Source organism: Dyadobacter sp. 22481 (assembly GCF_052044875.1).
Lineage (GTDB): Bacteria > Bacteroidota > Bacteroidia > Cytophagales > Spirosomataceae > Dyadobacter > Dyadobacter endophyticus.
Genome location: NZ_JBQENV010000002.1, coordinates 1 through 114,990, shown reverse-complemented (window position 1 = coordinate 114,990; position 114,990 = coordinate 1). Strand labels below are relative to the sequence as shown.

The 114,990-nt window shown below is 48.6% G+C and carries 108 protein-coding genes, 1 tRNA gene and 1 riboswitch (1 of these 110 only partly in view); of the genes, 50 read left to right on the top strand and 59 right to left on the bottom strand.

Annotated features, from left to right (window positions below; genetic code table 11):
- On the top strand, positions 1–860 hold the 3' portion of the coding sequence (locus tag ACTJJJ_RS10615) for a tagaturonate reductase (RefSeq protein WP_440701761.1). It extends 631 nt beyond the left edge of the window; only the last 860 of its 1,491 coding nucleotides appear in the window; its start codon lies off the left edge, out of view; it ends in the stop codon at positions 858–860.
- Here the strand turns inward: ACTJJJ_RS10615 and ACTJJJ_RS10610 are convergent.
- Positions 838–1,557, bottom strand: coding sequence for a DUF3784 domain-containing protein (locus tag ACTJJJ_RS10610; RefSeq protein ID WP_440701760.1), 720 nt, complete (start codon positions 1,555–1,557; stop codon positions 838–840). The two genes, ACTJJJ_RS10615 and ACTJJJ_RS10610, sit on opposite strands and share 23 nt — an antisense overlap.
- A gap of 75 nt (positions 1,558–1,632) precedes the next feature.
- On the opposite strand from ACTJJJ_RS10610, the gene ACTJJJ_RS10605 reads away from it, so the two are divergent.
- Positions 1,633–2,241, top strand: a complete 609-nt coding sequence (locus tag ACTJJJ_RS10605) for a Uma2 family endonuclease (RefSeq protein ID WP_440701759.1) — start codon at positions 1,633–1,635, stop codon at positions 2,239–2,241.
- Here the strand turns inward: ACTJJJ_RS10605 and ACTJJJ_RS10600 are convergent, their stop codons facing one another.
- The 5 genes from ACTJJJ_RS10600 to ACTJJJ_RS10580 all read right to left on the bottom strand — a co-directional run bounded on the left by ACTJJJ_RS10600 (position 2,242) and on the right by ACTJJJ_RS10580 (position 7,335).
- A complete protein-coding gene (locus ACTJJJ_RS10600; protein WP_188938938.1) occupies positions 2,242–2,907 on the bottom strand; it encodes a bifunctional 4-hydroxy-2-oxoglutarate aldolase/2-dehydro-3-deoxy-phosphogluconate aldolase in 666 nt (221 codons plus the stop codon).
- Between the two features lie 17 nt (positions 2,908–2,924).
- Positions 2,925–3,920 carry a sugar kinase gene (locus tag ACTJJJ_RS10595; protein WP_188938939.1) on the bottom strand — a complete coding sequence of 332 codons (996 nt, stop codon included), beginning with the start codon at positions 3,918–3,920 and terminating at the stop codon, positions 2,925–2,927.
- A gap of 154 nt (positions 3,921–4,074) precedes the next feature.
- The gene (uxaC, locus tag ACTJJJ_RS10590; protein WP_188938940.1) at positions 4,075–5,502 is read right to left on the bottom strand and encodes a glucuronate isomerase; all 1,428 of its coding nucleotides are present in this window, start codon (positions 5,500–5,502) and stop codon (positions 4,075–4,077) included.
- 17 nt (positions 5,503–5,519) lie between these two features.
- Entirely contained in the window at positions 5,520–6,707 is a 1,188-nt protein-coding gene (uxuA, locus tag ACTJJJ_RS10585; RefSeq protein WP_426292599.1) for a mannonate dehydratase, read from the bottom strand.
- Between the two features lie 16 nt (positions 6,708–6,723).
- Positions 6,724–7,335 (bottom strand): RNA polymerase sigma-70 factor, encoded by a 612-nt coding sequence (locus tag ACTJJJ_RS10580; RefSeq protein ID WP_188938942.1) that lies wholly within the window; start codon positions 7,333–7,335, stop codon positions 6,724–6,726.
- A 281-nt stretch (positions 7,336–7,616) separates the two neighbouring features.
- Here ACTJJJ_RS10580 and ACTJJJ_RS10575 point away from each other — a divergent pair, with 281 nt between their 5' ends.
- The gene (locus tag ACTJJJ_RS10575) at positions 7,617–8,639 is read left to right on the top strand and encodes a LacI family DNA-binding transcriptional regulator (RefSeq protein ID WP_188938943.1); all 1,023 of its coding nucleotides are present in this window, start codon (positions 7,617–7,619) and stop codon (positions 8,637–8,639) included.
- A gap of 24 nt (positions 8,640–8,663) precedes the next feature.
- Here the strand turns inward: ACTJJJ_RS10575 and ACTJJJ_RS10570 are convergent, their stop codons facing one another.
- Positions 8,664–9,944 (bottom strand): DUF349 domain-containing protein, encoded by a 1,281-nt coding sequence (locus tag ACTJJJ_RS10570; protein ID WP_188938944.1) that lies wholly within the window; start codon positions 9,942–9,944, stop codon positions 8,664–8,666.
- A gap of 72 nt (positions 9,945–10,016) precedes the next feature.
- Between ACTJJJ_RS10570 and ettA the strand changes: the two genes are divergently transcribed.
- The 5 genes from ettA (at position 10,017) to ACTJJJ_RS10545 (ending at position 17,822) form a co-directional block, all read left to right on the top strand.
- Complete coding sequence (gene ettA / locus ACTJJJ_RS10565) at positions 10,017–11,684, top strand: energy-dependent translational throttle protein EttA (protein WP_188938945.1); 1,668 nt, start codon at positions 10,017–10,019, stop codon at positions 11,682–11,684.
- Between the two features lie 183 nt (positions 11,685–11,867).
- Positions 11,868–14,135 (top strand): T9SS type A sorting domain-containing protein, encoded by a 2,268-nt coding sequence (locus ACTJJJ_RS10560; RefSeq protein ID WP_440701758.1) that lies wholly within the window; start codon positions 11,868–11,870, stop codon positions 14,133–14,135.
- Between the two features lie 71 nt (positions 14,136–14,206).
- On the top strand, positions 14,207–15,589 hold the full coding sequence (locus ACTJJJ_RS10555) for a UDP-N-acetylmuramate--L-alanine ligase (RefSeq protein WP_188938947.1): 1,383 nt from the start codon (positions 14,207–14,209) through the stop codon (positions 15,587–15,589).
- 42 nt (positions 15,590–15,631) lie between these two features.
- Positions 15,632–16,228, top strand: a complete 597-nt coding sequence (locus ACTJJJ_RS10550; RefSeq protein ID WP_188938948.1) for a TIGR00730 family Rossman fold protein — start codon at positions 15,632–15,634, stop codon at positions 16,226–16,228.
- Positions 16,229–16,244: 16 nt separating this feature from the next.
- Positions 16,245–17,822, top strand: coding sequence for an OmpA family protein (locus tag ACTJJJ_RS10545; protein ID WP_426292596.1), 1,578 nt, complete (start codon positions 16,245–16,247; stop codon positions 17,820–17,822).
- Here ACTJJJ_RS10545 and ACTJJJ_RS10540 read toward each other — a convergent pair.
- The 5 genes from ACTJJJ_RS10540 to ACTJJJ_RS10520 form a co-directional block, all read right to left on the bottom strand.
- Positions 17,803–19,002: an acyltransferase family protein gene (locus ACTJJJ_RS10540; RefSeq protein WP_440701757.1), complete on the bottom strand. Its 1,200-nt coding sequence runs from the start codon at positions 19,000–19,002 to the stop codon at positions 17,803–17,805. The genes ACTJJJ_RS10545 and ACTJJJ_RS10540 overlap by 20 nt on opposite strands.
- 89 nt (positions 19,003–19,091) lie before the next feature.
- On the bottom strand, positions 19,092–20,267 hold the full coding sequence (locus ACTJJJ_RS10535; RefSeq protein ID WP_440701756.1) for a helix-turn-helix domain-containing protein: 1,176 nt from the start codon (positions 20,265–20,267) through the stop codon (positions 19,092–19,094).
- A 75-nt stretch (positions 20,268–20,342) separates the two neighbouring features.
- Complete coding sequence (locus tag ACTJJJ_RS10530; protein WP_188938951.1) at positions 20,343–20,954, bottom strand: cytochrome c oxidase subunit 3; 612 nt, start codon at positions 20,952–20,954, stop codon at positions 20,343–20,345.
- Between the two features lie 88 nt (positions 20,955–21,042).
- Positions 21,043–21,852 carry a 4-(cytidine 5'-diphospho)-2-C-methyl-D-erythritol kinase gene (gene ispE / locus ACTJJJ_RS10525; RefSeq protein WP_440701755.1) on the bottom strand — a complete coding sequence of 270 codons (810 nt, stop codon included), beginning with the start codon at positions 21,850–21,852 and terminating at the stop codon, positions 21,043–21,045.
- Between the two features lie 25 nt (positions 21,853–21,877).
- On the bottom strand, positions 21,878–23,341 hold the full coding sequence (locus ACTJJJ_RS10520; protein WP_188938953.1) for a M20/M25/M40 family metallo-hydrolase: 1,464 nt from the start codon (positions 23,339–23,341) through the stop codon (positions 21,878–21,880).
- 305 nt (positions 23,342–23,646) lie between these two features.
- Between ACTJJJ_RS10520 and ACTJJJ_RS10515 the strand changes: the two genes are divergently transcribed.
- Positions 23,647–25,131 carry a xylulokinase gene (locus ACTJJJ_RS10515; RefSeq protein WP_440701754.1) on the top strand — a complete coding sequence of 495 codons (1,485 nt, stop codon included), beginning with the start codon at positions 23,647–23,649 and terminating at the stop codon, positions 25,129–25,131.
- Positions 25,132–25,186: 55 nt separating this feature from the next.
- Here ACTJJJ_RS10515 and ACTJJJ_RS10510 read toward each other — a convergent pair whose 3' ends face one another.
- Positions 25,187–25,522 (bottom strand): single-stranded DNA-binding protein, encoded by a 336-nt coding sequence (locus tag ACTJJJ_RS10510; protein ID WP_188938955.1) that lies wholly within the window; start codon positions 25,520–25,522, stop codon positions 25,187–25,189.
- 249 nt (positions 25,523–25,771) lie between these two features.
- Between ACTJJJ_RS10510 and ACTJJJ_RS10505 the strand changes: the two genes are divergently transcribed.
- Together ACTJJJ_RS10505 and ACTJJJ_RS10500 are read left to right on the top strand one after the other, a co-directional pair.
- The gene (locus ACTJJJ_RS10505) at positions 25,772–26,128 is read left to right on the top strand and encodes a hypothetical protein (protein ID WP_188938956.1); all 357 of its coding nucleotides are present in this window, start codon (positions 25,772–25,774) and stop codon (positions 26,126–26,128) included.
- Between the two features lie 30 nt (positions 26,129–26,158).
- Positions 26,159–27,034 (top strand): aldo/keto reductase, encoded by an 876-nt coding sequence (locus tag ACTJJJ_RS10500; protein WP_188938957.1) that lies wholly within the window; start codon positions 26,159–26,161, stop codon positions 27,032–27,034.
- A 43-nt stretch (positions 27,035–27,077) separates the two neighbouring features.
- On the opposite strand, the gene ACTJJJ_RS10495 is transcribed toward ACTJJJ_RS10500, so the two are convergent.
- Complete coding sequence (locus tag ACTJJJ_RS10495; RefSeq protein ID WP_440701753.1) at positions 27,078–27,662, bottom strand: hypothetical protein; 585 nt, start codon at positions 27,660–27,662, stop codon at positions 27,078–27,080.
- 132 nt (positions 27,663–27,794) lie between these two features.
- Here ACTJJJ_RS10495 and prfA point away from each other — a divergent pair, with 132 nt between their 5' ends.
- The gene (gene prfA / locus ACTJJJ_RS10490) at positions 27,795–28,868 is read left to right on the top strand and encodes a peptide chain release factor 1 (protein ID WP_188938958.1); all 1,074 of its coding nucleotides are present in this window, start codon (positions 27,795–27,797) and stop codon (positions 28,866–28,868) included.
- A gap of 3 nt (positions 28,869–28,871) precedes the next feature.
- On the opposite strand, the gene ACTJJJ_RS10485 is transcribed toward prfA, so the two are convergent.
- Complete coding sequence (locus ACTJJJ_RS10485; RefSeq protein ID WP_188938959.1) at positions 28,872–29,477, bottom strand: thioredoxin family protein; 606 nt, start codon at positions 29,475–29,477, stop codon at positions 28,872–28,874.
- 69 nt (positions 29,478–29,546) lie between these two features.
- Here ACTJJJ_RS10485 and ACTJJJ_RS10480 point away from each other — a divergent pair, with 69 nt between their 5' ends.
- Positions 29,547–29,882 (top strand): glyoxalase superfamily protein, encoded by a 336-nt coding sequence (locus tag ACTJJJ_RS10480; RefSeq protein WP_440701752.1) that lies wholly within the window; start codon positions 29,547–29,549, stop codon positions 29,880–29,882.
- A 25-nt stretch (positions 29,883–29,907) separates the two neighbouring features.
- On the opposite strand, the gene ACTJJJ_RS10475 is transcribed toward ACTJJJ_RS10480, so the two are convergent.
- A complete protein-coding gene (locus tag ACTJJJ_RS10475) occupies positions 29,908–30,828 on the bottom strand; it encodes a DMT family transporter (RefSeq protein ID WP_440701751.1) in 921 nt (306 codons plus the stop codon).
- 64 nt (positions 30,829–30,892) lie between these two features.
- Positions 30,893–31,093, top strand: a riboswitch (cobalamin riboswitch).
- A gap of 70 nt (positions 31,094–31,163) precedes the next feature.
- Between ACTJJJ_RS10475 and ACTJJJ_RS10470 the strand changes: the two genes are divergently transcribed.
- Positions 31,164–33,065, top strand: a complete 1,902-nt coding sequence (locus ACTJJJ_RS10470; RefSeq protein WP_440701750.1) for a TonB-dependent receptor plug domain-containing protein — start codon at positions 31,164–31,166, stop codon at positions 33,063–33,065.
- A 10-nt stretch (positions 33,066–33,075) separates the two neighbouring features.
- Positions 33,076–34,155, top strand: a complete 1,080-nt coding sequence (locus ACTJJJ_RS10465) for a DUF5074 domain-containing protein (protein WP_440701749.1) — start codon at positions 33,076–33,078, stop codon at positions 34,153–34,155.
- A gap of 112 nt (positions 34,156–34,267) precedes the next feature.
- Here the strand turns inward: ACTJJJ_RS10465 and ACTJJJ_RS10460 are convergent, their stop codons facing one another.
- The 5 genes from ACTJJJ_RS10460 to ACTJJJ_RS10440 form a co-directional block, all read right to left on the bottom strand.
- A complete protein-coding gene (locus tag ACTJJJ_RS10460; RefSeq protein WP_229223348.1) occupies positions 34,268–35,008 on the bottom strand; it encodes a tetratricopeptide repeat protein in 741 nt (246 codons plus the stop codon).
- Between the two features lie 68 nt (positions 35,009–35,076).
- Complete coding sequence (locus tag ACTJJJ_RS10455; protein WP_188938963.1) at positions 35,077–36,417, bottom strand: DEAD/DEAH box helicase; 1,341 nt, start codon at positions 36,415–36,417, stop codon at positions 35,077–35,079.
- 37 nt (positions 36,418–36,454) lie between these two features.
- Complete coding sequence (fbp, locus tag ACTJJJ_RS10450) at positions 36,455–37,450, bottom strand: class 1 fructose-bisphosphatase (protein WP_440701748.1); 996 nt, start codon at positions 37,448–37,450, stop codon at positions 36,455–36,457.
- A gap of 266 nt (positions 37,451–37,716) precedes the next feature.
- Positions 37,717–40,359: a valine--tRNA ligase gene (locus tag ACTJJJ_RS10445; protein WP_440701747.1), complete on the bottom strand. Its 2,643-nt coding sequence runs from the start codon at positions 40,357–40,359 to the stop codon at positions 37,717–37,719.
- A 78-nt stretch (positions 40,360–40,437) separates the two neighbouring features.
- Positions 40,438–42,240 carry a sensor histidine kinase gene (locus ACTJJJ_RS10440; RefSeq protein WP_440701746.1) on the bottom strand — a complete coding sequence of 601 codons (1,803 nt, stop codon included), beginning with the start codon at positions 42,238–42,240 and terminating at the stop codon, positions 40,438–40,440.
- Positions 42,241–42,446: 206 nt separating this feature from the next.
- On the opposite strand from ACTJJJ_RS10440, the gene ACTJJJ_RS10435 reads away from it, so the two are divergent.
- The 19 genes from ACTJJJ_RS10435 (at position 42,447) to ACTJJJ_RS10345 (ending at position 64,624) form a co-directional block, all read left to right on the top strand.
- Positions 42,447–43,286, top strand: coding sequence for a T9SS type A sorting domain-containing protein (locus tag ACTJJJ_RS10435; protein WP_440701745.1), 840 nt, complete (start codon positions 42,447–42,449; stop codon positions 43,284–43,286).
- A gap of 157 nt (positions 43,287–43,443) precedes the next feature.
- Complete coding sequence (locus ACTJJJ_RS10430) at positions 43,444–44,016, top strand: adenylate kinase (RefSeq protein ID WP_188938968.1); 573 nt, start codon at positions 43,444–43,446, stop codon at positions 44,014–44,016.
- Between the two features lie 25 nt (positions 44,017–44,041).
- Positions 44,042–45,049 carry a GTPase ObgE gene (obgE, locus tag ACTJJJ_RS10425; protein WP_440701744.1) on the top strand — a complete coding sequence of 336 codons (1,008 nt, stop codon included), beginning with the start codon at positions 44,042–44,044 and terminating at the stop codon, positions 45,047–45,049.
- Between the two features lie 75 nt (positions 45,050–45,124).
- Positions 45,125–48,310, top strand: a complete 3,186-nt coding sequence (locus ACTJJJ_RS10420; protein WP_440701743.1) for a sialate O-acetylesterase — start codon at positions 45,125–45,127, stop codon at positions 48,308–48,310.
- Between the two features lie 256 nt (positions 48,311–48,566).
- Positions 48,567–49,040: an integrase core domain-containing protein gene (locus ACTJJJ_RS10415; RefSeq protein WP_440701742.1), complete on the top strand. Its 474-nt coding sequence runs from the start codon at positions 48,567–48,569 to the stop codon at positions 49,038–49,040.
- A gap of 501 nt (positions 49,041–49,541) precedes the next feature.
- A complete protein-coding gene (locus ACTJJJ_RS10410; RefSeq protein WP_426292579.1) occupies positions 49,542–50,660 on the top strand; it encodes a T9SS type A sorting domain-containing protein in 1,119 nt (372 codons plus the stop codon).
- Between the two features lie 22 nt (positions 50,661–50,682).
- Positions 50,683–52,230 (top strand): T9SS type A sorting domain-containing protein, encoded by a 1,548-nt coding sequence (locus tag ACTJJJ_RS10405; protein WP_426292578.1) that lies wholly within the window; start codon positions 50,683–50,685, stop codon positions 52,228–52,230.
- A 688-nt stretch (positions 52,231–52,918) separates the two neighbouring features.
- Positions 52,919–54,904 (top strand): sialate O-acetylesterase, encoded by a 1,986-nt coding sequence (locus ACTJJJ_RS10400; RefSeq protein WP_426292577.1) that lies wholly within the window; start codon positions 52,919–52,921, stop codon positions 54,902–54,904.
- 196 nt (positions 54,905–55,100) lie between these two features.
- Complete coding sequence (locus tag ACTJJJ_RS10395; RefSeq protein WP_090375516.1) at positions 55,101–55,475, top strand: NADH-quinone oxidoreductase subunit A; 375 nt, start codon at positions 55,101–55,103, stop codon at positions 55,473–55,475.
- A gap of 27 nt (positions 55,476–55,502) precedes the next feature.
- Positions 55,503–56,045, top strand: a complete 543-nt coding sequence (locus ACTJJJ_RS10390; RefSeq protein ID WP_090375519.1) for an NADH-quinone oxidoreductase subunit B — start codon at positions 55,503–55,505, stop codon at positions 56,043–56,045.
- Positions 56,046–56,051: 6 nt separating this feature from the next.
- Positions 56,052–56,552, top strand: coding sequence for an NADH-quinone oxidoreductase subunit C (locus tag ACTJJJ_RS10385; RefSeq protein ID WP_090375522.1), 501 nt, complete (start codon positions 56,052–56,054; stop codon positions 56,550–56,552).
- An 18-nt stretch (positions 56,553–56,570) separates the two neighbouring features.
- Complete coding sequence (gene nuoD / locus ACTJJJ_RS10380; protein ID WP_188938972.1) at positions 56,571–57,797, top strand: NADH dehydrogenase (quinone) subunit D; 1,227 nt, start codon at positions 56,571–56,573, stop codon at positions 57,795–57,797.
- A 24-nt stretch (positions 57,798–57,821) separates the two neighbouring features.
- Positions 57,822–58,319 carry an NADH-quinone oxidoreductase subunit NuoE gene (gene nuoE / locus ACTJJJ_RS10375; protein ID WP_188938973.1) on the top strand — a complete coding sequence of 166 codons (498 nt, stop codon included), beginning with the start codon at positions 57,822–57,824 and terminating at the stop codon, positions 58,317–58,319.
- A 30-nt stretch (positions 58,320–58,349) separates the two neighbouring features.
- The gene (gene nuoF, locus ACTJJJ_RS10370) at positions 58,350–59,690 is read left to right on the top strand and encodes an NADH-quinone oxidoreductase subunit NuoF (RefSeq protein ID WP_188938974.1); all 1,341 of its coding nucleotides are present in this window, start codon (positions 58,350–58,352) and stop codon (positions 59,688–59,690) included.
- Entirely contained in the window at positions 59,690–61,207 is a 1,518-nt protein-coding gene (locus tag ACTJJJ_RS10365; protein ID WP_440701741.1) for an ArnT family glycosyltransferase, read from the top strand. The genes nuoF and ACTJJJ_RS10365 overlap by 1 nt, the downstream gene beginning before the upstream one ends.
- A 17-nt stretch (positions 61,208–61,224) precedes the next feature.
- Entirely contained in the window at positions 61,225–62,340 is a 1,116-nt protein-coding gene (locus ACTJJJ_RS10360) for a 2Fe-2S iron-sulfur cluster-binding protein (RefSeq protein WP_426292574.1), read from the top strand.
- A 38-nt stretch (positions 62,341–62,378) separates the two neighbouring features.
- Positions 62,379–63,458, top strand: a complete 1,080-nt coding sequence (gene nuoH, locus ACTJJJ_RS10355; RefSeq protein WP_188938977.1) for an NADH-quinone oxidoreductase subunit NuoH — start codon at positions 62,379–62,381, stop codon at positions 63,456–63,458.
- A gap of 18 nt (positions 63,459–63,476) precedes the next feature.
- Entirely contained in the window at positions 63,477–64,070 is a 594-nt protein-coding gene (locus ACTJJJ_RS10350) for a NuoI/complex I 23 kDa subunit family protein (RefSeq protein WP_188938978.1), read from the top strand.
- 35 nt (positions 64,071–64,105) lie between these two features.
- Positions 64,106–64,624 carry an NADH-quinone oxidoreductase subunit J family protein gene (locus ACTJJJ_RS10345; protein WP_188938979.1) on the top strand — a complete coding sequence of 173 codons (519 nt, stop codon included), beginning with the start codon at positions 64,106–64,108 and terminating at the stop codon, positions 64,622–64,624.
- A 114-nt stretch (positions 64,625–64,738) separates the two neighbouring features.
- Here the strand turns inward: ACTJJJ_RS10345 and gcvP are convergent, their stop codons facing one another.
- The 3 genes from gcvP to ACTJJJ_RS10330 form a co-directional block, all read right to left on the bottom strand.
- Positions 64,739–67,633 (bottom strand): aminomethyl-transferring glycine dehydrogenase, encoded by a 2,895-nt coding sequence (gcvP, locus tag ACTJJJ_RS10340; protein WP_188938980.1) that lies wholly within the window; start codon positions 67,631–67,633, stop codon positions 64,739–64,741.
- A gap of 131 nt (positions 67,634–67,764) precedes the next feature.
- Positions 67,765–67,971: a hypothetical protein gene (locus ACTJJJ_RS10335; protein WP_229223350.1), complete on the bottom strand. Its 207-nt coding sequence runs from the start codon at positions 67,969–67,971 to the stop codon at positions 67,765–67,767.
- A 99-nt stretch (positions 67,972–68,070) separates the two neighbouring features.
- Positions 68,071–69,327, bottom strand: coding sequence for a metallophosphoesterase (locus tag ACTJJJ_RS10330; RefSeq protein WP_440701740.1), 1,257 nt, complete (start codon positions 69,325–69,327; stop codon positions 68,071–68,073).
- 171 nt (positions 69,328–69,498) lie between these two features.
- Between ACTJJJ_RS10330 and ACTJJJ_RS10325 the strand changes: the two genes are divergently transcribed.
- Complete coding sequence (locus ACTJJJ_RS10325) at positions 69,499–69,720, top strand: hypothetical protein (protein ID WP_229223351.1); 222 nt, start codon at positions 69,499–69,501, stop codon at positions 69,718–69,720.
- A gap of 5 nt (positions 69,721–69,725) precedes the next feature.
- On the opposite strand, the gene ACTJJJ_RS10320 is transcribed toward ACTJJJ_RS10325, so the two are convergent.
- Complete coding sequence (locus ACTJJJ_RS10320) at positions 69,726–70,286, bottom strand: YqgE/AlgH family protein (protein WP_440701739.1); 561 nt, start codon at positions 70,284–70,286, stop codon at positions 69,726–69,728.
- A gap of 90 nt (positions 70,287–70,376) precedes the next feature.
- On the opposite strand from ACTJJJ_RS10320, the gene ACTJJJ_RS10315 reads away from it, so the two are divergent.
- Positions 70,377–70,901 carry a gamma carbonic anhydrase family protein gene (locus tag ACTJJJ_RS10315; protein ID WP_440701738.1) on the top strand — a complete coding sequence of 175 codons (525 nt, stop codon included), beginning with the start codon at positions 70,377–70,379 and terminating at the stop codon, positions 70,899–70,901.
- Positions 70,902–70,904: 3 nt separating this feature from the next.
- On the opposite strand, the gene ACTJJJ_RS10310 is transcribed toward ACTJJJ_RS10315, so the two are convergent.
- A complete protein-coding gene (locus ACTJJJ_RS10310) occupies positions 70,905–71,537 on the bottom strand; it encodes a DedA family protein (protein WP_188938985.1) in 633 nt (210 codons plus the stop codon).
- A gap of 123 nt (positions 71,538–71,660) precedes the next feature.
- A complete protein-coding gene (locus ACTJJJ_RS10305; RefSeq protein WP_440701737.1) occupies positions 71,661–73,556 on the bottom strand; it encodes an ABC-F family ATP-binding cassette domain-containing protein in 1,896 nt (631 codons plus the stop codon).
- A 138-nt stretch (positions 73,557–73,694) separates the two neighbouring features.
- Between ACTJJJ_RS10305 and ACTJJJ_RS10300 the strand changes: the two genes are divergently transcribed.
- From ACTJJJ_RS10300 to ACTJJJ_RS10290, 3 genes are all read left to right on the top strand, one after another.
- The gene (locus ACTJJJ_RS10300) at positions 73,695–74,675 is read left to right on the top strand and encodes a formylglycine-generating enzyme family protein (protein WP_440701736.1); all 981 of its coding nucleotides are present in this window, start codon (positions 73,695–73,697) and stop codon (positions 74,673–74,675) included.
- Between the two features lie 24 nt (positions 74,676–74,699).
- Positions 74,700–76,043, top strand: coding sequence for a Gfo/Idh/MocA family protein (locus ACTJJJ_RS10295; protein ID WP_188938988.1), 1,344 nt, complete (start codon positions 74,700–74,702; stop codon positions 76,041–76,043).
- A 129-nt stretch (positions 76,044–76,172) separates the two neighbouring features.
- On the top strand, positions 76,173–76,367 hold the full coding sequence (locus tag ACTJJJ_RS10290; RefSeq protein WP_188939042.1) for a hypothetical protein: 195 nt from the start codon (positions 76,173–76,175) through the stop codon (positions 76,365–76,367).
- Here the strand turns inward: ACTJJJ_RS10290 and aroC are convergent, their stop codons facing one another.
- A complete protein-coding gene (gene aroC / locus ACTJJJ_RS10285; protein ID WP_426292569.1) occupies positions 76,368–77,447 on the bottom strand; it encodes a chorismate synthase in 1,080 nt (359 codons plus the stop codon).
- Positions 77,448–77,452: 5 nt separating this feature from the next.
- Positions 77,453–78,820, bottom strand: coding sequence for a BatD family protein (locus ACTJJJ_RS10280; RefSeq protein WP_229223353.1), 1,368 nt, complete (start codon positions 78,818–78,820; stop codon positions 77,453–77,455).
- Positions 78,821–78,952: 132 nt separating this feature from the next.
- Between ACTJJJ_RS10280 and ACTJJJ_RS10275 the strand changes: the two genes are divergently transcribed.
- Complete coding sequence (locus ACTJJJ_RS10275) at positions 78,953–79,159, top strand: hypothetical protein (protein ID WP_229223354.1); 207 nt, start codon at positions 78,953–78,955, stop codon at positions 79,157–79,159.
- A 90-nt stretch (positions 79,160–79,249) separates the two neighbouring features.
- Here the strand turns inward: ACTJJJ_RS10275 and ACTJJJ_RS10270 are convergent, their stop codons facing one another.
- The 7 genes from ACTJJJ_RS10270 to ACTJJJ_RS10240 form a co-directional block, all read right to left on the bottom strand.
- Complete coding sequence (locus ACTJJJ_RS10270; protein ID WP_229223355.1) at positions 79,250–80,992, bottom strand: tetratricopeptide repeat protein; 1,743 nt, start codon at positions 80,990–80,992, stop codon at positions 79,250–79,252.
- A gap of 90 nt (positions 80,993–81,082) precedes the next feature.
- Complete coding sequence (locus ACTJJJ_RS10265; protein ID WP_188938992.1) at positions 81,083–82,030, bottom strand: substrate-binding domain-containing protein; 948 nt, start codon at positions 82,028–82,030, stop codon at positions 81,083–81,085.
- Positions 82,027–82,248: a hypothetical protein gene (locus ACTJJJ_RS10260; protein WP_188938993.1), complete on the bottom strand. Its 222-nt coding sequence runs from the start codon at positions 82,246–82,248 to the stop codon at positions 82,027–82,029. Before ACTJJJ_RS10260 ends, ACTJJJ_RS10265 begins: the two co-directional genes overlap by 4 nt.
- A gap of 3 nt (positions 82,249–82,251) precedes the next feature.
- Complete coding sequence (locus ACTJJJ_RS10255; protein ID WP_188938994.1) at positions 82,252–83,076, bottom strand: energy transducer TonB; 825 nt, start codon at positions 83,074–83,076, stop codon at positions 82,252–82,254.
- Positions 83,077–83,103: 27 nt separating this feature from the next.
- Positions 83,104–83,682, bottom strand: a complete 579-nt coding sequence (locus tag ACTJJJ_RS10250) for an ExbD/TolR family protein (protein ID WP_188938995.1) — start codon at positions 83,680–83,682, stop codon at positions 83,104–83,106.
- Between the two features lie 25 nt (positions 83,683–83,707).
- The gene (locus ACTJJJ_RS10245; protein ID WP_188938996.1) at positions 83,708–84,322 is read right to left on the bottom strand and encodes an ExbD/TolR family protein; all 615 of its coding nucleotides are present in this window, start codon (positions 84,320–84,322) and stop codon (positions 83,708–83,710) included.
- 61 nt (positions 84,323–84,383) lie between these two features.
- Positions 84,384–85,223 carry a MotA/TolQ/ExbB proton channel family protein gene (locus tag ACTJJJ_RS10240; protein ID WP_090156048.1) on the bottom strand — a complete coding sequence of 280 codons (840 nt, stop codon included), beginning with the start codon at positions 85,221–85,223 and terminating at the stop codon, positions 84,384–84,386.
- 615 nt (positions 85,224–85,838) lie between these two features.
- Between ACTJJJ_RS10240 and gatC the strand changes: the two genes are divergently transcribed.
- On the top strand, positions 85,839–86,126 hold the full coding sequence (gene gatC / locus ACTJJJ_RS10235) for an Asp-tRNA(Asn)/Glu-tRNA(Gln) amidotransferase subunit GatC (protein WP_440701735.1): 288 nt from the start codon (positions 85,839–85,841) through the stop codon (positions 86,124–86,126).
- Positions 86,127–86,150: 24 nt separating this feature from the next.
- Here the strand turns inward: gatC and ACTJJJ_RS10230 are convergent, their stop codons facing one another.
- Genes ACTJJJ_RS10230 through ruvX form a run of 3 tightly spaced genes read right to left on the bottom strand, consistent with a single transcriptional unit; the run spans position 86,151 to position 88,017 of the window.
- Positions 86,151–86,942: an amidohydrolase gene (locus tag ACTJJJ_RS10230; RefSeq protein WP_188938998.1), complete on the bottom strand. Its 792-nt coding sequence runs from the start codon at positions 86,940–86,942 to the stop codon at positions 86,151–86,153.
- Positions 86,943–86,967: 25 nt separating this feature from the next.
- Positions 86,968–87,555, bottom strand: coding sequence for a peptide deformylase (gene def, locus ACTJJJ_RS10225; RefSeq protein ID WP_440701734.1), 588 nt, complete (start codon positions 87,553–87,555; stop codon positions 86,968–86,970).
- A 48-nt stretch (positions 87,556–87,603) separates the two neighbouring features.
- Positions 87,604–88,017 (bottom strand): Holliday junction resolvase RuvX, encoded by a 414-nt coding sequence (gene ruvX, locus ACTJJJ_RS10220; RefSeq protein WP_426292564.1) that lies wholly within the window; start codon positions 88,015–88,017, stop codon positions 87,604–87,606.
- A gap of 118 nt (positions 88,018–88,135) precedes the next feature.
- Here ruvX and recJ point away from each other — a divergent pair, with 118 nt between their 5' ends.
- Entirely contained in the window at positions 88,136–89,848 is a 1,713-nt protein-coding gene (gene recJ / locus ACTJJJ_RS10215) for a single-stranded-DNA-specific exonuclease RecJ (RefSeq protein ID WP_188939001.1), read from the top strand.
- Between the two features lie 19 nt (positions 89,849–89,867).
- On the top strand, positions 89,868–90,599 hold the full coding sequence (gene lptB, locus ACTJJJ_RS10210) for an LPS export ABC transporter ATP-binding protein (protein ID WP_188939002.1): 732 nt from the start codon (positions 89,868–89,870) through the stop codon (positions 90,597–90,599).
- Positions 90,600–90,699: 100 nt separating this feature from the next.
- Here the strand turns inward: lptB and ACTJJJ_RS10205 are convergent, their stop codons facing one another.
- Both ACTJJJ_RS10205 and ACTJJJ_RS10200 read right to left on the bottom strand, forming a co-directional pair.
- Entirely contained in the window at positions 90,700–90,855 is a 156-nt protein-coding gene (locus ACTJJJ_RS10205) for a hypothetical protein (protein ID WP_188939003.1), read from the bottom strand.
- A 108-nt stretch (positions 90,856–90,963) separates the two neighbouring features.
- Complete coding sequence (locus ACTJJJ_RS10200) at positions 90,964–91,416, bottom strand: heavy-metal-associated domain-containing protein (protein ID WP_440701733.1); 453 nt, start codon at positions 91,414–91,416, stop codon at positions 90,964–90,966.
- Positions 91,417–91,595: 179 nt separating this feature from the next.
- On the opposite strand from ACTJJJ_RS10200, the gene ACTJJJ_RS10195 reads away from it, so the two are divergent.
- Positions 91,596–92,003, top strand: a complete 408-nt coding sequence (locus tag ACTJJJ_RS10195; RefSeq protein ID WP_188939005.1) for a hypothetical protein — start codon at positions 91,596–91,598, stop codon at positions 92,001–92,003.
- Complete coding sequence (locus tag ACTJJJ_RS10190; protein WP_440701732.1) at positions 92,000–92,434, top strand: DUF3299 domain-containing protein; 435 nt, start codon at positions 92,000–92,002, stop codon at positions 92,432–92,434. Before ACTJJJ_RS10195 ends, ACTJJJ_RS10190 begins: the two co-directional genes overlap by 4 nt.
- 3 nt (positions 92,435–92,437) lie before the next feature.
- Here the strand turns inward: ACTJJJ_RS10190 and ACTJJJ_RS10185 are convergent, their stop codons facing one another.
- Together ACTJJJ_RS10185 and recO are read right to left on the bottom strand one after the other, a co-directional pair.
- Positions 92,438–93,142 (bottom strand): hypothetical protein, encoded by a 705-nt coding sequence (locus ACTJJJ_RS10185; protein WP_440701731.1) that lies wholly within the window; start codon positions 93,140–93,142, stop codon positions 92,438–92,440.
- Between the two features lie 68 nt (positions 93,143–93,210).
- A complete protein-coding gene (gene recO, locus ACTJJJ_RS10180) occupies positions 93,211–93,906 on the bottom strand; it encodes a DNA repair protein RecO (protein WP_440701730.1) in 696 nt (231 codons plus the stop codon).
- A gap of 342 nt (positions 93,907–94,248) precedes the next feature.
- Here recO and ACTJJJ_RS10175 point away from each other — a divergent pair, with 342 nt between their 5' ends.
- Both ACTJJJ_RS10175 and ACTJJJ_RS10170 read left to right on the top strand, forming a co-directional pair.
- Positions 94,249–96,141: an amidophosphoribosyltransferase gene (locus ACTJJJ_RS10175; RefSeq protein WP_188939009.1), complete on the top strand. Its 1,893-nt coding sequence runs from the start codon at positions 94,249–94,251 to the stop codon at positions 96,139–96,141.
- A gap of 169 nt (positions 96,142–96,310) precedes the next feature.
- Entirely contained in the window at positions 96,311–96,817 is a 507-nt protein-coding gene (locus tag ACTJJJ_RS10170) for a DUF6265 family protein (protein WP_440701729.1), read from the top strand.
- A gap of 56 nt (positions 96,818–96,873) precedes the next feature.
- Here ACTJJJ_RS10170 and ACTJJJ_RS10165 read toward each other — a convergent pair whose 3' ends face one another.
- From ACTJJJ_RS10165 to ACTJJJ_RS10130, 8 genes are all read right to left on the bottom strand, one after another.
- Complete coding sequence (locus ACTJJJ_RS10165; RefSeq protein WP_188939011.1) at positions 96,874–97,320, bottom strand: DMT family transporter; 447 nt, start codon at positions 97,318–97,320, stop codon at positions 96,874–96,876.
- Between the two features lie 21 nt (positions 97,321–97,341).
- Entirely contained in the window at positions 97,342–97,653 is a 312-nt protein-coding gene (gene nuoK, locus ACTJJJ_RS10160) for an NADH-quinone oxidoreductase subunit NuoK (RefSeq protein WP_308420648.1), read from the bottom strand.
- Positions 97,650–98,171: an NADH-quinone oxidoreductase subunit J family protein gene (locus tag ACTJJJ_RS10155; RefSeq protein WP_188939012.1), complete on the bottom strand. Its 522-nt coding sequence runs from the start codon at positions 98,169–98,171 to the stop codon at positions 97,650–97,652. The genes nuoK and ACTJJJ_RS10155 overlap by 4 nt, the downstream gene beginning before the upstream one ends.
- A gap of 6 nt (positions 98,172–98,177) precedes the next feature.
- Entirely contained in the window at positions 98,178–99,383 is a 1,206-nt protein-coding gene (locus tag ACTJJJ_RS10150) for a 4Fe-4S binding protein (protein WP_440701728.1), read from the bottom strand.
- 62 nt (positions 99,384–99,445) lie between these two features.
- Entirely contained in the window at positions 99,446–100,066 is a 621-nt protein-coding gene (locus ACTJJJ_RS10145; RefSeq protein WP_426292557.1) for a thioredoxin family protein, read from the bottom strand.
- Between the two features lie 50 nt (positions 100,067–100,116).
- The gene (locus tag ACTJJJ_RS10140) at positions 100,117–101,403 is read right to left on the bottom strand and encodes a glycosyltransferase family 4 protein (RefSeq protein WP_440701727.1); all 1,287 of its coding nucleotides are present in this window, start codon (positions 101,401–101,403) and stop codon (positions 100,117–100,119) included.
- A 26-nt stretch (positions 101,404–101,429) separates the two neighbouring features.
- A complete protein-coding gene (locus ACTJJJ_RS10135) occupies positions 101,430–103,331 on the bottom strand; it encodes an alginate lyase family protein (RefSeq protein WP_440701726.1) in 1,902 nt (633 codons plus the stop codon).
- On the bottom strand, positions 103,328–105,427 hold the full coding sequence (locus ACTJJJ_RS10130) for a bi-domain-containing oxidoreductase (RefSeq protein WP_440701725.1): 2,100 nt from the start codon (positions 105,425–105,427) through the stop codon (positions 103,328–103,330). The genes ACTJJJ_RS10135 and ACTJJJ_RS10130 overlap by 4 nt, the downstream gene beginning before the upstream one ends.
- 123 nt (positions 105,428–105,550) lie before the next feature.
- Between ACTJJJ_RS10130 and ACTJJJ_RS10125 the strand changes: the two genes are divergently transcribed.
- The gene (locus ACTJJJ_RS10125) at positions 105,551–106,708 is read left to right on the top strand and encodes a Gfo/Idh/MocA family protein (RefSeq protein ID WP_440701724.1); all 1,158 of its coding nucleotides are present in this window, start codon (positions 105,551–105,553) and stop codon (positions 106,706–106,708) included.
- A 114-nt stretch (positions 106,709–106,822) separates the two neighbouring features.
- On the opposite strand, the gene ACTJJJ_RS10120 is transcribed toward ACTJJJ_RS10125, so the two are convergent.
- The 5 genes from ACTJJJ_RS10120 to ubiE all read right to left on the bottom strand — a co-directional run bounded on the left by ACTJJJ_RS10120 (position 106,823) and on the right by ubiE (position 110,808).
- Complete coding sequence (locus ACTJJJ_RS10120; protein ID WP_440701723.1) at positions 106,823–107,953, bottom strand: thioredoxin-like domain-containing protein; 1,131 nt, start codon at positions 107,951–107,953, stop codon at positions 106,823–106,825.
- A gap of 115 nt (positions 107,954–108,068) precedes the next feature.
- A complete protein-coding gene (locus tag ACTJJJ_RS10115; RefSeq protein WP_440701722.1) occupies positions 108,069–108,737 on the bottom strand; it encodes an ankyrin repeat domain-containing protein in 669 nt (222 codons plus the stop codon).
- Positions 108,738–109,203: 466 nt separating this feature from the next.
- Positions 109,204–109,278, bottom strand: a tRNA-Val gene (locus ACTJJJ_RS10110).
- Positions 109,279–109,402: 124 nt separating this feature from the next.
- Positions 109,403–110,062 carry a porin family protein gene (locus tag ACTJJJ_RS10105; protein ID WP_188939041.1) on the bottom strand — a complete coding sequence of 220 codons (660 nt, stop codon included), beginning with the start codon at positions 110,060–110,062 and terminating at the stop codon, positions 109,403–109,405.
- 23 nt (positions 110,063–110,085) lie between these two features.
- Positions 110,086–110,808 carry a bifunctional demethylmenaquinone methyltransferase/2-methoxy-6-polyprenyl-1,4-benzoquinol methylase UbiE gene (gene ubiE / locus ACTJJJ_RS10100; protein ID WP_440701721.1) on the bottom strand — a complete coding sequence of 241 codons (723 nt, stop codon included), beginning with the start codon at positions 110,806–110,808 and terminating at the stop codon, positions 110,086–110,088.
- 156 nt (positions 110,809–110,964) lie between these two features.
- Between ubiE and ACTJJJ_RS10095 the strand changes: the two genes are divergently transcribed.
- Positions 110,965–111,747, top strand: a complete 783-nt coding sequence (locus ACTJJJ_RS10095; RefSeq protein WP_440701720.1) for a hypothetical protein — start codon at positions 110,965–110,967, stop codon at positions 111,745–111,747.
- A 23-nt stretch (positions 111,748–111,770) separates the two neighbouring features.
- Entirely contained in the window at positions 111,771–112,355 is a 585-nt protein-coding gene (locus ACTJJJ_RS10090) for a hypothetical protein (RefSeq protein ID WP_426292547.1), read from the top strand.
- 14 nt (positions 112,356–112,369) lie between these two features.
- Here the strand turns inward: ACTJJJ_RS10090 and ACTJJJ_RS10085 are convergent, their stop codons facing one another.
- From ACTJJJ_RS10085 to ACTJJJ_RS10075, 3 genes are read right to left on the bottom strand one after another with little or no spacing between them, the layout of a single operon-like run.
- Entirely contained in the window at positions 112,370–113,038 is a 669-nt protein-coding gene (locus tag ACTJJJ_RS10085; RefSeq protein ID WP_440701719.1) for a response regulator, read from the bottom strand.
- A 17-nt stretch (positions 113,039–113,055) separates the two neighbouring features.
- Positions 113,056–113,841 (bottom strand): sensor histidine kinase, encoded by a 786-nt coding sequence (locus tag ACTJJJ_RS10080; protein WP_188939024.1) that lies wholly within the window; start codon positions 113,839–113,841, stop codon positions 113,056–113,058.
- Positions 113,820–114,470, bottom strand: coding sequence for a hypothetical protein (locus ACTJJJ_RS10075; RefSeq protein WP_188939025.1), 651 nt, complete (start codon positions 114,468–114,470; stop codon positions 113,820–113,822). Before ACTJJJ_RS10075 ends, ACTJJJ_RS10080 begins: the two co-directional genes overlap by 22 nt.
- Positions 114,471–114,990 lie beyond the last annotated feature (520 nt).

The window sequence follows — 114,990 nt, the reverse complement described above, 5'->3', positions numbered from 1 at the left end:
GGCTCGAACAACATAATCATTTTTGCAGCTCGCTCGTGGACCGTATTGTTCCCGGCAAACCAGATACGGAAACAGTGGAGACGCTTTCTGAAAAACAGGGTTTCCGCGACGATCTGCTGATTGTTTCCGAAGTTTACCGTCTCTGGGCCATCGAGGGCGGCCAACAGGTGCGTGATGTACTGAGTTTTGCGCAAGCTGATAAAGGCGTGGTGATCGAGCCTAATATCGATCTATTCCGTGAATTGAAGTTAAGGTTGCTGAATGGCACCCATACATTGGCGTCAGGCCTTTCTTTCCTGCATGGGCTCGACACCGTCCGTGAAGCCATGGAGAATGCCGAAACGGCCCAATTTATCGCCGATGTAATGTTGAAGGAACTGGCACCCGCGATACCGTACGATGTAGATCCCGCACAGGCACAGGAGTTCGGTGGGCAGGTGCTCGACCGCTTCCGTAATCCTTTCATCCGGCACCAGCTGATCGACATTACCGTACAATACACGGCCAAGATGAAAATGCGCAACATTCCGACGCTTTTGAACCACTATCGGCAGTCCGAAGAGGTTCCTGCATTGTTTGCCAAAGGATTTGCGGCATTCCTGCGGTTCATGAAGCCTACGGTTCACAAAGACAACGCCTATTACGGCGAACGCGATGGCCAGCCTTACTCGATCCGCTGCGATTCGGCGGCTTATTTTGATGAAAAATGGAAGAATGCCGCCTCGCCGGTCGATCTGGCGCAGCAGGTTCTGAGTGATGTGTCGCTTTGGGATACTGATCTTACATTACTACCGGGTTTTGCCGAGGCCGTGAAAGGCTACATGACCGAACCGGTGGCTACGGGGACTTCCACGCTTTAAGCTGATTATAGAGTTCGGCAGCCGAGATTTCGCCGGAACTGAAATAGATCTCATCCTTCCCTGTTTTGATCAGCAGGTAAGGGTGGGATTTTTTATTGATATACAACTTCACAATCCGGCCATCATCCGTTTTGAAAGAGCCTTTTTTATATTCCCCACCCGCAAAACCGTTCGCTTTGCTCGAAATGTCGGGCAGGCTGTCGGTCACGCTGAAATAGGTCACATCATCGCGCGCGATTTTCATCCCGGAAAGGCCTTTGACCTCCAACGCGCCGGTGGTGAGGAATATCTCGCTGTCCTTCATCCCGGCAAACATCAGGAAGCCTGCTCCCACAGCCACGACGATCATGATGGCCATTGCAATGTAAGTTCCTACCCGCTGCCCGCTCGTGCCCGTGTAATAGCGGTTGCCCACGGCTATCATGTACACGTATGCCAAAAGCGGATACATTATCATAAAGACCGTAGCCCAATTGGCACTGAAAATATTCAGCAGCAGCACTCCCGCCAGCACGCTGACGCCGAGAAACAGGTGGAAGCGATTGAAAAACTTTACATAGGAGACTATGTCCATCTTTGCGCGATCGGCCTCGGACATCATATTATACCCCGATACCAGGTACTTTGCATTACCCGGCGTTACGATAAACCCGAGCGAAAATAACACCAGCGAAATAATGAGGGCTACGGTAAGCATAATTTTGTCACGGCTAATTGCCTTATAAGTTACAAAATTATACGGGAGAAAGCCAATTGGCTTTAATTTTGGTAAATGCCTATATTTGATCAAAAGCACATTATGATTCTTCCATTGAACATACCTGCGCATCCGACTTTTACCGACGAAGAGTTGGTCGCATTCTGCGTAGCCAACCCTGAATTGATGGTGGAAAGAGATGAACACGGGCAACTACACATCACTATGACACCTACCTTTATCCTTAGCAGCTCCAACAACAGTGAATTGATTGCAGAAATAGTCTTTTGGAATCGCAAGTATAAGGCTGGTAAAGTGATAGAGTCAAGTGGAGGGTTTTTTCTGGAAGATAAGTCGATGCGTGTTCCAGATGTGGCTTGGATTCAAATTGATCGCTGGAATGCACTGAGCAAAGCTGAAAAACGCTCGTTCCCTAGCATGGCGCCCGATTTTGTCATTGAACTACAATCTGAAACCGATAGCCTGGCCGAACTTAAATTAAAAATGGTCAAATGGATTAGTAATGGTGTGAGGCTTGCCTGGCTCGTGTGTCCGGACAGTCAGACGACCTACATTTACGAACCGGGCAAGCCTCAGCTTGCTATGCATTTTGAAGAAACGTTGTCAGGCGGTGAAGTCCTGATCAATTTCTCCACCCGCCTGAGCGACATTCTCGAATATTAATCAGCTATTAGCCCGGAACTCCTTTACGAGCGCAATGCTTTCCGCAACTTTCTGCTCGATCCAGGGATAGTTTCCTTCTGCTACCACATCCTTCGGAAAGAGGTTTGAGCCTAAACCTACTGCATAAGCTCCGGCTCCGAACCATTCGTTGATACTTTCTTTGGTAGGCTGCACGCCGCCGGTTACCATGATTTTAACCTTTGGCATAGGCCCGCGGATCGCCCGCACGAATGCCGAACCCACCACTTCACCCGGGAACAATTTAACAACCTCGGCACCCGCCTGTTGTGCATTGTATATTTCAGTCAGTGTAGAAATGCCGGGAATCCAGGGAATACCTGCCTTTGCACAGGCCTGGCCCACTGCCGGGTTGAGGCAAGGCGTTACGATGAAGTCAGTGCCGGCGTCGATGAATTTTTGTGCGGTTTCCGCATCATAAATGGTACCGATGCCCAGCGAAAGGCCTGGCAGGCTTTCCTTTACATAAGCCAAAAGCTCCGTAAATACATTGTAGGCATTATCACCGCGGTTGGTAAACTCGAATGCACGTGCGCCTCCCCGGTATGCCGCATTGATCACCTCTTTGGCAATTTCAATATCGGCATGGTAGAACAGCGGCAGCACGCCGACTTCGTTCAAAAGTATCAGTGTTGTTTCTTTATCCATGATTATTGGCCAGATTGCTAGCGTTTGATTCTTCCTGAGGTCTCTCCCTGACGGATGGCTTCCACTTCGGCAATCGTCGAGATCAACGCGTCTCCTTCGATGGTATGCTTCAATGCGGATGCAGCCACGCCAAATTCCAGGGCCTTTTGCTGGTCATCGAAAGTGATAAGTCCGTGGATAAGACCGGCAATGAATGCGTCGCCGCCGCCAACGCGGTCGATGATCGGGTTAATTTCGATGTCTTCCGTTTCCAGCAACGCTTTGCCATTCCACAAAAATGCCCTCAACAGGTTATGCGAAGCACTGATCGACGTCCTTTTAGTATCTACCACCGTCTTCACCTGCGGGAAAGCCTTCTGTAAGTTGACGCAGGATTCGACAAAATCGTTTCCATCTATGTCAAAAATCTCCTTGATATTGATGCTGTTGGCAATTACGACGTCCGTTCCGGCAGTCAGCTCGGGAAGAATATCAGATGGTTTTTTACCGTATTGCCACAAATTGGCACGGTAGAAAATGTCGCCTGAAACGGTAATGCCGCGTTTGCGGGCAGCTTTAATGCCGTCGAGCAACGCGTCTGCGGCTCCCTGTGACAATGCGGGCGTAATACCCGCCCAGTGAAACCATTTCGCGTCTTTCAAAATGACGTCCCAATCAAGTTCTTTCGGGTCGATGGTTGCGAGGGATGAATTGGCGCGGTCGTACACGATCTGGCTTCCGCGCATGGCTGCACCGGTTTCGAGGAAATAGACGGCCATTCTTGGGCCGCCGTAAATGATATGCGAAACATCGACACCGTGAAAATGGAGATACTGAGCCGCCGCTCGTCCGATGGGCGAGTCAGGGAAACGGGTAACATGCGCCGTGCTATGTCCCCAATATGCCAATGCGGTCGAAACATTCGCTTCGCCACCGGCATAAGTTACATTCAATTGACGGGCTTGTTCAAAACGGGAAAAACCAGGAGTGGAAAGCCGCATAAGGACTTCTCCGAAGGATACTATCTGAGCCATATTTTAAACTAATGCCCGTTTGCCAAAGAAAGAACTCCCTGACGGGCCATTGAAAAATGATTACGAACCAAAATTAAGTATTAACATTAAAATAGCCCACAACAAAAATGTCTGGGCTATTCATTTATCAGTGTATTTTAAATTCGGATTTTATTCAAAAACCAAAATATTTGTTGGCATTGTTATAGCTAATACCTTCCACCATCTTGCCCAGCCACTGGATGTCGTTAGGCAACTCCCCATTTTCGACATCCTGTCCAATCAGGTTACAAAGAATACGGCGGAAATATTCGTGACGCGGATAGGAAAGGAAGCTGCGGGAATCGGTGAGCATTCCCACGAAACGGCTTAGCAAACCCATATTCGAAAGTGCATTCATTTGCCGCTCCATACCATCTTTCTGATCGAGGAACCACCAGCCGGAACCGAATTGCATTTTGCCGGCAACGGTACCATCATTGTAATTCCCTGTCATCGTAGCCAACACCTCATTATCGGCCGGATTGAGGTTATACAAAATCGTTTTCGCCAGCTGATCCGTCGAATCCAGCTTGTTCAGGAACTTCGACAGCGCCTGCGCCTGGCTGTAATCGCCGATGGAATCCCAGCCGGTGTCCGGGCCGAGTTCGCGGAGCATTCGCTCGTTGTTGTTGCGCAAAGCACCGAGGTGGAACTGCTGTGTCCAGCCCTTGGAATGATCCATTTTGGCCATTTCATAGAGCAAAACCGACTTGAACGCCAGTGCCTGGCTTGCCGAAGGCTTCTCCCCTTTCAATGCAACCGCGAATGCCTCGCGGGCCGCAGTTTCATCGAATTCAGCATAAATATGCTCCAAGCCATGGTCCGACAAGCGGCCACCCATCGAAGCGAAGAAATCGTGGCGGTTCTGCAATGCTGCCAGCAATGCGTCATAGGAAGCAATCTCTCCCGTACCAGCTGCTTGCGCAAGTTTGGACAAATACTGTTTGAAATCCTCCGGCGATTCGATCAGCAGCATCGCCTTATCCGGCCGGAATGTAGGCAAGACACGGATATCGAAATCGCTATCGCTGATCGTTCTATGATAATTGAGAGAGTCCGTTGGATCATCCGTCGTGCAGATAACCTTTACGTTCATCCGGTTTAGCAAACTTTTCACCGAGTAATCGGGTTGGCGCAGCTTGGCCGAGCATTCATCGTAAATCTCGCGGGCTGTATGCTTGTTTAGCAGTATATCAATATTGAAATAGCGGAGCAGTTCGAGGTGCGTCCAGTGATAAAGGGGGTTCCGCATCGTGTAAGGTACCGTTGCGGCCCATTGTTCGAACTTCTCCCAGTCACTGGCCTCACCGGTGCAATACCGTTCGTTAATACCATTCGCGCGCATGGCCCGCCATTTGTAATGGTCGCCGTAAAGCCAGGCCTGCGTCAGGTTTTCAAACTGTTTGTCTTCCGCGATCTGATCGGGCGGCAGGTGGCAGTGGTAATCGATAATCGGCATTTCCTTCGCATAATCATGGTAAAGGATACGCGCGGTTTCCGAACGGAGGAGGAAATCTTCGGAAATGAAGGTCTTTTGTACTGCGGTGCTAATCGTTTCCATTCTCTTTCTTGTTACAATCACAAACTTCTTTCAATCCCGTATTCAAGCCCGCGCAGCTCCGCAAGCCCACGCAGACGCCCGATAGCCGTATAACCCGGGTTGGTCCGCTTTGTCGCCGACAAATCATCGAGCATACGGTGACCATGATCCGGGCGGAAAGGCATTCTCAAATCGGCTCTGCCTTCATTTTCCCGCCTTTTCTGTTCCAATACCAATGAGCGCATCACACCGTACATATCCACGTCGCCATCCAGGTGATCGGCCTCGTAAAAGCTGCCGTCGTGCTCACGTTTGGTGGCGCGCAGGTGGATAAAATGGATCCTGCTGCCCAGCCTGTCAACCATCCCGGCAAGATCATTATCCGGCCTGACGCCGTATGATCCCGTGCAAAAACAAATACCGTTCGCTTGCTTATCATATGCTTTCAGCAGCATTTCCGCATCGTTTTCGGTGCTTACTACACGTGGCAGCCCCAGGATCGGGTACGGAGGATCGTCGGGATGGATCGCTAACCGTATCCCCGCCTCTTCCGCCACCGGCCCGATGGCCTGGATGAACTGGTATAAATGCGTGCGCAGCTCGAAATCGCCGATATGCTCGTAGGTTTTCAAAACCTTTCTGAACTCTTCAACGGTAAAGCTCTCTTCCGAACCAGGCAAGCCGGCGATGATATTACGGACGAGCTTTTGCTTCTCCTGCTCCGACGCGGTTTCGAGCCAGATTTTCGCAGCACGCTTCTGCTCGTCGGTGTACAAATCCTCCGCTTCCGGTCTTTCCAGAAGGTAAAGATCAAAAGCAGCGAACTGGGTTGCATCGAACCGCAAACCTGTGGAACCATCCTTCATGGGTGCGTCCAGATCGGTTCGCGTCCAATCGAGAATGGGCATAAAATTGTAGCAGACGGTATCGATACCGCATTGCCCCAGGTTCCGGAGCGACTGCTGATAATGAAGGATATGTTTTTCAAAATCCCCTGAACGTGTCTTGATCGACTCGTGCACAGGCACACTTTCCACGACCGACCACGTAAGGCCGGCGTCCTCGATCAGCTGCTTACGCGCCTGAATTTCTGATACTTCCCAAACTTCACCGTTGGGAATATGATGCAATGCGGTTACGATTCCGGTCGCCCCGGCCTGACGGATATCCTGCAACGAAACAGGGTCGTTAGGCCCGAACCAACGCCAAGTTTGTTCTAATGCCATTATTATTTTAAATGCTCTATGCTACTAATCTATGCTCCGGTACGCGCTCGCGCAAGACTTTCAATGCGCGGCTCATTTGTGTTTCCACCGTCTTCACCGAAATTTCGAGCCGTTCGGCGATATCGCGGTAGCGGAGGCCTTCTTCGCGGCTAAGGCGGAAGATGAGCTGGCACTGGCGCGGCAATGCCTGGATACAATCTTCAATATGCTCGTAAAATTCGTTATACGACAACTCTTCCGCAGGCGAAAAATGATCCGCGTGACTCATATTCCACTGCACCGATTCCAGCGAATCCCGCTCATTCTGACGATGGATACGCAGTTTCAGGTAATCCAGCGCCTGGTTGCGCACAGCCCTGTAAATGTAAGCCTGAAATGAAGTATGCACCTCAATCTGCTCACGATTTTTCCAAAGTTTCACAAATACATCGGATACCACTTCCTCCGCGATTTCCCGCGTTACGACCACCCGCATGGCGTAGTTGCACAGCGAACGGTAATGACGTGTGAATAACTCGCGGAACGCATTATAATCACCGTTAGTCACCACTCTGCCAAACAGGGTTTCCAGTATACTTTTCTGAGAACAGGCTGATGGTAATGTACTGGTAAATGAGTTTGTTTCCATGTAAGCTGAGCTAGGTTAATTATAGAAAATTTCCTCGAATTGTAGTGGTATTAAGCCCCTTGTCTTCGTCGATGATTTATCTAGTTTAAACACTCGTTCGCTGATACACAAAAAAAAATCTTGAAAAAAAGCAATAAATTTACGCAACCGTTCCCGGAACCGTTCCCATTCCCGCAATTTTTCCCGGAACTTTGTGCGAACGGTGGTGACTTTGTGCAACATTGACCATTAGTGTATTTCCGGGACTTTTTAGCAAGATTGTACTATTTCAATATACCCGTATGAAAAAGGTTTCTATCACCATCAAAGAGATTGCAAGGCAACTCGGCATTTCCAAATCGACTGTGTCCCGCGCTTTGCGTGACAGCAGCGAAATCAGTGAAGAAACCAAGCAAAAGGTGATCGACCTGGCGGAGGAGCTCAACTATTATCCCAATCCGATAGCAATCAGTCTGCTTAAAAACCGGACGCAAACGATCGGGGTAATTGTACCGGATATTGCGAACCGCTTCTACTCGTCGGCCATCGGTGGCGTGGAAGATATTGCGTATAGCCGTGGATACCATACGATGATCTACCAAAGTCACGAACTGCTCGAAAGGGAGCGTTCGGCCACGCGGCACATTGCCTCGCGGCGGGTCGACGGCCTCGTGGTAGCGATTTCAAGCCAGTCGGAGAATATCGACCATTTCGCTTCCTTGCAGGAACAGGGCATTCCTGTCGTGTTTTTCGACCGTGTGAGCGATGCTATGAACTCTCATAAGGTGAGGGTTGATGATTACCGGGGCGCTTTCGACGCTACGGAGCATTTGATCAAAAGAGGCTGCAAGCGCATTGCACACATAGCGGGCCCCAAACCGGTATCCATTACACGCTTCCGTTTGGAAGGGTATAAAGACGCATTAAGAAAACATGGGATCGAATTTCAGGAAGAATGGGTATTGCACAGCGAGATCACGCAGGCGGGCGGTACGGAGCGCACCTACCAGCTCATGGCCCTGCGCGAGCGTCCGGATGCCATTTTCGGCGCCAGCGACCGCATTACCATGGGCATTCACTCGGCATTGCGGCAGCTGGGCTACCGGATGCCCGACGATGTTGCGGTGGTAGGTTTCTGCGACCTGGCCATGTCGTCGCTCCTCGATCCGCCGGTGAGCTCGGTGACCCAGCCGTCATTCGAAATGGGCCAGCAGGCCGCATCCTTATTACTGGACCTTATTGAAAGCAAAAATACCCCGGCCGAATTCGAGACCAGGGTATTGCAATCCAATTTGGTTATTAATAAGTCGTCTATGCGACATTAGCCGCTGAGGATCAGTCCGTGAGCGTTATCCGGTAATTGCCTTCAATTTTCTCTCAAATTCGACGAGGATGCGCTCCTTCATCTGAACCTTGCGTTTTTGGATATTGATGCGGCCAACGGCTTGCTTGTCCTGTTCGGGATCGCCGGTAGCGGTGCGGTCAAATTCCAGCTGCGCGAATTCAAGGTCGCTTTTCTCGCGTTTGGTAAGCCATTCGAGCTCGCGGTATTTGGTACGAAGCTGCTCTTCGGGGCTTTTCAGGTCGAAAGCCGGGTATTTGCGGCTGATAACGCGTGCCAGATAGCTCAACTCGAATATCTTGTCGCACACCATACGGAACTTTTCCGCTAGTTCCTTGTCTGCCAGTTTGAAAGGGATCTTGATTTCCTTCCATTTGCTGAGCAGGGCTTTTGCCGCCTGGGATGCCTCAATGATATCGGGTGACCTCAAAAGCGTTTCGGCCTCTGCCAGCAATTTTTGCTGTTCTACGATACGCGGGTCAACACGTACCTTCGGCTCGATGCCTTTGGCGGCATTATATTTGTCATAGAATAATTTAAGGAAGTGACGGTACGCCTTGTTGACTTTGAAAAAGCGCTTTGGCGGAACCTCTCCTACATTGTTCCATGCATTGCGTACGTCCCTTGCTTTCGAATAAGCATCATCGAGATCTCTCGAGTAGCTAAGCGTTTTGGTGATTTTGATCAAACGCTCGTATTCTTCGATCCGTGCTTGGTTGAGCTTGTTCTGCTCGTCAAAATAGTCGCGACGACGTTGGAAGAAATCATCCAGAATTTGCTGGAATGTTGTTTCAATTTCTTCCTGATATTCCTTGTCGACCGGCCCGGTACGGATCCATTTCGCTTTGATCTCCTGAATCTGGTCCGTTGCAGTGGCATAGTCGGTCACTGCGGCGGCAACTTTCACGTCTTCGATCAGCGCACGTTTGATTTCCAGATTTTTGAGCTGATTGACTTCAATAAGGCCTTTGAGATATTCTTCCTTCTCTTCCAGCCTTCTCAACAGGGGAACAAAATCACCCAATGCATCAAAACCTTTCAACTTGCGCTGCAACTGGATCAGCTTGGTAAGGTAAGAGCCCTTATTAAGTGCTTCATCTATTTCGCGTTCCAGCTGTTCAACTTTGTTCAGGACAATGTTAAAACGATTTTTAAAATAGTCAATCGCTTCCTGTTCAGTCCTTTTTACTTCTCCAATTTGCCGGTCGGGGAAATCCAGATACCCCTTTAAAAATACTTTGCTGTCCTTAACGTAGCCGTATTCATCATTCAATGTGGCATTTTCCATTCTTTCAATTTTTTTTATCTGCTAAGTGTAGGGATATATAACGATATTTGTTACGCACAAATTAAACAAAAAATGAGTAACGAAACCATTATTTTCTCAATGTCGGGGGTTAACAAAATCATTCCTCCCAACAGACATATTATCAAAAACATTTATTTATCCTTTTTCTATGGTGCCAAAATAGGCGTCCTCGGTCTGAACGGCTCCGGTAAATCAACACTCCTTCGTGTGATCGCCGGCATCGACAAAGACATTCAGGGTGAGGTAGTTTTCTCTCCCGGGTACTCCGTCGGAATGCTCGAACAGGAACCGAAACTCGATCCTACCAAGACCGTTCGCGAAGTTGTAGAAGAAGGTGTACAAGAAATTGTAAATTTATTGAAAGAATTCGACGAGATCAACGAAGCCTTCGGTGCGGAAGACGCTGATTTCGACAAATTATTGGAAAGACAGGGGGAAGTTCAGGAAAAACTCGACGCTTCGGACGCCTGGAATCTCGACAACCGGCTCGAAATCGCGATGGACGCTTTACGCTGCCCGCCGTCGGATACATTGATATCGACACTTTCGGGTGGTGAGAAACGCCGGGTCGCGTTGTGCCGCCTCCTGCTCCGCCAGCCCGACGTTCTTCTGCTCGATGAGCCCACCAACCACCTCGACGCCGAGTCGGTACTATGGCTCGAAGAGCATTTGAGACAATATAAAGGAACGGTCATCGCTGTAACCCACGACCGCTACTTCCTCGACAACGTTGCCGGTTGGATCCTTGAACTCGACCGTGGCGAGGGTATTCCCTGGAAAGGCAACTATACTTCCTGGCTCGAACAAAAGCAGGAACGCCTGAAAAAAGAGGAGAAAACCGAATCGAAACGTCAGAAAACATTGCAGCGCGAGTTGGAATGGGTACGTCTGGCACCCAAAGCACGCCAGGCCAAATCCAAAGCGAGGCTGGGGGCTTACGAGAAATTGCTCAGTGAGGAAGGCAGAGAAAAAGAAGAGAAATTGGAAATCTTCATTCCTTCCGGCCCAAGGCTTGGAAACAAGGTCATCGAAGCACATAATGTTTCGATGGGCTTCGGTGACAGGCTGTTGTATGAAAACCTCAGCTTCGCATTACCGCCAAACGGTATTGTAGGCATTATCGGGCCGAACGGTGCCGGTAAAACTACTTTATTCAAACTCATTACCGGCCAGCTGAAACCGCTGACAGGTCATTTCGACGTTGGTGAGACCGTGCAACTCGCCTATGTAGATCAGGAACACGACAATCTCGACCCGAACAAAACCGTATACCAGAGCGTTTCCGACGGCAACGACTGGATCATGCTCGCGGGCAAGCAGGCCAACGCCCGTGCATACGTGAGCCGGTTTAACTTTGGCGGCGGCGACCAGGAGAAAAAGGTAGGAACCCTTTCCGGTGGTGAACGTAACCGCGTACACCTTGCGATGACACTCAAAGAAGGCGGCAACCTGTTGCTGCTCGATGAGCCTACCAACGACCTGGACATCAATACCCTTCGTGCATTGGAGGAAGGCCTGGAAAACTTTGCGGGCTGCGCGGTAATCATCTCCCACGACCGCTGGTTCCTCGACCGCGTCGCAACGCACATTCTGGCATTCGAAGGAGATTCGCAGGTTTATTGGTTTGAAGGAAACTTCTCCGAATACGAAGAAAACCGCCGCAAGAGATTAGGCAACGACGCAACTCCCACCCGGATTAAATATAAGAAGTTGGCATAATTGCTATTAAATACAATTAGTTAAAAACGCTCACCTGGACAGGTGAGCGTTTTTTTGTCACCATTTGTAGAATTTATTTTTGACTTTTCTTTACATTCCATGAATTTCTATGTCTCTTGTAGAAAAAATTAGTACTATTTTTCAAAATCTGAGAATCTGTAATCGCCCACGAACATAAATTATATGCGTTTCAAAGGTCTGCTGCTTTTCCCCATTCAATCACGTTTACTAATTGTCGCATTTTTTCTTGCCCTCCTTGTTTGCCGGCCCGCCATACTTCTGGGCCAGCGCGAACTGGTCCTCAACACTACGGGTTACGGGTTTGACCGGACAGCGCCCAACGGAATTAATGCCGAGCAATGGCAATACATTCTAAAATTTGCGAACCTTAAATACAATGGGAAGGATGCAAGTCCGACGGCCATCAGGCTGCATGTACAGTGGGAGCATTATGAACCTACCGCGGGCAATTACCAGCGGGCAAAGTTGGCCCAGGCGGTCAAAGCCATTCTGGATATTAACCCGAACATGAAAGTAGCGCTTCATTTCTCGTACCTCCGCCCAGGTTACTGGAACGACAGCTTCCTTGCGCTACCAGACGTCGCACAACTATCAACCGGCTCGCTTATGCGCGAAGCGGTTGCGCATACTTACCCATCGGTGTACTCCGAAGATGCTAAGAGTCGCTTTCTAGCTTTCGTGGACGACGCGCTGGCGCAGGTCCAGGCCTATTCTTCGAGGATTTTGTATGTGGCGATGGGCAACAATGGGTCGGAAGAATTTTATATCCCCAACAAAACGGTCAATTCCGTCAATTATGCCGGCATGTTCGAAGCAAAGGCATTACAGGCCTGGCGCACGAAGTTTCTTCCGGCAAGGTTTCCGGGAAAACTCAATGCTACCTGGGGCCGGAACTCCTATCCTATCGCTTCCGCCCCCCAACCAACCGACGGAAATTACAATTCTGAAATAGGCCGCGACCTGCATCGCTTCGCTGGGTGGGGTTTGCTGAAACTTTTCAAGGGCTTTTATCAAACCGTCAAAAACCGTAATCCTTCCATTAAAGTATTGCACTTCATATCCGATTTTGGCTCCGTGCAGGGCAACAACTGGCATTTGCACAGCAGCACTCTTCTCCTTGCACTGGAATTGTCGGACGGTATTTACCATACCGACGGCACCAATCAATGGGACCTTTGGAAAAAAATTATGGGAATCGACGTCATTAAAGGTACCTACCCCAACAAAATAGCAGGCGTGGAGTTCGACCCGATAGACCTTGCCCAGCCCGCTGGCGGTTCGGGGATCAATGGGGGTATTCCTTATGAGTGGTTTCCAAGAGCCTACAAGCATGGCGCCGACTACGTACACATTGCCATGCATTATAATGACATAGAAATGCAGCAGCTCGCGCCCACGCTCGCGCTGTGCCGCGAGCAGTATATTACGGGCTCTTACCAACCTCCGGCCCGCGCGGAAGCGGCTACTATCAACATTTTTCCGAATGTTTTCACCGGGAACTTCCTTTTCGACAAGTGGAACCAGATAGGCGGCCAGAACTTCGGGCAAACCGACCTTCGTCCCGCTTCGATCAGGATGACGGACACGGGTTATTGGGAAAACCTTTGGGAAAAAGACAATTACCTGCCTTGCTCATTTACGCTGAACATGAGCACTTCCCCGGGCAAACCCGTTGTGGGGACGCCGGTGACGCTCAGCATCAATTGCCAGGGGCCGGAATGCAATTCGGCGAACTATGTTTGGACCGGCCAGGGGGCCAATAACCTGACGGGCAGTTCCATCACATTCAATGCCCCTGCCACCCCAGGCGATTATAACTACACTGCCACATCGGTGCGGAGCGGGTGCGGCGTCAAATCTTCATCGAAAGTCGTCCCCGTTGCCCGTGCATTGCCTGTGAAGCTAATCAGCTTCACGGCTGTAAAAGAGGGCAGGCAGGCGCAACTCGCCTGGTCCACAGCCGAAGAAGTGAATAGCGAAAAGTTCGACATAGAACGGAGCCCCGACGGCAAAAAGTGGGTGCGGGTTACCTCCGTGGCCGCAGCAGGCGATGTATTGAATGCAGTAAGCAGGTATAATTTCACCGATGGAAACCCATTGCCCGGCGAAAATCTGTACCGGCTCAAAATGATCGACCGCGACGAGACATTTTCATACAGCAGGATTATAAGCCTTCGTTTCGAAACGACGACTGTCGTGAGCATTTATCCTAACCCGGCCAGCGACAAAATAAAGATTTCTGCGAACGACTGGAAGAATATCGCGACCGTCAGGATATTCAACATTACCGGCCAGGCGGTTTACAGTTCCGACAAGCCACAGCAGGAGATCGATATCCGGGGTTTGGCTTCCGGTTCGTATGTAATCGGGCTTGGGTGGAACGATGGCACGCGTGAAAATGTCAAGTTCGTGAAAGAAGGCGGGAAATAGGATGCGACCGGGATTTGCCCAAAGGCCAATTCTTGCTAACTTTCGAACGGAATCAGTTTTTAGAATTGTCAATGAGTCAATCTTCATCTTTGCATAAAATACATTTCATTTCGATTGGCGGTAGTGTCATGCACAATCTGGCCATCGAACTACATTTAAAAGGGTTCGTTGTGACGGGGTCCGATGATGAGATCTATGAACCATCGTCCAGCCGGCTCGCGCAATATGACCTGCTCCCGCCCGTTACGGGCTGGTTCCCTGAAAAAATCACTTCCGACCTGGAAGCCGTCATCCTCGGCATGCATGCCAGGCAGGACAACCCCGAGCTGGCCAGGGCAAAAGAGCTGGGTATCAAGGTCTATTCTTATCCCGAATATATTTTCGAGCAAAGCCAGAACAAGCAACGGGTGGTGATAGCCGGTAGTCATGGAAAAACAACCATTACTTCAATGGTACTCCATGTCTTGAAATACAATAATAGAAATTTCAACTACCTGGTCGGCGCACAGATCGAGGGTTTCGACAATATGGTGAAGCTCTCCGAAAATGCGCCTCTCATCGTGATCGAAGGTGACGAGTACTTCACCTCGCCCATCGACCCCACACCCAAGTTCATCCACTACCAACCACATATTGCACTGATCAGCGGCATTGCCTGGGATCATTTCAATGTATTCCCAACCTGGGAATCGTACGTGAAGCAGTTTGAGCTGCTCGCCGACTCTCTGCCCAAAGCCGGTGCGATCATTTTCGACGAGACGGATGATATGCTTGATGTGATCGGGCAAAAAGGCCGTCCCGACGTCGCCAGCACACCTTACAATGTACATCCGCACCGGATCGAAGATAACAGGACGATATTGATCACCGCTGAACAAGGCGAAGTTCCGATCCTCGTCTTCGGCAACCACAATATGAAAAATATCAGCGGCGCACGTGAAGTGTGCGAACGCCTGGGTGTGACCGACGAGGAATTCTATCAGGCGATCGCCACGTTCAAGGGCGCATCGAAAAGGCTGGAACTGCTAGGTGCCAATGAAACAGTGAATGTGTACCGCGATTTTGCTCACGCGCCTTCCAAAGTAGAGGCTACTACCAACGCTTTGAAAGAACAGTTTCCCCAAAGAACCCTTGTAGCCTGCGCAGAGCTTCATACGTTTAGCAGCCTTAACAAAGGGTTCCTGTCGCAGTACCGCCGCAAACTGAAAGCTGCCGATGTCGCCATTGTGTATTTCAACCCGCTGACAGTGGAACACAAGCGGCTCGAAAGCTTGTCGGAAGAAGATATCAGGACGGCATTCAAGCGGGATGATTTGAAAGTATTTACAAGTTCTGCGGAACTGGAAGCATTTTTAAAGTCGCTGACCTGGAAAGATGCCAATTTACTGCTGATGAGTTCCGGTACGTTCGGCGATCTTGACCTGAAAAAACTGGCTGCGGATGTTCTGGCATAACCCGCCGATTCGTCGCCCTAAATCATAAAATCCGTTAATTCGATGCAATCCATAGTTGTATACTGCGGTTCAAATCCGGGAAAGAAAGCGCTATATGCCGAAACCGCCTACCAATTGGGTGCGGAATTGGCAAAGCGGAACATCAAACTCATTTACGGCGGAGGCAATATGGGCCTCATGGGCCGGGTAGCCGACGGCGCCATAGACAATGCCGGATTCGTTACGGGTATTATCCCTAACTTCCTGGCCAAACTGGAAGTAGCACACAAAACGTTGTCCGAGCTGCATTTCGTGGAGACAATGCACGAGCGCAAAGCCAAAATGGTTTCGATGACCGACGGTGTCATCGCATTACCGGGCGGCTATGGCACGCTCGACGAGCTTTTCGAAATTCTGACCTGGGCACAGCTTCGCATATTCCATGGCCCGGTAGGGGTTTTGAACGTCAATGGATTTTACGACCTTTTGCTTCTCCAACTGGATAAAATGGTGGAAGAAGGCTTTTTACGGCCCGATACCCGCAAGCTTTTGGTCGTAGACGGAGACCCCGCAACACTCCTTGAAAAAATGGAAATCTTCCGTTCTCAAAATGCGGAAAATAAGCCGCTGGATGGGTCGTTGTATGTAGATAAACACTAGCCATCCCGTCAAAACAATGCGTGCTTTCTGCCTATTAGCCATTACGGTCGCCACATCCATTACCGCCTACGCGCAACTGGAAAACCTCGGGAAGTCGGTTAACACCGAATACAATGAAATCAGCCCGATCATTTCCCCCGACGGCAAAACGATCTATTTCTCGCGGGTGAGCCATCCGCAGAACACGCACGGCCCGAAAGGCAGCCAGGATATCTGGTTTTCGGAACTGAAAAGCGACAAATGGTCGCCCGCACGAAGGCTTCCTTCGCCGCTCAACAAAGAGGATTATAACAGCCTTTACAGCATTACACCCGACGGTAATACCCTGCTAATCAAGGGAGCATATAAAAACGGAACCTACGAGACCAGGGGTTTTTCAACCAGTAAAAAAACGGCCAGAGGCTGGTCCGCTCCAACCAAGCTGGATATCCCCGGTTATACCAAGCTCAGCAAAGGCCAGTTCGATTGCGGCTATCTTTCCAATGACGGGAAGGTACTGGTAATGTCGTTCAGCGAGAAGAAAAACAGCAAGGTCGACGACCTGTACGTCAGCTTTAAGCAAAAAGACGGCACCTGGTCGAAACCGCTGAACCTGGGAGCCGAAATCAATACCGGGGATTTTACGGAAACAACCCCTTTTCTGGCACCCGATGGCGTCACGCTCTATTTTTCCAGTGACCGGAAGGGCGGGCAGGGAAGCAACGACATTTATTACAGCAAGCGGATCGACAAATCGTGGAAGAGATGGAGCAGGCCCGTAAACCTCGGCCCGGCGATCAACACGGATGGTTACGATGCTTACTATACCATATCCGCATTGGGCGACTTCGCCTATATGGTATCATTTAAGGACACAGAGGGCAAAGGGGATATTGTCCGTTTCAACCTTCAACCTAAACCTTCGCCAGCGGATTCGACGGAGGCACCGGTGGCCGTTGTTCCCCCTTCAGACCCCGTGGTGATGATCAGTGGAAAAGTGATCGATTCCAAAACCGGGAAACCTGTCGAAGCAACGATCATTTACGAAGACCTGACTACCGGCGAGGAAGTAGGAACCGCCACGACCAACCCTACTACCGGAGAATACAAACTTGTGCTTCCTTATGGCCAGAAATACAGCTGGCGCGCTGTTGCCCCTAATTTCATCGCAGAAGGAGAGAATATTGACCTTACCGACACTACCAACCACGGTAATAAGAGTTTTAAGGAAATCGCCAACAAATCGTTGAAACTGATCCCGATAGAGGAAGGCCAGATCGTACGGCTCAATAATATCTTTTTTGCCACTGGAAAAGCCACGCTCCGCGAAGAATCATTCCCCGAGTTGAACCGCATTGCCATTTCAATGCAGGAAAACAAAACGCTCGCCATTGAGCTGGGCGGCCATACCGATAACACGGGTAGCGCGGAATTTAACATAAACCTGTCACAGGAACGGGCCGACACCGTTCGCGAATACCTGATCGGAAAAGGTATCGAGCCCGACCGCATTGCCAGCAAGGGTTACGGTGAAACCAAGCCTGTCGCCAAGAATGATACGCCCGAAGGTCAGCAGCAGAACCGGCGCGTGGAATTCAAGATATTGAAGAAATAGGCTCCACGGATTCTCCGGTTTTCTGTCGTTTTACTGCTTTCATTCCAAATACAATCCGCAAAAAATTACTCTTGCGGATCAGGAAATGGTATGTTCCCAGGCAAATCAAGAATGTTGCCACGCATAGATAAATAAATTTCACGAACCAATGCACCGGGGCGTTGATCAGCGGATATGCGAGGCAAATGATCACTGTTTGATGCAGAATGTAGAACGGATACACTGCTTCATTGGCATACCTCAGGAAAGGATTGCTGAATTGAAGGTAGGTGTAGCCATACCCGAAGATCGACAGCAGGATACACCATGCATTAGTCGTTTTAATAACATCGTACACCAGCCACTGCGTGGCATCCATATCCCGGTCGACAGTCCAGTAAAATGCGTACAGGGCAATGGTCAGCGTGACCCAGATGCCCAACGTCAGGCGTCGGTGTTTTTGAAGTGTTTCCCAAAAACGCGGTTGCGAACAAAGCAAGAAACCGGTTACGAACAACGTAAAATCGTGGAAATGCTCATTCCAATCCCTCACCAAGTTATGCGTCGTCGGGAAATGCTCCGCCAGCAGAATGCTCCCGCCTACATGCCAGAGAACCGGGACGATGATCAAGCTCCACGGATTAGAGAAAAACGCGGCCAAGCGCTGCGTAAAGCCGGTATAACGGCGCAGCAAAAGTAACAGCGGAAGCCCCAGCAGCGAATAGCAGAAGATATAAACCAGATACCATAAGTGGTGCCAGCTGAAACTGCCCTGCGGGTAAGGGACAAATTGAAATACAGTTTTGTAAAAATCAACATAACCGTATGTTTGCCCTTGCGTAAGTCGTTCGAAAAAGATCTGCGGCGGCACGATTACAAACATCCCGAAAACCAGCGGTATGAAGATCCGTATGAACCGCTCTTTCAGAAAAGCTGCCGGCCCACGGCTCCCCAAAGCGAAATAGACCCCTGCCCCTGAGATCATAAATAGCAGCGACATCCGCCATTGGCTGCTGAACCGCATCGGCCACTCTACTGCGTGTGTTATGACATTGTTCTTGATGTGCCAATCCCAATGATTGAAAAACATGCCGACGTGAAAAAAGATCAGGATAGCGAATGCAATAACACGCAACCGATCGAGATCGTACCGGCGGATGTTGGGAGAAGCAGAGTGAAACTGGTCTTGCTTTGTTTCCATGACAAATAGTTTTGAGTGATGTCCAAAACTAGCGCCCAAAAAAGGCAGGAAACGACCGTCCTGATCCGTTCGAAGTTCTTCCCGATAAGTCAGAACTTCTGATTGACGTGCTTTTTACGGTATTCCGAGGGAGTGGAGCCGGTTATTTTGCGGAATGCCGTATTGAATGCGGATTTCGAGTTATACCCCACCATCTGACCGATCTCCTCGATCTTGATGTATGCATTACCCTCGTCGGCAAGGAGCCGCTGCGCCTCCTGAATCCGATACGCACCCAGAAAGTCGAAAAAGCTTTGCTTTAACTCCTCATTAAGGATTTGTGACAGATGATGCGTTGACACTCCAAGTCGTTTGGAAAGTGCCGGCATCGAAAATCCCGGATCGAGGAATGGTTTTTCAGCGAGCATTACTGCTTCCAGCTTGCCCAGCGTCGCAGATTGTATCTCCCGGGTCAATGAAGATTTTTCGTATTTCCGGGCGGTCCGCTCGTTTGACTCATGAAAGAACAACGATTTCCTTAACACCGTAAAGCTGACAATATAAATGATCAGCGAAATGAATGCGGCGATAATATGATCGCCCAAGTCGTGCGGGAATGAAGTCCGGACGACAAAGAAAACCAGTATCAGGAATGTCAGCTGTAAGGACATATCCCTGAACCATGAAAGCGAGCTTTTTTCACCCGTAAAAAACGAAATCCCGCGTTCCCTGAATGCCCCGGTCAGAAACCAGAAACCGGCGACACTGTAGATAACCATACTGGCGAACGTGAGCTCGTTGATATACCATTTCGGATAAAACATCCACTCGCTGCCATACGCCGTGGCCGCAATTCTTTCTAATTCCGGGTGGAAGGAGCCAATGTTCGCATTATACTTGAACGCCAGACTTTGCGGGTAAATGAGCACGCACATGTATGCGAGGTAGGCCATCGAGGGGATGAAATGGATCCATGCCCGCCTGGAAACCCGCTGGGTTACGCCTGTTTTGGTATAGAGGAATGCGGCTGGGGCCATCAGCAGATTCAACGGTTCGCTGAAATCGACCAGCCACAGCACGCGAAACATATAATTGGTATACCCTAACCACACATCGCTGATAATTACCGACATCGCCAGGATAAGAATCCCAAGAAAGAGATTCGAACGGTTGCTGCCCTTTGCGTGCGATAGGAAAAAATACGCGAGTATCAACCCCTGTACGCAACCCAGCAGCATGAATAATGAAAAAAGGTCGGTATGGATCGGAGGTGAAGCTGGGATCATGTTATTGCATCTCGGATTTCAAATATACGAATTCGAAAATGCAATTCAGGGACAGTAATGCGTCCGGGGCGCTGCTCAATATAGCACGATCAGAAAAATGAACACCACCAGCCATAGTGCTCCCGTAAAATGCCAGTAGCGCGTGAAGAGCCTGATACGAAGGCGGTTTGGAGGATTGACGCTGTACACGAACGAATCCACATAACTTCTGTTCTTAACAGCTTTTCTGAACAAATAACTCAAATACAACACGCCTCCCATCATGTGGAGGAGGTGAAGGCCGGTCAAGAGATAGATGAATCCTTCGGAAGTATTGACGCCGCTGAAAACGCCGGAATTGACCATTTCCATCCATCCGCCGGTCTGCAACATGATAAAGATGAAGCCTAGTATGAGCGTAGCACCCATAAATACCCGATAATGCAGGAAGCGTTCGTTTGTAAATGCGAGGTTAGCCTCGTGAAGCGTGATACTGCTGAACAAAATGACCAGGGTACTCAGCCAGAACATATCCGGCAGCGCGACCAAATGGGCGGTTTCTTTATGGGCCCGCAGAAGGAAAATGACAAAAATGGAGGTGAAAAGCAACGAGCTGCCAGCAACCCCAAGCCAAAGCATAAAGCCAAGCGGCTCACGTCGTTTGGTGAAAGGATTTTCAGTTTGCCTGGTTGTGTGCTTCGGACTCATCTCCCAATCATTGATATCTTCGAAAAGCGCAATTCAAGGTGAATATAACGACTAATTTACACCTTAATACATAACCCGGAGGTTAAATTTATTTAAGAAAACCCTGCCACAGACGAAAGTCGGGAAAATGTTGTTTCAGATTTTGTTCCCCTCCGAAAATACCGAACAGTGTCGATCCTGAACCACTCATGGCAGCATATTCTGCTCCCAGACTGTACAGCTTTTCCTTTACTTCCTCCAAAAGAGGGTATTTTTTGAAAAGCGTTGCTTCGAAATCATTCTTGACACGGCCTCTCCATTCTATGATAGGCTCCCGAAGTATAGTACGTAAATTTTCGGTGCTTCGTTTCGCAACTACGCCGGAATATGCTTCAACGGTCGAAATATGTATCCCAGGGTTCACCAGCACGATCCATTTCCCCGCGATATTAACATCGATATTATCGAACTGGTCGCCTTTTTCGAAGCAATACACCGGCTTATTTCTGATAAAAAAGGCGCAGTCGCTGCCGATCTGTCTTGCATAATGCTCCTGCTCTGCAATCGAAATATTGAGCTCAAAAAGCTGATTCAATGCTCTTATAGTAAACGCCGCGTCGGCAGACCCACCGCCGAGCCCGGCGCCTATGGGTACCGTTTTTAGTAAATGTATTTTGACGGGAGTTAGCTGAAAATCCCTCCTGAGCATCTGGTAAGCCTTCGTGCAAAGATTATCTTCCGCATTGCCCGGGATGGCGATCCCGTCGGCATGAAACGAGAAGGTTTCAGCCAAAGTAATTTCCAACGCATCCGACCAACCTACTGGGTAGAAACAGGACTCGATGTTATGAAACCCGTCCGGGCGCTTTTCAACGATATTTAGGCCTATATTGATCTTGGCATTCGGAAATACTAGCATTCTAATTTCAATTGCGGCAAATAGCTTACTGTTCCCAGCGCCATTCCTGGCCTATAATCAATTCTTCTTTTAATCCCTGAGATATCAAATAATCACGGGTTTTCTGGTCGGACAATTTCTTTACGGCAATGTTTTCCGCATTCGATAATGCATACAAATACATAGATGCGATACGCACCGTGTTTTCCAATTGGTCCTTATTCACCAGGCTGAAATCATCACAATCCGCATGATAACATTGTAGCACATTAGGATCGAGGTGCCCCGACAAGCCTGCGATGGGCACCCCTTCCAGCATAAAAGGCTGATGGTCGCTGTGCAGGCCGGCCCTGTTCGTCGTTTCATTCTTATAGTCACTGTTCACGGACTGGATCGCTTGGCCGACCGTCGCAAAGAACTCGGTCATTTCATCCCGTCCGAACGTATTGGCTCCATTTGGATCGTTGGTCATATCGAGGTTCATCATATACGAAACCTTATCGATTGTTCCTGACTTTTTGAGCTCATTCACAAAATGCTTGGATCCCAGAAGCCCCTGCTCTTCTCCCATGAACAACACAAACTGAATGGTCCGTTCAGGCTTCACTTTCAATGCCTTGAATGCCCTGGCTATGTCAATCACGGCAAACGACCCGATTCCGTTGTCAATTGCGCCCGTAGCAAGATCCCACGAATCGAGGTGACCGCCGATAATAACCTTCTCGTCGGACTTTCCTTTTAGCGTAGCTATTACATTACGGGCTTTGATAGGCTTCGAAATGTTGTGCATGTCGATATGCGCTTCTAACGGGCCTTCGTCCTTAATCCATTTCCTTATCTCATGGCCGCTTTCATTGGATATGCAAACGGCTGGGATAGAGATGATAGCACCGGTAACCGACGCGGTTCCGGTAAGCAAAATTTTGCCGGGTGCACCGTTGACCATGATCATCCCCTTCGCGCCATATTTGATCGCCAATGCTGTTTTTTCCGACCGGTGCAGATTCTTTTTGCCAGTTACGCCAACGAGGTTAATGTTGGCCATCGCAACTTTACCCTTTACCTTATCTTTCAGGGCCAGAAAGTCTTCTTCCAATCCGTTGCCGACATCTACAATTTCGCCGTGTAGATTGGACTCCACGGGCGAATGTGCGAGCGAAACAACGGGAACATCACGAAAGTTGTCGCTGCTGCCGGGTGCTATGGATAATGTGACGGTGTCCCGCATCCACGCTTCTACTTCAAAAGGTTGATATACAACATCGGTGAAGCCATAGCTTTTCAAAAGCTTGAACGCATATTCCTCGGCCTTTTCGCCATTTGCACTTCCGGTAAGCCGGTGCCCGATGGTCCTGGTTGCATCTCCGAGTGTGGCATAGGCCTTACTATTCTCTCTGATTTCCCTATTGAGACGTGAAAACGGTTTCTCCCATTTTTTATCGACAGGGCGAAACTCTGAAAACAACAAAAACAACCCACCAATGAGTACGACTTGTACAACTTTCTTCATAATTCCCGATAAAGGATGTCAGCAACTTGAAATTTTCCTCAAATATCGCATAGATATTTGACCTCTTGCAAGATAAACACAAAGGAGACCCTAAAATCAACCCTTTAGTTTCATTGCGTCATTAATATACCCATTTCTGACTGATCTGACATCACTTTCCCGTATGCTTTCCATACATTTATATTTAAGTGTAAAATTTACACTTATTATGTTTCTTTTCTTAAAGATATTTGAACATTTTTGTACTTTTTAGCACTTATATTTAAACACCGAAGCACTTTAAATCAAAATAATCATATTTCGCAATGTATTTCCTTGGATTCGATTTAGGCAGTTCGTCCGTCAAAGCTTGTTTGATTCACGCAGATACCGGGGCAGTTGCCGCCTCCGCATTCTATCCTGAAAGGGAAATGACTATTGCAGCCCCAAAGCCGGGTTTCGCCGAGCAGCAGCCTCAGATGTGGTGGGAGAATGCGTGCCTGGCTTCCCAGGCCGTTATCAAAAAAGCAAACGTTTCCCCCGACGAGGTGGGTGCAATCGGAATTTCTTACCAAATGCACGGGCTTGTGGTCGTGGATGAAAACCTGAATGTTCTCCGCCCATCTATCATCTGGTGCGACAGCCGTGCTGTCGAAGTGGGCAACCAGGCAATGGACGCTTTGGGCGAGGAATATGTACTGCCTCATTTGCTCAATTCACCGGGTAATTTCACGGCCTCCAAACTCGGTTGGGTGAAACAGAACGAACCTGAGGTTTATGCGAAAGTCCACAAGTTCATGCTTCCAGGCGATTACCTTGCCGCCCGTATGACAGGCGAGGTCGTAACGACCCCATCCGGACTTTCCGAAGGCATATTCTGGGATTTCGTCAATCAACGCCCGGCCGATTTCCTGTTCGACCATTTCGGGTTCAGTCAGAGCATCCTGCCCGAGGTGCTACCTACTTTTGCCGAGCAAGGGAGAGTAACCGCCGCCGCCGCTGCCGAGCTTGGATTACAGGCGGGTATTCCCGTCACGTACCGCGCCGGCGACCAGCCGAACAATGCCTTTTCACTTAACGTACTCGAACCTGGGGAGGTTGCCGCAACTGCCGGAACTTCCGGGGTTGTGTATGGCGTCAGCGACCAAATTAAATTCGATCCAAAATCACGCGTTAATACCTTCCTCCACGTAAACCCGATTTCTTCGGCATCGCGTTACGGCGTTTTACTGTGCGTAAACGGGACGGGAAGCCTGAACGGCTGGCTGCGTAATGCATTGTTCCAGGGGAATGTCTCTTACCCTGAAATGAACAGCCTGGCTGCACAGGCACCTGTCGGGTCCGATGGCCTGTTCTGCCTTCCTTTTGGTAATGGCGCAGAGCGCATGCTTGAAAACAAGGATCCGGGAAGCACATTCAAAGGACTTCAATTCAGCCGTCACGGGCTTAGCCACTTTACGCGCGCGTCACAGGAGGGCATAGTTTTCGCACTCTATTATGGCATGGAAATCATGGAAACGGTGGGCGTATCCCTTAAAAATATCCGTGCAGGTGAGGCCAACATGTTCCTCAGCCCTGTTTTCAGGGAGACTTTTGCCAATGTCTCCGGTGCCACCGTCGAACTGTATAATACCGATGGTGCACAAGGTGCAGCCCGCGCGGCCGGTTTCGGACTCGGTTACTACAAAAACCGTGAAGAGGCGTTCGTAGGCCTCACCGCATTACGCACGATCGAACCCGACGCAAATGTGACGCAGGCTACGCGTGACGCTTACAGCAATTGGAAAGCGGCGCTCGAAAAAAGCCTTTGATAAGAAAACAGGCCTCATGTCAGACCAGGTATGAGGCCTGTTACTATTAACGCGTTCATACCACCGCCTCCTGCTTCTTCTGGACTTCCTCTACTTTATGAGCAGTCACCTCCGTACGCCTTACCGTGCGATTATCTTTGTCGACATACTGGCGATAGGTTAGCCGTCCCTCAATCGAAACCATTTTCCCGGTCGTCAGAAATTCCTCGCAGCGCTGCGCCAGTTCCCGCCACACTACGACCGTGTGCCAGACCGTGTTCTTAACCTCTTCCTTATTCCTGTTAACATACCCTTCATCCGTCGCCAGTGAAAAGCTGAGCATTTTGCCGCCATCAAACTCTCTTACGTTGATTTCGCGACCTACATTTCCGATTAATTTTACCGAGTTCATTCTGATAATGTTTAGATGATGAATACTGATGCCGGGCTAGATAATGCGAACCGGCAATGCAAAGGTGCAGGGACCGGAAGAATCGAGTCGGTTTTTAACCGCTTATAGTCATATGAAAACATTTGTAGCCGTTTGCAAACGGAAAAATGCGGGCTATTGAACCTCGGTAATGAATTTTGCTATATTGCAGCTCGGGAAAATCTATGCACACTGCCTGGGCGTCAAGTGCTCCGGCCAAACGGAAAACACATGAACAATTGCCAGGAATGCGGCAAACCGCTAATGGGGAGGATCGACAAAAAGTTTTGTTGCGACATGTGCCGCAACAGCTTTAACAACCGCCTCAATTCCGATTCCCATAACCTGATGAGGAATATAAATAACCAGCTCCGGAAGAACCGCCGGATTCTGGAAGAGCTTTGCCCAGACGATAAATCCAAGACAACCAAGCACATTTTATTAGCCAAAGGCTTTGATTTTAACCTGATTACCAACATCCGTCCGACACTCAAAGGAAGCATTTACCACTTCGTTTACGACTACGGCTACCTGGAACTGGACAATGATTTTTATCTGATCGTAAAGGATAAACGATTGGAGAAATAGATATTTTTGCAGGAATTCAAACTACCACCGATGAAAAAAGTAAGCCTCAGCGATTCCGGCCCGAAGGTCTCGGAAGCAATTTATGGTTTCTGGAGATGGACCGACGAAGGTGCCGTTACCACCACGCAAATTGAAAAAACGGTCAATCTCTGCCTCGATCTGGGCATTAATACATTCGACCATGCTGATGTTTACGGCGACCACACCATTGAAGAACATTTCGGCAAGATCATCGCTAACAAGTCATTCAAGCGGGAAGACATTGTGTTGTTCAGCAAATGCGGCATCAGGACGTCACCGGATAAATACCTGACTTACTACGATAATTCGCGTGAGCACATTATCAATAGTATCAACGGTTCGCTCAAAAGACTGAAGACCGATTATCTGGACATTTTTCTGCTGCATCAAAGCGACCTTCTGGCCGACCCCGAAGAAACAGCCATGGCATTGGCCGAGATCGTAACCTCGGGCAAAGCGAAACATATCGGCGTTGCTAATTTTACGGTATTCCAGCATCAACTGCTCGCGTCCTACCTTCGTATTCCGATCGTTACGAACCATATCGAGCTGAATTTGATGAATACAACGGCGATCGAGGACGGCCGCATCGACTTCATCAAACAGAGCTTCAGTAAACCATTAGCCTGGGCACCGCTAGCCGGAGGAAAAATCCTGAATGGTACCGACGAAAAAGCCGTGCGCCTGAGGGCCAAACTCGATGAAGTCGGTAAGAAATACGATGCTAATATTGAGCAGACCGCCGTCGCCTGGCTCATGAAACTGGGCACATTACCCATTATCGGTTCGCTCTCGGAGGCGCGCATCCGCAACGGTGCAAGTGCTTCGGATATTAAGCTGAGCCGCGAAGATTGGTATGATATCTATCAGGTTGTCGGGAAGTAAAAAAGAAGGGATATTGTTCTAATGAACAGTATCCCTTTGAATATCAATCCTTCAATTGCTTGGCGTCCAGCTTTCTGATAATTTCCTTTTTGTTGAAAAGCAATCGCCAGACAGCGAAAGTCGTATCCTGGGTTGCCATGCATTTCTTGCAAATAACGCTTTCCGATGAAAGAGGAGCATTGTACACGAGCAGCGTGTCATTCAATTGCTGCAAATTGTCGCCCGCCGGGGTTTTGCTTTTCGCACTGTAAGCGTATGCGTCGAGGATCTCCCGCTCCTTGGCGAGCAAGCCGGGACGTTTCATGTCATTTGTACCGAACAATTCGACTTTAACCCCATATTCCTTTTCCAATGCGGCAATCACCGGAATACCGCCCAGGTCCCGGCAATGTGCCAGTCCGGCGTCGGGATTCTTTTCGAGCTCGCCTTTTAAAGCCTTTTCGGCGATCTCGGCTATTTTCTTTCCCCATTCATCGGCCGATGATATAAGTTGGACGTTGGTAACCCGCTTGATCTGCGATGCTTTGATTTCCCTGCTCAGCTCTTTCGTGTTCTCAATACGCCCGCTTTTGAAGTCGCAACCGACCAAAGCACTTGCCAGCATCACGATACATATTATTCTTTTCATTGTTCCAGATGTTAGTTTAAACCAGCAAACGGTTTTATCCACAATACGCAGCCAGTCCCTTGAAACTATTCATTTAGCTAAAATGCGTATCTTTGTGCCCCGAATGCGAGGTGCCAAAGATATTCAATAAAGATGATCGATAAATTAGAAGCTATAAAAGAACGGTTTGAAGAGGTTTCTCAACAAATCATACAACCCGAAGTAGTGTCCGACTCTTCACGTTATTCCAAGATCAGCAAGGAGTACAAAGACCTTGGCAAGATCGTGGACCAGTATGCGCTTTACCAGAAGTTGCAGAAAGACATCGCCGGCACCAAGGAACTTATAGCAACTGAGAAAGACGAAGATCTGCGGGAAATGGCGAAGGAAGAGCTCGATGAGCTGGTCCCTAAGCTCGCAGACCTGGAACAGGCGATTAAAGAGCTGCTTATTCCAAAAGATCCTAACGACAGCCGTAATATTATCCTCGAAGTCCGCGGCGGTACCGGTGGCGACGAGGCCGCTATTTTTGCCGGCGACCTTTTTAGAATGTATCAGCGTTTTTTCGAAAAAATGGGCTGGCGTTCATCGATTATGGACTACACGGAGGGTACCAACGGCGGTTATAAAGAAATTATCTGCAAAGTGGAGGGCGAGGATGTGTATGGCAAAATGAAGTTTGAATCGGGTGTGCACCGCGTACAGCGCGTACCTGCCACGGAATCTCAGGGACGTATTCACACATCTGCTGCTTCGGTGGCTGTTCTGCCGGAAGCGGAGGAAGTGGACGTCCAGATCAATATGAACGACGTTCGTGTCGATACTTTCCAATCGTCAGGTGCGGGTGGACAATCGGTTAACACGACTTATTCCGCGGTGCGTTTGACCCACATTCCGTCCGGGCTCGTCGTAAGCTGCCAGGACGAGCGTTCACAACTCAAAAACAAAGATCGCGCGTTAAGCGTACTACGCTCTCGCCTGTACGAGATCGAATTGAAGAAACACAACGATGCGATTAGTTCACAGCGGAAATCGATGGTAGGTAGCGGCGACCGTTCCGACAAAATACGGACCTACAACTACCCCCAAAGCCGCATTACCGATCACCGGATTGGATACACCGTATACAATCTTCCGGCTGTTATGGAAGGCGATATTGCCGAATTGATCGAGAAACTGCGCATTGCTGAGAATGCAGAAAGAATGCAGGAAGGGGAAGCGGTTTAGCGTCTATTTCGCAGGATACAAAGTCCCGTAAGTCTTCGCTTTATAACTTTCGAAATCCTGCTTTTTGTGATGATCGTCTCCGAAAAAGGTGATAATCTGATGAAACTCCTTTGCTTTCAGGTAACCTGGTAGCGGCTGGATCATGTTAAACTTATCGTCCAGGAAGACGGTCGTGGGATAACTTGGCTGGTTGTTGGTTAATGCCAATGCGATCTCGTTAATGCCTCGGCCACCCTGGGCAAGGTATTTGAATTCCTTATCCCCGAGCTTGATCGTCCCTTTTTGCTCTGCATCGAGCTTAACGGCATAGTATTTCTTATTGATATACTCCGTTACGGCTTTGTCCTTGAACGTTTCGCGGTCCATCACTTTGCACCAGCCGCACCAGTCGGTGTAGACGTCGATCAGGATTTTACGGGGCTCTTTCTGGATTTTGGCGAACGCTTCTTCGATGGTCAGCCACTGGATGCCTTCGGCTGGTCTCGCTATGGCTGGCTTATTGGCAGCGGGCTTCTCTACAACGCGCCCCTTACCGGTATCGGCTTTAAAACCGGCGAGCAATACCAGCATTGCCGGAAATATTATCAGTGATGACAGGAGTCGTTTCATGGTAATTTTTTAGATTTCTTTTCTTAAACAAATCTCAGACACAATTCATTGCCTAATAACGCAATCGATATGGAAGCCAGTAAAGTCATCCCAATTTTACGCATTTTTGACGAAACCAAAGCACGTGAGTTTTACATCGGCTGGCTTGGCTTCCAAATCGACTGGGAACATCGGTATTCCGATGATGCTCCGCTCTACATGCAAATTTCCCGGGACGGCGTCACACTTCACCTCTCCGAGCATCACGGCGACAGTACACCCGGCGCCAAGATTTTCATCGAATGTACCGGCGTGCGGGACTTTCATCAAGAGCTGAACGAAAAACACTACAAATACAACCGTCCCGGCCTGGAACAGGAGCCTTGGAATGCAATACATCAGTCACCGTTGTCGATCCATTTATGAACCGGCTGGCATTCAACGAGCGGCTTTAAGCATTTTTTGCTTTGCCCAAAGACACCAGAATGCCACCAGCAATGATCAGTAGCATGCCTGTCAGCATGGAAAGGGAAGGAATAGCTTCGCCCATCAAAAAGCCGATCAGTACCGAGAAAAGGATATTGGAATACCCCACAGCAGCGACGCGCCCGGCTTTATCGAAGGTAAACGACTGCGTGAGCATTTTTTGTCCTAAAAGTGCCGTAAGCCCCAGGGTCAGAAAACCCAGCCATTGCCAGGCAGTCTCCGGCCATTTAAATGTACCTATTAGAAAATCCAAATGCTCCATTGGATAATAGGTGCCAACCAGCATCGACAAAATAGGCATTACAATACCGCTGAGCATGAAAGAGAGAATGATCGCACGTGTGTCGTACACCACGCCTAACTGCCGGATTGAAAGGTAGGAAACGGCCGTAAGCAAAGCATTGCCCAGACCCAACGCATTGTCTCGCAGCGACGATGAAAGGTCGGGCCGGAAGACGAACAAAATACCGGTAAAACCAACAAATATGGCCATCCATTCCTTTCCATTCAGCGTTTCGCCTATGAGTAGCCAGGAAAAGAGCGCGAGAAAAATCGGGTAAGTGTACTGATATGTGGATGCACGGCCAAGCCCGAGCGTTTGAATTGCATAAAAGAGCATGTAGAGAGAAAGTGTCCCCACTACTCCCCTGAAAATCAGCAATCCCAGCTTTCCTCCCTCCTGCCTCAGCGGACGCTTCCAAATGCTGCTGATAATAAAGACCACGCCGACGATATTCCTAAAAAAAACCAGTTGAACTATGTGGAATTCCCTCCCGAGCCATTTCGAGATCGCAGATGTGAGCGAGAAGAAAAAAGCGGCCCCCAGCATGAGGTAAATGCCTTTCAGGGAAGACGCGGTCGAAAATTTTTCAGTAGAAGAAGCCAAAAGCAATCAGAATTTGCGCAAAGATAGCGGTTATCACACACAACGGAAAGTCGGCGAAAATACCTAACTTTACACCCGCTTGGTGCCATAAGCTGCTTCTAGTCAGCAATTAGGCTTAATAGGGAATTCCGCGAGAACCGGAAGCTGTCCCCGCAACTGTAAGTCTGCCAATTTGCCTCCGATTCTTCATGCCACTGTTTTTACGACGGGAAGGCACCGGATGCGAAAGACGAGCCAGGAGACCTGCCAAAGCATTTGATCGGCCCGTTTTCGGAGGAAAAACAGTAGATCGCCGCCATTCATTGCGATTTAGCGTGTTTACCGACCGGAGATTTGTGAGTTACTGGATATTGTGGGCAAGTTTTGCACTGGCACTACCTTGTTATGCGCAAAAAGACTCCATCGACCTCGACCCGGTGGTAGTCAGGGGTTTTGTTCCTCAAAAATTCATGAGCGGCCTCAAAATACAGACCATAGACTCAACTTCCCTCGCCCAGCTACGGTTTCAGAATATCAGCGATGTGCTTTCCGCATTTACACCTATTGCGTTCAGGAATTACGGCCCAGGGCAACTTAGTACCGCCTCATTCAGAGGCACTTCTGCCAACCACACGGCTGTTTTATGGAACGGGCTCAATATTAACGCCCCCACCCTCGGACAGACCGATTTTTCCACGATTCCCGTTGCCGGCTTCGACCAGCTTTCGGTTCAATATGGCTCAGCGGCCAGCATTGTAGGTTCCGACGCCGTAGGTGGAAGCATTCTGCTAGGGAGCAACGTCAATAATGATGCGTTCAAGACTTCGGCAGGATCGCAGCACGACAGTTTCAATAACCATCAGTTTCAGGCAAATGCACGCTATTCTGGAAGTTTGAACGATCAATGGTCGGTTTCCGGAAAAACAGCCTTCTACAACGGACTGATGAACAACGATTATCCAAGGCGTTACCGAAGAAGCTACCTGCTTTTGCCCACGGAAACCTGGCAGAAAGGAATGGTGCAAGACCTGTTCTTTCGTGCAAAAAATGACCGGGAGTTATCAGCACATATCTGGCTCACCGACAATAACCTGACTTTGACACCCGACGACGAGCAAGGCCGTGAAATGACCCGGACAACCGCCTACCGCACGATGGTTCGCTATCAGGTGCGGACGCTTGCGGTGCGCACAGCATGGGTACGCGACGTCATCGATTATGCCAAAGGCGACCTCGCCCACCCCGACCATTCGGTAACTAACAAGTTCGCGTCAAGAGTCGAAAAAGACTTTACACTAAGTCTGGGAGACAACATAAATGCTGTTTCCATCAAAACCGGCGGGGAATGGACGCATTATCGTTCGCGTGTACCCGGCTATGCGCAATCGCCCGTGAGCGAGAACCGCACAGACTTTTTTCTACTGACGCGCTGGCAGCCGGGTTCGAGGATTACCGCGTCCGTGAATCTCAGGCAAGGGTTTGTGACAGGCTATAATCCGCCATTCACGCCTTCGGTAGGGCTGGAATATGGTTTAATTCAAAAAATACATTATAATCTCAAAATCAAAGGCTCGGCTGGCCGCAGCTACCGCGTGCCTACGCTGAATGAACGCTATTGGAAAGATCTGGGAAATCCTGGCATCCGCCCGGAAACAGGCTGGAATAAGGAGATAGGCCTCGAACAAATCTTCAAGGAAGTATTCGGCGGCTCATTGCGCACTTCCGCAAGTTTTTACCATAACCGCATCAAAGACTGGACCTACTGGAACCCGTCGATGGGCTTCCGCGTCGAGAACCTGCAACAAGTGCTGGCCCGCGGCATTGAGCTACACCTGAGTTACCAGCAGCAGACCGGCACGATACGGCCAGGGCTGGACGCAGGCTACGCATTCAATAAAAGCAGCCAGGAAAAAGCCTACGATAATTACTCACAGGACATTGTCGGGAAACAACTTGCTTTTGTACCTGAGCATACGGCAAATATCAATGTGTTTTTCAAGTACAGGTCGACTCGGTATACGAGCCAGTTCCAGGCGGTTAGCAAGCGCTATTCTACTTCCGATAATATTCAGTTCCTGGATGGTTACGGGCTTGTAAACCTGATGAGCGAAACCACCTTTTCCTTCAACAAATTCAAGTTGCTCTTGCAGGCGCAGATCCGTAATGTCACCAACACGTTTTATTTGAATGTCAGAAATAATGCGATGCCGGGAAGAAGTTTTGCATTAAGTTTAACCTTTAGTTATGATTCTCAATAAATCAATGAAAATGAAAAAACAGTTAGCCAGTTCATTAGCAGTAGCGTTTTCCACCGTGTTGCTATGGTCGTGTAACCAAAGCGATCCGGCTGCGAAGGGAGATTATGTGAGTGGTGTTTTTGTGTCAAATGAAGGGAATTTCACACAGAATAACGGTGCGATATCCTATTTCCCACGTGAAAGGACCACCGCCGACCCCGATATTTTTGCTGCTGCCAACGGCACTAATTTGAAAGGCGGTGTGCAGGATTTTGTGGCGGCGAATGGGAAAGGGATTATCCTCGTCGACAACTCGGCAGCAGGCCAGGACAAGGTTGAATTCGTAGACAGCCATACTTTCAAAAGCGAAGGAACAATTGGCGCGCCCGACATTGAAAACCCGCGTGAGGTAGTACTCGTCGGCAATAAAGCATATGTGTCGTGCTTGGGAACAAATGCCGATTTGAAATACACCACAGGCTACATCGCTGTTATTGACATTACGACCAAAAAAGTTACCAAAAAGATCAATGTGGCCGATGGCCCTGAAAATCTGGTTTACAATAATGGTAAACTTTACATCGGAACTATCCAGTGGGGCGCCGGGAACAAGCTAGCGATCATCAACACAACTTCCGACGAAGCAACGTCGCCGATTGCCACACCAGGCATCGCCAATCCGGTGGGTATCGATGCCAATGGAAAATTGTGGGTAAATGCAGGTAGTAAGGTCCTCCGCATTAACACCGAAACCAATGTTACCGAAGCAACGCTGCCCATCGCTACGGGCGGCGACAAAACGCCAGGCAATTTCACGTTCAGCCCCGATCTGAAAAGCATATTTTTCGTGCTTTCGGGGTTCAATGCGATGGGTAAAGAGTACGGCGCAACTTACAAGTTTTCTATCTCGGATACACAGATCGCGATGGCGACGCCGCTGATCCCTCGCTACTTCTCCGGCCTTGCCGTTGATCCATTGCAAGGGCTGCTATACGCGGGTGTGAGCCCATCCTACACGCAGGCGGGCTATGCGGTACGCTACCGCACGGACGGTTCCGTAGTCGATTCCATCAAAGTAGGGGTTATTCCTACCGGATTTTTCTTTCAATAACTGCTCAATGCCGTTGGCCGCTTATCACAGCACATCAACAAATGACTATGAGCAGTATAAACAAAAAAAGTCCCCCGTGTGGGAGACTTTTTTTGTTTCGGACTATGCCAGCTTATTTAAAAAATCCTTGCGGATCGGGCAACTTGGCTTTTAATAATTCTACAAAATCGAGGTTTAGCTGGGTAAAATCCAATATACGGCCCTTGTGCAGATGATCCCACGATTTGTCGAGCTCATTGAGATTATAATGCAGTAATGCCAGGTTATACTGGCCGAGCGCGTAGGTGGAATCAATGGACACTGCATGTTTCAGCAATTCAGCCGCCTCGTCCAACTCCTCTTTCCGGCTGGTAATCGCGTACAGTTTCAACTCAACTGTCGATAAATCCACCAACAACGGTACATTGTCTCCTTGCAGGCTCACGCCCTTGCTCAGCATTCTTTTGGCATCCACCCAGTTTTCACGCTGGTACGATACAACCCCAAGCCCCCAGTAGGCTTCTACGTTCTTGTCGTTCAGCAGTTGGGCGAGATTGAAGCGGTAGCAGGCGGTGTCCAGAGAACCTTCCTGCAAATATTCCCAGGCACGGGTCGCGAAAAAACTGCTGGCCTCTGTGCGGCTGGAAAATGATTTGTCACATTCATTCAGGAATTTGATCTCTTCATCAATCTGCTCCGATGTCTTACTCACCTCCCCGAAGAGCGGGATAACTCGCCTCTCCTTTAAATCAAGGGGCTTTTTGGGGGCAACGTTGGTATCTGTGCTTGGACCCGCGCTTGCCAGATGCGTGTTTTGAGCAAAGCTCAGCACAGGTATCAAAAAGGCAAGCCAAATTACAACAGACTCTTTCATAATTGACTTTAATAGAAGAACAGGTTTCTATTGTCCAAGTTAAACGGTTTTATTGGAATAGTATTGCATTACCTTCGTTTACTTCTTCCGGTCGCTCCCCTGCGGCCTTTACCGGTATTCCCGGACGTTTTTTTCGCCGGCGGGTAACTGTGTTTTTTCTCGTGAAAAGCGCCTTTGAATGTCGGATCTTCCTTACGCCGCTGGTTGTCGATCTCGCGAAGCATGTCCTGCCGCTCCTGGAAGGGCGTTTCAGCCTCATTCACTTCTTCGGGAAATTCCGCTCTCGGGATTTCGGTGCGGATCATCGCTTCTATTTTACGGATATGGTATTCGTCGGCGATGGTCATAAAAGTGATCGCATTGCCCACCGTATTGGCCCGCCCCGTCCGTCCGATCCTATGCACGTAATCTTCATAGATCAGCGGCACATCGAAATTGATCACATGGCTCACTTCTGTGATATCGATCCCGCGCGCCACCACGTCGGTTGCCACCATTACCCGGATATTCCCCTCCCTAAACGCCTCCATGGCATTAATGCGGGTATTCTGACCCTTATTTGCATGTATTACGCGAAGTTCAGCCTCGGGTACTACCCTGTTATTAAGAAGATTTTGATGCACGAGCCCGGCCACCTCGCGGCTGCGCGTAAACACGAGCACGCGTGTGAGGTTCTCCTTGTCTTCCAGTAAATAGGAAAGCAGATTGATCTTCGTACGGAAGTTGGACACCTCGTAAAGCGACTGCGTCACCATTTCAGCGGCGGTCGCCTGCGGGGTAACCTCGATACGGGTAGGAAATTCGAGGAACTCGTGGGAAAGGTTCTCAACTTTCCCCGAAAAAGTGGCAGAGAAAAGCATATTCTGCCTTTTACGCGGGATGATTTCAAGCAGCTTGCGGATCTGGGGCATAAAACCCATATCCATCATTTTGTCAGCCTCGTCGAGCACCATCGCATTCAGGTGCTTCACGACGATCTCTTCCTGGAAATACAAATCCATGAAACGCCCCGGCGTCGCAACGATAATGTCGACACCCTTGCGGAGGGCTTCAATCTGCGTTTTCGGCCCGACCCCGCCGTAGAGTACCACGGTACGAATGTCGGTATACTTGCTCAGCTGCGTGATCGCTTCGGATATTTGCATCGCTAACTCACGCGTGGGGGCCATAATCAATGCCCGGGGATGTTGCCCCTGGGCAAATTTGATGCGCATTAATAAGGGTAACGTATAAGCGGCGGTCTTGCCCGTACCTGTCTGGGCAATGCCCAAAATGTCCTGGCCGGCCAACGCCACGGGTATCGCCTGCTCCTGAATAGGTGTCGGTTCGGTATAACCTGCTTCTTCAATCGCGTTGAGCAATTGACGGTTGAGCTTGAACTGCTCGAATGAGTTTTGCGTAGTCTGCATTGCGCAAAGTTACGAAAACTAAAACGGTAGCCGGTTATCAGCCCTTCACAACGTCATCGACCAGCCCGGCGGAGCCGATGTAAAGCGGCGAGCGCTGGTGAAACGACTCCGGCACAATGTCGAGAATACTTCCGAATCCGTCACTCGCCTTACCGCCCGATTTCTCGGCAATGAATGCCAGCGGGTAACATTCATAAAGCAGCCTCAGCTTGCCTTTCGGATCTTTTTTGGTGGATGGATAAAGGTAAATGCCCCCTTTGAGCATATTACGGTGAAAATCCCCTACGAGCGACCCGATGTAGCGTGCGCTGAAATTCCTGGTTTTGCATTGCGCAATATATTGTTGCACAAACGGCGGGTAACTGTGGTAATGCCCCTCGTTCACCGAGTATATCTTCCCTTCGGCAGGGGTACCTATATTTTTATGTGATAAAATAAATTCACCTAATGACTGATCGAAAGTAAAGCCGTTCACACCATCGCCTGTTGAATACACCAGCATCGTCGACGAGCCGTAAAGAATGTACCCGGCCGCTATCTGCTTGCGGCCGCCTTGCAAGAAATCCTCCATCGAAGCCGGGCCGTTGATAGGCGTTATCCTTCTATAAATTGAAAAGATCGAGCCGATGGAGACATTCACATCGATATTGGAGGAGCCATCCAGCGGATCCATGGCTACCACGTACTTGCCATGGTTGTTGCCGGTGTGTATAATGTCTTCCTCTTCTTCGGAAAGGATCGCGCAAACCTCTCCCCCATTTTTCAATGCGCGGATGAAACGGACATTGGCGACGATATCGAGTTTTTGCTGGTCTTCCCCCTGCACATTTTCGGTCCCGTTGCCGCCCGCAATGTCTACCAGCCCGGCGCGGTTGATCTCCCGGTTGATGATCTTTCCCGCGAGCGCAATGTCGCGCAGCAATTGCGACAGCTCGCCCGTCGCGTACGGGAACGCGCTTTGGCTGTGCATGATAAACCGGTCGAGGGTTACGCCCACCGGCACCACCAGGTCCTGTACTGATTTCGTCGCCATAGTCAATTGAATTACATGAGATTGGCAGGAAATTTACGCCCGGATTTTTCCTATTTCCAAACAGTTCGAACTAATAAAATTTTTTAAAAATGAATATGATTTTATCTCCACTAATTCATGGATTAATCCTAAGGGTGAGCCATTTACGTAGTCGTCTCGTTGCACTTTTTAAATGTCCGCAAGACATTAAACCGTGTTCCAGCATAACAAAAAAGCACAAGGCGCTCATGCCTTGTGCTTTACAAAAAGAGGTGTATTTCTGACGTTTATTTAAGCCTAGCCAATGCTTCGGTCAATGTCACGATCTTCGCTTCGGCATCGGCCTGCTTCTGGCGCTCCTTCTCCACGATATCGCCTTTCGCATTCGCTACGAACCGCTCGTTAGAAAGTTTCTTCGCTACCGAATCGAGGAAGCCTTTGGTATACTCCAATTCACGCAAAAGATTCTCGCGCTCCGCTTCTACGTCCAGCTCGTCGGCGAGGTTCACGAAGAACTCATCCGATTTCACCCGGAACGAAGTACCTTCCGCTTCATCGGTCACGTAGCTGATACCCTCCACATTCGCCAGCTTTTCGATCAGCGGTGTCAGTGCATTGTAACGGTCGCCAGTCTCAGTCCTTATCGCCAGCGGCAGAGCAGTTTTAGGACTGATTCCCTTTGCATTGCGCAGGTTGCGAATGGAAGAAACCAGTTCAAAAAGAATATCAAAGTCGTTCAGCAATGCCTGATCGAAGTCGGCTGCTTGCGGAAAATGAGCGATACAAATTGAATCGTTCTCGCCTCTTTCAATAATATTTTGCCAAATCTCCTCGGAAATGAACGGCATGAACGGATGCAGCAAACGCATCTGGCGATCGAAGAAATCTAGCGTCGAATCGTAAGTCGAGAGATCGATAGGCTGCTCAAAGCCCGGCTTGATCATTTCGAGGTATTGCGCGCAGAAATCGTCCCAGATCAGCTTGTATACCGAATTCAATGCATCCGAAATACGGAATTTCGTGAAATGGTCTTGTACCTCAGCCAAAGTCTGGTTCAGTTTGCTTTCAAACCATTGTACCGCCAGTTTCGAACCTTCGGGAACCGGCAGCTCGCTATCGACCGTCCAGCCCTTTACCAAACGGAACGCATTCCAGATTTTATTTCCAAAATTCCTTCCTTGCTCGATCAGCTTCTCGTCATAAGGCAAGTCGTTACCCGCCTGCGAGCTGAAAAGCATGCCGGTCCGGATGCTGTCGGCACCATATTTATCGATCAGATCGATCGGATCGGGTGAGTTACCCAGCGATTTCGACATTTTGCGGCCCTGCTTATCGCGAACGATACCCGTCAGGTATACATTCTTGAACGGATACTGGCCGCGGTATTCATAACCTGCGATGATCATCCGTGCCACCCAGAAAAACAGGATTTCGGGGGCCGTAACGAGGTCGTTGGTCGGGTAATAGTAGTTTACATCTGCATTATCAGGCTCTTTGATCCCATTGAAAACCGAGATCGGCCACAACCACGATGAGAACCAGGTATCCACCACGTCGGGGTCCTGGGTAAGGTCTTCTTCGGTCAATGCAAAAAGCTGGTATTCGTGCTGGGCTTTGCGCAATGCCTCCCGCTTCGACTTCGCTACGATGATCGTACCGTCGTTCAGATAGTAAGCCGGAATCCGGTGGCCCCACCAGAGCTGGCGGCTGATATTCCAGTCGCGCACATTCTCCATCCAGTGGCGGTAAGTATTTTTGAATTTCGCAGGAATCAGCTGAACGGTATCGTTCATCACATTATCGAATGCCGGCTTGCTGATTTTCTCCATTTTCAAGAACCACTGCTCCGAAAGCCGCGGCTCGATCACCGAGTCCGTCCGCTCCGAATGCCCTACATTCGACCGGTATTCCTCGACTTTCACGAGGTTACCCGATTCTTCGAGCAGTTTGATGATCTTCTTCCGGGCAATAAAGCGATCCTCGCCCACGAGTATCTGTGCCTTATCATTCAAGGTACCATCCTCATTCAAAAGGTCGATGATCGGCAGGTTATGGCGTTTTCCAAGCTCGTAGTCATTCGTATCATGCGCAGGCGTCACTTTCAGGCAGCCCGTACCGAACTCCATTTCCACATAATCATCCGCGATAATTGGAATAGCCCGGTTGATCAGAGGAATCAATACTTTCTTACCAATCAAATGCTGATAACGCTCGTCAGCCGGGTTCACACAAATCGCCACGTCGGCCATAATCGTCTCCGGCCGTGTAGTAGCAATCACAACCCCTTCTTCCATTCTCCCTTCTCCATCCTCCCCAACGAGAGGATACCGCAGGTAAACCAGCTTCTGATTCAACTCCTTCATGATCACTTCCTCATCGGACACGGTCGTGCGTGCCTGGGGATCCCAGTTCACCATGCGGTGACCACGGTAAATATCTCCTTTATTATAGAGGTCAATAAAAACGTCGATCACCGAATCGTATAAATCCGGCTCCATCGTAAAGCGCGTGCGGTCCCAGTCGCACGAAGCGCCGAGTTTGCGGAGTTGTTTGAGGATAATGCCGCCGTATTTGTGCGTCCATTCCCAGCAGTATTCGATGAATTCGTCGCGGGTAATGTCGCGCTTGCTGATGCCGCGCTCTTTGAGCATGGCTACCACTTTCGCTTCGGTAGCAATGGAAGCGTGGTCCGTGCCGGGTACCCAGCAAGCCTCTTTTCCTTCCATGCGCGCCTTTCGCACGAGAATATCCTGAATGGTATTATTGAGCATATGCCCCATGTGCAGCACGCCTGTGACGTTCGGCGGCGGGATCACGATGGTGTAGGGTTCTTTATCGGGATTGGGTTTCGACTGAAAGAACTTGTTCTCGATCCAGTAGGAGTACCATTTATCCTCTATCTCCTGAGGGGCATAAGTTTTGGAAATCATTGCGTGTTCAGAAATTTGCCGTAACTGTCGGCTAGTCATCTTAAAAAGACGGCAAGTTAGCGGTTACGGGCGATATTTCTAAACTATTTGCTCCTCTTTGCGGACCGGCAGCCAGATCGTAAATGTGCTTCCCTCACCCGGTTTGCTCTGCAAGCGAACGGCGCCTTCGTGCGCCTCCACCATCTTTTTGACATAACTCAACCCCAACCCGAAGCCTTTCACGTCGTGCACATTACCCGTAGGCACACGATAGAAAGTATCAAAAACACGCTGCTGCTGCTCGCGGCTCATACCGATGCCCTTGTCGGTGATGGATATGGCGATACCCCCGTTTTCATTTTTAGTATTAATGGTTAAATGGAGCTTTTCGGGCGAGTATTTGATCGCATTGTCGATCAGGTTGTTCAAAATATTGGAGATATGCACTTCATCCGCAGCCACTACATCTTCTTCGGCGTCGAAGTTGAGATCGACTTCGCCTTCCTTCTGCTCGATCTGCACACTCTGGCCATTCAAAGCAGCGCCGATCAGGTCGTGTATATTCGTTTCGGTGATTTTGAGTTTGACATGCCCTTTGTCGAGCAATGCCATTTGCAGAACCTTCTCCACGTGCGTTCCAAGCCGCTTATTCTCTTCGCGGATAATGCCCAGGTAGCGATCGAGCCGCGCGCCTTTGGGAGTCTCCATTAACGAAGCCGAATTCTCGTGCGCCATTTCCGCAGCCAAAGCGATGGTGGAAATGGGCGTTTTGAACTCGTGGGTCATATTGTTGATAAAGTCGTTCTTGATGTCGGAAAGCTTCTTCTGGCGAAGAATGGTGGTAACAGCCATGTAAAAGCAGGCCATGATCACGATGATCAGAATGCCTGATCCACCGAACATGACGCCCATATTGCTGAGAATATACCGCTGCTGATCGGGGAAGAATACATACAATGCATTCTGCGTGCCGAATGTCTCGTTCGGGAAGAGCGATGCTTTGTATGAACGCTCCTCCCATTCGCCCGGACGCATGCTCACGGTCGAAAAAATAAGGCTGTCGGACGACTTGCCTGGTACCGCACCCCTCACTGCAAATTCATACGGTAATGTGACACCGTTCTGGATCAGCTGCCTTTTCAATAGTGTGTCCAGCAAAAAACGGTTCACGCGCTGCTCTATCGGCCTTTTGGTGTAAATAAAATCCTTCATCACCTCTTTCAGCAACTCGGCACGGTCCGGCTCTCCGGCGCTAAGGATCGCCTTCGATTTCTGCTTCGGCCCTTTCGAGTTTTCAGGCAATGCCACTTTCCGGTTTGCTACATTCCTGGTCACCGAATCCTTTTTAAGAATATCCCCTTTCCGACGGATTTCCGGTTCGGCCATGCCGCGCATTGCATTTCCCAAACGGCGCTCGTCGTCCAGCCTCCGGCGCATAAACTCATCGATACCGGCCATGCCGTATTGCTGCGCCTGGAAAAACTCTTCTATAATCCGCTGCTGATGGTCCACCATCACCCTGAAATTCGGGCTCAGTACATCGGTGGGAACGGCTTCGGTGATGATCTGATAATGTATTTCCTCCCCATTAGGGCCGATGGCGATCTCCATGCGGGGCTGCACGCGCGGTGCCATTTCCTGAACGGGTGTTTTGGGTTTCGGCGGAGTGGTGCGCTTCATGGGCATGTCACGCAGCTGCGCAATGCGGTCGAGCCTGCTTTTCTGCTGCTCGGTTTCGATGCGCCGTTGGAGAAGGTACATCATTTCCTGCTTTTCCAACCGATGCACCACCTGCTGTACCGACTCGGAGACCTTCTGATTGAACTGGTCGTTTTTGATCGCGATCGCCTCCCGGATCCAGTACCATTGAAAACCGATCAGGCCGATCAGGGCTAGGCACATCAACCCTACTATGATTTGTATTTTCCTTTTGGTCATAATTTCTGCTTCCCATGTGCAACGCGGGCAGTGCTTTGCCCGACATTTTGCCAAGAACAAATTTAATGTTTCGCCCCCGGCCAAAGGTGTTTTTAACATTATTTAACAGCACCCCAAGCAACATAGCCATGGTTTTGCAATTCATTCAGACTCAAAACAAAAACTGCTTTATGAAAACTGTATCTATTCAAAAACTGACATGGTCGCTGCTGCTCGTAGCGGCACCGGCACTGCTATCCGTTGCACAGGCCCAATCCGACAAAAAACCTAAATCCGACGATGCTGACAAGAAAACGAGCATCCGGATCAGGGTATCCGAGGATGATAACGGTAAAGTCCGCGACATTGAGAAAAGCTACCAGGTAGGCGCGTTGAGCGATGATGAAAGGCAAAAATTCGTCGACAAAGTGCTCGATTCTTTGAATGTGGACAAAAAGCGCAAACAAACCATTTCTATCACCGTCGATGATGGCAACGACGGCGTAATCGCTTCCAAAAAGCGCAAAAAAGTGATTATCGACCACCGCGACCCGCGCGAGCCGATGGTATTTCATTGGGACGGCGATTTCAAATACGATCTTGATTGGGATTCGGATAAATTCAACGAAAACATGAAATCGATCCAAAAGAATTTCGATAAGAACTTCCGGCCGAAAGCCAAAATCATGATGCGCGAGATGGAGGATTTCGGAAAGAACTTCGGTAACAGTTTCGATTATGCATGGGATAACCACGAAAATGTAAAGTCTGCCAGCATCCGTTCACTAAATGCCTATACCAATAATCCCGTTGACGACATCCTTAACCTCCGTTTCAGCGTACCGCAAAAAGGCAATGTGACGGTGACGGTAACCGACACAAAAGGGAAAGAAGTGGGCAAAAAAGAGATCCACGAGTTCGCCGGTGAATACGTTGGCCAGATCGAACTTAAGAAAAATACAAAAGGAACGCTGTTCGTAACGGTGGTTCAAAATGAAGATGGAGCGGTGAAAAGGGTGGTCATACCCTGAATAGAGCCACTTTTACGATAGCGAATCCCCTTTGTCAGAAATGATGAGGGGGATTTTTCTTGTAAAAATTATGCAACAATTTCGCTGACATATAGTAAGAGTTGTAAATTTGCCCCTTATTCACCAGTCTACCGCGACATCAATTTTTGAAGCAACTATGCTGAATCTTATACTGTTTGGCCCTCCGGGCGCCGGGAAAGGCACCCAAAGTGAAAAAATAATTGCAAAGTACAATTTGATCCACCTTTCCACAGGAGATCTGCTGCGCTCCGAAATTCAGTCGGGAACAGAACTGGGGCTGAAAGCCAAAACTTTGATGGATCAGGGCATTCTGGTGCCGGATGAAGTGGTGATCGGAATGATCGACAACAAGTTGAAAGAGCACCGCAGCGCGGCAGGCTTCATTTTCGACGGTTTTCCAAGAACTGTAAAGCAAGCCGAAGCACTTGACAATCTGCTTACGAGCTACAACGAAGGCATTTCGGTCATGGTGGCATTGTCTGTTGACGACGACGAGCTACTTGCCCGCCTTCTGAACCGCGGTAAAACTTCAGGCCGTCCCGACGACCAGAACGAAGAACTGATTGCGAAACGCATTCAGGAATATAACAGCAAAACAAAACCCGTTGCCGACTACTACCAAGGACAAGGTAAGTTTGTTGCGATCAACGGAATAGGCGAAATCGATTTCATTTTCGGGGAAATCTCGAAAGCGATCGAAGCAGCCTGATTTCTATTCTTTCCACTATACTCACATGGCCTCCTCTAACTTTATCGATTACGTAAAAATCAATGCGCGCTCCGGCAACGGCGGTGCCGGTTCTATGCACTTCAGACGTGAAAAACACGTCGAAAAAGGCGGACCGGACGGTGGTGACGGCGGGCGTGGAGGCCACGTGATCCTGAAAGGCAATACCCAGCTTTGGACATTGCTGCATTTAAAATACACCAAACACGTTAAGGCATTCGACGGTAAAGGCGGCGAAGGTGGCCGGCGCACAGGCGCGATCGGAAAGGACATTATCCTGGAAGTTCCGCTGGGCACGATCGCCAAAAATGCCGAAACAGGCGAGCAGCTCTTCGAAATCACCGAAGACGGACAGGAGATGATCCTGTTGCGCGGCGGTCGCGGCGGAATGGGTAACGACCATTTCAAATCTGCCACCAACCAAACCCCCCAATACGCTCAACCCGGCGAGCCCGGAAAAGAAGATTGGTTTATCCTCGAACTGAAAGTATTGGCCGATGTAGGTTTGGTGGGCTTCCCGAATGCCGGAAAATCCACATTACTCTCGGTAGTTTCCGCCGCCAAGCCGGAAATCGCCGATTACCCCTTCACAACCCTGGTGCCGAACCTGGGCGTAGTTCCCTACCGCGATTACAAATCTTTCGTAATGGCCGACATTCCGGGTATTATCGAAGGTGCTTCGCAAGGCAAGGGACTCGGCTTACGCTTTTTGAGACATATCGAGCGTAACTCGATCCTGCTTTTCCTCGTACCGGCCAACAGCGAAGACATCGAAGCGGAATACCAGACGCTCGTACAGGAGCTCCGCTTATACAATCCTGAGCTGCTCGACAAAAACCGCCTTCTCGCCATCTCAAAAATGGATATGGTCTCTGATGAAGAGCGGCTTACGTTACAACAAAATCTACCAAACGGTATCCCAACGCTTCAAATTTCTGCAATAACCCAAGAAGGGATTGAACAATTAAAAGATAAAATATGGGAACTGATCACTTCGGCGTTCCCCGTACGATAATAATTTCTTGAAAGAGGCAACCTTTCGATGCAAATTGTGTGTCCAAGTAGTTATTTCAAAGAATTTACAGTCACCATGAGACACTATCTACCATATTTGTATTGGGTAGTATTTAGCATTCTTTCTTTCACCGCACACGGACAAGTCAGCATCGACTTTCCTTCCGATCGCATCGTAATCCAACGTGATAAGGCTAACAACGCAAATATTAACATTGCAGGCACCTATACGAAATCCATCGATCGTGTGGAAGCCAAAATTTCGGCACTCGCACCTAACCAGGGTATCGACAGAGACTGGACACCCCTCGTTGACGCCAGCGTTCAAGGCGGCTTCTTCTCGGGATACATCACAGCCCAGGGTGGCTGGTACCGGTTGGAAGTAAGAGGTTGGAAGGGCAATCAGCTTGTGGACACCAAAACAGTAGATCACGTAGGGGTCGGCGAAGTGTTCCTTATTGCCGGGCAGTCCAACGCACAGGGATTTAGTGCACCGAGGTTTAACAACCAGGGCGCCCAGGACGACCGCGTCAATTCCATCGACAACTACGAAACAGGCGACTACCCGTTCGAGTTGCCGGAACGTCCAAAGTTCCATCATATTGATGCCCAAAGCAGCATTTCTCCCCGCGGTCCCGCTGCATGGTGTTGGGGACGCCTGGGCGATCGCCTCGCAGCCCGACTAAATGTTCCGATTCTTTTTTTCAATACAGGCTGGGAGGGAATGGCCTCGCGCAATTGGAGCCAAAGCATCACTGGGCCGACCCAATCGGTCTACGCCGCCGTTTGGGTTAAGCCGGACGGCATGCCTTACGGAAACCTCCGCAATGTCATTCAACGCTATACGCCGATTACCGGCCTACGTGCAGTATTATGGCTTCAAGGCGAGGCTGACAATTTTGCGGACACCCCTACTGACAGGTATTTCAATGAGCTGAAAGCTGTCATTGAAACCAGCCGCAATGAGTCAGGAAGGAATATTTCCTGGATGGTTTCCATTACTTCTTATGACGATCAACACGGCGACGATGTGAACGTTACAAACGGTCAAAGACAGATCATCAGTAGCGTACCAAATGTCTTCGAGGGCCCCAATACCGATCTCATTCAGGTTCCCCGTGTTGGTGCTCCTGACGATGGTGTTCACTTTTGGGGCGATGGTCTTACTCGGCTTGGCGACGCCTGGTCCAACTCTCTTACAGACGATTTCTTCTCAAGGTCGGAGCCGTATCAGGCTCAGAGACCCCTCCAGATTACAGCGAGCTGTGCGGGAAATGGTAATATAACCCTTACTGCCGATCTTGTCGGTCTGAATTCTTTTAGCTGGAACAACGGACAATCTTCCAACAGCATTGTTGTAGGTAACGGGACTTATTACGTGAAAGCACGTGATGATAAGGGCAATTACATTTTCTCGCCCGAAATCCGTGTAAATGAGCAAATTCAGCCTAATCAGCCTACGGTAACGATCGAAGGAAGTAATCCTGTATGTATCGGCAACACAGCGACATTGGTATCGAACACTTCCGAAAATGCTGTATGGAACACCGGTGCCACAGGCGACAGGCTTCCGGTAACCGCTGGCGGTGAATATTTCGTTACAGTCAAAAATATTTATGGCTGCGAGGCTGCTTCTCAAAAAGTGAGTATGCAGGTCCTCAATTCACCTCTTCCCGACAAACCGAAGATCACTGCTTCCGGGGTGCTTACCTTCTGCCAGGGCGGCGAGGTGAACCTTACGTCGGATTCGAAAGTGAAAAGTGTATGGTCTAATGGTGCCAACAATGCTACGATTACGGTGGTCAGCTCGGGCGACTACCGGGTAAGGGCGCTCGATGCAGTCGGTTGCTTCTCCCCCGAATCAGATGCTGTCACTGTGAAAGTGAACCCACTACCGGCTAAGCCTACCATTGCACTGAGCGGAGAAACTACATTTTGCGACGGCGGTAATGTTACCATGACTTCAAGTTATGAATCCGGAAATATCTGGAGTACCAATGCCACTACCAAATCCATAGCAGTACTTACCACCGGAAAATTCACATTGAAGCAAAGGGATGCCAACGGTTGCGAATCGACCTCCGACGAGGTAAACGTAAAAGTGAACCCGCTTCCCGCAACTCCTGTCATTACCTCCCTGCGCCCGACCACTTTCTGCGAACGCGACTATACCACATTGCGCAGCAGCGAGGCATATTCCTACCTTTGGAGCAATGGCTCGACCAACCGTGAGATCGAACTGCGGGCGTCGGGCAATTTTACAATTTCAGCGAAGGACGAAAACGGTTGCATTTCACCTGTTTCTCCGGTGGTTGCTGTCGTTGTGAACCCGCTGCCGCCTACCCCGGTCATCACCGCCGATGGTCCCACTACGTTTTGCGCCGACCTGAGTGTTAACCTGACTTCAACCGGTGCCGCGGGTTATTTGTGGAGCAACGGCATATCCTCGCAAACCCTGAAAGTGACGCTCGCCGGAACCTATTCGGTACAGACCATTAATCAGTTTCAGTGCTACTCAGATCCGAGTAACCAAATTTCTACGCAAACCCTCGCGCTCCCGCCCGCACCAGTGGTAACGGCACGGCAGGCTACTACTTTCTGCGACGGCGACACCATTGTACTGAAAGCTGCTAATGGGAATGCGTTTTATTGGAATAACGGTCTTGAAGGTGATAGCATCGAGGTATTCGCAACGGGCGAATATTCTGCACGTATCCAGGACCAGCAAGGATGTTATTCTCCGTATTCTGCATCCTTGCCTGTGGACGTGAAGCCCTCTCCGACCGCGCCGGTAATCCGGAAAACAGGGGTCTACACGTTGTTCGCAGAGAATAACCTCAATGCAGGTGACCACGTCTGGAAATACAATAATTCAGAACTGACGGAAACCAGCGCGACATTGAAAGCCGTGAAGGCAGGTAACTACGTCGTCAACAATACGATCGTTTACAGTCCGACACTTACCTGTTACTCCGACTTCTCGGAACCGTTCCTGTTCTACCTCGATCCCAGCAACCCGGGTTTCGTTGCTTACCCTAACCCGAACACGTCGGAAAAGCTAACAGTGGAGACATTCGCCGATCTGGTGAATGCAGATGTTCAGATCATCGATAGTCGCGGGGTCATTCACCGCACTTTCCGTGTTCCAAAATTCGATAGTCCGAAATATTTCAACCTGACAGGCCTGTCGAGCGGGATGTACATTATCCGCGTCAACTCATCTGTATTGAATGCGACTCAGAAGCTGGTAATAGTAAGATAAATAAACAGGCTTGCCAAACAATAGAAAAGACGAAGCGCTATCAGTTATACGCTTCGTCTTTTTGCATTCTAGGAACGTGTTTGGGAATTATTTTTTTGCGACACGCAATAATCACGTAACCATCTATTGAATCTCGGCGAGAAGTGCCCACGCAACCGAAGAAGATGCTGTGTACTCGTAGTCTAGCGCGGAGCACCGACTGGGACGGTTGGGCGCATAAAGGATAAACAAGATGTGAACGGCACTTAGTAGCGGTATGGATTTAACCCAGGATGCGCTCTTCAGCAGGGAACGACTCAGGGTGCCAACCGCGGTAAAATCTGCCCAGACTATTTCCAGGAGAACCAAAGCGAGAAATGTTTTTGCCGAACTGAGTCGAATCTGTTTAATGAAAGGCTGTTTTCCAGAGCGAATACAATATGACAATGGGAGCGAATTTATTTCGAAAGAGATGGACTTATGGGCATATTCCAATAGTGTTACGCTTGACTTCTCAAGACCCGGAAAGCCGACAGACAATCCCTATGTTGAATCATTTAATGGGAAATTCCGAGATGAATGCCTTTCCGTCAATTGGTTCTTATCGCTGGACGACGCCAGAGAAAAAATCGAGGACTTTCAATGGGAATACAATCACTTCAGGCCGCACAGTGCTCTGAATGATTTAACCCCAAAGGAATTTGTTAATTTACATCAAGAAACACCGGAAACTCTACTTTCAACCGTCTGAAAACCTGGGAGGGGCTCAGAAACACCGGAAACTCTAATTCAAACCGTCTCATAATCCGGGAGGGGCTCACTCAAGCAAACTTGAACCATCGACATGGAACTTAAAAAATCCATTTAATAATTCATTTATTCAAAGGAAACTTTCTTTGGAAATTTAATAATCTGTTTAGAATCCAGAGATATCACCTTTCAACTTCATTTTAAATCGTGTCTTGTTAATCCATTTGCTGAGACCGAGCAACATGGCTGTTATTCTTGAAATTGAAAGTCCTTCTCTTTGCTAATGCCAAATCAAAAATATTTTGTCTTGGCATTAGCAAATTTCCGGGAAGCTATCGTCGTATAACTTAAATGGATAATTGAGCTATTGTTAAAATAAATAAACATTAATATTGCAATTGTAACCAAAAGTTAAATTATTTGCATCATAAAGTCTGGATAGTTTCTCACCTACCTACTATTACCTTTTCATCAAATCTTTACCATCATTTATTATATTTTTATGGGCAAACTAATACCTAATTTGCTGGAACGGCTCTGTCGACCTGCTGTTCTTACTATGTCCCTGATGGGCGGTTTTCTGGCCTCGATTCCGGAGAATGTATCTGCACAAGGATGCTATGCACTCCGCCTGGCGGCCAACAATAAGTATCTCACGGACACTGGACCATTGCGGATGCAGGCAGCCAACAACCAGGACAATCAAGTTTTCAAACTCGAACCGGTAGGAGATTATGTAAGAATTACCCTGCAGGGGGGATCGGGGGCAGGTTACCATACCTTTACTAGGCGCTCGAATAATGCAGTCGACGCAAACTTCCTTTATAGAGGGGCCGATGAACAGCTGTGGAAGAAAAAGTGGATTGAAAATAACGGCACCGATAACTTGTACGGTTTTGTACAAAAAAATACGACCGAAGGCTTTGGCAGCACATATAACTGGGGCGACGGGGACCCTAACAGTTGGTCGGATATCAACATGGTACCGGAAAGCGACCTGAACATTTACGGCGCCAATAAGTGGATTCTAGTGCCAAAAACCTGCCCGCTTAGCTCTGGAACGTGTGACTTCAATGTAACTCTGGCGTCATCCAATTTGAGTCCACAAAGCAATACCAACTTTACCCTTACAGCCGCTTGCACCGGGAGTGGCTGTTCAAGTGTATCATATAGATGGGCAGCACAAGGTTCCGAAAGCGGGATTTACGGAAACCCCATGACTTTGAATATAGCGACCCCCGGCCCTATTGATTACACAGTTATTGCCGCCAAGACCGGCTGTATGACCAGAACAGCCCATGTTCGCGTCAACATTCAAGCAAGCGGTGGCAGAACGGGCGTGAGTGAACCGCTTGCACAAAACGAAACCAGCCGAGAATTACGGGTTTTCCCTAATCCGGGTAAAGGAGAGTTCGAGGTAGATTTTTATCTGGAAAAAGGTGAGCCGGCCGATATTACGGTGACAAGCGTCGCGGGAGAAACTATTCAAAAAAAGAGCGTCGTTGGCAAAGGGCTACATCGTGAAAAGTTCGATTTAAGTTCCAAAACTCCCGGCATGTATCTCTTCAATGTGATAAAAAGGAATCAGATAGAAGTTAAGAAAATTCTCGTCAACAAATAAATCTTTCTAAAGTGTGAATGCCATGAAAAAATCAATTGGATGTTTTGTCGCTTCTTCTGGCTTTAAGGTGGTGGTACTGGTGCTCATCGCCTACTGTAATGCTTTTGCGCAATTTACCACTAGCGGTTGTTATGAGTTTAAGCCGGTAAGCAATGCCAGCAAGCGCCTGACCAATGTCAATGGAGTACTGAAAATCCAGGATGCAAATAATTCGGACAGTCAGGTGTTCTATGTAGGAGGCCAAGCCGGGTCTTCGGGAAGCATTGCTATCTTGGCTCAGGGAACTAACTCAGGGTTTCTGTCGACTGTGGACCGCAATATCGGCACTCCCATTCACCTTATGAAGGCTTCGGACTTTCCTCCCGCGAGCCCCAACTACGGTGGGTGTTGCTCTCCAAAATGGCAAGCGCTTCCGGTTAATGACGGAAGTACAGACTCGCGATACAATATCACCAGATACCATGATAACAATTATCTGTATCCCGTTGTAGGATTTGGTGCTAACAATTGGGGAAACGGTGATCCAAATTCACCACTTACGGACATCCATTTAGCTTCAGCAGCCGATCTAAATGTCTACGGTGCGAACAAATGGTATTTAAGTCCGAAAAGTTGTCCTGCAAACTATTGTGATTTCCAACTTAATATGACGGCTTCCAACTATAATCCAGTAATAGGAACAGCTGTTACACTTAACGCAAATTGTTCTGGAAATTGCGAGGGTATCAATTATCGGTGGTCGCCGTCCGAATATAGCGGATTTGGAACATCGTTCACATTGACAGCAGGGGCAAACGGCCAGCTTGGCCCTTATCCAGTTACTGTCATCGCTACCAAGGCTGGATGTCCGACAAAAACGCAAAGCTTTAATTTAAATGTGATTCCGGCCCAGAATGGTTTCTCTCAATGTAAAGAAGCTGAGACTTCAACAGGTACTGGCGCTATTACCAGCGATCCCAATGCGTCGAATGGAGGAACACGTGGAGAGGAAAATAATTACAATCATTACGTCGACTACTCTATCACCGGTGTTCCGTTTACTGGTACTTATAATGTCACGTTACGCTACTATTCTTCCTCCGCACCTAGCGTGAATATTTCGGTATCGCAATCCGGGTTTTCACAGAATGTCAATCTTGTGAGTGGGGGAACTTGGAATATTGCATGGAAAGAGCAAACAATTCCTGTCAATTTGGTATATGGAGACAATACTATCAAAATTACAGGCATTGGAGGTGGCAGTTGCCGACAGGACAAGCTCTGCGTGAGTGGTTCTTCGAACCTGCGTATTGGTACCGAAGAAATAATCGACAATCCTGAAAACGATATGACAATTTCACCTAATCCTAACAATGGCGAATTCGAAGTAGACTTTTTCCTAGCTTCGGGTACTGAGGGCAAGTTATCTGTTGCGGATATGAAAGGCGCAGTTGTCCAGGAGAGAAGAATCACCGGAACAGGTAATCACAAGGAAAAGATTTCGCTTTTGACCAGCCCTGCTGGAACATACCTTGTCAGAATTTTGAGAGAAAATGGACAGGAGGTAAAAAAGGCGCTAGTGATCAGATAACGTTTTCACCTTAATACTTAGAAGAGTGTCCGATGGAATTCCGGGCACTCTTTTCGGTTTGACTCCACCGTCCGGCGGACATATGGTGCCATACTTCATCGGCAACTGTTGATCAGGAAAGTGTTAAATCCTCCAATTTGCGGTAGCCAGGTAGGTCAACCGTTCCGCATCCCGCTAGTGCTCGTTGATCTGGGCTTAATCTGTCCAGCGCATGCCGTGCACGGCATGCCACTTCAAAGTATCGCCAATACAGTTTAATCAACTCTTTAAGATTTGGTCGCCGCAAAGATGGAATGACCGCCATTCTTCGCATTTCCCAAATACATTTTAAAATACAGATCCATTCCGACTGAACGACGGTGGGTCCGTCCCGATTGATCAAAAAAACGGAATAGTGCTATTTTAGCGAAAATATTCCATTACATTTGTGACCATTTTGTAATTGAGCACTTTAGTAAATTTATACTTCGTTAGAGCCCAGAAAACTTTACCTGTATCAGAATTTCCAATGCATAGTAGATTTATTCTTCCGGTAGTGGCCAAAGCGTTGCTGTTGATGTGTATTTTTTCGTCAGTAGCATTTTCCCAAGAGAAATCCCCCATTAGAATTACGTCTCCTGTTTTTCAGTCTGTCTACCAACGTGACGAAGCAGGCCAGAGAGAAATTCAGGTTACTGGTATATTCACCATGCCCGTTGAAAAAATCGAGGTTAGGGCGGTACCGGTACTTCAGGGGCAAGGTGTGGAAACTCCCTGGCAAACTTTGCAAACCGCTCCCGAGGGAGGTATTTTTTCAGGAAAGATTACATTGATCGGCGGCTGGTACTCCCTGGAAGTTCGTGGTATTTCTGACGGAAAAGTAATTGGCCGCGATGTTTTATCTCGTTTTGGTGTTGGTGAGGTCTTCCTGATCGCCGGACAATCAAATGCGCAGGGCCTCAGAGCATACCGTGGGCCGTCGGCCACCGATGACCGGGTCCTTTATGTTTCGAATTACAGCAACGACACTATTGACAGACTCACCGATCCTATCCCACCAGAGTTCAGGAAAATAAATAGAGACCTTAACGTCATTGCACCACGTGGTCTGTCGGCCTGGTGCTGGGGCCTCCTCGGCGACCAGCTCGTTTCCAAACTGAACGTTCCTGTTCTGTTCATCAATACCGCCTGGGAGGGAACATCCATTGACAACTGGGCAAGCAGCGCAAAAGGCCTTACAACTAAAAACATGTATGGAGGTTTTATATATTCTCCTGAAATGCCTTACGCGAACCTTCGCATAGCTGCGCGCAATTATGCCAACCAGTATGGTTTGAGGGCCATCCTCTGGATGCAGGGCGAAACTGACGCATTATACAAGACGCCACCGGCGAATTATACACGGGATCTTCAGTTTATTATGAACCGACTCGGTTCTGATACCGGAAAACGCATTACCTGGGTAATTGCCCGTACCTCGCGTACATCGGCAGGGAGAGAAATCCAATCGAACGTGAATCCCCAGATTATTGCTGCGCAAAACGCGGTCCTTAATACACCTTTTAACCCTACCTATCCCGGCCCCGAAACCGATCCCCTCATGCCTGATCGCGGAGATGGCACGCACTTCGTCGGGAAAGACACTACGGATTACGAGGGAACCATCAGAGCACTGACTATCCTGGCTAACGCCTGGGCCGGAACACTGGACGCCAACTTCTTTTCGACCGTAACACCAGTGAATCCCGTGGTCGTACCATCGGTTACCGCTGCCTGCGTTACCGACAATAATGGCGTCACATTGACACTCCCGGCGGGCTATGCTTCGTATAAGTGGAATACCAATGAAGTTTCCAACTCTATTAAGGTCACCAAGGCCGGTACTTACCGTGCTACTTTAAAGGACGCCTCGGGCAACTCGATCCTGACACCGATCGTCATCCTGGATAACGATGCCAAACCGGCGCAGCCAAGCATTTTCCAACAAGGCCAGCAACAGGCTTGTGCGGACTCCACTTTCCAATTCTCCGTTCAGAACGACGGAGATATTTACAGCTGGTACAAAGAAGGCTCCAATACAGCTGTTGCCACCGGCGCCACTGCAAGAATCGGGGAAAGCGGCAATTATTTTGTGAAAAGCCGGAACATTTTCGGATGTACTTCTGATAATTCCACCGCCTCCGCGTTGATCATCCGTGCCAAAATCTCAAAGCCGACTATCGAACCGTCAGGACCTTTCAGCATTTCGGCCAGCATTCCCGAAGGTGGAGAACTGAACGAGAACTTTATCTGGCGACGCCCGGGCTCGGAAGGTGATACTACCGCGACCCTGCTGAAAATCCTGAAATCGGGTGTTTACACTACGAAAGCAAAAGTTACCTACACCATCGGCAGCAACAACCTGGTTTGCTACTCGGATACTGCTTCCAGAGAGTTCAAAACCAATGAACAAAACGAAGTGGTGATTTACCCGAACCCAAGCCAGGGGGCTTACATTTACATTGAGTCGCGGGACAATATCAAGGATGCTGCGATCGAACTTTTCGACATCCGTGGTAACCTGATAAAAACCACCGCACCGAGGCTGCTCAACAGCCGGATGCAGATCGATGTAGGCCTTTTGCCTACCGGTAAATACATTCTCCGTGTAACCGGCCAGGGAGAGAGCCTTACGAAACAAATTGTAATAAGATAAACATTCCTTCTTGATTAAGTACTAAATAAGCCCCGCCACAACGGGGCTTATTTAGTATGATACTAATTAGACAAAACAAAAAGGAAAGAATTTGATTGATAAATTTGCAAAGGCTAATTTTGAGAGACGGGGAGGAATGTAACCCACTGGCAACAGTTTTTAAGGTATTCCCACCCTCTGTAACCGGATCATTATAATGAAAAACGAATATCTTCCTTCGGATTATTTGCCCATCATTGTGCAATTTCTGCTCGCCGCCGGCTTCATTGGCGGCACGATGATCGTCACTCACCTCATTGGCCCCAGCCGCAAAAGCAAAAAGAAAGACGATCCGTTCGAATGTGGTATCGAGTCGGTTGGTGACGCACGGACGCCCATTTCGGTGAAGTACTTTCTCGTGGCTATTCTTTTCGTTTTGTTCGACGTCGAGGTGATTTTCATGTACCCCTGGGCTGTTAATTTCAAGGGTCTGGGAATGTTCGGGTTTGTAGAAATGTTATTGTTTATGGCCCTTTTATTGTCCGGTTTCTATTACGTGATCCGCAAGGGCGTACTGAACTGGGAGGAATAGGCTTCGAACATTGAAATTCAAAGAATTATGAAAGAAGTAAAGATAGTGGAGGCTCCGCAAGGACACAGCGGATCTGGTTTTTTTGCAACTTCATTCGACGAAGCGATCGGTCTGGCACGTAGCTACTCGCTCTGGCCATTGCCTTTTGCTACCTCATGCTGCGGGATCGAATTCATGGCCACCATGGGCGCGCATTATGATATTTCGCGTTTCGGTTCCGAGCGTCCGAGCTTCTCGCCACGGCAGGCCGATTTGCTGATGGTAATGGGAACCATCGCCAAAAAGATGGCGCCGGTTGTGAAGCAGGTATACCTTCAGATGGCCGAACCCCGCTGGGTAATGGCCGTTGGTGCTTGTGCATCGAGCGGCGGGATTTTCGATACTTACAGTGTTTTGCAGGGTATCGACCGCATTATACCCGTGGATGTATACGTACCCGGCTGCCCGCCACGCCCCGAGCAGATCATCGACGGCCTGATGCAGGTACAGTATCTGGCGCAGAATGAGAAGCTCCGCCGCCGGAACACCGACGAATACCAGGAACTATTGGCATCATATAATATTCAGTAACCCCCTATGCTTACTAACCAGGAGGTAGCCGAAGGGCTTTTGGAAAAATTCGGGGACCAGGTCTTCAACTTTGAAGAACCGTACGGGCTTTTGACACTCTCAACTACCCGCGAAGAGATTATCCCCGTCATGGAGTTCCTGAAAGACCATAAAAACTATCAGGTGATATTCCTGACCGATATTACAGGCATTCAGTATCCTGATAATGCAGGCCAGGAGTTCGTAGTGGTTTACCATATGCACAGCTTCGTGCACAACTTCCGCATTCGCATTAAAGTAGCCATTCCGGAGGCCGATATACACATTCCGACAGCGACCGGCCTCTTTGCCAGTGCCAACTGGATGGAGCGCGAAACCTACGATTTTTTTGGTATCTTGTTTGACGGGCACCCGAACCTGAAACGCATTCTGAACATCGAGGAAATGGATTATTTCCCCATGCGCAAAGAATACCCGATGGAGGATGCTACCCGTGAAGATAAAATTGACGCCCTTTTCGGCCGATGATCTATATTGAGTAAGAATATGGCAGATATTGAATTATTACCGCATAATGTCCCTTCTCACAGCGAGTTGCCCGAACTCGTAGAAGAACTGACCACCCTCAACCTCGGCCCGACCCACCCTGCTACCCACGGTATTTTCCAGAACATCCTGAAAATGGATGGCGAGAAGATCGTTTCAGGTGAGCAGACGATCGGCTATATCCACCGGGCGTTTGAGAAAATTGCCGAGAGGAGGCCATTTTACCAGATTACCACGCTGACCGACCGCATGAACTATTGCTCCTCCCCGATCAACAACCTGGGATGGCACATGACGGTAGAGAAGCTGTTGGGTGTGGAAGTGCCGAAGCGCGCGCAGTACATTCGCGTGCTCATGATGGAGCTCGCACGCATTACCGACCATATTATCTGTAACAGTATTCTCGGCGTGGATACCGGTGCATTCACCGGCTTTTTGTATGTAATGCAGAAGCGCGAGGAAGTGTACGAAATCTACGAGGAAGTATGCGGCGCACGCCTTACAACCAATATGGGTCGCCTCGGTGGCATGGAGCGTGATCTTTCGAGCACGGCTATCCGCAAGATCAAGGAGTTCATCAAATCTTTCCCGCCGGTACTCAGAGAGCTTGAAAAACTGCTCAACCGTAACCGGATTTTCATGGACCGAACCATTAATGTAGGTCCTATTTCGGCTGAAAGAGCATTATCATACGGTTTCACAGGCCCTAACTTGCGCGCTGCAGGTGTGGATTACGATGTGCGCGTGATGAACCCATATTCTTCTTACGAGGATTTTGAATTCGACGTCCCCATCGGACAGAATGGCGATACTTACGACCGCTACATGGTCCGCAACGAAGAAATGTGGCAAAGTCTCCGCATCGTGGAGCAAGCCATCAATAACCTTCCCGAAGGACCGTATTACGCCGATGCTCCCGAATATTACCTGCCTCCAAAAGACGAGGTTTACCGCAATATGGAGGCGCTTATTTACCATTTCAAAATTGTAATGGGCGAAATCGACGCACCGGCCGGCGAAGTTTACCATGCTGTGGAAGGAGGAAACGGCGAGCTGGGCTTCTATCTGATCAGCGATGGTGGCAGGGCTCCGTACCGTCTGCACTTCCGCAGGCCAAGCTTTATCTACTATCAGGCATATCCTGAAATGTGCAAAGGCTCATCACTGTCGGATGCAATCCTGACGATGAGTAGCCTGAACGTAATTGCAGGTGAACTGGACGCTTAAAGTTTGTTAAAGACCTATTTAGAAATGACCGAATCACCTAATCTGGTTGCGTTCACACCTGAACGACTTGAAACAGTAAAAGAAATTATCGCACGTTATCCGGAGGGCCGCCAAAAATCGGCTCTTTTGCCTGTTTTGCACGTTGCCCAGGAACAATGGGGCTGGCTGAGCAGTGAAGTGATGGATTACGTAGCAGGTATTCTGAAAATAGAGCCTGTGGAGGTTTATGAGGTAGCTACCTTTTACACCATGTACCACCTCGACCCGGTGGGCAAGCACGTGATCGAATATTGCCGTACAGGACCTTGCTGCCTCATGGGCGGTGAAGATGTGTACGGACATCTGAAGCAAAAACTCGGCATCGAAGCCGGTGGTACTACTGCCGATGGAAAGTTTACATTGAAAGAAGTAGAATGCCTCGCAGCATGCGGCTGGGGACCTGTTTTCCAGATCCGCGAGCAGTTCTACATGAACCTGACCAACGAGAAGGTCGACCAAATCATAGAAGATTTAAGTAAATAAGCTTTCAGGAGCTGAAAATATTATCCTCAAATGGCTAGAAAAATTTTAACGGAGCATATTAATGTCCCCGGTATCGAAACCTTCGATGTTTATCGCAAACAGGGAGGCTATACTGCCGTTGAAAAAGCTATCAAAACCATGACCCCGGAAGAGGTAGTGGAAGAAGCGAAAAAATCAGGTGTGCGCGGCAGAGGTGGTGCTGGTTTCCCGATGGGAATGAAATGGGGCTTCCTGGCCAAACCCGAAGGCGTTCCCCGTTACCTGGTGTGTAATGCCGATGAATCGGAGCCGGGTACTTTCAAGGACCACCATTTAATGAAATGCATCCCTCACCTTCTCATAGAGGGTATGATCATTTCCAGCTTTGCATTGGGCGCCAACAAGTCGTTCATTTACGTGCGCGGCGAGCTCATGTACGTGATTCGCATTCTCGAAAAAGCCATTGCCGAAGCGAAAGCACAAGGTTTTTTAGGTAAAAATATACTTGGCTCCGGCTACGACCTCGAACTGGTGGTACAGCCGGGAGGAGGTGCATACATTTGCGGTGAAGAAACCGCATTGCTCGAATCGCTTGAAGGAAAAAGAGGTAACCCGAGAAACAAGCCGCCATTTCCTGCGGTGAAAGGGCTTTACCAAAGCCCAACGGTGGTAAACAATGTGGAGTCGATCTCCAATATGCCTTGGATCATCAACAATGGCGGTGATGCTTATGCAACCATTGGTATCGGCAGGAGTACCGGTACGAAGCTGATCTCCGCATCCGGCCACATTCAAAAGCCGGGCGTTTACGAAATCGAGCTGGGAGTGAGCGTGGACGAGTTCCTTAATTCGGATGAATACTGCGGTGGTGTCCGTAAAGGTCACTACCTGAAAGCATTGGTTGCCGGCGGATCGTCTGTACCCATTCTTCCTGCGAACCTTATTACGAAAACAGCTGCCGGTGAAGATCGCCTGATGACCTACGAGTCGCTTTCGGACGGTGGTTTCGCGACAGGTACCATGCTCGGTTCAGGCGGGTTTATCGTTTTTGACGAAACAGCCTGCATCGTTCGCAATACCTGGAATTTCTCGCGTTTTTACCATCACGAATCCTGCGGACAATGCAGCCCGTGCCGCGAAGGAACAGGCTGGATGGAAAAAGTACTCCACCGCATCGAACACGGCCACGGCAGCATGCACGACATCGACCTGCTCGTTGATATTTCAAAGAAAATTGAAGGTAACACCATTTGTCCGCTTGGCGACGCCGCGGCCTGGCCCGTAGCCAGCGCGATCCGCCATTTCCGCGACGAATTTGTGTGGCATATCACCCACCCGCAGGAAGCGACTCAACCGGGTGCGGTTTATATGGGTGAAATGGTATTGGGTTGATGAATTTTAGAAGTGGCCTTGTTTGGATCAAACACAATTCGCTGTTGCTGTCGGTGTTGTTCGGCCTGCTCAGTGGAATTGCATTGCTGATCATAAAAATGCAGGCCGTTTTCAGCTATTCTCCCGACATTTCGGGGAGCGAGGCAAGCGGGATCGCCGCTATCCAGCTTTTGGTGGATGGCCAGGATATTTACACCGACCCGGAGAAAGCGCCGTTCAGGCTGACTCAGTACACACCACTATATTTTACGATCGTTACATTCCTGGTAAAGATCATGGGATGGACAGGGATTGAGGTTCACAAAATTTATGTAGCCAGTCGCCTGGTATCAAACTTTTTTACATTAACTACCGTGAGCATAGCGGGTTATTTCATTTACCGGGTCACAAAACAAAAGATCGCCGCCCTCCTTACCGGGCTGGTACTTTTTCATGTTTTGTCGTTCTGGTTCCTGACAACCTCCCGTCCCGACAGCCTTTTGGTGCTACTGACGACGCTTTTCATCGTAACGGTATATTACGCTTTCGAAAACAACGACCAGAAGCTGTGGTTTTTGGCCATTTTCATTGGCGTTTCAGCATTTTTTGTAAAACAAAGCGGCGCCATTCTCCCCATTTCGGCGGGCGTGTTCTGGCTGATACAGCGGAACTTCAAAATGGTTTTAGAACTCACCGGATTCGGGATACTGACTTTCGGCCTGTACCTCGCCATTCTTCCCATTAATACCGTTGAGCTATTCTTTCTCAACATTGTCGGCGGCGTTGCCAATTCGGCAAGCTGGGGCTGGTTTTACGATTGGACATTGCAACATTGGTTGCTCCAATTCGCTCCCCTGATGGTGCTGAATGCCCTGGTAAGCGCTTACACGATTTATTACCGTCCGACTGGCTTTTACCTTTTTCTGGTGATCGCATCCGTGCTGTTATTCCTTTTTGCGACGTCGACGGCATTCAAAATCGGTGCCGGAGTAGGTTACTACCAGGATTACCTGATCGTGGTGTTGATTCAGCTGGTTCTGTTCTTTTCAATGACGAGCGATTTGACCGGGTTGAAATCCGCTTTTATCAAATCAGGCACAGCCCTGTTCATGATTTTTATGTTCCTGCACTGCTCATTGTATGTCTTTATGAAATACAAGTCAGGCATGTTCCGTAATTTTGAAGCACTTTATATAGAAGATCGTAAAGTGGCGGCGTATTTGCGAGAACAGCAGAACCTGAAACCGGCGGAGTATGTGTATATATGCCCGGCGGAGAATTTCCAGGGATCCTTTTTGAGTTTGTTTCTATTTAAAAATAATTTGATTCCTTTCCCCGATCTGGTTTACCTTGCAGACCAGAACGGTACATTCAACTACGACGAGTTCAGGCGAATCGTTGATGAAAAAGGAATTCGTTACGTGATTTCACCAAAAGGCAAAGCTCCTGCAAACATTCTGGGCTATAACTTCGCGAATACGCTGAAATATAGCTCGACGATGGGTTCGTATGATATATACGAGGCTGAAAAGAGATAGCATAATGTATTACTGGCATGGAAGAAGTTAAACCCCAATTGTTGAAAATTACATTCGATGGCATCGAGGTCGAAGTAGAACCCGGGACTACCATTATGCAAGCGGCGCGTAAGATTGCCGAGGCAGATGACAGCCAGGGACATCTCGTTCCGCCGGCGATGTGCTACTATAAACCGCTTCCGGTTTCCGGAGGTAAATGCCGTGCGTGTCTGGTAAGGGTAGCCGCTGGTTCTGCCAAAGATCCGCGTCCTATGCCTAAGCTGGTCCCTTCCTGTATCACACAGGTTCAGGATGGAATGGTGGTGGAAAATACCACGAACCAGGCTGTACTCGACACCCGCAAGAGCATTGTAGAGTTCCTGCTGATCAACCATCCGCTCGATTGCCCAATTTGCGACCAGGCTGGTGAATGTCATTTGCAGGATTTCGCATTTGAACACGGTTCGGTAAAAACCCGTTACGAGGAAGAAAGGCGGACATTTGATAAAATCGATATCGGCCCGCACGTGCAGTTGCATATGACGCGGTGCATTCTTTGCTACCGCTGCGTATACACCGCCGACCAGATCACCAACCAACGCGTTCACGGCGTAATGAATCGTGGGGATGCTTCGGAAATCAGCACCTACATCGAAAAAGCAATCGATAACGACTTCTCCGGAAACGTGATTGACGTGTGCCCGGTTGGCGCATTGACCGATAAGACATTCCGCTTCAAAAACCGCGTATGGTTTACCAAACCGGAAGACGCGCACCGCGATTGCGACAAATGCTGCGGCAAAACGACATTGTGGTACCGCGGTGATGAAGTAATCCGCGTGACAGCCCGCAAGAATACCTGGGGCGAGGTGACGGATTTCATTTGCAATACCTGCCGTTTTGAAAAGAAAAACACCAGCGACTGGGTATTGGAAGGACCAACGAAAGTGAAACGCAGCTCGGTAATTTCCGCCAACAAATACCGCAAAGACCTCGTTGCAAAACCGGATTTCGCATTGAAACTGGCAGCGACGCAGTTCAAAAACATCGACGATTCACGGCCGTATGTGACCGATGAAGAAACGATCCGTCATCAGAGCATCGAGAATAACGACAAGGCTAACCACCGTTCACTGGCGGCCAACAATAATTAAGAGAATCAGTCAAAGCAGCCGGATAAAATTGCTTTCAAATGGATTTAGTAGAATTTTTAGTTAAAACCTCGACCATCGTTGCCGTTTTCGGACTTACCCTCGTCATCGCCATGTACTCCACATGGGCGGAACGTAAGGTAGCCGGTTTCATCCAGGACCGCAGCGGCCCGAACCGCGCTGGCTGGGGAGGATTATTGCAGCCTTTGGCCGATGCAGGGAAAATGTTCTTCAAAGAAGACTTTATCCCCGCCCTTGCCAACAAATGGCTTTTCATCGCAGGCCCAAGCTTGGCGATGCTTACTGCATTGCTAGCGAGCGCGGTAATTCCTTTCGGCAGCACATTCCGCGTTGCAGGGCACGAAGTGGCATTGCAAGGTGTGGAGTCGAACATCGGTATCCTTTACGTTTTCGGCGTTGTGGCATTGGGTGTTTACGGTATCATGGTCGGTGGCTGGGCTTCCAATAACAAATTCTCACTCCTCGGAGCGATCCGCGCGGCTTCGCAGAATATCAGTTACGAGGTAGCAATGGGTCTTTCGCTGATCGCGATCCTGATGATGAGCAGCTCGCTTTCATTGGGTGAAATCGTGGCACAGCAGCACGGTATGAATTGGAATATATTCTACCAGCCGTTGGGTTTCATCATTTTCATTACCTGCTCTTTCGCGGAATGTAACCGTGTGCCTTTCGACCTTCCTGAGTGTGAAACGGAGCTTGTAGGCGGTTACCATACGGAATACGGCAGTATGAAACTCGGTTTCTACCTCTTTGCGGAGTATATCAACATGTTCATTTCCTCGGCGATTATTTCGGTCCTGTATTTCGGCGGTTACAACTACCCGGGAATGGATTTCGTATATGAGCAGCTGGTTAAGTCTTTTGGAACTGAAACAGGCCATAACATAGCGACGTTGATAGGTACCGCTGTGTTCTTTGGAAAAGCATTGTTCTTCGTGTTCTTCTACATGTGGGTACGCTGGACGATCCCGCGTTTCCGCTACGACCAGTTGATGAACCTTGGCTGGAAAAAGCTGATCCCTCTTGCTATTTTTAACATTATTATCACTGGTGCAGCTGTGCTTTTCTTGAAGCCTGTGATCACCGCGTGGTTGAATTAATTCCAAAATCGTATTGCCATGCAATTGACAAATCGCTCAAAGCAAGTAAGCAATAAACAAATGACGCTGGCGGAGCGGGCCTACCTGCCTGCTATTGCAACAGGTCTGGCGATTACTATCAAGCACTTTTTCGCGAAGAAAGTAACGATCCAATACCCTGAGGTAAAACGGTATCTCGGACCTGTCTTCCGCGGGCGGCATATCCTGAAAAGAGACGCCGAAGGGCGCGAGCGCTGCACAGCCTGTGGTTTGTGCGCAGTAGCATGCCCCGCCGAAGCAATTTCAATGGTAGCCTCAGAACGTGTGAAGGGAGAAGAAAACCTCTACCGTGAAGAAAAATATGCGGCAGTATATGAAGTGAACATGCTGCGCTGCATTTTCTGTGGCCTTTGTGAGGAAGCTTGCCCAAAACAGGCCGTCTACCTTCGCCACGACGAGTTCGTTCCGGTATTTACGGAACGCGACCAGGTGATCTGGGGCAAAGACCTCCTCGTGGAAGATATGAACAACCGCTACACCCGCGAAGCATGGACAAAAGAAGAAGCCCGTGCGCTGGATGCAAAAAGAGCCAGCGGCGAGGTCACCAGCGTTGTTCCCCGAGCTATTCCCTGATTGGTAAACCATGACTGTCAGCAGTTACTAACATTATGAATTCAGCAGTATCATTTTTTTATTTTCTATCATTCCTGACCATCCTGAGCGCGGTGATGGTCGTGGTATCGCGTAACCCCATTCACAGCGTTTTGTACCTGATCCTGACGTTCTTTACGCTATCGGGTCACTATATTCTGCTGAATGCGCAATTCCTGGCCGCGGTGAATATCATCGTATATGCGGGGGCCATTATGGTACTTTTCCTATTTGTGATCATGTTCCTGAATATGAAGCAGGACCAGGAGGAAGCCAAGACCAATCTCACCAAAATAGCGGCTACGATCGTCGGCGGGACTGTTTTTGTGATCCTTTTTGGTGCATACCGCAAAACCGCCATCGCTCCATTTGATCCCCAAACCTACGATTCACAGATCGGTATGATCGAAAGCCTGGGGCATATGCTTTTCCGTGAATACCTGCTTCCGTTTGAGCTGGCTTCTATTCTGTTGCTTGTGGCGATGGTTGGAGCTGTGCTGCTTGGCAAGAGAGAGATCGGCGAGCGACACTTCTAGGGGATTGATATCGACATTGCAACCCAATGCATCGACAACCCAGGCTTTAAGGCCCGGGTTATACAAAAAAGAGGCTCTTTCGAGCCTCTTTTTTGTTGGTATCTATCACTGTGATCAGGCTTCCTCCACCTCTGAGTAGGCTTCAACAGGGATACATGAGCAAATCAGGTTGCGGTCGCCGTACGCGCTGTCCACACGGCTTACACTTGGCCAGAACTTGTTAAAGCGCAGGTAAGGCAGCGGGAACGCAGCTTTTTCGCGACTGTAAGATCGGGTCCAGTTTTCGCTTAACAGTACGCGCGAAGTATGCGGTGCATTCTTCAAAACGTTGTCTGTGCGATCGGCAACACCTTCCTCCACTTCACGGATTTCGTTGCGGATGGCGATCATCGCGTCGCAGAAACGATCCAACTCGGCTTTCGATTCCGACTCGGTTGGCTCGATCATCAACGTACCGGCAACGGGGAATGAAAGGGTTGGCGCGTGGAAACCGTAGTCCATTAAACGTTTTGCCAAATCCTCAGCCTCTACGCCGACAGCTTTAAAGCCACGGCAATCGACGATCATCTCGTGCGCACAGCGCCCGTTTGTACCGGTGTAAAGCACTTCGTAATGGCCGTTCAGGCGTTCCTTAATGTAGTTGGCATTCAGGATAGCGAATTTGGTAGCATTTGTGAGCCCCTCGCCGCCCATCATGGCAATGTACGCATAAGAGATCGTCAGGATGCTCGCGCTGCCATAAGGCGCCGCAGAAACTGCTCCCGCTTGTCCACCAGGCAAATGCTCAGGCTGTGTGCTGAAATTAACGTGACCCGGCAGGAACGGCATCAGGTGCTCGGCCACGCCGATCGGGCCCACGCCCGGGCCGCCGCCACCGTGAGGGATACAGAATGTTTTATGCAAATTGAGGTGGCAAACATCCGCGCCAATGCTGGCGGGGCTTGTAAGACCTACCTGAGCATTCATATTAGCACCATCCATATAAACCTGCCCGCCAAATGAATGGATCATCGAGCAGATCTCAATTATACTTTCTTCGTACACACCGTGCGTCGACGGATAGGTTACCATTAAGCACGACAAGTCGTCTGCGTGTTGCTCCGCTTTTGCACGCAGGTCTTCCACATCGATATTACCTCGCTCGTCGCATTTGGTCACCACCACTTTCATACCGGCCATAACAGCGGATGCCGGGTTGGTACCATGTGCCGACGACGGGATCAAAGCAACATTACGATGTGCCTCACCGCGGCTTTCGTGGTACGCGCGAATGGCCATCAGACCGGCATACTCGCCCTGCGCGCCCGAGTTTGGCTGGAACGACATGGCCGCAAAACCGGTGATTTCGCAAAGCCAGGTATTGAGCTCACTAACCAGCTGTGCGTAGCCTCCAACCTGGTTGGTAGGAGCAAACGGGTGCAAGCCACCAAATTCCGGCCAGGTAAGCGGGATCATTTCGGCAGTCGCATTCAGTTTCATAGTGCAGCTACCGAGCGAAATCATGGAATGTACCAGTGAAAGGTCTTTGTTTTCCAATGATTTCAAATAACGGAGCATCTCGTGCTCGGTGTGATGGGTATTGAAAACCGGGTGCGTCAGGTACTCCGAAGTCCTAACCAGGTTTTCGGGAAACGAAAATTCAAGCTCCTCGTCGATCACCATTTCACCCTGGAAGCCCGATACTTCGGCAAACACATTCAGCAATGCAATGGCATCGTCGAAGTTTTTGGCTTCGTCAAAAGAGACCGAAAGGCTTTCGTCACCGTGGTATTTGAGGTTAATGCCCCATTTCAATGCCTGTTCGCGCAGTTTGCGGGTTAGTGGCGTCCTGACCGTTACCGTATCGAAATAATTTTCGGTAACCACTTCATAATTGAATTTCTTCACAGTATCCACAAACAGGCGGGTAAGGCCATGCACGCGCGCTGCAATGCCCCTGATACCTTCCGGTCCGTGATACACCGAATAGGCGCCGGCGATAACGGCCAGCAATACCTGTGCAGTACAAATGTTGGAAGTTGCTTTTTCGCGGCGGATATGCTGCTCGCGCGTTTGCAACGCCATGCGCAAGGCCCGGTTTCCTTCACCATCGACCGATACACCGATAATACGGCCCGGAATCTGACGTTTGAAGGCGTCTTTAGTTGCGAAATAGGCTGCGTGTGGGCCGCCGTAGCCCATTGGAACACCGAAACGTTGCGAAGAACCGATTACGACATCCGCACCCATTTCGCCCGGCGATTTCAGGAGCGTCAATGCGAGCAAATCTGCTGCAACCGCAACGGAAATACCCAGTTCGTGGGCCGAGGCGATGAAATCGGTATAATCGATCACTTCGCCATCAGTAGCCGGATATTGGACCAGCGCAGCGTAAATATTTTCGTCCGTAAGATCAACTGTTGCGTGGTTGCCTACCACGACGTCGATTCCAATAGGTTTCGCACGGGTGTAAACCAGGTCGATCGTTTGCGGATGACAAAGCTCCGAAACAAAAAAAGTATTGGCTTTCTTTCTTGAAGCGCCTCGCAATGCGTGCAGCATAGTCATCGCCTCGGCCGCAGCCGTCGCTTCATCGAGCAACGAGGCATTGGCAATCTCCATCCCAGTCAGGTCGGTCACAACCGTCTGGAAGTTCAGAAGCATTTCAAGCCTTCCCTGCGCGATCTCCGCCTGATAAGGCGTGTAAGCAGTATACCAGGCCGGGTTTTCGAGGATATTCCTCAGAATGACATTCGGTGTGATCGTGTCGTAATAACCCGTGCCGATGTACGATTTCAGCACCGCGTTTTTGGAAGCAATTCTTTTAATGTATTGGAGAAATTCCTGTTCCGATTTGGGTCTCGGCAAATTCAGTGGTTTTTGTAGACGAATCGCGGAAGGAAGAGTTTGGTCGATCAGCTCATCCACTGATCCGGCTCCGATGGTCTTCAACATTTCCTGCAATTCCTGCTCATCTTTACCGTGGTGACGGTTTTCAAACTTGTCCTGGTTTCGAAGATTAACTTTCATTCAAGTTAGGCTGAGAATGCCGCTATTAGGTGATTTTAAAATACAAAAGTAAGCAAATCCAAGCAAATCTCTCAGAGATTGATGGCTATGCTTACTCTTGAATATGTACAAAATGTAACGGCGGTAAGTTCCTAGTGGTTAGGGCAGCCGCAATCGGTTTTTCGTTTGAATATCCCAAGGAATTTCTTGGACCTCGGTTTCTTGTAACCTTTGTATTTCTTCTTTTTACCAAACAATTCTACTTTGGCCGCTCCGGGCGCAGCAGCCGAAACTGTTTCTACGCCTGAAATACCGCAAATCAGCGCCAGTACCAAAAGCCAGGGAGTAATTTTCTTCATGCTTTTCATGCGATAGATCGTCAAAGGTTACTAATGCAACGCATTGCTTACCGGTTTCGGTATGCAATGCGCCAGCCCTTTCACAATTTTCCGAAAATTTTATGCCTTTACCAATTCCAGTATCGTGATTTCGGGGAGGATACCTACGCGGCCGGGATAACCCAGGTAGCCAAATCCGCGATTGACGTACAAATACTGGTCGTTCTCCTCATAGAGCCCCGCCCATTGCTTGTAACGGTACTGCACCGGGCTCCACTTTACTTTGCCTATTTCCACGCCGAATTGCATCCCGTGTGTATGCCCCGCGAGCGCGAGGTCGATATCGTTATATTTCGGCAGAACCTGCGCTTCCCAGTGGCTGGGATCATGTGAAAGCAATATTTTAACAGGGTAATCGTCCGTGTGTTCGTAAGCTTTTTCCAGATTACCATATTTGGCAAAATTCCCCGCACCCCAGTTTTGGATACCAATTAACCCGATGGATTCGCCGTCGACGGTAATGGCCCGGTTTTCATCCAGCATCAGTTTCCAGCCCAGCAGCTCGTGCGCTTTTTTCAAATCCGCGAGATTGCTGGTCTTTGCCTGAACGTCCTGCCACTGGAAATAATCCCCGTAATCGTGGTTACCGAGCACCGAGTGCACGCCGAGCGGCGCTTTCACTTTATCGAAAATATGGATGTAGTCTTGCACTTCCTTCGCCCGGTCGTTTACCAGGTCGCCTGTGAAGAAAGCAATGTCGGGTTTTTCCTTCATCAACATTTCAACACCACCTTTGACCGCTGTTTTATTAAAAAAGCTGCCCGAATGAATATCCGAAAGCTGGGCGATTTTCATGCCGTGAAATTGTCGGGGGAGATTTTTCAAAGGCACTTTCACGCGACGGATCCGGTAGTCGTGCGCACCGGACAGGATTCCATACGCGAATGTGCCCATTAATCCCGCGCCAGCAACCACGGCTGTGGTCGCGAGAAATTGCGAACGGGGTATCGTTGGCTCACCGGTTGTCGGCGAGGGCGTTGCAACGGAAGGAGCGAAAAAGCTGACAATCCATTGAAAAAAGCGGCGAATATCGTCAACAAGCAAAATCGCCACGGCCAACAATTTCGAGAGATAGGGAATGGCAATGAACGCAACGACGAAGGTCCGTGTGGTACTTTTGAAATAGTCGGGCGGAAGCAATTGCATTCCAATATAAGCACCGAGTGTCACCAGGGTTAGCGCCCAGTATGCGCCTCCGATCCAGCGCTGTGTTAAAGGAGCTAGGCCGCGAATGGCCAGTTTCAAGCCTTGCCAGACATACCAGTCAATGGCAAACAAGATGAATGTAAGTATGATAAAAAAGAAGGTTCTATTCATTTTCGAATGATCGTTGTCATATCAACGACAAACATAGGCAAAACCTTTCACGTTCAGTATGGCGCCCGGATTCTTGACGAATGTACAGCAATGGACAAAAGACCGGGCCGGAGGTTAATTTTAGTTGCTAAGCGGTTTTTGGTATTTTTGTATCATATTCCAATATCAGTTATGCCCAAATATGATTTCAAACGATTCCACATTCGCTCAATGAATGCGGGGTCCGACCAGGAAAGAGCGGAGATCAACCAGGAGTTGAAAGACCTGTATGCCTCCCTGCCTGACGACGAGAAAAAGATATTTAACGAAGAATTACAGCATTTCCTCACCCACGAGGTTGCAAGAATCAAATCGGATTACGAATCGGTGAATGGATTGAACCGGCCTAACTGACGGGTTTAATTAAGGCGAGGATCGATGGGATAATGCGCGATGGACCGATATTCGCCACCCATATTCCGAAGGATTTCGCGCCAGAAATTGCCGGGAGGTGTTGAAAACAAAAAGTCGGAAGTAGTACTGGAAATAATCCACGAGTCCTGCTTGATCTCATCGTCGAGCTGGCCGCCACTCCATCCCGAATAACCGATGAAGAACATGACGTCCTCCTGTTTCAGCGTGTTCAGGTTCAGGAGCGTTTTAACAACATTAAAATCGCCTCCCCAGTAAAGATCTTTCATGATTTCCGTTCCGCCTGTCACAAGGTCGGGACGGCGATGGATGAAATGCAGTGTATTCTTCTCAACGGGGCCTCCCAAATGGAGCGTAATGTCCTGATAAATAGTCTCATCCAGCACATCCCCGAGAAACAGGTCCGTAGTCTGGTTCAGCACAAAACCGAAACTCCCGTGTTCATTATGCTCGCACATCAGGATTACCCCTCTTTCAAAATTGGGATCGCCCAGAAAAGGCTTTGCGATAAGCAGGCTTCCTTTTGAAACTTTGGCGGCAGACGGCATAACCTGACAGATTGTTAATTCAACAACGAAATATATTTATTTTTCGCACTGAAAAACGGATATTGCCCAAAATATAATAAAAATAAGATCATGGCATTGATAAAATCAGCCCGCGGACACCACCCGACCTATGACGAGAGTTGCTGGTTTGCAGAAAACGCTACGATTGTAGGCGATGTGGTGATGGGAGAAAATTGTACTGTGTGGTTCAATGCGGTGATCCGCGGAGATGTTAACAGCATCCGTATCGGCCATCATTCCAATGTCCAGGACGGCGCTGTGATCCACTGTACCTATCAGCGTTTTGCTACCACTATCGGCAACTACGTCTCCATCGCGCACAATGCCATTGTACACGGCTGCACGATCGAAGACCACGTGCTGATTGGAATGGGTTCGATTGTAATGGACGGGGCCGTTGTAGGCGAAGGTGCGATTATCGCCGCAGGCGCGATCGTCACACAAGGTACCAAAGTACCTCCCGGAACCATCTACGCCGGCAATCCTGCTAAATATCTGAAAGATGTTTCGCCCGAGCTGAATGCAGCTATCGACCGGACCGCGAATAATTATCTGATTTATTCGGGTTGGTTTAAGGAGGAAGAGGGTCAGTAGCCCCTACTCCGCCATGCCTTTCCGTGCATTCAGATACCCCTTGATAACGGTGAAAGTCGTGATCGCCAGGAAGAAAAGAATGATGTACTGCACATAATCTACGATCCACGGGAATTTTTCGCCGAAAAGGTAGCCCCCGCCGGTTAACGTGAAGATCCAGATCGCCCCGCCGACAACATTGTTTATCAGGAAAGCAGGAAACGACATTCTCACCAATCCTGCGAGAATGGGGGCGAATGTGCGCACGATAGGCAGGAACCGACTGATAATCAGCGTCCGGCTTCCGTATTTTTCGAAGTACTTGCGGGTGGTTTCAATGTGTTTTTTCTTAAAAAAGAAGGAGTCCTTCCGGTTCTCGAAAATACCGCCGAAATATTTCCCGAAAACATACCCGACCAACGAGCCTAATATTGCCGCTGTCAGCATGCTGATCAGTAAAATAAGAATCGGTACGTCGAGTATGCCGGTACCGCAGAACACGCCGGCCAAAAATACGAGATAGTCGCCCGGCAGAAAGAACGCGAAAAACAGGCCGTTTTCCGCGAATACAATGAAAGTTATGACCAGTAGCCCGCCAGTACGGATAATTTCCTCTGAATTAAGAATGTACTGGAAAAACTCGACAATTGAATCCATAATCTATAATCTGAGAGTTGGGCGCCCCGCGGCTATCGCCGCATGACCGATGGCACACGGCCAGTGACACACGGCTAGCGGCATAGCCTAGCCGTGCGGGCTATGGTTTGTTGACTTTTAAAATTAGGCATTTTCCGACAGTTCCAGCCAGCGCAACTCTTTATCGGCCTGGCTTTCATTGATTTCTTCGATTTGCTTCGACCATTTTGCCAGCTCCTCATGCGAACCGCCATTATTCAGACTCTCCACAAGTTTTACCTTTGTTTGCTCCAATTTCGCAATATCAGCTTCCAGCTGTTCCATTTCCTTTTGCTCCTTATAGCTCAGCTTCCGTTTTGCAGCGACGACCGGTACCGCTACGACTTCTTTCTGAACAGCTGTTGCAACTGGCGCAGTTGGTTTTGCGGGAGCATTGCTGGCGGCTGCTTTCTTTTCGGCCTCCTGCTCGTCCTGGTAATCCCGTAACTCAGTATAATTGCCCGGGAAATCACTGATCTTGCCTTCTCCATCGAACACAAAAATATGCTGCACGAGGCGGTCGAGGAAGTAGCGATCGTGGGAAACGATCATCAGACAGCCCGGGAAATTGAGCAGAAACTCTTCGAGTACATTCAAACTATCGATATCGAGGTCGTTCGTCGGCTCATCGAGAATCAGGAAGTTCGGCTGCTTGATCAGAATCAGAAGAAGCTGCAAACGACGCTTTTCTCCTCCGCTTAGTTTCGATATAAAATCATACTGCTTGGAAGGCGAGAACAAAAATGCCTGCAACAGATGGCCCACCGTTACCGTTTCGCCGGTCCCGAGTTGAACCACTTCGGCGACGTCCTTCACAATGTCGATCACGCGCTGGTTTTCATTGAACACCAGATCCGTTTGTTTGTAATAACCAAACTGAACCGTTTCTCCGGTGCTGATCTTTCCTTTGTCAGGCTGCAATTCTCCCGTAATCATGTTCAGGAGCGTCGATTTGCCCATTCCATTTTTCCCAACCACGCCAATGCGGTCGCCACGACGGAAGGTATATTCGAAATTTTTGATCAATTCCCGCTCGCCGAAGCCTTTGCTGATGTTTTCCAGTTCGATGATCTTGCTGCCCAATCGCGAAGTCCGCACATTGAGCTCCATTTGCACATCGAACTTCTTCTGGCTGGCCTTTTCTTTCAGGTCCTCAAACGCGTCGACACGATATTTGGCCTTCGTTCCGCGCGCTTTCGGCTGCTTTCTGATCCATTCCAGCTCCTTGCGCATGAGGTTACGCGCCTTATCGATCGTAGCCGCTTCGAGTTCTTCGCGCTCAGCCTTTTTTTCCAGGAAATAAGAGTAATTTCCTTTATAAGTATATGCCGAACCATGGTCCAGTTCGAGCATCTGGTTACAAACAGTGTCGAGGAAGTACCGGTCGTGGGTTACTACCAATAATGTCGTATTGGAAGTATTGAGGTATTCTTCCAACCATTCGACGGTATCGAGGTCGAGGTGGTTGGTAGGTTCATCGAGAATAAGCAGGTCAGGATCTTCGAGCAGCACTTTGGCCAATGCTACGCGCTTGCGCTGGCCACCCGAGAGTGTTCCATAAAGATTATCCGTGTGGTGAATGCCCAGCCGGCCGAGCACCTCCTTTGTTTTATACTCAAAATCCCACGCATTGAACTTGTCCATATCCTCCATCACCTCCGCGAGCTCGTCATGGTCGTCGTTTTCGATCGCATGCTCATACCGTTTCACTACCTGCGCCACCGGATTATTCGATGAGAATATCACTTCCAGTATCGGTAACGATTCGTCGAATGCAGGGCTTTGGTCGAGATAACCCACGCGGATGTCTTTGCGGATACTGACTTCGCCCTCATCGGCCGGGATCTTGCCCGTGAGTATATTCAGAAATGTGGTTTTTCCGGTCCCGTTCGTCCCGATCAACGCTACCTTATCACCCCTGCTGATCCCAAAACTGATATTCTTAAAAAGCCACCGGTCGCCGAATGACTTGGCTATATTTTCCGCCGAAAGATAATTCATGTGTAAATGTAAAATTCTATAAATGCAAAGTTAGGACAGATATCAAACAACAAAGAAAAAATTCGCTTTCATAGGGTAAATAGGCTAATATTGCCACTTATATTCAGTTAGATGGTTCCATTGAACACATTCATTATCATGTCCAAAACATCCCTTTACCTAATCTTAACCGTTTTTCTTTGTTTTAAAGTAGCAGCGCAGGACAGTAATTTTAAAAGTTATACACAAAAAATCGGAGGTAGTCCTCAGGTGTATGACATGGTCGCGATCCCAGGTGGTGAATTCACGATGGGGAGTCCGGCCGGCGAAAAAGGCCGCAGAGCCGACGAAGGTCCTCAGCATAAGGTCAAAATCGAGCCCTTCTGGATGGGCAAAACCGAAGTGATCTGGGACATTTACGATTTGTACGCTTTCAAGAATATGGAAAAGGAAATGGGCGCACGCCACCCGGATCCTGACAAAAGCGTTCAGAAAACCGACGCAAGTACCCGTCCATCCCCTCCTTATGTAGATATGTCTTTTGGAATGGGCCGTTCGGGTTATCCGGCGATCAACATGACGCAGTATGCGGCAATTTATTTCTGCAAATGGCTATACGAAAAAACCGGGATCTTTTACCGTCTTCCCACCGAGGCCGAATGGGAATATGCTTGCCGTGCAGGCTCCAAAACAGCTTATTCTTTTGATGAATCCAAAATCGATGAATATGCATGGTACCGCAAAAACAGTGACGCCGCTTACAAGAAAGTAGGACAGAAGAAGCCCAATGCATGGGGACTTTATGATATGCACGGCAATGTTATGGAATGGACATTAGACCAATATATTCCAGATTATTACGCCAAACAGCCCAAAGGCGAAGCATTCGCGCCGGTTACTGAACTCTATCCTACTTCCGTTCGTGGTGGTTCTTGGGACGACGAAGCTGCCGACCTTCGCAGTGCTGCCCGTGTTGCTTCTAAGCCGGAATGGAAAATCCTTGACCCGCAGTTGCCTAAATCGGAATGGTGGATGACCAGCGCGTCATTTGTGGGTTTCCGTATCGTAAGACCGCTAAAAACACCTTCACCAGAGGAAATTAAAGCGTATTACAGCCCTAAGTTGATTGAAGACTACTGATCATATATAAACTCTTAATTCGAAATGGAACAGAACAGACGTAATTTTTTGAAAGCATCAGGCCTGATCGCCGGCGGTGCTATCCTGAACCCGTTCACGGGCTATGGTTATAATAGCGCGGTTGGTGAGACGATCAAAGTGGCTCTTATCGGCTGCGGAGGACGTGGTACGGGTGCTGCTGCACAAGCATTGAGCACTTCGCAAAACGTGCAGATCGTAGCAATGGCCGACGCTTTCAAGGATCGTCTTGATGATTCCTACAAAAACCTCACGGCGAAAAAATATAAAAACGCTGCGGGACAGCCGGTCGACATCAAAACGAAAGTAGACGTGCCAGAAGACCGGAAGTTTGTAGGGTTCGATGCATTTAAAAAAGCCATCGCATTGAAAGATGTGGATGTAGTAATCCTTGCGACGCCTCCGGGCTTCCGTCCTTCGCATTTCGAAGAGGCTGTGAAGAATAACAAGCATATTTTCATGGAAAAACCGGTTGCAACTGATGCACCGGGTATCCGCAAAGTGCTTGAAGTAGCGGAAGAAGCTAAAAAGAAGAAATTGAACGTCGTGGTAGGTCTGCAACGTCATTATCAGGCTAACTACCGTGAGGCCATCAAACGCATTCACGACGGTGCGCTGGGCGATATTGTAGGCGGCCAGGTTTACTGGGTGGGAAGTAGCCCATGGATGAAAGAACGTCAGGCCAACCAAACTGAAATGGAATACCAAATGAGAAACTGGTATTACTTCAACTGGCTTTGCGGCGACCACATTTCAGAACAGCACGTTCACAACATCGATGTGGCTAACTGGGTGAAAAACGGCTACCCCGTATCGATTCAGGGCTCAGGCGGCCGCCAGGTACGTACCGGAAAGGCTTATGGAGAGATTTACGACCACCACACGCTCGATCTGGTTTACGCCGACGGAACGGTGATTTCAAGCCAATGCCGCCAGTTCGAAGGAACCTGGAACCGCGTTGACGAGGCTTTCGTAGGTACCAAAGGCCGTATCGACAGCTTCGATGACAAGAAAACAATCCTAAAAGACTATAAAGGAGGTGTGATTTATCATCATGACAACTCGAATTACAGGAACCCGTATCAGGTGGAACACGACGAACTGTTTGCTGCCATCGCGAAAGGTGAATACAAATTCGCTGATGCCGAAAACGGTGCAAAAAGTACCATGACGTCGATCATGGGCCGTATGGCGACCTATTCAGGCAAGCAGATCAAATGGGAAGAAGCGTTGAACTCAGACATCAACCTGTTCCCCGACAAACTTGCGTGGGACGCGTCCCCGAAAGTCCTGCCAGGTCCGGACGGGCTTTATCCAGTGGCAATCCCGGGCAAAACTCAGGTGATATAATTAAGACTTAAAACGCAAAATGGCCCGCTGAGGGCCATTTTGCGTTTTAATAGTATTTCTCGAAGCGAATAACTATATTCGGTAAGAGAATTCTTGACGATACTTATTGTAGAACGAAATATGTAGTCGGTGAAGCTTAGCCTTAGAAACGCTGTACTTATTCTCCTTGCCGGCATGATCGTGCTGGCAACCGGTTCGTTTTTAAACTCCGCGAAGACCCAGTTCAGCGACCCCATCATTCTGAGCGGGCTCACGATCGAATTCATAGGCACTATCTGGCTGGTACTATGCCTCAACCAACGACGCAGGCGCCACAAGGCCTGATCACAACTTCGCCGATCTGTTTCTTAGATAAAAATCCGCCAGAACCAAAGCGGCCATCGCTTCTACGATAGGCACTGCACGAGGTACGACGCATGGGTCATGACGGCCTTTTCCTTGTACAATTGCAACATTACCGAACTGATCGACGCTCTCCTGATCCTGCATAATCGTAGCAACAGGCTTGAATGCAGTGCGGAAGTAAATGTCCTCGCCATTTGAAATACCACCCTGAATACCTCCGGAATGGTTCGTACGCGTGTGTACATGGCCGCTTTCGTCGGTATAGAACGCATCATTGTGCTGCGAACCTGGTAATAACACCCCATCGAACCCACTCCCGTATTCAAAGCCTTTAACAGCATTAATGCTCAGCATTGCCTTACCAAGTTCAGCGTGAAGCTTGTCGAAAACGGGCTCTCCCCAACCGGCCGGCGTTCCTTTTACGACACAATTAACAACTCCGCCGATTGAATCGCCCTGCTTACGGACGCCATCAATATAATCAAACATCTGCTGGGCCATCTCAGGGTCCGGGCAGCGCACTGCATTGTTTTCGGTTTCGGAAAGGTCCAATTCCTGGTAACTTTTTTCCAGTTTCATTGTACCCACTTGTGATACATAAGCCTGAATACTTACCCCTAATTCGGCTAGCATCAGCTTCGCGAGTGCACCAGCGGCTACGCGTGCGGCCGTTTCGCGCGCAGAGCTGCGCCCCCCCCCGCGATAGTCACGAACGCCGTACTTGACCTGGTAGGTGTAATCGGCGTGGGAAGGCCTGAATTGTGCCGCTATATGCGAGTAATCCTTACTCCGTTGATCTTCGTTGCGGATCACCATTGCAATGGGCGTACCGGTCGTTTTTCCTTCGAACACGCCGGATAGCACCTCGAACTCGTCCGCTTCTTTACGCTGTGTCGTAATTCTGGATTGCCCCGGCTTTCTGCGCGTCAGTTCGCTTTGTATAAAATCAGAATCAAAAGGCACGCCCGCCGGACAGCCTTCTATCACTACACCGATCCCAACTCCGTGCGATTCGCCGAAAGTGGCTATTTTAAATATCTTGCCGTATGTACTGCCCATTAAACTTACTTTCTAAATACCCAAATCATTGTTACCAACAACAATACAATCAAGATGTTGGTTAAATCTTTCAAAATCTTTTTATAGTCGATCGTCTCGCGGCTGCTGTCAAGGTTTTCGAGGTTATCGTACAAACCCGAAGAACCGGATAGCGACAAATTAGCCAATTTGTAATCGTCTCCCCGCACCTCCAATGTCGCTGCGGACGTCAATGTATCATAATTCTGCTTCTCGACATCGAAATAAATCCAGTGAAAATACCTGCTTAGCGGGAATTCTCCATCCTTTCTGGGAACGACAAAATAGTTGAATGTCCTTTCTCCCACGACGCTCTGGTAGCTCCGCTTGATCACCTGGCTAACCTCCGGTGGATAAATGTCGAAGGAAGAGCTCGCCTGGATCACCGGCGCAGGAATGGCCGTTATATTGCCAACGCCTTCCACTTTGAACATATATCTGACGCTCTCCCCCGGATACACCAGATCACTCGACAATCGCTCTTTCAAACTGTATTGTCCCACGGCCACCTGGTCGCGCAAGGGATGATCAGGCAGCTGCCGCACCACTACGGTTACAGGCCTCGAATAGAAGCCTCTTACCAGCTTTTTCTCGACATTCACCGCTCCACCGCTTTCCGTCACCAGCATGTCGAGCTTCACCGATGGCAACACGATATCCTCCGTCGTGATCGGGAAGAGCCTCGCCTGGTACATGTTGTATTCCGCATATTTACGGCCGCGGATTGTAACCTTTCGTTTGATAATCTCCTCGACGCCGATATTTTCTTCCCAGCAGTTTACCGGCCTCACGGCTTTCAAAATGCTTTGCAACTGCTCGTTAAACCGATAAAACTCCATTTCCACCGGCGCATTCTCAGCAATATATAACGATATCCGGACTGCAAAGCCTTGCCGAATATAGACTTCCTTCTTATCTGTCTGCACCGACAAAAACACCGATTGGCTATTGTCCTCAACTTCCGTTACCGCTACATTCTCCTCCAACGCATTCCCGCTCTCGTCGCCGGCCTTTGCAAAAACGACCATTGTTTCATCCGAGCGCAGTTTGAGGTTATTAACTGCCAGCGTAAATTCCGGAATCAAATAGTTACCTGCCTTTTTTGCGTAGTATTCCTGGGTGATGGTTTGGATAACCACCTTCCGCCCATCTACCGTGTTTACGGAACTCGTGGCCGACTTGCTCCTTTTTTCCAAGTCTTTGATTTCCGGGAAGATAACCGACGGCCTGGTCTCCACATCCCGCAACACTACCGAGATTAAAAATGGCTGATCCAATGTCAGATTTTTCGAGCCATACTCAATGGTCACGAGGTTCTCCGACGACTGCGCCAGGGAGATACTAGAAAAACACAAAAAAATATTTAATAACGCATATAATTTCATTTCAGTTTTTCGTTATCTTTATTGGAATTGCTGAAAACGAAGCGTTTTTAAGGGTTTCTCTTGTTTAATAGTTTTCCCTAAACCACAAAACTACATAATACTATGGCCTCGATGCTTGAATACATTAAAATTATTCTCCAAAAAGTCAGCTTCGACCGCAAATTATTTGAAAAAGAACTCCGCAAAGCGATACGCATGTTAATGCCCGCTGAGATCAAAAGACTTAGACAATGGTGTTACGACCATTATGCAACTGTTCACTTACCAGTGTTGAACATATGTTTTGAACGACTTTCCGCGTTGAATTAGCAACAAAACCTATCATTTGATAATCGAGAGCTTAGAAAATAAGAAAGCCGCCCGAATTCGGGCGGCTTTTCTCTTATAGCCTTTTCGGAATTACTTCTTCTTTGTAGCAGGCTTAGTTGCCGTGCCAGCGGCAGGTTGTGCTGGTTGAGCTACCGCCAATCCTAATGCCTCTTTTGCAGCAGCATTATCCGGATCTACTTTAAGCAGTTTCTCCCAATATTCTTTCGCTTTCGCCTCGTCTTTCAATGTCGATTGAGCGTGGAATGCGAGGTATCCGTAAGCCAATTTCAAATAAGACTTGTATTTGCTCGGATCCGGATCTTTCTCTGCCAATTCTGTCAATTTTAGATAATATGGCTGTGAAATACCTTTGTCAACATTCTCTTGTCTGTCGTACGCATTGTAGAGCGTACTTGCACGCCAGTAGTAGCCGTATGGCCAATCGGGCAATTTACGGGTTACAGTAGCGAAGATCGAGTCAGCTCTCAGGTACATGTTACGTTTGTCAGTTGCTATTTTCACGCTATCAGCAAAGTTAGGATCGCCGCTTTTAGGAACGATATAGCTCTGTGCTGTCTGGAAGTTAGCAAGCCCTTCATAGTAATAGTCATTGGCAGTTGCTTTCGCTGTGTCCAGGCCGTTACCCTTTGAATAGGCAGCAGCAGCCTTAGGATAATCCTTTGCAGCGTAGTACAAGCCTGCAACTTCTTTGTAGGTAGCAGCAGCCTCCGCTTTACTGGTATCCATTTCGGCACCTTTCTTAATGTACTCCATACCCAATGAATCGTAGCCTTTGCCATCGGTTGCCTTAGCATTAAGTGCACGGCCAAGGTATTTGTAGTCATCACCGATTACTTTGTCAGGCGATCCTTTGATAAACTCGTCAAGGCTCTGGATTGCTTCGTCAGGCTTATTGGTTTTGAAATAAGCCCATCCATACATACGCTTGATGATCGGGTTATTGATCTTTCCTTTTGCTTCTTCGAGGAATTGAAGTGATTTTGTGTAATCATCAGCAGTAAATGCGAACTGTGCACCGCGAAGTTTCATTTCAGGGTCAGTGCTACCGCTTTTTTGCAGATACAAGTCGAAGTTTTCAGCCGCCTGCTTGTATTTCTGAGCGAAGAAGTAAAGCTCAGCGAGGTCTTTGTAAGCAGGTGCGAAGTTAGCGTCAGATTCGATTGCTTTCTTGTAGTTCTCCAAGGCAAGGTTATAGTTCTTACCACGCAGGTAAACAGAACCAATAGCATTGTGAGCAGCCGCATAATTTGGTTTTGCGGTCAAAGCGTATTCGTAAGCGGTCACGGCGTTACCACCTTCATTCCGCAACATCAAAGCGTCTCCTTTTGCCAGGTAAGCGTCAGCAAGGTTTTTGTCGCGGGCAATCGCCAGGTCAAGCAAACGGATTGCTTCGGCTGGGTCGCTGTTTTTCTCGAAAAGTGTATAAGCTTCGCCTATTCTGAAAAGAACTTCGGCATCTTTCTTTTTCTTCTTTTCTGCTTCGTCGAAAAGTGTTTTGGCTTTCGCACGGTCGCCTTTTGCCAGGGCTACTGTTCCAAGACCTACCTGGTTCAGGTAAGACTTCTCATCCAGCGACAGACCTTTTTCGAATGCTTTCTGCGCCTCGTCCAATTGATTGGTTTTGATATAGTAATAACCAAGGTAATATTGGTTATCAGCAGAAGGGGTTCCTTCGGCAAGCTTTTTGAACGCAGCGCCTGCCTCATTATAACGTTCTCCATGAATTAATGCCAACCCGTCCTGTACCGTCTGTGCGTGTAAGTTAACAAACGCTAATAAACCAAATACCAATGCTACTAATTTCATTCTCATGTTTCTGTTCATTTTTTACCCGGTTAAAATAATGATAAAAAACTTGGTTTTTCAATAACAAGCCCCAAATCTACTAATTGTTTACATTCACTATAACTCTGTCTTTATTTCCAGTTCTCTCGGATAAACTACCGTTGGCAGTAAACCCATTTTCTGAATGATCAGTCCTCCGACGTCCCGGGCAATGTAGGTCATCAACCCACCGCCGAGGCCCGAGTATCCTTCCCGGCTGATAATATATAAGTCTCTGTGCAGTGGATAGCGCTTGAACTCCAACCCTGCCTGAAAAGGCTGGATGTAGTCAGAAAGTGAATCGGGTTTAGCGTCTTTGGCGACTCCCATTACCCGGATACCCCTCGAAAGCTCTTCCGAAGCCAGCGAATGTCCGTCACTGATCCAGTTCACCCCGATAAAACCGAGATGGGTAGGGTTCTCCCTGACGTCCTTGATTACATTTTCGTTTGATCCGGCCGAAATAATTCTCAGTTTCTGAATATCTCTAATGCCGAATTTGTTGAGCACAAAGTTCAGGTTGCTTGCATTAGCATTATCAAAAACCAATGTAATCAACCCCTCCTGCCCACCTTTGATCTGCGACCAGTCGGTGAGTTTACCTTCCATGACCGCTTTCAGTTCCGGAATCGTGATGAGACTATCCGTGTTGCTCTTTCCAATCACCAGCGCGAGGCCGTCCGTTGCGATATGCTGGAACTTCTGGCTGCCCTTTTGCTTCCTGATCATTTCCAGTTCCTTCTCGTTCAACTGGCGCGTCGCGAAAATGATCCTGGCGCTGTCGTTCAACAGCTGTCGGATCGCTTCCTGCTCCGGTTTGTAGTCTACCTTGAAATGCGCATCGGGGTAAATTCCCTCGTAGGCACCTGTAAGCGAATTAACCAGCGGTTTGAAAGATTCATCCGCCGCGATTGTGATCGTACCTTTCCGCGGATTGTCCAGATCACTGTTAGACGAGGTACATCTGAGTAATCCTGCTATACCGAGCGTTAACAACAGCAGCAGTCCTGCCAATCTCTTTTTCATGACTCGTCGTCCTGGTTTCTTCTCAACACCCTGTAACCCCGGTAGGCTCCGTATAAAATAAGTGTGCCAGCAAAAGCATACCGCCAGATGCTGCCGATCGGCAACAATCTAAATGAGAAGGAGGAGAAGATCAAAAAGACCCCTCCTCCTACGTATGCCAGAGCCATTACCGAAGAGGTCAGATCACCGAGCTTTTCATGCAATGGTTTCTCCCTCATGCCTTACTCCAATTGGAAGTTGATCGGCAGGTTGTATTTTACACGAACTGCACGTCCTGATTGCTTTCCTGGCTTCCATTTCGGCATAGCTTTCACTACGCGGATCGCCTCTTCATCGCAACCAAAACCCAATCCTTTCAAAACCGCTACATCCTGGATACTTCCGTCAGTGTTAACAACGAAGGACATGAAAACCCTTCCGGAAACGTTAGCACGGGATGCTGCACTTGGATACTTGATGTTTTTACTAAGATACTTGTACATCTCTGCGGTACCTCCCGGGAACTCAGGTTGTTGCTCAACCACCGTAAATACCTTTTCAGGTTCAGGGGCCGCCTCTACTACTACTCCTTTGCTAGGTGCAGCAACCGCTTCGGGTGCAACAATGATTTCATTCGCGTTAGGGTCACCTTCGATGGTTTTATCCGCAACAACAGCTTCTTTAATTTCTTCCACTGTTGGTGGTGGTACCTCTTCGGGAACCTCTTCATCTTTCTTAACCTCAGGAGGCAAGAACTTCACCGTGTTCACCTTTGGTGCCTCCACTGGTGGCGGCGGTGGCGGTGGCGGCTCTGCCGGGTCTATTGGCGGCGGCGGGATTTTCATCAAATCCACTTCAACCATTGGTGCTTCCTCTTCCTTACCTGCCGTCAAGCTATTGATGATCGACGGTGTAAACATAGCAAGGACAAAAAGAGCAGCTCCAAGTAAAGTGGCCTTCGTCACATCTCTGCGATAACCCTGACGAAGTGAAAATGCACCGTACGCCTTATTACGATCCGCAAACACTATATCATCCAGTGTTGCATTCGGGCTGATCTCTGCCATGGCGCTGTGATTAATTTTGGTTTAAAACTAGTTTTTTGGAATTATTTTGTCGCCCAACACTTTCTTCTCAGCGTCTGTCAACGCGTCAACAAGTGCATAACGTTTGGTTTTGGTAATAGCCATTTCATCCAGTACATCTACCATATTTTTGTAGGTAGATACCGCTGTTGGCTTGATTACCACGACAAAAGCTTCATTACCGTCTTTATCCTTTGGATTTGCTGCGTTGATACGCTTTTGAGATGCGAAAATCACACTTCTCAGATCGAACCCGTAACGGGTTGTTTTCAAATCAGTCTTAGCTTTATCGTCATCTGCAGCGATACCGTCCAGATAGTATACATCATCGTTCGCTCCCATGAAAAGGGTCAAAACTTTGGATGCTTTCAAAGGTTCCGTCGGCTTTTCCTGATCTTCGGTTTTGTCAGGCACAGCGAGCGACATGGATGTCGGTTTCGACATTGTTGTCGCAAGCATGAAAAAGGTGATAAGCAAAAATCCTAGGTCTACCATTGGGGTCATGTCCACACGGGTGGACATTTTCTTGGCCCTTACCTTACCATCACCTTTACCGTGCCCACCACCGGATTCTTCAATTGCTGCCATTTCTTCTAAATATTAAATGATAACATTATTCGTTTGTGTAACCGGCCGGTGCTTGTTCGCTACCTGTGATCAGGTTGAACTTGTTAATATTCTGCGACTGCAAATTAGCCAGTACGTCTTTGAATGCAGGAAATTTAGACAGGTTGTCCCCTTTCAATGCAATACGTAGCTGGTTGTCTGCCTTACGCGCAGCATAAACCCAGTCTGCCAATTCGCTGGCACCTGTGGAGTCAACCGGGATCCCTGGTTGCTTCACCTGGCCCATTTGCTCCTTAGGCATATTCAGCCAGGGCTTCAACTGATTCAGAGGAAAACCAAAGCTCGACTGCAGTGCAAACTTTGCCTTCTCAGTATCAGTAAAGGTGATTCCTTTGGCTTGTCCGATGTTGTCCAGCATCGCAACGCGAGTAGGCTGGGCATCAACACCAAAGAATACTTTCCCTGATTTGTCAATGCTAATGACCATGATCTTATCATCTGGCACTTTGATCTGCGAAATCGATGTAGGTGTTGTAATCTCTGCATCGTTCGACTTAAAAGTCGCCGTCATAATGAAGAACGTCAAGAGCAAGAAGGCAACATCCGTCATGGCCGTCATATCAGTATGCGGCGCATGTTTCTTTGGCCTTACCTTTCCCATACAAATATATAAGTTTTTTTTATATTAACGAAACTTCACTATAAAATAGTTCAGCGAACTATTAATAATGTGCAGCAAAGTTCGACTGAAGGCTCATGCCAATTTCGTCGATGCTGTAAGTAAGATCGTCAACACGGCTGTTCAGGTAAGCGTAAGAAATAGTCGCGATAGCCGATGTACCGATACCGAGAGCGGTATTGATAAGGGCCTCAGAGATACCAGTCGCAAGAGCAGCGGAGTCAGGTGAACCTGATGTACCCAAAGCCGCGAACGCCTTGATCATACCGATTACCGTTCCAAGAAGCGCCAAAAGGGTAGATGCACCCGCCAGTGTAGCGATGATGGTAAGGTTTTTCTGAAGCATTGGAAGTTCAAGTGTAGTAGCTTCTTCGATCTCTTTCTGAAGAGCCGCCAGTTTCTGCTCTTTGTCAAGCGCAGTTTCAGTAGTCAATTGCTTGTATTTCAAAAGACCCGCTTTGATTACGTTACCAACAGATCCTTTTTGCTTATCGCATTCTTTGATAGCCTCTTCGATTTGGTTTTTGTCAAGCAGGCTTCTCACTTTACGAACGAACGAGTCAATGCTGCCTGAGCCGCTTGCCTTGTTCAAAGTGATCAGACGCTCGATAGTAAAGGTCAATACAATAAGGAAACACGTCATCAAGATCGGTACGATAGGACCTCCCTTGTAAACGATTCCGTAGTAATCACCATCGATAGGTCCTTTTTCGTGATCGCCGTCTTTAAAGTGTTCGGGAGCCCCCAACACGAAAATGTAAACGCAAAGTGCAATCGCAAAAAGTAGAGGGATTACCAATGCCGGGTTCAAACCGCCTTTGCCTTTTGTTGCTGCCGCAGCAGGCTTTGGAGCTGGTGCCGGACTTGTAGCTTTCTTTTCCATCAGACTTACTTTTAAAGGTTAAATTGAGATTTTGGTTGTGAATTAAATAAAACTTTTGGTTTAAACTGGTTTTCGTAAAATAAAATTTTGAATGCTTTTCGGATAAACGACATCTACAAAAGTATGAGTTTTCCTTTTAAAAAAAAGCAAGCGTTTCGGCAGATTTTTTCTCAGATTTTTCGCAGAAACGGCTCCGAATTGCATAATTTAAAGAATCCCCTCCCTTCTATTTTTAGTACAAATTCTAGTTTTAATACTGATCCATAGGAGTATACCAGCCTGGCCGGAACCTCTATATAATTGCACTCTTTGCGTTCATATGTAACAACATGTTTTTTAGTGAGGAGTTTTGTGTTTCAAAATATTTCAAGATTACCTTAGAAAAGCAAATATTATTTTTCTCCTACTATGTGTCTTAACAACAATTTTAAATTTCGATGCCCGGGATTTTCCGCCGAACCTCAAAATTTGACTAAATCAATCCGTCCCGCATCCCGCTTGCAACCGCCCGTCACTCAATTTCCCGGAGCTTACCACTAGCGGAATGACAAAAATCCGGTAATTTTGGCTTTTGGTGGATAGCATGTCCATTAACTTAACAAATTCTTAAAATACATGAAGATCGATCAGGAGTCGCTCAAAAAGATCGCGCACCTCGCACGATTAGAGATTAGGCCCGGGGAAGAAGCGGCACTCTTACATAGTATGGATTCGGTTCTTACCTGGATGGACCAGCTCAATGAAATAGATACGCAGGGAGTGGAGCCTTTGACGCACGTGCTCGACGAAGAAAATAACTGGCGGGAAGATAAAGGTGCAAATACGCTCACACGCGATGAAGCGCTCTTCAATGCACCGTCGAAAAACAGTACCTATATAATGGTACCCAAAGTGATTGAGTAAGTATAGGACACAATGTCCTATACCTCAACAATGGATTTCGAAATCGTCGGCGTCCGACAATGCAGGAAAGTTCTGCCGATAAGCGATGAGCTCCGCCTTCGAAACGTGGACAACCTTCTCTGCCTCCTGGTTTGTCAGCATTGCCACAGGTTCTCCCAGGTAGTCGAGGGCGACAGAATCCCCCCGGTATTCCAAACCGCCCCCATCTGTGCCGATACGGTTAACACCCATCACATAGCACTGATTTTCGATTGCCCTCGCCTGCAAGAGCGTGCTCCACGCATGCGCGCGACGCGCGGGCCAGTTCGCTACATATAATAGGATGTCGTAAGGTTCACTTTGCAGATTGCGGCTCCATACCGGAAATCGTAGGTCGTAGCAAACGAGTGGACAAATTTTCCAGCCTCTCCATTCAATTGTCAACCGGCTACTGCCTGCAGTATAATGATTGTTCTCCTCTCCCATCCGGAAAAGGTGCCGCTTGTCGCTATGCGCATGGGTACCATCCGGGCTTACGCAAAGAAGCCTGTTAAAAAAACGTCCTCCGTCATTTACTGCAAAACTTCCCACCACCAGGGCATTATGCTGTTTGGCCATTTGCTTCATCCAGCGGGTGGTGGTCAGGTTCATCGGCTCGGCGAGCGTAGTGTTCATCGTAAAACCGGTGTTGAACATCTCCGGAAGCACGATCACATCGACCGGCTCCGGCAATGCCGCCAGCTTTTCTTCAAAGGAGGCCAGGTTGGCCGTTACATTTTCCCAATGTAAATCGGACTGGACCAATGCAATCGAAAGGATTTCCTTATTTTCCTGCATGACCGAATATTTGCTGGTTAAAAACCTATCTGCGGCTTGGAAAACGCATACGGTAATCTGCGTCTACATTCCCTTTGGAAATATCGGTCAGTTTCTTCTTGATAAACTGTTTTTTGAGCGTAGGCAGGTAATCCACGAACAATTTGCCCAGCAAATGGTCGTACTCGTGCTGGATAATGCGGGCAGCCATCCCCGAGTAGGTTTCTTCGTGCTCGTTCCAATCGAGGTCTCGATAGCGTATACGTAGCGTTTCGGGGCGGTACACATCGCCGCGAATGCCCGGAATGCTCAGACACCCCTCTTCGAACGCCCATTCCTCACCGGTTTCTTCCAATATCTCGGGATTGATGAATGCCTTTTTGAAATTGACCAATGACAGATCCGGCTCGTCGTCTTCGTCTTCTTCATCTCTTTCGGCGAACGGCGTGCCGTCTACTACAAAAATGCGGATATTCAGACCGATCTGCGGCGCGGCCAGGCCCACGCCATTCGCGCCGTGCATAGTTTCGAACATATCCTCTGAAAGCTTCTTCAAATCCACTTCATCTTTTTCGATAAAACGGGTTGGTTTTCTCAGGATCGGGTCACCGTATGCAACTATTGGATAAATCATGTTTATTAAAACTTTTGCTACCTATATAATATGTACTACTTACAAATTCTACCTTCGGCTTTCCATGAAGGACTGAAGAATGATCGTGGCGCTAACTTTGTCGATATTGCCCTTATCGCGCCTGTCACTTTTTTTCGATCCCGAAGCGATCATGGATTGTAACGCCATCGACGATGTAAAACGCTCGTCGTGTAAATGCACCGGGATTTCAGGAAAAGCTTTTTGTAGTGTCTTTACAAAAGCGGTAACCCTGGCGGCGTTCTCGCTATCGGTATTATCGAGCTTTTTAGGCATTCCAACCACGAATGCTTCTACCTCTTCGGCCAGCATATACTTTTTGAGAAAATCGGGCAGCTGATGCGTAGGCACGGTATCGAGCGCCGTAGCGATGATTTTCAACGGGTCCGTAACGGCTATTCCGGTGCGCTTGGCACCGTAATCGATCGCCAGAAGACGTGGCATGGGCTTAAAATATGTTAATAGTTTGCAAAGATAAGACCTTTCGCTTAGCTTTTCCCGATTGCCCGGCCGATTGCACATTTAGGCTGCACGCATTCCGGAAACCGATTATCTTTGCCGTATGATTGAAAAGCGCTGGATACATTTCCCTCCCTTTACCTCTGAACAAGAACAGATTGCGCAGAGCCTTGCCGAATCACTTAAAGTAAGTCCCTCGCTGGCAACGCTTTTGGTTCAGCGCGGCATCCTCGATTTCGACCAGTCCCGCGACTTTTTCCGACCCGACATCAAGCATTTGCACGATCCGTTCCTGATGGCCGACATGGAAAAAGCTGCGGAGCGCCTGATCAAAGCCATCGAATCCAACGAGAAAATACTGGTTTACGGTGATTACGATGTAGATGGTACTACTTCCGTCGCATTGTTCTATGGTTTTCTCAAAAGGATTTACCCAAATCTGGACTACTACATTCCCGATCGCTACGAAGAAGGCTACGGCGTTTCGTGGCAGGGCGTGGAATGGGCCGAAGCGAATGGCTATACATTAATAGTTACCCTCGACTGTGGCGTTAAATCGGTTGACAAGGTCACTGTGGCCCTTGAAAAAGGGATCGACTTCATCATATGTGACCACCACCGCCCCGGCGACGAACTTCCGCCAGCTGCTGCAGTGCTCGACCCGAAGCGGGAAGATTGCCTGTATCCTTATAAAGAGCTAACCGGCTGTGGCGTTGGGTTCAAGCTTTTGCAGGCATTTTGTATCAAACAGGGCCTCGACCCTGAAACGTTGTACGATTACCTCGACCTGCTGGTTGTCAGCATTGCCTCTGATATTGTTCCTATCACGGGCGAAAACCGCATTTTAGCGTTTTATGGCTTGCAAAGGCTTAATGCCAAACCGCGTACCGGTATTAAAGCCTTAATACAAATCTCAGGGATCAGCGGTGCGCTCGATATTACCAACGTAGTCTTCGGGCTCGGGCCGAGGATCAACGCAGCCGGACGCATTAAGCATGCAAAAGAAGCTGTAAGACTTTTGCTTTCCGAAATTGAGGAAGAGGCGATGGAGTTTGCCGAAGAAATCAACAAGCATAACAGCGAGCGCCGCAACTTCGATTCAAGCATTACCGAACAGGCGCTTTTCATGATCGAAAACGACGAATGGTTTTCGAATGCGAAAAGTACCGTATTATATAAGGAAGACTGGCACAAAGGCGTGATCGGGATCGTAGCAAGCCGTTGTATCGAAAAATACCATCGCCCCACCATTATTCTCACGCAATCCCATGGAAAAGCCGCTGGCTCTGCACGCTCGGTGCCCGGTTTTGATGTGTACGAAGCGATCGAAGAATGCGCGGATCTTTTGGAACAATATGGCGGGCATACTTTTGCTGCCGGCCTTACATTGCCGCTGGATAACGTGGAAGCATTCAGAATGCGGTTCAACGAAATCGTTAGTAGCCGCATCCAGCCCGACCAGCTTGTACCGATGATTAACGTCGACATGCTGCTTGAACTGGAAAACATTACGCCGAAATTCTATAACATCCTTCGCCAGATGGGGCCATTCGGGCCAGGCAACATGACGCCGGTCTTTGAGTCACGAAACATGACGCTGGTTGGCCGCCCGTTTTTGATGAAGGAAAAACACATCAAGTTTGATGTAAAACAAAATAACTCGGCCGTGTTCACGGCCGTAGGCTTCGGAATGGGGCATTTTTATCCTGATATTGTCAATGGAAGGCCGTTCTCGATCTGCTATTGCCTTGAAGAGAACAATTTCCGTGACAAGAAAACATTACAGCTTTCGTTGAAAGACATTAAGCTGCATTGAGGAAGAACTTAAACGAACAATGATACTAAGAACCGAAAACCTCGTTAAGAAATACGGGGTTCGTCTCGTTAATAATAATGTAAGCTACCAGGTCGAGCAGGGCGAGATCGTAGGGCTGCTCGGGCCGAACGGTGCCGGCAAAACTACTTCTTTTTACATGGCCGTCGGGTTAGTGAAGCCCAACAGCGGAAAAGTGTACCTCGACGACAAGGACATTACCAACCTGCCCATGTACAAGCGGGCCCGCCTGGGCCTCGGCTACCTTGCGCAGGAGGCATCTGTTTTCCGGACATTGACCGTCGAAGAGAATATTAAGGCAGTGTTGGAAATGACCGATCTCTCCAAAGCCGATCAGAAGCATAAGGTGGAAGAGCTGATCGAGGAATTTCACCTTGGGCATGTCCGCAAGAGCAAGGGAATGGTTCTTTCGGGAGGCGAGCGTCGCCGGACGGAAATTGCACGGTCCCTGGCTGTCGATCCGAAATTCATTTTGCTCGACGAGCCCTTCGCCGGTGTCGACCCTATTGCCGTGGAAGATATTCAAAGCATTGTGGCCAAGCTGAAACACAAGAATATCGGCATCCTCATCACCGACCACAATGTGAACGAAACCCTTTCAATTACCGACCGGGCGTATTTGCTATTTGAAGGAAAGATATTGAAACAGGGCTCCGCCGAAGAATTGGCAGAAGACGAGCAAGTACGTCGTGTTTACCTGGGACAGAATTTCGAGTTGAAAAGGAAGATCTGAAATGTCTCCAGCATAGAAAAGGGAACGCTCAGGCGGCACTCCCTCTCTTACAATTATTCACCATGAACTGTATTACTAGTCAAAAAGAGTAACAGCGATGCTACTTTTTAGGGCACTTCTTACAATGTTTGCCCTTCTTCTTGTATTTCTCGCAACACTTCTTAAACACGCATTCGGTGTTGTCCTCGAAGCTTTTCATCCAGAAACACCCCTGCTCCACCTCCGCATTGTAGTCATTAATTGTAAAAGCGCTCATCCACATTGCCGTTAAAACTGAGGCAAATATATTACCTATTTAGAATCATTCAAATGTTTGGTGAAAATTATTTTGAATAAATCTAAATAACTTAACGGGCACTTTGGGTCACTTCAAATGTCCCTTGCTTTTCAAAACCGCTAAAATACGCTCCGGCGAGACTTTCTCCTTGTGGTAGGAAAGTATCACTACTTCTGATTCCAGGGCGATACTCCCCTTTCTAACACCGTCTATTTCCTGCAAGTCGGCCACAAGTTCCTGCACATTATCCGGGCTCGCCAGATCTATCCGGAGCTGCCTTTGGGATTTGAAACGCTCAAAGTGCTGCTCTGCCAGCACCTGCTCTTCGCTTTTGAATGGCTCCCAACGGTTGATAACCAACCCTGATAATGCAATAAACCAGCCCAAGAAATAGGACAACGTCTCCATTCGGCCATGAAACTCTCTATTCCAGAAATACAAAGCAGCCAGGCGGCCACTCAGCCAAGCAAATATTGTCCATTGCAAAACCGTGACCAATAGCTGGTGCCTGGTCAGAAAGCCAGTATCAAAAATCGGCAAGGATGCCAGGGATAGTAAAGGAAGTATGCAGCAACCAATATGTAAAAATGTAATTATCAAACTGAAACACAGGGAATAAAAGCTTCGCATATCGAAAGAAAATGGACGCGACTGTTGCGTGTTAAAAGTATTTGCTTCATTTTTGCAACGTTGTTGCATTTAATGAAGTTCCATCCGAAATGAATCTTATCCGTCCGATTTTCCTGCTAACTATTAGCCTGACAGCCGCCTCCTGCGCCCAAGAGGAAAAAAGCCCCGAGCTAATTGAAGCCAACCGTTTGCATCTTGAAGCCATTGAAATTTCAAAAGAACTGGAACCAAAACTCGAAAGCCTATCGTCGCACGCGAAAGGCGGTGCAGAAAAATCACAGATCGACAGCTTAAAGGCCCTCATCGAAATGTGGGAAGAGAATATGATCGAAGTTCCCGGATTTGCACACGCCCACGCGCATGGCACGCATACACATGAACACAAGTCTGCCCCGCCGATGACCGACGAGTCGATGCTGGACTATCAGCGGCAATCCAGGGAAGCCATTATTGAATTACAAGGAGCTACTGCAAAACTTGATAGTCTGCTAAAATGAAAAAACTTCCTATCCTGCTCATTCCGTTTCTCGCTTTTACATTTCGGGCCGAACCAATGCAAATCAGCTGGAAGCGGCTGACCGACGTACAGTTTACCCGAAAACTCAACAAGGAACTGGGCATGCATTTCCTATACCCTGCTTTCGGACCGTCGGTGAATGCATTGCAGGGCAAAGAGATCAGTATACGGGGTTACATGATCCCCGTGGATGAAAACGATAACATTTACGTGATTTCCGCCAAACCGATGGCGGCCTGCTTCTTCTGCGGTGGCGCAGGGCCCGAATCCATCATGGAACTGCAATTCCGGAAGAAAAAACAGCATTTCCGTACCGACGAAGTACTGACTGTCAGGGGAAGATTGGTGCTTAACGCGAGTGACATCGATCACCTCAACTACATTTTGAAAGACGCCGAGGTGATCGATTGATTATCAGGGAATTTTTTCCCAGACCTCGTGAACAGGCTTGCCGTCGCTGCTCTTGCCGCTATGGTCCCAGCGACCATTTTCAAGTTTGAAATCGAATTTAAGCGACGAGCCTACGCGATTGTTGTCTTTGGAGAAAAACTGAATATTTTCGGTGTATTTGCCGTCTTTCGCGGTGTAAGTGCCGCCGCCTGTCGCATAAAATCCCTTCACGGCCGGGTCCACTGCGAACCATTGGAAACGGGTTTTTGAAAGTAGTTTAAGCGTTTTCCGCGTTCCTTCCTGGTGTATCTGGACGAGCCCGCCTTGCCCGTTGTCGCGCTCGGTAATATGCCAGGCGCCTGCCATCGGCGCATTACTCGTACCGTCGTCGACGCGCATCCATACCATCGCTTCTTCGTAACGCAACGTGAGAATGTCGTCTTTTACTGTCACTGTGAACTCAATAGGGATACCGATTTTCGCCGTATCCGCCGAATTGAATTCCGGCGTGTAAGTCATTTTGTCGCCATTCATCGTGAACGGGCCGCCTTCGGTTCTTTCAAAATACTTGTTACCGATGCTGTAAGAGGCAATAACCAGGTAATTATCCGCCACAATGAGCGTCGAGGCACTGCCAGTCGGCTCCTGTGATTTCCAGGCGCCTTTGGGTATCTGGGCGAATGTCAGAAAAGAAATGAGTACAAAGGCGATCGTCAGTATATGTTTCATTGCATTCGGTTTGATGGAGTTACCATATACGTTATCAAAATTATGCCAATTTCCACGGGAAGCAACTTTCAGCGCAAAACTTCCCGCAAAACATCCAGCGACTTGATCTCCCCGAGCGCATCCATGTGGATTTTGTAAAAGAAAATCATCTTTTCGAGTATACTAATCCGCCGCGTCCTGTCTAGCGGAATGGACAATCCGTAGCCATTTTCCAGCATTTGTGCCGTGGCAGCATGCTCCTGCGCGTCGGGCCGGAACGGAAAATAGCTGTCTTTCAACTCACTTTCGAGATCATTGGCAGCCTCAACCCCAAAGCCCAGGTAATGTGCGAGTTGCATAAGAAACTGAATGTGAAAGTTTTCGAAACCGGCTTCGGCCTCATCGAGATACAGCACCGATTGCTCAATAAAATTGAACAATGGCTCGTTGTTTTCCTCCTCTCGCAAAGTTTTACTCAGCATCTCGGTCATAAAAAGTGCCAGGCCCGATTTTAATACATCAAAAGGAATCGAGAAGAATGGCGCATAGCATTTGATCTCGGAAATGCGGTGGATGGTGTCCTCCCTATTTTTATGGTAAACCACCAAATCGAGTAATGTAAGCGGCTGGAAGAACGCGATCCGGTTGGTTTTTGACTTGCTGCTTCTGACGCCATTTACGATATAAGTCTGTATACCAAAGGCTTCGGTGTAAACCTTCGCGATAATGGAAGATTCTTTATACCGGATGTAGCTCAATGCGATACCGCGGGTTTTATGAAGCATATGAAATTTTAATATCCAATTGACCAAAAATAGCTATCTTTCTTATAATTGATAAGCTAGTGTGATTTTGCAATAATTTGTGATCCGGCTCTTGAAACAGTAGGCAAGGGAATTGGCGGTAGGGTAATTTTCGCAACATTGTGCCAATCTTGCCCCGTAGATTTAACCCGAGGGAAAGGATATGAAAATTTGAACATTTTTGGAGTTTTTTAAGCCAAAGGATTTGTACCTTTGTGAGAAATAACGAACTAAACGAGAATTGAAATTCGTTAGGCTAATATTCAGGGAATACGATTTGCATACCAGCAAACACCAATATTTCTAACAGCATTACTCTCTCTTATGAGCGACGCCATTAAGCATGAGTGCGGCATAGCACTTATCCGTCTTAGAAAGCCTTATCAATACTACATCGACAAGTACGAAACGCCGCTGTATGCTGTCCATAAGCTTTCGGTCATGATGGAAAAGCAGGTCAACCGGGGCCAGGATGGAGCCGGGGTAGCCAATATTAAAATCGACGTCCCGCCCGGGAAACGATATATCAGCCGATACAGATCCGTAGAGCCTCAACCACTTACGGATATCTTCTCTAAAATCCACAAGAAATTCCGGAAAGGTCTTAAAAATAACAGAGACCATGCCAGCGACGCAAAATGGTTGCAGGAGAATCTTGCTTTTACGGGAGAAGTATGGTTGGGACATCTTCGTTATGGCACACATGGCACCAATGAAGTAGAAAACTGCCACCCGATGCTGCGCCAAAGTAACTGGCGGAGTCGTAATCTGGTGATGGCGGGTAACTTCAACATGACCAATGTCGATGAGCTTTTTGGCAAACTGGTTTCATTAGGCCAGCACCCGAAAGAGAAAGTCGACACCGTAACGGTAATGGAAAAAATTGGACATTTCCTGGATGAAGAAAATCAGCGGGTGTTCGAGCGTTTCAAAGGAGTTTATGAAAACCCGACATTGTCCGACGTTATCGAGGACAATATCGACCTGCCACGCTTGCTTTATCGCTCGTGCCGCGACTTTGATGGAGGTTATGCGATGTGCGGCCTGACCGGCTACGGCGCCTCTTTCGTAATCCGTGACCCGGCAGGTATCCGTCCCGCATTCTACTATGCTGATGATGAGGTAGTTGTAGTGGCATCTGAAAAGCAAGCCATTAAAGCTGCATTCAATGTAGATTATAATCAGATCACTGAAATTACTCCCGGCTCTGCGCTGATCGTCGACAAAAACGGTGAATACAACGAGTTCCCGATCCTGCCTCGCCTCGAAAAACGCTCATGCAGTTTTGAGCGTATCTATTTTTCCCGTGGCACCGATCCGGACATTTATAACGAGCGCAAGCAGCTGGGTAAATTGCTGATTCCGCAGATCCTCAAAGAAGTTAACTACGACCTCGAAAACACGATTTTCTCTTATATTCCGAACACCGCGGAAACGGCGTTCCTTGGGATGATCGAAGGTTTGGAAGAATATCTTGCTAAAAAACGCAAGCAAGCCATCATGGAAGGCATTCTTTTCGAAGCCGACCTGGAAAAAGTGCTTTCATTCCGTCCAAGGATCGAAAAACTGGTAACTAAGGATGTAAAATCCCGCACCTTTATCACTGCCGATGCCCTGCGCGACGATATGGTTTCGAGTGTGTACGATACCACTTTTGAGGTCGTTCGCAAGAATATCGACACCGTGGTGATCATAGACGATTCGATCGTTCGGGGTACCACACTTGAAAAAAGCATTCTGACGATGCTCGACCGCCTCAAACCGAAGAAGATTGTAGTAGCCTCTTCGGCACCGCAAATCCGCTTCCCGGATTGCTATGGTATCGATATGTCGAGAATGAAGGATTTTGTTGCTTACCGTGCTATATTGAAGTTGCTCGAAGAGCGCGATATGGAATATAAGCTGGAAGATGCTTACACACAAAGCGTTACAGCTCTGGCCACAAAAAATCCGTACAATACGAACTTCGTTAAGGCACTTTACGAGCCTTTCAGCGACGAAGAGATTTCTCAAAAAATAGCAGAAATTATCCGACCGAAGGGTTTGAATGCCGAGCTCTCTGTTGTTTTCCAGACAGTTGAAAACCTGCACAAAGCCTGCCCTGGCCATTTGGGGGACTGGTACTTCACCGGAAACTACCCAACGCAGGGCGGTAATAAAGTAGTAAACAAGGCCTTTACCAACTCCTACGAGGGTAAATTGGAAAGAGCTTATTGATTATAGAAATTTGAGTGAGGATAGTCGGCTTGGAAACGAGCCGGCTATTTTTTTGGCTATTACGCTAAATTCGGTCAACGTACTGACGGAATTTAGCTAAAATCAGTCAATACGTTGACCGAATTAACATTTCTATTAATTTGCCGGCTCAATTCACAACCTAAATCTCATGACCCAATTCAACACAATCCAGTTAGTTAAAAAAGCATGTCTGGCATTTGCCCTGGTGTTAACGGCAACTTTTGCTCAGGCGCAAGGCACCCTGAACGACATTGCATTCCTTGACGGCCGCTGGCTGGGAACTTATAACGGCGGACCTATCGAAGCCTCCTGGACTGCTCCGAAGGGAAACAACATCGTCGGCTTTATCCGCATGATCAAGGATGACAAGCCTGCTCTTTATGAGATATTCGCATTTGAACAGACTGACAATGGCCCTGTAGCGATGGTGAAGCATTTCAAACCCGGTATGATCTCCCTGGAAGAAAAAGAAGTGGCCGACCGCTACAAATTCATCGAGGCTAAAAAGAACCAGGCTTTATTTGAAAAAGACGATGCGTCGGTACGGATCATTTACGAGAGACGCTCCGCTACTCAGCTGGTGATTCAGCGCGGGAAGAAGGAAAATGATAAATGGAGCTTTGTGGATCTGTTTATTTTTAACAAAATCCCCTGAGGCATTCGGGAAGCTTTCGGAACAGCAATCTAAACGGATTGCTGTTTTTTTATGCCTCAATTTTTAAGTATCAGATATACGCCGCCCACCAGCAATATCGTACCCAAAATACGTGGCAAATTCATATGATGAACAGCGAACCCCTGTAAACCAAAATGATCGATGGTCATCACGGTTACCATCTGGCCGGCGATAACGAGGCACATCATGTTGGCCGGACCGATATTGCGGACAATGAAAATAACGGTGATTACATAGAATGCCCCCAGCACCCCACCCATAAACCGGGTCCAAGAAACCTGTTTGAGGTCGGCCAGAGAAGGGATCGGGTTTTGATTGAAACAGGCAAATGCTATGGTAAGGACCATTAACCCCACAAAAAATGAGGTCATAGCTGCCAGAATAGGGTTATTGATCGACTCGCGAAGTTGCGTGTTCACGCCCGATTGTACGGCGTTGCTGATGCCGATGAGAAAAGCGAAGATCAGGAAAATCCAGTTCATGCAGCGGATGGGACTTTTAAACTATTGCTTCAATTCGTTTACCTTGTCAGGGTCGACGGTTTTGAAACGACCATACACACGCAAGATGATCGCCAGGGCCACAGTCACTTCCGCAGCCGCAACAACGATCACAAAAAGTGCAAACAACTGACCGCTCAAACGTTCGACATCGTGCCGGCCGAATGCTACCAAATTGATATTGACCGCATTAAGCATTAGCTCAATCCCGAGCAGCATACCGATAAAATGCCGCTTGGTAATGGAAATAGCCAGCCCAATGCAAAACAATGCAGCTGCGACGACCAGATAATATTGTACTGGTATGGTTGTCATGCGGTCGGATTTCGGTTTAATGCGAGATAAGCAGCGCCGATAAGTGCCACCAGCAAAAGAATCGCGGCTATTTCAAACGGTAACAAATGGCTCGTCATCAGCTCTACGCCGATCGTTTTGATAGTCGACTTGGTGTTCATTTCCTCCCCCGCCATTTTAAAGTCCGAGGACATAATAACCTTAACCAGCAATCCGAATAATCCTGCGCCTGCGAAAAACCCCCAAGCTTTCCTGGCTATGGGTACTTCAATGCGGTTATGGCGTGTAGAGTCGTCGCTTTTCTCCCTCTGCTGCGTCAGCATTATACCGAATATCAGCAACACGAGAATGCCGCCCACGTAGATCATGATCTGCGAAACCGCCAGAAAATCTGCACCTGCGAGAACGTACAGTGCAGCAACACCCAGGAATGCCAGGAACAAGGCAAATGCCCCGTAGATCAGGTTTTTGGAAAAAAGGATAAGTAGCCCCGCCGCGAGCGTTAATGCAGAAAATATATAAAATATAATTACTTCCATGATCGCCTATTCTTTGGGTTTAGGTTTCATTGTCGGACGAAATGCCGGTTTCGCGGCTACGGGTTTATCCTCAGGCTCCACTGGCGTTTCAGATACTGGCTTTTCCACATTTTCTTCTGAAACAGCCTTTGGCTTCATAGTAGGACGAAAAGCCGGCTTTGCAGCAACAGGTTTTTCTACCGGTTCGGCAGGAGTCTCAGCGATTGGTTTCTCCACATTTTCATCCGAAGCGGCCTTAGGTTTCATCGTTGGGCGAAATGCAGGCTTTGCAGCAACAGGTTTTTCTGCCGGTTCGATAGGGGTTTCAGCGATTGGCTTTTCAACATTTTCATCTGAAACGACCTTAGGCTTCATCGTCGGGCGGAAGGGTGCTTTTGCCGCAGGCTTTTCAACAGCTTCGACGGGCGGTTCAGCCACAGGCTTTTCTATCGGTGCTGGTGAGCTTTCATCCACCTTTTTCGGCTTCATAACCGGTTTAAACACCGGTTTCGGCGCCGGAGTTACCGGTTCATCAGATTCGGTATTAATATCTTTGGCAACAGGCTCTTCTGCCGGTTTTGGTTTCACCGTTGGTTTGAAAACGGGACGGGCAGGCGCCGCTGTACCGGCCGGCGTAGTCGAAGGTGCGATGGGAGGAGCAGTCTTCGCCGCTTTCAGTGCTTCTTTCTCCTTTTGGAATTGTTCCAGAAGTATGCGCTTTTCGTCGGCTTGTTCGGTAGTGAGATTGGAATAATTGTAAACCATATCCCGCACATCCACTTCACTATAATCGAATGTCTTGGTCATGGTAAGGCATTCCGTCGGGCAAACCGTTGTACAAAGGCCACAATAGCAGCATTTGGCCATATCGATATCAAACTTGGCGGCGTACAAGCGGATCGGCGAGCCGTCGGAGGCACGGCCAACATCCTCCACCGCTTTGATCGGTTCAATATCAATACAATCGACCGGACATACCTTCGCGCATTTGTCACAAACAATGCAATCGTCCATCTCATTATGCAGACGGTACCTGCCATTATCCGGAATGGGAATGGTTTCCAGTGGGTACTGGATGGTGACAATGCCATCCTGCTGGTCATAGAAATTGGATGAGCGAATATCCCCGGGCTTACGGCTCTTACGTGCATTCAAGAGATGCCGTAACGTCAGCCGCATGCCCGTGAGGGTCGTACTGATGCCGTCGGATATGTTTTTAAAGTATTCTGACAAAATCCCTGTTCGTTGGTATTGCGGTTACCCTATGACAAATATAGAGTAAACGGTTCAAAAACTCACTTATCCACACCCACTGCTTCCAAAAGCTCCTGCAATTCATTTTGCAGCGACTCCGTCTTGTCGGCGATGTACCAGCGTTGAATATCCTCTGAAAATTCGCTGTACGACCTGACCGGGTTGGCTTTATATGCTCTCAAAAGCTCCTGGGCACCTGCCGGACGTGGTCCCCACGTGAAAATTTCATTGAAATCGTCGTCCACAGCGATCAGTTTGGGTATCGAACGCCCTCCATTGGTCAGATATGCGTCCATTAATTCCGGGTTTTCGTCCCGAAGCAGGAATCTGACCTTAATCAACGGATTCAATAACGAGGCAGCTACGATTGTGGGAAGATTCTGGGCTGCATCCCCGCACCACGCTTCGGTGAGGATGTACCAGGTTTGCGGAATATCCACCTGGTCGACGGCTTCCCTAAGTGAATCATGGATCTCCGCCTTTTTATTCAGTCGTTGCATCCGGGCCAGGTTCAGCCTTGTGTAGTGGGACAGCGATTCAGATTGTTTCGGGCCGGTTGTCCTGTTTTCAAGAACCACCGTCTCCATTAAATGCATGTATTCGGAATAAGTATATGCCCCGTTTCTCACTGATTCAGGGAATAAATGCGCCACGTTTCTCATTGGATTTTAATTTATTGGAAAACCCTCTGGCGACACTTTCAGTTCACTTTTCAGTCATCAAAAGTTGCACTTTTTCCAGTCACTTCAAGTTGACTTTCAATGCGTTCCAAAAATTCCTTTGCCAATTTCTCCCGATCGAAATGAGCGTGGACAAACCGGTAACCATTTTTACCATGCTTCGTCATAAGTTCGCGGTCGTTCATATAAATCCTGATTTTTTTCACCAGTTCTTCCGAATTTTCCGGCTCTGTAAACATCCCCGCCGCCGCCTGCTCTACCAGCTCGCGCGACACACCGTCGATAGCCATTAATACAGGCTTTTTACAGGAGAAATAGTCAAAAGTTTTGTTGCTGTAAACTGTTTTGAAAATCTCCGCCTTTTTCAAAATGGCCACGCCGACGTCGGCTACCAAAATGTAGTCGAATATCTGCTCCTTTGAAACGGGGTCGAGAAATGAAACGTTGGTCAGCTGCCTGGAATCGACTTCTTCCATCAACATCCGCTTCTGCATTCCGTCGCCTATCAGCAAGAAATGGGCATCTGTACCCCGAAGCAATGTAGCAGCCTCCACGAGCTGCATCAAGTCATTCGCCAGCCCATGCGCCCCGACATAAATGATTACAAACTTTCCCTCCAGTCCCAGTTCCTTTCGTAACCCGCTCGCGCATGCGTTACGCAACGCGCGCTCGCTCCAACGGAAATCCGCCGCGTTAGGGACCACGATGATTTTACCTGGCACAACATTTTTGTCGCGAATTAACCTTTCCCGAAACGCCGGAGTAAGCACATTGATCAACTTTGACTTGCGATAAAGGTATTTCTCAAACCTGTAAGCCAAACTGATCAGCCACTTATTCTTCAAAACGCCCGTCTCGATCGCCGATTCCGGCCAAAGATCCCGTATTTCCAGCACCAGCGGAACACGCTTCCATTTGGAGAGCAGCAGCCCCGGAATACCCACCAGGAGTGGCGGCGAGCTTACGATAATGCAGTCATATTTGGAGCGCGCGAAACGTAACCCGGCATAAATTGCGGCACATGCGAAAGAAATATAGCCCAAAAGCCGCCCCGAAAAGCTGTGATGATAACGCCTGGACAATTTGCATCGAATTACCTCAACGCCGTCCTGGTTCTCAGACATTGAAAATCGTTTCCCCTTATTATCCGCGGATTTCCCCGACATATAATGTACGTCCCCCGCAATCACCGTCACCGAATGCCTTTCCCTCACCCAAACACGAGCCATTTCGTTCCAGCGGGAGCCTCCGCCAGCATTGTCTTCGAGAAAGTATTGGTGAATGAGGAGCATGTGCATAAGCGGGTAATATTGTTTCATTATTGGTCTATACAAATGGGGCTTGGTCACTTCAAACTTTCTATAACCGTCCTTATCAAACTCCCGCTACTTTCAAACACCATAGCGATACATTCTACCTTTTCGCCATAAACCTCCGAATACCAGCCGCGTTCAACGATCATTAGGATTCCACAACCTTGTTCATCGACAGCACTAATACGAAAATCATCCAAAAACCCTCTATCCGGATGCCATAACTGGCGGATTCGCATTCCTTTCGGCACATTCAGAACCAAGTCTTCCACCAGCCAATGCAACCGACCCGCTTTTTTGATAACTCTTCGCTTATGAACAATACCGTTGCCTACGTGACGGAACCCCTCGAATTCGGTTTCAATCCAAAACCCGTCGTCGGCAGTGCCTGATTTTCCCTTTGCATTCGTGATCCAATGCGTCCAGATAAACCGGTGCCGCTTCTGCATTTGATCGAAGTTTTCGATCATGATGGTGTTGTGAGCGCGCGTACCGGCGAAATAGCGTGTAGATTCTTCATCGGCATTGTAAAGCCAGGTACCGGCATCGCGCAGAATGTTGCGGCCGCTTATCCAAATGTCGAGGTGGTTATGATCAGCCTGAAACGGACGGCTGCAATAGCTTCCGCAGCGCAGGAATGTTATGGTGCCTTTATCTCTGACAACAAAGTAGCCGTCCTCCTGAAAATTAAAAGCACCATCTTCCACAACTTCCAGATAGCTTTCCACATCCGACAGCTCTTCGGGTACCAGCCATGCTTTCTCTTCGCTTAAAACGGGGTCCGAATTTTTCCAGCTATATAAAACCGATTCCAATGCGATTAATTGAGGCCTGAAATCCCGAAAATCACATTCAGAAAGAGGAAAAAACAATGCCCCGTCATTGTGCCCGTAAAGAGGAAGCCTCCCATTTACTCCATCCATGCAGATTCTCAAGAACCTCAGAGAAGCATCGGCTTGCTCATACACGGTTTCAGAAAACCATTCGTCATTCAATTCCGCTAATTGTATACCCCAAGTCATCAACTGAACAACCACGCGGTGATAGTGCATCGAAAATTGAAGGTAAGTGCCGTCCGACGTAATTTGTCGATTGATTTCCCTTTCAAATAAATCCTTGCCTTTTTTCCTCCATTCATGGCTTTCCGGGAAGCAAGGAAACATTATACCGGTCACAAATAGGCCTAATGCCTCGGTCAGGACGTGGTTATTACTGACGGCGATCTCTGAAAAACAGATGTTGGCAGCAACATGCCGCATTTGATCGTAAATGCTGCAAAGAATCTTATCCAGCAACAATTGATTCAATGCTGATGACAGGCGATGGTAATGCAATGCAAAAGTCCAGTTCAATACCCTCAATGCTATTTCCTGGCTGCATTTCCAGTTTGGTCCACAATTCACAGGGTTGTTGTCGATCCAATCCGTGATCAATTCGAAAACTTTTCCCGACTGATCCTGACCGAAATGATAATCATACCGAACGAGGTCATACAAAAACGTGAACCTCGACTTCTCCCACACGTATTTGATATCGCCCGCTTTCGGAGAAAAGTCGTCAACGTCCAACCAATGCTGGTGTTTCGGATAAACAAAGCCAGTTAATGGATTGCTGTGCCAGTCGGGTACTTCGAACCATTGACTGCTGAAATAGCGAAACCTCCCCATTTCCATTTGCCCTACCCGCCATTTCAAATCAGTGATTCCTGCATTCCTTTGCAAAGTCAGTTTTTCGGGGTCGAACAGAAATATGGGTTTGTTGTTCTGCCATTCCTGCATACTTATGAATGAATGCCTGGTGGCTCTTTTGGGAAAGCGCAATTGAAGAATACCGGTTTTAGCTTGCCACCAATATCCGGCTCTGAACAACACATAGTGCCAGCCCATTTGCCGGCCGATATGCCAAAGCAGTATCCAATACCGCAGCGCTTTCATGGTACCTTCACCCAGCCGCCCGTCCACATACTATCCCGCGCTGCCAGTGTCGCCTGGCTTGAATTCCAGACATCTTCGAGAGGCATTATCGGCTCTTTTCCGGTTGCAATGCATTCGAACAGCTTGTCAAACTGCTCCTGATGGCCCTTTCCCGCATCCCGTTTTGTTTCTCTAAATCCCTCAAAACCATATCCCCGTACAACTTTGTAGTCATCCACAACCACTGTCCGCCCCAGCGAATGTACTTCGATCCGTTCCTTTGGATAGCTGCTATGACCATTTGAAAAATAATGTACGGCCCCGGCGGAGCCATTTGCCAGCCGCAGCAGCACACTTGCATTTTCGGTACTCATACAGCCCTGGACGGTCAACGCATTGGTACAGACTTCCGTAATGCGGCTTTGCGCAATCCACGCGACCAGGTCGATGAAATGGCATGCCTCGCCCACCAGTCTCCCGCCACCCCGGGCGCTGTCGCGTAGCCAGTCATTCGCCAAAATACTGCCTGCGTTAACAGTAATTACGACGTTCATCGGGCCGCCATCAAGCAATTGCCGAAGCCTGGTTATATGCGGTGCATATCTTCGGTTAAAACCCACCGCGAGTGAGACCGGCCCCGGCGCGTTTTGAAGTGCCGATTTTACGCTTTCAATGCCCCTGGCATCAATGCTAAGCGGCTTTTCCACAAACACATGCTTGTCGGCACGAATCGCATCTATCGCGATGGAAACATGCTCATCATGCCGGGTGGCGATAATGACCAGATTGACTTCGTCATCGGCCAAAATTTCGCGGTAATCCGTAGTAACGAATGGAATGCCATACTTGACGGCGAGTTCCGCCGCCCTTGATCCGCCTAAGCTGGCGATGTACTTGATACACTTCCCGCGGAGACAGGGCAACAACGTCATGCAAGCAAAATTTCCAGCGCCGATGATCGCTGCCACGACCTTTTGTACCGCGAATACATTGTCCGGGTTCCGGATTGCCGTTTCGTCGGCCTTGCTTTCACCGTTATAATCGATCAGCACTCCGAGCGATCGGATATTTTTTTGATAAATACATAAATAATTTTCAAGCGGGATAATATTGGAAATTAAAGGTTTGACATTCAGAGAACCATTCCCTATCAGCCGCAGAACTTCGAGGAAATTGCGGTTCGCGGTCCAGCGAACATACCCCTGGGGGTAATCGATGCCCCGCTCCTCATACGCATGATCATAACGCCCTGGCCCGTAGGAGCATGAAACCTGGAATGTCAATTCCTTATGGTAAAAATCAGCCCGGTTTAAATGCAAGGGAACGTCGCCTACTAGCACGATTTTCGCCTTTTTCCTGCAAATCGCCGAGGCCATTGAAATGACATCGCCGGATTTGGACGAAGCTGTGATAATTACCCCATCCATTTCGCCGAACTGCTTTGAATTCCATCCACCGGTAGACCTTGATAGATTAACGGCCACGACTCCCTTTTCCCTTGCGATTCGTCGCCGATCTTCGTCGGGTTCAATACCCATTACCTCGCACCCTTGCGCGCGGAGGATATCAACGACCATCAAACCTATTAACCCAAGGCCTACCACCACCACGCGCTCACCGAGGGCGGGTGCCAGCAATCGCACCCCATGCAGACCTACCGCGCCCAAAACTGCAAACACCGCCTCTTCGTCCGGCACATCAGGAGGAACTTTGGCGACCAGGTTGACCGGTACACAGATCATCTCGGCATGCGGCCCGTTGCTGACCACCCTGTCGCCGATCGTGAAACCTTCTACATCTTCTCCTATCGCTTCGATTTCTCCCAAATTGCAATACCCCAATGGCAGGAGCTGATCCAGCCTGCGGAGAACCGACTGTGTAGTTTTCCAGAAGCCATCCGTTCTGACTTTGTCAATTAAGAGACGGAACTTGTCTGGATGTTGCCTGGCTTTAAGAAGGAAATTGGCTTTGCTGAACCCGATCAGCATTCTTTCGGTCCCGGCGGAGATGAGGCTTTTACGGGTTTTGATGAGCACGCAGCCCTTCCGGGCGAGCGGAACAGGGACATTTAACAGCAACGTCTCTCCCGTCCGGAGATTCTGGGCAAGTTGTTTCATGAAATAGTGTGTAGTTTGAGTAAATATCAGGTGTTGAAATTTACGAATTAAATCCAATCAGCAAGATTTAATAATTTTGACAAACCTGTTTAGCATACAATCCTTAATCATACCCATTCCCGAATGAAAAAGCAGATCAATATCGGCATAGTAGGTTACAAGTTTATGGGCCGTGCGCATAGTAATGCCTGGAAAAAAGCCCCGCTGTTTTTTGACACGCCATCCGTGCCCGTCCTGAAAGCGGCATGCGGCCGCCACCAGGAATCGCTATCCGAATTCGCGCAAAATTGGGGCTGGGAAGAGACCGAAACCGACTGGCAGCAACTCGTCACAAGGCCTGATATCGACATTATCGACATCGCATTACCCCAAAATTTGCACTACGAAGTGGCATTGGCCGCAGCCAGGGCAGGCAAGCATATTTTTTGTGAAAAACCGCTTTCGATGGACAGCGGGCAGGCTGCCGAAATGCTGAAAGTGTGCCAGGAAAATGGCGTGAAGCATTATCTCAACCATAACTATCGCAGAACGCCAGCCGTAGCGCTCGCCAAAAAGATGATCGAAGAAGGCAAGATCGGCCGGATTTTTCACTGGCGCTGTGCTTACCAGCAGGATTGGATAGTCGACCCGTCGTTCCCGCTTACCTGGCAGCTTAAAAAGGAGACTGCCAAGGCCGGGCCGCAATGGGACCTCAACTCCCACGCCGTCGACCTCGCGCATTTCCTTGTGGGTGAGATTGTTTCCGTTTCATCCCTGAATGCGAACTTTATCAAAGAACGCCCCATCGCTGACGAAACTGCCACCGGAAGTCTCACTGGCGCATCCAAAGGCACCGAAACGGGCGAAGTGACCGTCGAAGACGCCGCATTGATGATGGTCAGGTTTCGAAACGGCGCCATAGGCTCATTTGAAGCAACCAGGTTCGCGACCGGCCGCAAAAATCGCCTTACATTCGAAATTTACGGCAGCAAAGGCAGCCTCGTTTTCGACCTCGAACGCATGAACGAGCTGCAATACTATTCGAACGAAGATACGAAAGGCGAACACGGTTTCCGCACGATTCTCGCCACCGAATCCATTCACCCTTACGCGGGCCATTGGTGGCCTGCCGGGCATATTATTGGCTACGAACACGCGTTCGTGCATGCGGTAGTAGATTTCCTGGATGCAATCGAAAATGATACTGAAATCAAGCCCGACTTCGCGGATGGCCTGAAAATCATTCAGGTGCTGGAAGCGGGATTGCGCTCGGCGGAAAGCGGCAGCACGGTACTATTATAGGGTAAAGGAGGAAAGGGAGGAAGGAGGAAAGGGAAGAAGGTAATCCCTTCGCCATCCTCCCTTTCCTCCCTTTCCTCCCCTTCCTCCCTTTCCTCCTTCTTCAAACCAGTAAACCTATTTCAAAAGCGCAGCCACTTTCAAATCCATCGCATTCTCTCCCGGTTCGTAGCCGACGTGCTGATCGACTACTTTGCCGCTGCCGTCCAGAAGCACCCAGATCGGGATGGTTTGCAGGTTATATTTCTTGTCCAGTATCGCGTAAGTGTCGCCCAGCGGTAAGAGAAACTGTTTCCAGGGCATCTGTTCTTTCTGCATTGCCTTTTTCCAGGCATTTTGGTCCTTGTCGACGGAAATGCTGACGACATTCAGTTTCTGGCCTTCATTCTCATAAAGCTTTTTGATTTGCGGGATTTCCATCCGGCAGGGCCCGCACCAGCTTGCCCAGAAAACGATGAGGTTATGTTTGGAAGAGTCCACCAGGACTTCTTTGACTGACTTGTCATCAGCCGTTTTTAATGCTAATTCCTTCGGGAAATCGCTGCCGGTTTTGTTATCGTAGTCCAGATACGCTTTTAGAGCTATATAACCGGGGTTTGAATGAAGTTCTGGATCAAAAAGAGCTAGTAAATGTTTCGCCTCGTCGGTCGCAAGTGCTGATTTATTGAAATTTAATGTACGGAGTAGTTCCAGCGAATAAGGGTGCTTCTGAACGAGCGATCGGTTATAAGCGTGGTTATCAGCAGCATTCTTCGAGCTGCCCTTGAAAGTGTAATGCCGGAATAACACGCTGGTTTGCCGGTTCACTTTGTCTATATTGAACGTAACAACCTTATTCTTAGGAGTAAATATCCGGATTGTATCGAGAGTCAACTGCATGATGCCTGGTTCGGCATAGAAGTTAGGCTCATCCATTTTTTTCGAATAAGGATTTTTATACCCCACTACCTGATGCGGAAACTCGGGATTTCCGGTTTCAAAAACAATTGCTGCTTTGAAAGGGACAAAATCCCCTCCGGTTTTGATTTTGAACTCAAATTTGCCGCCCTTCACAACGGCAGTATCTTCGAAATTGCGGGTTTCGGCATTGCCCAGATATAGCGTCTTCCCTTCCAGGAAAGTGCTCGCTCCGCGTAAATCGCCATGTACCACTATGTCCCGGCTATTACCGCAAGCGAGCGCCGTAAAAATCACCAATAGCGCCCCAACCATACCGGAAAGGGCACGAACAATCTGACTGTTTTCCATAACGCATCACGATTTGTTGATGCGCAATTGTAATTAGTTTATAGTAGAAAACAAAATATAAAATAAAATTATATATCAAGTAAATATCTTACGCTAAAAACATCAATGGCAGCACTTACCTCGATAAAATTCTTACTATCTCCTCAAAGCCGCGCCTCCTGGCATGTTGCAATGGCGTAAGGCCGTCATGATCCGGTATTCCAAGGTCCGCTCCGCTGTCTTTCAGCAACTGCACAATTTCCTGATACTTTTTGCTCCCATCCCCCAAACCAATAGCTTCCATCAAGGCTGTCCACCCCAAACGATTGACATGGTTAATGGGAAATCCCCTGGTACCCACCAGCACTTTCACGGTTTCCACGTGCCCCCGCTCGCATGCGGGAATCAACGCAGTTCCATTATACCGGTTGAAGACATCAAAGCGGGCGCCGTGAGCAAGGAAGAGCTTCACCAGTTCTGTTTGTCCGGTCGCGCCTGCGTACAGGAACGGGCTATCCTGGATATTGTCCTGCAAATTGACATCCGCACCGCGTTCCGTCAGTAGCGTTGCCATTTCCGCCCGTTTCTCGATCACCGCCAACAGAAGCAGGGAGCGCTGTTTTTCATCCTGCGTATTTACATTAGCTCCTTTGTCAAGCGCCTTTTTTACGCCCTCCACGTCGTTTCGTCCGACCAGTTTTATAATGTACTCTTGCTGCATAATCTTTTCATCTGTTAATGGCTGGTCTTTCGCATTACATGACGCAAACATGCCCATCAATGCCAGCAGCAACAATGCTTTCATAAGTCCAAATGATTAATTGAAAATCACAGCAACAAGGTAAGGCGAGTTTCCAGGGATCGCTTTGCGGAATTTATACTAATGCTTGGATGATTTATTACTTCGCGTTGATAGGTGGGATTCAAACCGCAACGGCCGGAAAACAAAAAAAGCACCGATTGCTCGATGCTTTCTGTGGGAGTTGAGGGATTCGAACGGCAGCGGCCGACCGTCGCAGCGGCGGACCGTCCCCGACCCTCTGCTTGTAAGCGGACGCCGCGCGGGCAGATATTATGAACCAACTGCTCCGGCCGGAAAACAAAAAAAGCATCGATTGCTCGATGCTTTCTGTGGAAGTTGAGGGATTCGAACGGCAGCGGCGGACCGTCCCGGACCCTCTGCTTGTCAGCGGACGCCGCGCGGGCAGATGTTATGATCCAACTGCTCCGGCCGGAAAACAAAAAAAGCATCGATTGCTCGATGCTTTCTGTGGGAGTTGAGGGATTCGAACCCCCGACCCTCTGCTTGTAAGGCAGATGCTCTGAACCAACTGAGCTAAACTCCCTTTTTTGTTTTCTTTTGTTTTCCCGTCGTTTCGGAGTGCAAATATGTGCGACTAAATTGAACTCTGCAAATATTCTTGGAAAAAAATTAAAAATATTTTTTAACCTCCTGAAAACCAATATCGACTATTCGAAATTTAAATAGAGCGTTACAGTGTGGGTACGCATGCGGCTGATGCCATTACCTACCGAGTTTGTTCCAGGTACGATCATATTTGTCAGTCCATGTGAAAAACGCAGTTCCGGAGCAAATTTGAAGAATTCAAAGAATTGCTCATAACCTATGCCATAATCGATCGAGAAGTCGCTGGACTTGGTATCGAGGGCGGTAGCTCCACCCCCCCGGTTACGTTTTACGTTCGTCTCGATCCCGAGCGTTACGCCTGCAATCATATACATGCGTGAGTTGACCCGGCGGACGGATTTGTATTTTAGCAAGAGCGGTACTTCTATCCATGTCGACTCGCGCTTTTCTGTCCGGTCGGTGCCGTTCGGATAGCTGAATTTGACATGCCGCTCATAAAGTGAAACCGCGGGTGTTGTGCGCAGGTCAAAATGCTCGTTCAGATATGCGTTGACGGTAAAACCCATGCGAAATGCCGCATTCGTCGGCGACTGGATCACAAATGCCGAATCCTTGGACACGAAGTCATTACTATGCTTGATGTTGAACCGCGTAAACGGGACTGCGAAAAGAATACCGTAATGGATCGGCTTGTCGTCGTAATATTCGAGGTGCTTGCGACGGTAACCGATGCCCTGAGACCGGGCTTCCTGCGCCGCCATGAGCAGCGCAAGGATACCGATAATTATTTGTGTCCGACGTAAATTGAACAGATCCCGAAGGTAAGTGATATGCATTTGGTATTTATGAAACCTGCTTTTTTATAAATATCAAGAAAAGCTTCCCCATCCGGAAAGGCCTGCACCGACTCGGGCAGATAAGTGTATGCCGCGCTGTCTTTGGAGACCGTTTTCCCTATTATTGGTAGTATGTATTTGAAATAAAAATTGTAAATCTGCTTGAACGGAAAGCTCTTGGGCTTCGAAAACTCCACCACTACACACGTTCCGCCCGGCTTCATCACGCGGTTCATCTCTGTCAGTCCGGCCAGCAAATTCTGAAAATTGCGTACTCCAAACGAAACGATAATCGCGTCAAAATAATTGTTTGCGAAAGCTAAACTTTCCGAGTCGCCGCTTTGCAGGGTAATGACGTCCTGTTTGCCTAGTTTGACGATTTTCTCGCGACCAACCGCCAGCATACCTTCCGAAATATCGACGCCGATGATTCTCTCGGGCTTCAAGGCAAGCGCCTCAATGGCAAAGTCGCCAGTACCCGTTGCAATGTCAAGAATGACCTTTGGCTGTTGCTTTTTGAGCAGTTTGATAGCTCTTTTGCGCCAATAGATATCTACACCGCCACTCAGGACGTGGTTCAACAGGTCGTATTTGGGCGAAATGTTATCGAACATCTCCGCGACCTGCTCCCGCTTGGTCCCTTCCTTATCTTTATAGGGTACTACACTCATCTTTGTATTGTATTTTTCAACTACAAGCAAAACTAACAGATATTTACGGTTATCACACGGCGGTCGGGCATCTTATTGGTTCTACAAAATGTGACCAAAATGAAAAGCGTACGTATCAATGGCTGAACAAACATTTCGTCCCGATCATTTCCAGCCATGCGTTACATTTTGCTTATTGTCATTTGCGCCCTGGTCGGCGTAACCTTCGCGCAGCCTGTCCGTTACCGTTCGCCAAATGGTATCAACGACAAGAAAAACTATAACCGCCGCGCCGCACAGCCCTATTTTCTAAGCTTCCGATGCGGCCTTACACAATTTTACGGAGAGCTGAACGCCCAGGCGATGCACGGAATCGCCGGAATAGGCATTGGGAGGTCGCTCAACAAACAATTCGCTGTTCAGCTGGATTACAATGCGGGGACCATTGGCGGCGAAAAAAGGGCGTTTTTCAACTCCTGGTTTGTAAATGAATACAATAGCGCGGAATTCCTGGTAAAGTGGGACCTCTCGGAACAATTCAGCCAAAAAGAGCCCGGCCCGGTGCATATGGCTGTTTATGCAGGTGTAAGACAAATCTGGTTCAGCGCCAATGCCTTTGACCTGGACGACAACCGCCTCCTGCGCTTCACCAACAGCCGGCAGAGCGCCAGAAACCCGCTTTTCCTACGCTGGGGGCCACCCAAAGGTCCAAAGGGAATCAAAAAAACGAGAGAAGGACTGTTGCCGCTTGGCACTTCTGTGGATTATGCTTTGTTAGAAAAGTTGAAAATTGCGTTGGAATACCGCTTCTACTTCGTGCGGACCGATAAGCTCGATGCCACCTCCGGCCATCGGCTGATCAACCCGGAAGAAAGTGATTCTTACAGCGAAACGCCAAACGATGCGTTCAGTTTTATTGCTGTGTCGCTGCAATATCGTTTTGGCCAAAGGAAAAAATGAATGCCGGTTAACATTGTTAAATAATGATATCTACCACTGTTAAATACAAACTTTACCCCTCCCTGTTAGGCTGTTTCGACCGGTTCGAACGCGGCTACATCGATGCGCAGGAACTGCTCGACCGCATTAACCGTGTGCCCATGCCACAAACCGAGGCTCAGTTTCGTGGCGTATCATTCGAAGATGCGGTGATCAAAGGCATTGGCGAAGAAACATTTGACCCGGAAATCCTCTCGAAAGTACGGTCGTTTCTCCCCCGCCCGATGCTGAAAACGCAGGTATACTGCGAATACCAGCTGAACGACAGCCTGATTTACGGGTATGTGGATGTAGTTGGGAAGATGCTGGCCGTGGATATCAAAACCACCGGAAATTACCGTGCAGGCTGTTTCGCCAAAAGCCATCAGAACTTTTACCTGCCTGCATTACGCGCGAAAGGGATCAGAAGCCTTCGCTATGTGATCACCGATTTTAAGGAGGTATATCTCGAAGAATATGATCAAACGGCTGACTTTACCTATCAGGAGGAGCAGATCGCCCGCTTTTGCGAATTCCTCGAGACCTACCGCGACCGTATCACCGACTTACGGGTTTTTGCCCGCATTTAACACTGATAGCCGGGCTAGAAATCCAGCAATTGATGTTTTACAGCAAATATCGCGAGGCTCACCGAGTTGCCCGCACCGGTTTTTTCCAGCAGGTTTTTACGGTGTCCCTCCACCGTTCGGTAACTGATGAACAGCTCTTCCGCGATTTTGGCCGTGTTGTATCCCTTGCAAATCAATGCGAGCACTTCCATTTCACGGTCGGTAAGGCCTATATTCAGTGAAGGAATGGCAACTTTACTGCGAGTCGGCTTGATATCCCCTGCTTGCAGGCCCTGCCGCATTACCTGTGCGATGTCGTCATTAATGTAAAATCCCTTCGTCATAACCTGCCCGATAGCCTCGTTCAGAATTCCCTGATCGATGTCCTTGGGCAGGTAGCCGTGCACGCCTACCCGCATGAGCTGCAATATGTGCTCGGGGGAATAGTTCATCGAGAGAATGATGATTTTCACGTTCGGGTACTGTTTTAAAAGAAGCCCAGCCACTTCTTTTCCATCCATTCCTTTCATAAAAAGATCCAGCAGCACCACGTCGGGCATGGCATTTCCTATTTCTTCCAGCAGTTCCTCGCCGGAAGCAGCTTCCAGAATTACCTGATAATCTTCATTCCGGGACAAAATCTGGCCTAATCCTTGACGGAAAAGCTTGTGGTCGTCCGCTATCGCTATTCTTACTGGTTCCAATTTGTTTGGGGAAAGTGTTAAACGGGCATTTCAATTTTAAAACTGGTGCCTTCACCAGGAGCGGAATGTAGTTCGAGCTTCGCCCCCAACAGGTCGGTTCGGGTATGGATTGTGCTCATTCCCATTCCCGACGCTTTCTCGCCGGAAAGCATATCGAACCCCTTGCCATTATCGCTCATGAGCAAGCTCAGTTGTGAACCGTTATGATGGAGATCGAAAATGATTTCACTGGCTTCGGCATGTTTGACCACATTACCGATCACCTCCTGGATAATGCGGTACAGAACCAATTGCTGGTGGGACGAAAGCACTTCGGACGGATCGTCGATCGCGCACCGGATGTGTATTCCTGCGTCTTCCATCCTACGTAGCAAAATTTTCACCGCGCCTGCAAAACCGAAGTTCTCGAGAATTACCGGCGACAGGTTATGCGCGATTTGCCGCACATCCTTCACCACATCCCCGATAATCTGCCCTGAACGGGCGGCCAGACCCTTCATTTCGTCCGGCGACTTCTCGTATTGGATCTGATTCACAAACAAACGGACCGCCGACAACGACGCACCTATTTCGTCGTGCAGGTCGCGCGCGATACGCTCTCGCTCATTCTCCTGCGAGGCCACAATTGATTCCAGAATTTTCTTCTGATGAACCATCTCCATCTGATGCATCCGGCTCTGCTGAAAATGCAGCTTTCGCTGGTAAAGCAGCACAAAAATGACGATCGTGAGCGCCATCATCACCATAGTGCCAATTCCGCCGAACAGCAGTTGCGCAAACTCTATTTCCCCCGGCCTACCCATAATGCGATTGAATAAGTAATGTACAGCATATAGTTCATCAGCGCGTGGATCACCCAAATCTGATCATTCAGGTTTTTGGAATACAGCAAAATGAAGTTCATAAATATGAAAATCAGGAAGTTACCCGAAAAGAAAAGCAGCAACCCTGCCGACACCCAGAAAAAAGGCTCAACCAGCAGATTTTGCACTTTCAATTCCTGAAAAACTTTAAAGAAATACGACAATGCGAGCAAGATCACCACCACACTTTCGATCGACCGGCCCGCATTATCGATCCACACCGACTGCCCATGCTGCCCCAGTTCGCGCACAAGAACGATCCCCGTAAACGCCGCCAGCATCCAGCCGCGCAAAGTCGTCAGCCACTTCCGATCCAGCACCAGGCTGTACATCCAGGTCAGCAACGCGAACTCGACCGTGATGTAGATCGGCCAAAGAAACAGGTTAGATACTTTCAAAAACCAGAAGACTCGTGATATACTTTCTATACACAGCGCAAAGAAAATGAGGCCGCAGAGTAGCTGCACGGGACGCTCGGCCTTACGGCACCGCCAAAAAGCCATTGCCGCTGCCGCCAGCACCGGCAGATACGTGAAGAGCACAATGAGTTGTTCCCTGGAATAATGCATTGGTTCCCTGGTTTACCGACGCCTGAAATATGAGTAGCAAGCCGGCCGGCGAAGGAGATCCAGCCTTTGGCAAATTACGTCAAATTGCCGTTGATGCAATTGTAATTACTGCTATTCGACTTGTTTATTAACTTCCTTCCGCTATTTTTGGGCATTCTATCAGTATCACCTCTGCCCAACAAAACCGACATTATGTTGGTGGGCGCTCCCTCGGCAGTTCCAGCAACTGTAACCGGCCAATTACAAATCATTAAAACTGAATCACAACGGTCTTTTAGTTTTTATCGATTTAAGGCCCCCTTTTTAGCATTGAAAAAATTTTAATGCATGGTTCGCGCCGTTTCCCGACAGACTTTCTGCCGGAAAAGCCGCCGACTATGAATTTTATTACGCCAGACCCAGCTGCCCCGTGCAGCGGCTGATGGCTAACCCCGAAAATATGAAGGTTAACGTAGTGATCTACGGAGTTGTGGCTGGCAGTTACAGAACACAAAACCTGATCAGATCCCTTTTTGACATT

Excerpts from the sequence above, each read along its gene's own strand:
- ACTJJJ_RS10610 (WP_440701760.1), bottom strand. The coding sequence starts at position 1,557 with ATGCTTACCGTAGCCCTCATTATTTCGCTGGTGTTATTTTCGCTCGGG.
- ACTJJJ_RS10605 (WP_440701759.1), top strand. The coding sequence starts at position 1,633 with ATGCCTATATTTGATCAAAAGCACATTATGATTCTTCCATTGAACATA.
- ACTJJJ_RS10600 (WP_188938938.1), bottom strand. The coding sequence starts at position 2,907 with ATGGATAAAGAAACAACACTGATACTTTTGAACGAAGTCGGCGTGCTG.
- ACTJJJ_RS10595 (WP_188938939.1), bottom strand. The coding sequence starts at position 3,920 with ATGGCTCAGATAGTATCCTTCGGAGAAGTCCTTATGCGGCTTTCCACT.
- uxaC (WP_188938940.1), bottom strand. The coding sequence starts at position 5,502 with ATGGAAACGATTAGCACCGCAGTACAAAAGACCTTCATTTCCGAAGAT.
- uxuA (WP_426292599.1), bottom strand. The coding sequence starts at position 6,707 with ATGGCATTAGAACAAACTTGGCGTTGGTTCGGGCCTAACGACCCTGTT.
- ACTJJJ_RS10580 (WP_188938942.1), bottom strand. The coding sequence starts at position 7,335 with ATGGAAACAAACTCATTTACCAGTACATTACCATCAGCCTGTTCTCAG.
- ACTJJJ_RS10575 (WP_188938943.1), top strand. The coding sequence starts at position 7,617 with ATGAAAAAGGTTTCTATCACCATCAAAGAGATTGCAAGGCAACTCGGC.
- ACTJJJ_RS10570 (WP_188938944.1), bottom strand. The coding sequence starts at position 9,944 with ATGGAAAATGCCACATTGAATGATGAATACGGCTACGTTAAGGACAGC.
- ettA (WP_188938945.1), top strand. The coding sequence starts at position 10,017 with ATGAGTAACGAAACCATTATTTTCTCAATGTCGGGGGTTAACAAAATC.
- ACTJJJ_RS10560 (WP_440701758.1), top strand. The coding sequence starts at position 11,868 with ATGCGTTTCAAAGGTCTGCTGCTTTTCCCCATTCAATCACGTTTACTA.
- ACTJJJ_RS10555 (WP_188938947.1), top strand. The coding sequence starts at position 14,207 with ATGAGTCAATCTTCATCTTTGCATAAAATACATTTCATTTCGATTGGC.
- ACTJJJ_RS10550 (WP_188938948.1), top strand. The coding sequence starts at position 15,632 with ATGCAATCCATAGTTGTATACTGCGGTTCAAATCCGGGAAAGAAAGCG.
- ACTJJJ_RS10545 (WP_426292596.1), top strand. The coding sequence starts at position 16,245 with ATGCGTGCTTTCTGCCTATTAGCCATTACGGTCGCCACATCCATTACC.
- ACTJJJ_RS10540 (WP_440701757.1), bottom strand. The coding sequence starts at position 19,002 with ATGGAAACAAAGCAAGACCAGTTTCACTCTGCTTCTCCCAACATCCGC.
- ACTJJJ_RS10535 (WP_440701756.1), bottom strand. The coding sequence starts at position 20,267 with ATGATCCCAGCTTCACCTCCGATCCATACCGACCTTTTTTCATTATTC.
- ACTJJJ_RS10530 (WP_188938951.1), bottom strand. The coding sequence starts at position 20,954 with ATGAGTCCGAAGCACACAACCAGGCAAACTGAAAATCCTTTCACCAAA.
- ispE (WP_440701755.1), bottom strand. The coding sequence starts at position 21,852 with ATGCTAGTATTTCCGAATGCCAAGATCAATATAGGCCTAAATATCGTT.
- ACTJJJ_RS10520 (WP_188938953.1), bottom strand. The coding sequence starts at position 23,341 with ATGAAGAAAGTTGTACAAGTCGTACTCATTGGTGGGTTGTTTTTGTTG.
- ACTJJJ_RS10515 (WP_440701754.1), top strand. The coding sequence starts at position 23,647 with ATGTATTTCCTTGGATTCGATTTAGGCAGTTCGTCCGTCAAAGCTTGT.
- ACTJJJ_RS10510 (WP_188938955.1), bottom strand. The coding sequence starts at position 25,522 with ATGAACTCGGTAAAATTAATCGGAAATGTAGGTCGCGAAATCAACGTA.
- ACTJJJ_RS10505 (WP_188938956.1), top strand. The coding sequence starts at position 25,772 with ATGAACAATTGCCAGGAATGCGGCAAACCGCTAATGGGGAGGATCGAC.
- ACTJJJ_RS10500 (WP_188938957.1), top strand. The coding sequence starts at position 26,159 with ATGAAAAAAGTAAGCCTCAGCGATTCCGGCCCGAAGGTCTCGGAAGCA.
- ACTJJJ_RS10495 (WP_440701753.1), bottom strand. The coding sequence starts at position 27,662 with ATGAAAAGAATAATATGTATCGTGATGCTGGCAAGTGCTTTGGTCGGT.
- prfA (WP_188938958.1), top strand. The coding sequence starts at position 27,795 with ATGATCGATAAATTAGAAGCTATAAAAGAACGGTTTGAAGAGGTTTCT.
- ACTJJJ_RS10485 (WP_188938959.1), bottom strand. The coding sequence starts at position 29,477 with ATGAAACGACTCCTGTCATCACTGATAATATTTCCGGCAATGCTGGTA.
- ACTJJJ_RS10480 (WP_440701752.1), top strand. The coding sequence starts at position 29,547 with ATGGAAGCCAGTAAAGTCATCCCAATTTTACGCATTTTTGACGAAACC.
- ACTJJJ_RS10465 (WP_440701749.1), top strand. The coding sequence starts at position 33,076 with ATGAAAAAACAGTTAGCCAGTTCATTAGCAGTAGCGTTTTCCACCGTG.
- ACTJJJ_RS10460 (WP_229223348.1), bottom strand. The coding sequence starts at position 35,008 with ATGAAAGAGTCTGTTGTAATTTGGCTTGCCTTTTTGATACCTGTGCTG.
- ACTJJJ_RS10455 (WP_188938963.1), bottom strand. The coding sequence starts at position 36,417 with ATGCAGACTACGCAAAACTCATTCGAGCAGTTCAAGCTCAACCGTCAA.
- fbp (WP_440701748.1), bottom strand. The coding sequence starts at position 37,450 with ATGGCGACGAAATCAGTACAGGACCTGGTGGTGCCGGTGGGCGTAACC.
- ACTJJJ_RS10445 (WP_440701747.1), bottom strand. The coding sequence starts at position 40,359 with ATGATTTCCAAAACTTATGCCCCTCAGGAGATAGAGGATAAATGGTAC.
- ACTJJJ_RS10440 (WP_440701746.1), bottom strand. The coding sequence starts at position 42,240 with ATGTGCCTAGCCCTGATCGGCCTGATCGGTTTTCAATGGTACTGGATC.
- ACTJJJ_RS10435 (WP_440701745.1), top strand. The coding sequence starts at position 42,447 with ATGAAAACTGTATCTATTCAAAAACTGACATGGTCGCTGCTGCTCGTA.
- ACTJJJ_RS10430 (WP_188938968.1), top strand. The coding sequence starts at position 43,444 with ATGCTGAATCTTATACTGTTTGGCCCTCCGGGCGCCGGGAAAGGCACC.
- obgE (WP_440701744.1), top strand. The coding sequence starts at position 44,042 with ATGGCCTCCTCTAACTTTATCGATTACGTAAAAATCAATGCGCGCTCC.
- ACTJJJ_RS10420 (WP_440701743.1), top strand. The coding sequence starts at position 45,125 with ATGAGACACTATCTACCATATTTGTATTGGGTAGTATTTAGCATTCTT.
- ACTJJJ_RS10415 (WP_440701742.1), top strand. The coding sequence starts at position 48,567 with ATGGATTTAACCCAGGATGCGCTCTTCAGCAGGGAACGACTCAGGGTG.
- ACTJJJ_RS10410 (WP_426292579.1), top strand. The coding sequence starts at position 49,542 with ATGGGCAAACTAATACCTAATTTGCTGGAACGGCTCTGTCGACCTGCT.
- ACTJJJ_RS10405 (WP_426292578.1), top strand. The coding sequence starts at position 50,683 with ATGAAAAAATCAATTGGATGTTTTGTCGCTTCTTCTGGCTTTAAGGTG.
- ACTJJJ_RS10400 (WP_426292577.1), top strand. The coding sequence starts at position 52,919 with ATGCCCGTTGAAAAAATCGAGGTTAGGGCGGTACCGGTACTTCAGGGG.
- ACTJJJ_RS10395 (WP_090375516.1), top strand. The coding sequence starts at position 55,101 with ATGAAAAACGAATATCTTCCTTCGGATTATTTGCCCATCATTGTGCAA.
- ACTJJJ_RS10390 (WP_090375519.1), top strand. The coding sequence starts at position 55,503 with ATGAAAGAAGTAAAGATAGTGGAGGCTCCGCAAGGACACAGCGGATCT.
- ACTJJJ_RS10385 (WP_090375522.1), top strand. The coding sequence starts at position 56,052 with ATGCTTACTAACCAGGAGGTAGCCGAAGGGCTTTTGGAAAAATTCGGG.
- nuoD (WP_188938972.1), top strand. The coding sequence starts at position 56,571 with ATGGCAGATATTGAATTATTACCGCATAATGTCCCTTCTCACAGCGAG.
- nuoE (WP_188938973.1), top strand. The coding sequence starts at position 57,822 with ATGACCGAATCACCTAATCTGGTTGCGTTCACACCTGAACGACTTGAA.
- nuoF (WP_188938974.1), top strand. The coding sequence starts at position 58,350 with ATGGCTAGAAAAATTTTAACGGAGCATATTAATGTCCCCGGTATCGAA.
- ACTJJJ_RS10365 (WP_440701741.1), top strand. The coding sequence starts at position 59,690 with ATGAATTTTAGAAGTGGCCTTGTTTGGATCAAACACAATTCGCTGTTG.
- ACTJJJ_RS10360 (WP_426292574.1), top strand. The coding sequence starts at position 61,225 with ATGGAAGAAGTTAAACCCCAATTGTTGAAAATTACATTCGATGGCATC.
- nuoH (WP_188938977.1), top strand. The coding sequence starts at position 62,379 with ATGGATTTAGTAGAATTTTTAGTTAAAACCTCGACCATCGTTGCCGTT.
- ACTJJJ_RS10350 (WP_188938978.1), top strand. The coding sequence starts at position 63,477 with ATGCAATTGACAAATCGCTCAAAGCAAGTAAGCAATAAACAAATGACG.
- ACTJJJ_RS10345 (WP_188938979.1), top strand. The coding sequence starts at position 64,106 with ATGAATTCAGCAGTATCATTTTTTTATTTTCTATCATTCCTGACCATC.
- gcvP (WP_188938980.1), bottom strand. The coding sequence starts at position 67,633 with ATGAAAGTTAATCTTCGAAACCAGGACAAGTTTGAAAACCGTCACCAC.
- ACTJJJ_RS10335 (WP_229223350.1), bottom strand. The coding sequence starts at position 67,971 with ATGAAGAAAATTACTCCCTGGCTTTTGGTACTGGCGCTGATTTGCGGT.
- ACTJJJ_RS10330 (WP_440701740.1), bottom strand. The coding sequence starts at position 69,327 with ATGAATAGAACCTTCTTTTTTATCATACTTACATTCATCTTGTTTGCC.
- ACTJJJ_RS10325 (WP_229223351.1), top strand. The coding sequence starts at position 69,499 with ATGCCCAAATATGATTTCAAACGATTCCACATTCGCTCAATGAATGCG.
- ACTJJJ_RS10320 (WP_440701739.1), bottom strand. The coding sequence starts at position 70,286 with ATGCCGTCTGCCGCCAAAGTTTCAAAAGGAAGCCTGCTTATCGCAAAG.
- ACTJJJ_RS10315 (WP_440701738.1), top strand. The coding sequence starts at position 70,377 with ATGGCATTGATAAAATCAGCCCGCGGACACCACCCGACCTATGACGAG.
- ACTJJJ_RS10310 (WP_188938985.1), bottom strand. The coding sequence starts at position 71,537 with ATGGATTCAATTGTCGAGTTTTTCCAGTACATTCTTAATTCAGAGGAA.
- ACTJJJ_RS10305 (WP_440701737.1), bottom strand. The coding sequence starts at position 73,556 with ATGAATTATCTTTCGGCGGAAAATATAGCCAAGTCATTCGGCGACCGG.
- ACTJJJ_RS10300 (WP_440701736.1), top strand. The coding sequence starts at position 73,695 with ATGTCCAAAACATCCCTTTACCTAATCTTAACCGTTTTTCTTTGTTTT.
- ACTJJJ_RS10295 (WP_188938988.1), top strand. The coding sequence starts at position 74,700 with ATGGAACAGAACAGACGTAATTTTTTGAAAGCATCAGGCCTGATCGCC.
- aroC (WP_426292569.1), bottom strand. The coding sequence starts at position 77,447 with ATGGGCAGTACATACGGCAAGATATTTAAAATAGCCACTTTCGGCGAA.
- ACTJJJ_RS10275 (WP_229223354.1), top strand. The coding sequence starts at position 78,953 with ATGGCCTCGATGCTTGAATACATTAAAATTATTCTCCAAAAAGTCAGC.
- ACTJJJ_RS10270 (WP_229223355.1), bottom strand. The coding sequence starts at position 80,992 with ATGAGAATGAAATTAGTAGCATTGGTATTTGGTTTATTAGCGTTTGTT.
- ACTJJJ_RS10265 (WP_188938992.1), bottom strand. The coding sequence starts at position 82,030 with ATGAAAAAGAGATTGGCAGGACTGCTGCTGTTGTTAACGCTCGGTATA.
- ACTJJJ_RS10260 (WP_188938993.1), bottom strand. The coding sequence starts at position 82,248 with ATGAGGGAGAAACCATTGCATGAAAAGCTCGGTGATCTGACCTCTTCG.
- ACTJJJ_RS10255 (WP_188938994.1), bottom strand. The coding sequence starts at position 83,076 with ATGGCAGAGATCAGCCCGAATGCAACACTGGATGATATAGTGTTTGCG.
- ACTJJJ_RS10250 (WP_188938995.1), bottom strand. The coding sequence starts at position 83,682 with ATGGCAGCAATTGAAGAATCCGGTGGTGGGCACGGTAAAGGTGATGGT.
- ACTJJJ_RS10245 (WP_188938996.1), bottom strand. The coding sequence starts at position 84,322 with ATGGGAAAGGTAAGGCCAAAGAAACATGCGCCGCATACTGATATGACG.
- ACTJJJ_RS10240 (WP_090156048.1), bottom strand. The coding sequence starts at position 85,223 with ATGGAAAAGAAAGCTACAAGTCCGGCACCAGCTCCAAAGCCTGCTGCG.
- gatC (WP_440701735.1), top strand. The coding sequence starts at position 85,839 with ATGAAGATCGATCAGGAGTCGCTCAAAAAGATCGCGCACCTCGCACGA.
- ACTJJJ_RS10230 (WP_188938998.1), bottom strand. The coding sequence starts at position 86,942 with ATGCAGGAAAATAAGGAAATCCTTTCGATTGCATTGGTCCAGTCCGAT.
- def (WP_440701734.1), bottom strand. The coding sequence starts at position 87,555 with ATGATTTATCCAATAGTTGCATACGGTGACCCGATCCTGAGAAAACCA.
- ruvX (WP_426292564.1), bottom strand. The coding sequence starts at position 88,017 with ATGCCACGTCTTCTGGCGATCGATTACGGTGCCAAGCGCACCGGAATA.
- recJ (WP_188939001.1), top strand. The coding sequence starts at position 88,136 with ATGATTGAAAAGCGCTGGATACATTTCCCTCCCTTTACCTCTGAACAA.
- lptB (WP_188939002.1), top strand. The coding sequence starts at position 89,868 with ATGATACTAAGAACCGAAAACCTCGTTAAGAAATACGGGGTTCGTCTC.
- ACTJJJ_RS10205 (WP_188939003.1), bottom strand. The coding sequence starts at position 90,855 with ATGAGCGCTTTTACAATTAATGACTACAATGCGGAGGTGGAGCAGGGG.
- ACTJJJ_RS10195 (WP_188939005.1), top strand. The coding sequence starts at position 91,596 with ATGAATCTTATCCGTCCGATTTTCCTGCTAACTATTAGCCTGACAGCC.
- ACTJJJ_RS10190 (WP_440701732.1), top strand. The coding sequence starts at position 92,000 with ATGAAAAAACTTCCTATCCTGCTCATTCCGTTTCTCGCTTTTACATTT.
- ACTJJJ_RS10185 (WP_440701731.1), bottom strand. The coding sequence starts at position 93,142 with ATGAAACATATACTGACGATCGCCTTTGTACTCATTTCTTTTCTGACA.
- recO (WP_440701730.1), bottom strand. The coding sequence starts at position 93,906 with ATGCTTCATAAAACCCGCGGTATCGCATTGAGCTACATCCGGTATAAA.
- ACTJJJ_RS10175 (WP_188939009.1), top strand. The coding sequence starts at position 94,249 with ATGAGCGACGCCATTAAGCATGAGTGCGGCATAGCACTTATCCGTCTT.
- ACTJJJ_RS10170 (WP_440701729.1), top strand. The coding sequence starts at position 96,311 with ATGACCCAATTCAACACAATCCAGTTAGTTAAAAAAGCATGTCTGGCA.
- ACTJJJ_RS10165 (WP_188939011.1), bottom strand. The coding sequence starts at position 97,320 with ATGAACTGGATTTTCCTGATCTTCGCTTTTCTCATCGGCATCAGCAAC.
- nuoK (WP_308420648.1), bottom strand. The coding sequence starts at position 97,653 with ATGACAACCATACCAGTACAATATTATCTGGTCGTCGCAGCTGCATTG.
- ACTJJJ_RS10155 (WP_188939012.1), bottom strand. The coding sequence starts at position 98,171 with ATGGAAGTAATTATATTTTATATATTTTCTGCATTAACGCTCGCGGCG.
- ACTJJJ_RS10145 (WP_426292557.1), bottom strand. The coding sequence starts at position 100,066 with ATGAGAAACGTGGCGCATTTATTCCCTGAATCAGTGAGAAACGGGGCA.
- ACTJJJ_RS10140 (WP_440701727.1), bottom strand. The coding sequence starts at position 101,403 with ATGAAACAATATTACCCGCTTATGCACATGCTCCTCATTCACCAATAC.
- ACTJJJ_RS10135 (WP_440701726.1), bottom strand. The coding sequence starts at position 103,331 with ATGAAAGCGCTGCGGTATTGGATACTGCTTTGGCATATCGGCCGGCAA.
- ACTJJJ_RS10130 (WP_440701725.1), bottom strand. The coding sequence starts at position 105,427 with ATGAAACAACTTGCCCAGAATCTCCGGACGGGAGAGACGTTGCTGTTA.
- ACTJJJ_RS10125 (WP_440701724.1), top strand. The coding sequence starts at position 105,551 with ATGAAAAAGCAGATCAATATCGGCATAGTAGGTTACAAGTTTATGGGC.
- ACTJJJ_RS10120 (WP_440701723.1), bottom strand. The coding sequence starts at position 107,953 with ATGGAAAACAGTCAGATTGTTCGTGCCCTTTCCGGTATGGTTGGGGCG.
- ACTJJJ_RS10115 (WP_440701722.1), bottom strand. The coding sequence starts at position 108,737 with ATGAAAGCATTGTTGCTGCTGGCATTGATGGGCATGTTTGCGTCATGT.
- ACTJJJ_RS10105 (WP_188939041.1), bottom strand. The coding sequence starts at position 110,062 with ATGGCGGCGCAGGAAGCCCGGTCTCAGGGCATCGGTTACCGTCGCAAG.
- ubiE (WP_440701721.1), bottom strand. The coding sequence starts at position 110,808 with ATGAGTGTAGTACCCTATAAAGATAAGGAAGGGACCAAGCGGGAGCAG.
- ACTJJJ_RS10095 (WP_440701720.1), top strand. The coding sequence starts at position 110,965 with ATGCGTTACATTTTGCTTATTGTCATTTGCGCCCTGGTCGGCGTAACC.
- ACTJJJ_RS10090 (WP_426292547.1), top strand. The coding sequence starts at position 111,771 with ATGATATCTACCACTGTTAAATACAAACTTTACCCCTCCCTGTTAGGC.
- ACTJJJ_RS10080 (WP_188939024.1), bottom strand. The coding sequence starts at position 113,841 with ATGGGTAGGCCGGGGGAAATAGAGTTTGCGCAACTGCTGTTCGGCGGA.
- ACTJJJ_RS10075 (WP_188939025.1), bottom strand. The coding sequence starts at position 114,470 with ATGCATTATTCCAGGGAACAACTCATTGTGCTCTTCACGTATCTGCCG.